The sequence below is a fragment of the Enterobacter sp. BIGb0383 genome (assembly GCF_003751845.1).
GTDB lineage: Bacteria > Pseudomonadota > Gammaproteobacteria > Enterobacterales > Enterobacteriaceae > BIGb0383.
The window spans coordinates 236929-352271 of record NZ_RJKQ01000004.1; the positions used below are offsets into that span (position 1 = coordinate 236929).

The following is a 115343-nucleotide window of genomic DNA, read 5'->3' on the forward strand; positions in this document are numbered from 1 at the left end:
AAGCCCGAAGAGGATGAGAACCTCCGGGGGCAGAGGTTCGACTCGAGCGAAGCGAAGAGAACGTTGCGCAGCAACGGCCCGCAGGGCGAGCCACGCAGTGGCGAGTCATCCTCTATCACCGACCAAATTCAAAAAGACCCAACCGCAAGGTTGGGTTTTTTGCTATATGAAGCCCAATGAGGATGAGAACCTCCGGGGAAGTTATTTTCAGTCACAAATATAAAAATCCTCTTTCCCTCGTTTCGCTCTGCCAGCCCTCTATTTTCTGACATTTTCCATCGTATTTTTTTATATATAAATGAATCTTTTTTCGCGTTGCTTATGGATGACATCAGCATTATTCGCTGTGCGTTTTAGCGTTCACGGTATTAATCGCTCAGATATTCAGCATTATGTAAGAAATTTTTCACAATCTTTACCGTTGTGAATCTCTGGTGAAAGGCTAATCAGTGGCGAATTGTTCTGGCATGGGCGGCGTAGCACAAATTTCCCTGCTGCAAATAGCGCCCTTAACTTTTTTTAATCTTTGTTTACGGATTCTCACCCTTGTTGTAAATCCCCGTTACCTGTATTGACGTTTCTTCATTCTGTTGACAGATTGTAGGGCGTGAGGGGCATTTCAAGGAGAATCTGCACTGCAACTCAGTCAACCTTGTGAAAGGATTCCCCATCTCTCATTACGCCTTCGGGCACAACCGACCAGACCGGGCAAAACACAAATAAAGGTTTCGGCGGTAATACCCCCTGCAAGGGTAAACAACACATATCACATTGGAGCAGAAGATAATGAGTATTTCCTTGAAGAAGTCAGGGATGCTGAAGCTTGGTCTGAGCTTAGTGGCAATGACTGTCGCAGCAAGCGTGCAGGCTAAAACCCTGGTTTACTGTTCAGAAGGTTCGCCGGAAGGCTTTAACCCACAGCTGTTCACCTCTGGTACCACCTACGATGCCAGCTCCGTGCCAATCTATAACCGTCTGGTCGAGTTTAAAATCGGCACCACTGAAGTGGTTCCGGGCCTGGCTGAGAAGTGGGATATCAGCCCGGATGGCAAAACCTATACCTTCCACCTGCGTAAGGGCGTGAAGTGGCAGGACAATAAAGAATTTAAACCGACGCGTGAGTTAAACGCCGACGACATCGTCTTCTCCTTCGATCGTCAGAAAAATGACCAGAACCCGTACCACAAAGTGTCCGGCGGCAGCTATGAATACTTTGAAGGCATGGGCTTCTCTGAGCTGATTAGCGAAGTGAAAAAAGTTGACGATCACACCGTGCAGTTCGTGCTGAGCCGTCCGGAAGCGCCGTTCCTCGCCGACCTGGCAATGGACTTCGCCTCTATTCTGTCCAAAGAGTATGCGGACAACATGCTGAAAGCCGGCAGCCCGGAAAAACTGGACCTGAACCCAATCGGTACCGGTCCGTTCCAGCTGCAGCAGTATCAGAAAGACTCCCGTATCCTGTACAAAGCGTTTGACGGCTTCTGGGGCACCAAGCCGCAGATCGACCGCATGGTGTTCTCTATCACTCCGGACGCGTCTGTACGTTACGCCAAACTACAGAAAAACGAGTGCCAGGTGATGCCGTATCCGAACCCGGCAGATATCGCGCGCATGAAGGAAGATAAAAACATCAACCTGATGGAGCAGGCGGGTCTGAACGTGGGCTATCTCTCCTTTAACGTTGAGAAAAAACCGCTGGATAACCTGAAAGTGCGTCAGGCGCTGACCTATGCGGTCAACAAAGACGCCATCATCAAAGCCGTTTACCAGGGCGCGGGCCAGCCGGCGAAAAACCTGCTGCCGCCGACCATGTGGGGCTATAACGATGATGTGAAGGATTACACCTACGATCCGGAAAAAGCCAAACAGCTGCTGAAAGAAGCGGGTATGGAAAAAGGCTTCACCATCGATCTGTGGGCAATGCCGGTGCAGCGTCCGTACAACCCGAACGCGCGTCGTATGGCTGAGATGATTCAGGCTGACTGGGCGAAAGTGGGCGTACAGGCTAAAATCGTGACCTATGAGTGGGGCGAGTACCTGAAACGTGCCAAAGCCGGTGAGCACCAGACCGTTATGATGGGCTGGACCGGGGACAATGGGGACCCGGATAACTTCCTGGCCACGCTGTTCAGCTGCGACGCGGCAAAACAGGGCTCCAACTACTCTCGCTGGTGCCACAAGCCGTTTGAAGATCTGATTCAGCCGGCGCGTTCCACCGACGACCACAACAAACGTATCGAGCTCTACAAACAGGCTCAGGTGGTGATGCATGACCAGGCTCCGGCGCTGATCATCGCTCACTCCACCGTTTACGAGCCAGTGCGTAAAGAAGTGAAGGGCTATGTGGTTGATCCGTTAGGTAAACACCACTTCGAAAACGTATCTGTAGAATAATAAACAGATATTCCCTCTCCCTTGTGGAGAGGGGCGGGGCGAGGAGCGCGTAACAGCCTTCTCGCCCTTACCCTCTTCTGTAAAGAGAGGGAATTTACATTTGTGAGCAATACAGACCCACCTCGCCAGGGGTGCGTCATTACAGAGAATCCGGGTTATGTTGCAGTTCATCCTCCGACGTCTGGGATTGGTTATTCCGACGTTCATCGGTATTACCCTTCTCACCTTTGCCTTTGTTCATATGATCCCCGGCGATCCGGTGATGATCATGGCAGGTGAGCGAGGACTTTCGCCTGAGCGGCATGCGCAACTGCTGGCCGAGCTGGGCCTTGATAAGCCGCTGTGGCAGCAGTACGCCAACTATATCTGGGGCGTTCTGCACGGCGATCTGGGCATCTCCCTGAAAAGCCGCCTCCCGGTATGGGAAGAGTTCGTACCGCGCTTCCAGGCGACGTTCGAACTGGGCGTATGCGCCATGATTTTCGCGGTGTCGGTAGGGATCCCCGTCGGGGTTCTGGCTGCCGTCAAACGCGGTTCTATTTTTGACCATACCGCCGTGGGCCTGGCCCTGACTGGCTACTCCATGCCTATCTTCTGGTGGGGCATGATGCTGATTATGCTGGTCTCGGTGCAGTGGAACCTGACCCCGGTATCCGGGCGGGTGAGCGATATGGTGTTCCTTGACGACACTAACCCGCTGACCGGCTTTATGCTGATCGACACGGCTATCTGGGGCGAAGAGGGCAACTTTATCGATGCGCTGGCACATATGGTCCTCCCCGCGATGGTGCTGGGCACCATTCCGCTGGCGGTGATTGTGCGTATGACGCGTTCGGCGATGCTGGAAGTGCTGGGCGAGGACTATATCCGTACCGCCCGCGCTAAAGGTCTGACCCGGATGCGGGTGATCGTGGTCCACGCCCTGCGTAACGCCATGCTGCCGGTGGTGACGGTGATTGGCCTGCAGGTCGGTACGATGCTGGCCGGGGCGATCCTGACCGAAACCATCTTCTCCTGGCCTGGACTGGGACGCTGGCTGATCGACGCGCTCCAGCGCCGCGATTATCCGGTGGTGCAGGGTGGCGTGCTGCTGGTTGCGACGATGATTATCGTGGTGAACCTGCTGGTCGACCTGCTGTACGGCGTGGTGAACCCGCGTATTCGGCATAAGAAGTAAGGGGCCATCATGTCACAAGTTACTGAAAATAAAGCTATCGCTGCACCGGTGCCGATGACGCCGCTGCAGGAGTTCTGGCACTACTTTAAGCGTAATAAAGGTGCCGTCGTTGGTCTGGTTTACGTGGTGGCGGTGATTATCATCGCCGTGTTTGCCAACTGGATCGCACCGCACAACCCGGCGGAACAGTTCCGCGATTCGCTGCTGGCTCCGCCGGTCTGGCAGGATGGCGGTACCTGGGCACATATTCTCGGCACCGACGACGTAGGCCGCGACGTGATGTCGCGCCTGATGTACGGCGCGCGTCTGTCGCTGCTGGTTGGCTGTCTGGTGGTGGTGCTCTCCCTGGTGATGGGCGTGGTTCTCGGCCTGATGGCGGGCTATTTCGGCGGCGTGGTGGACTCTATCATCATGCGCGTCGTCGATATTATGCTGGCCCTGCCGAGCCTGCTACTGGCTCTGGTGCTGGTGGCGGTCTTTGGGCCGTCCATCGTGAACGCCTCGCTGGCGCTGACCTTTGTGGCGCTGCCGCACTATGTGCGTCTGACGCGCGGTGCGGTGCTGGTGGAAGTGAACCGTGATTACGTTACCGCTTCCCGCGTGGCGGGTGCCGGTGCGATGCGTCAGATGTTCGTCAATATTCTTCCTAACTGCCTTGCGCCGCTGATTGTTCAGGCGTCGCTCGGTTTCTCTAACGCCATTCTCGATATGGCCGCCCTTGGCTTCCTCGGCATGGGTGCGCAGCCGCCGACACCGGAGTGGGGCACCATGCTCTCCGACGTGTTGCAGTTCGCACAAAGTGCCTGGTGGGTCGTGACCTTCCCGGGTCTGGCGATCCTGCTGACGGTGCTGGCATTTAACCTGATGGGTGACGGTCTGCGCGATGCGCTTGACCCCAAACTGAAGCAGTAAGAGGCACGAGATGGCGTTATTGAATGTAGATAAATTATCGGTGCACTTCGGCGACGAAGGCACCCCGTTCCGTGCCGTAGACCGCATAAGCTACAGTGTGGACCAGGGCGAAGTTATCGGTATTGTCGGCGAGTCCGGCTCCGGTAAATCCGTCAGCTCTCTGGCGATTATGGGCCTGATTGACTATCCGGGCCGCGTAATGGCGGAAAGCATGGAATTTAACGGTCGGGATCTGAAACGCATCTCAGAAAAAGAGCGCCGCCAGCTGGTGGGCTCTGAAGTCGCGATGATCTTCCAGGACCCGATGACCAGCCTGAACCCGTGTTACACCGTTGGTTTCCAGATTATGGAAGCGATTAAGGTGCATCAGGGCGGCAACAAGAAAACCCGCCGTCAGCGGGCGATTGACCTGCTGAACCTGGTGGGTATTCCGGATCCGGCGTCGCGTCTTGACGTCTACCCGCACCAGCTCTCCGGCGGGATGAGCCAGCGCGTGATGATCGCGATGGCTATCGCCTGTCGTCCGAAGCTGCTGATCGCCGATGAACCGACGACCGCGCTGGATGTGACTATCCAGGCGCAGATTATCGAGCTGCTGCTTGAGCTGCAGCAGAAAGAGAATATGGCGCTGATCCTGATCACTCACGATCTGGCGCTGGTGGCCGAGTCGGCGCACAAAATTATCGTGATGTACGCAGGTCAGGTGGTGGAAACCGGCAGCGCAACGGAGATTTTCCGTGCGCCGCGTCATCCGTACACCCAGGCGCTGCTGCGTGCGCTGCCGGAGTTTGCCCAGGATAAAGCGCGTCTGGCGTCGCTGCCGGGCGTGGTGCCCGGTAAGTACGACCGCCCGTCAGGCTGTCTGCTTAATCCGCGCTGCCCCTATGCGACCGACACCTGCCGCAGCGACGAGCCGGAACTCAATACCCTGAGCGACGGCCGTCAGTCGAAATGTCACTACCCACTCGATGATGCCGGGAGGCCCACACTATGAGTACGCACGAGGCCACCCCGCAGCAGCCGCTGCTACAGGCTATCGACCTGAAAAAACACTATCCGGTCAAGAAGGGGATGTTTGCCCCGGAGCGGCTGGTAAAAGCGCTGGACGGCGTCTCATTCACCCTCGAACGCGGTAAAACGCTGGCGGTGGTGGGCGAATCCGGCTGCGGTAAATCGACCCTGGGTCGCCTGCTGACGATGATCGAAACCCCGACCGGGGGTGAGCTCTACTGGCAGGGTCAGGATCTGTTAAAGCACGATCCGCAGGCGCAGAAACTGCGTCGGCAGAAAATTCAGATCGTTTTCCAGAACCCGTACGGTTCTCTGAACCCGCGTAAAAAAGTCGGGCAGATTCTGGAAGAGCCGCTGCAGATCAATACCCCGCTGAGCGCCGCCGAGCGTCGGGAAAAAGCGCTGGAGATGATGGCGAAGGTCGGCCTGAAAACCGAACACTACGATCGCTATCCGCATATGTTCTCCGGCGGCCAGCGTCAGCGTATTGCCATTGCCCGCGGTCTGATGCTCGACCCGGACGTGGTGATTGCCGATGAGCCGGTATCGGCGCTGGACGTGTCCGTTCGCGCTCAGGTCCTGAACCTGATGATGGATTTACAGCAGGATATGGGCCTCTCCTACGTCTTTATCTCCCACGACCTGTCGGTGGTGGAGCATATCGCCGATGAAGTGATGGTGATGTACCTCGGTCGCTGCGTGGAGAAAGGCAGTAAGGATCAGATCTTCGGTAACCCGCGTCATCCGTACACTCAGGCGCTGCTCTCTGCGACACCGCGCCTGAACCCGGACGAGCGCCGGGAGCGTATCAAGCTGACCGGCGAGCTTCCCAGCCCGCTGAATCCGCCGCCGGGCTGTGCCTTTAACGCCCGCTGCCGTCGTAGCTTCGGTACCTGTACTCAGCTACAGCCGCAGCTGAAAGAGTACGGTGGACAACTGGTGGCCTGTTTCGCGGTCGATCAGGATGAAAACGGTGAGAAACCCGCTCTCTGAAACTCCGTTTCGCTAAAATAAGAAAAACCGTAGCCCGTGGCTGCGGTTTTTTTTTGCCGCTTTCCCGGACAGGGAATCAGAGAAATAACTCCATTCAGAATAAAGGGTTAACGTGAAAACAGCGTGTATTTGCGATCGTAAATATATTTCAGGATATTTCTGTGGGTAACAATTAATTAATTTGCCTGTTTTTTGCTGTGGTGTTTAACTCTTTTTATTTGATTTAATATGGATTTAAATTCCATTATATTCGTTATTTAATGGCGAAATTAACTGGTTGTTTGCGTTTGTTTTGCGATTGTACGCTTAACTGTTTTAAAGGTAAGAAAAAGGTAGCGTCTGTACCACTAATGTTTATATATTTGCGGAAAATAAGCAGTGCGTTATTCAGGAAGTAATAAACCACGCTAAAAAAATGGACTTTATGGTGAAAACCATAAGGTACCGCTTCATCTGCAATTGAATAAAGCGCCATCCTACCAGGGAAAACATTCTCATTTTATCGATGCGAGTGGGCGTGATTGTTTTGTAAATCATGAGAATAACTATGCATCATTATGATGATTTGCAGAGATTTAAGGATAAGACTCGCACCAGCACGCTCACTTTCAGGGATCTTTCATCACAAAATCGCAATCGGGAACAGGGTAACTGGTCCATTGTGAACCAAATGGCTACCGGGCCTGGCACCGTTTCGCTGGCGAAGGGAGGGAATGTCACACAGCCCATTCCCCAGGCCGTCGATCCGCAAACCTTTGTGCTTAATGATGTCCCCGCACCCGCGCCAGCCACCGTACCGGCGTCATCGCCGTCTATTGTGAAGACCCTGGCAGTGCAGGCTGCACCCGCTGTCGCGCCCGCGACGGGACCTTTGCCTGAGCCTGTCGTCGTGCCTGCGCCGCCAACAAACTTCTCTCGCCTCTTTGCCGCACCGCCGGCAGAGACGTCCCGAACCGTTGAAAAGAATCAGCCGCTTCAGTCATTGTTAGAAAGGATTGCTACATGCCGTTAATTTGTGTTTGTTCTCCGAAGGGCGGCGTGGGGAAAACCACTCTTGCTGCAAACCTGGCCTGGGCGCTGGCACGTGCCGGTAACAAAGTCCTGGCGCTCGATTTTGACGTGCAGAATGCGCTGCGCCTGCATTTCGGCGTGCCGTTGACCGACGGACGCGGCTACGCGGCCCGGGCTGCGGAATCTGCCGACTGGAGCCAGTCGGTACTGAGCACCGGCAGCAACCTGTTTGTCCTGCCCTACGGTGACGTCAGCGAAGCCCAGCGCTGGGCTTTCGAAGAGTGCCTGACCCGTGATGAACACTTTCTTAGTCGCGGCCTGAGTTCTTTGCTGAACTATCCGGGCCTGATTATTATCGCCGACTTCCCGGCAGGCCCGTCGCCTGCACTGAAGGCCGTTTCACGGCTGGCGGACCTGCATCTGGTGACCCTGATGGCGGATACCGCCTCTCTCTCGCTGCTGCCGCACGTTGAAAACAATCGTCTGACCGGCGAAGCCCTCAACCAGAAAGCCGGGCAGTACGTGGTGCTGAACCAGAGTGACAACCGTCGCCAGCTCAGCCGCGACGTGACCACATTAGTAGAAGAACGTCTGGGCGAAAACGTGCTCGGCGTGATCCACCGGGATGAAAGCGTCAGCGAAGCTAACGCCTCTCAGCAGGCGATTTTCGATTTTAACCCCGCGTCGTCTGCGGCGTTTGATATCGAACTTATTGCCCGAAGGATAGCCTGCATTCTGGATATCAACGTAGGGGATGGCACGGTTCACAGCGCGCCAGGTATGTCAGGGTTCTAATTCGGTATCACCTATGAAAAAGTTTTGGTTCTCTCTACTGGCACTCGTTATGGTGCCGGTAGCTTCGCTTGTGGTTATCACCCCGATGGATAGCCAGAAGCAGTATATTTTTGCCTTTCTCAGTATCGGCATTCTTTTCTTAATGGGCTTCAGCAAACGCCGCAGCGTCTCCGTCATTATGGTGGTGATGTCGGTGCTGATGTCGACGCGCTATATGTATTTCCGCGTCACCCAGACTCTGCATTTCAACTCAGAAATCGAAACCCTGCTGGGGATCGGCCTGTTTCTGGCGGAAGTCTATATCTGGATCATGCTGCTGCTGAACTATCTGCAGACGGTCTGGCCGCTCAAGCGCGGCATTGTCCCGCTGCCGGATGATATGACCCGCTGGCCGACGGTGGATGTCTATATTCCGACCTATAACGAACCGCTGGACGTGGTGCGCGATACGGTGCTGGCCGCGCAGTGCATGGATTACCCGCGCGATAAAATCAAAATTTACCTGCTGGATGACGGCAAGCGCAGTGAATTTGCGGTCTTTGCCGCCGATGTTGGCGTGGGGTACATCACCCGTAACGACAACGCGTTCGCCAAAGCGGGCAACCTGAACCATGCCATGAAGCTGACCCAGGGCGAGCTGATCTGCGTCTTTGACTGCGACCACGTGGCGACCCGTATTTTCCTGCAGGCGACGGTAGGCGGCTTCCTTCAGGATCCGAAACTGGCGCTGGTGCAGACTCCGCACTACTTCTATTCGCCGGATCCGTTTGAGCGTAACCTCTCCGTCGGGCGCAATATCCCGAACGAAGGGGCGCTGTTCTACGGCGCGATCCAGCCGGGTAACGACAACTGGAATGCCACCTTCTTCTGCGGCTCCTGCGCGGTGATCCGCCGCAGCGCCCTGGAAGAGATCGGCGGCTTTGCGGTGGAAACCGTCACCGAAGATGCGCATACCGCGCTGAAAATGCAGCGTCTGGGATGGAAATCCTCCTTCCTCGATATTCCGCTGGCGGCCGGTCTGGCGACCGAGCGCCTGGTGCTGCACGTGATCCAGCGTACCCGCTGGGCGCGAGGGATGACGCAGATTTTCCGTCTGGATAACCCGCTGTTTGGCCGCGGACTGACCGTGCAGCAGCGTCTCTGCTACCTCAGCGCGATGCTCTATTACCAGTTTGCACTGCCGCGTATCGCCTTCCTGACCGCGCCGCTGGCCTATCTGCTGTTCAACCTGAACATCATTTACTCCTCCGCCGGGCTGGTCTTTGCCTACGCGCTGCCGCATCTGTTCCTGGCGATTTACGTCAACTCGCGGCTAAACGGGCGTCACCGCTATAGCTTCTGGGGCGAGATCTACGACCTGGTGATGGCCTTCCATCTGGTGCTGCCGACGGTCGTGACCATGATGTTCCCGAAACGCGGCAAATTTAACGTCACCGACAAAGGCGGCCTGCTGAACGTGGGCTATTTCGACTTCAGTATCGTGCGCCCGCATCTGGTGATTGCCGTGCTGCTGGCTGCAGGGGTGATTGCCGGTCTGGTCCGCGCCTTTGCCCATGACTACTTCGGGGTCGATCCCTGGGTCATTGCCCTGAACGTTGGCTGGGGGCTGTACAGCCTGATCTTCCTGCTGGCGGCGATTGCCGTGGCGCGGGAAACCCGTCAGACGCGCCGTACCATCCGTATTGATGTCTCGATTCCTGTGCTGATCCACTACGCCAGCGGTATCGCCTCGCGCAGCGAAACGGCGGATCTGTCGATGGGTGGCTGCCGTATTACGGTGCCGGATGCGCGTCATCAGAACGATGAAATCGAAGAGATTGAGCTGCTGCTGCAGTCCGGGGCGATCAGCATTCCGGTGAAAACCGTTGGCGCAGACGATGAGCATATCCGCCTGATGTTCCATGATATTCCGCTGGCGCGCCGTCGTGAGCTGGTACGCGTGGTGCTGGCCCGCGCCGATGCGTGGATTCATCCACCGATGCCGCAGGACAACCCGTTCCGCTCGATGTTGACCATTATGCGCAGCGTGTTTGACCTCTTCTGGCTGACGTGGAAATTCCGTCGCGAGAATCGTACACCACGTGCGGTGCAGGAGGACGGTAGCGTATGAAACGTCTGACAACTCTGGCGATGCTGGCGGCGACCCTGTTCGCGCCGGGACTCCATAGCGAAGAAACCCCGGTGGAAGCGCTGCTGCCACCGCTGAATTTACCGGCACCGGTGCTGTCCGCCATGCCGCTCACCGCCGCGGTCAGCAGTATCAGCGTGGCGCAAATGGGCCAGCCGCACGGCATCGTGCTGAGCGGCGGACAGCTTCAGGGCGGGATCGACTTCACCCTGCCGGAAGACCGGGTGATCCTCAATGCTCGCCTGTCGCTTAACCTGCGCATCTCTCCGGCGATGGCCACGCGCAACGCCAGCCTGCAGTTGATGCTTAACGGCCAGCCGCTGGGCGTGGTGCCGCTGGGCGCGGCGGAAAGCGACGTGTCGCGCTTCCAGCTGGACGTTCCCGGCGCGCTACTGGTTTCGGCCAACAGCCTGAGCGTGAATATCATTGATGGCGAGGCTATGCAGTGCCAGCGTGATTTAAGCGATAAATATCAGGTCACGATCCTGCCGGACTCGCGTTTCGACCTCGAAGGACAGCAGCTGAACGTCGGGGCCGATCTGAGCCAGTTCCCGCGCCCCTTCTTTGACAATATGCAGATGACCCAGGCCAGCCTGGCCTTTGCTTTCCCTGCGGCTCCGCGTGCGGATACCCTGAGCGCGGCGGCGCTGATCGCTTCCTGGATGGGTATTCAGGCGGACTATCGCGGCATCGCGTTTGAGACCGCAGAGGATCGCCTCCCGGAGAAAAACGGGATTGTGATCGGCCATCCCGGCGAGACCGTTGGCGGGCTGAAACTGCCGGAAGGCGGCACGCAGCTGCAGGTTATCGATAACCCGGCGAACCCGGTCTACAAGCTGCTGCTGGTGGTCGGAAAAGATGAAACGGCCCTGCGCGCCGCGGCCTGGCGTTTAACCCGGGGTAATTTTGCGCCGCAAACGGCCAGCGCGGCGGTAGAGCCGCAGACGATCCCGCAGAGCCGACCTTATGATGCGCCGCGCTGGATCCCGACGGATCGTCCGGTGCAGCTGTCGGAGCTGATCCGCAAAGATCAAAGCCTGACCGTTAACGGACTCTGGCATGAGCCATTGCAGGTGGCCTTCCGCGCCGCACCGGACCTGTTCCTGTGGGACGGGGAAACCATTCCGCTGCACATTAACTATCGCTTCCCGACGGAAAGCTGGATTGATGAAAATCGTTCCCGGCTGAGCCTGACCATGAACGACACCTTCCTGCATAACCTGCCGGTCAATAAGCAGGGCGCGCTGGAAGGTCTGTGGCACAAGCTGGGCGGCGATGCGCGGCAGGAAACCTTCGATATGCCCCTGTCGCCGTACATGATCTACGGTGATAACCAGCTGTCGCTCTATTTCAATATTGTGCCGAAAGCGGATGCGCCCTGTAGCGTGCTGTTAAATAACAATATTAAGAGCCGTATCGACGACAATTCGTGGATTGACCTGAGCCATACCCGTCACTTCACGCTGCTGCCGAATCTCTCTTACTTTGTCGGGGCGTCATTCCCGTTCTCGCGGCTGGCGGACTACTCGCAAACCGTGCTGCTGCTGCCGGCGAAGCCGTCGGAAACCGAGATGGCGACCCTGCTGAATCTGGCGGCGCGTTCGGGTAATGCCACCGGCACCGCGCTGAACAATAACCGCGTGGTGATGGGTATGCCAACGGGCGGCGCGGGCCTTGAGCTCCTGCGTACCCGCGACGTGCTGGCGGTAAGCGGCCTTGAGCAGCAGGAGTTTAACCGTGCGCTGCTGGCGGATTCGCCTTTTGTGGCCCGCGCCAGCACCTTTGGCGTGCGCGAGGTTTCACTCTGGAAAAAAATCAGCCGCTGGCTGGACGGAGACTGGAACGCCGACGCTACCGATGCCGATCGCTACTTCTCCTCCAATGAAGCCTGGCGCGGGTTTGTCAGCTTCCGCTCGCCGTGGAACGGCGAACGGTTGGTGGTGCTGGCCCTCGGCAGCAGCGATGCACAGCTTGCCCGTCTGCACGATGATTTAACCAGCCCGAAAATTAACGCCGGTATTCGCGGCGACGCGTCGCTTATTACCAGTGAGAACGGCGTGCGCAGTTTCCGCGTCGGCCAGCAGTTCCCCAGCGGAGAGATGCCGGGCCATATGATGGTGGTCTGGTACGCCAACCAGCATCCGATGCTGCTGGCGATCTTCGGCCTGATTTTCAGCATGGTGGCCGGACTGGGACTGTATGTGGTGTTGAAAAAGCGCGCGGTGAAGCGCCTCGATCCACAGGGTGGAGAGTAAAAGGGTGAAAAAGATGAACATTAAAACGGCCCGCCGTTTCTCCACGCTCTGTCTGTCCGGCGTCCTGACGCTGGCGACGGCGGGGCAGGCGCTGGCAACGCAAAACGACGCCGCCCTCAAGGCGCTGTTCGATCAGGCCAACTACTGGCATGAAAAATCCCGGGATGAGCTGGCAACCCAGTCGCTGCAAAAAGTCCTGATGGTCGATCCGAACAACGCGCAGGCGCTCTATCTGATGGCGCTGTGGGCGCAGCAAAAAGGCGATCTGAAAACCGCGACCCAGTGGCGGACGCGGCTGGCGCAGGTTGCTCCGGCCGATGGTGGCCTGCAGGCGCTGGATAACGCCAAACAGGTTTCTCAGGTTCCGCAGGGACAGCTAAATCTGGCCCGCCAGCAGGCGCGCAGCGGCAATATCCCGGCGGCGCTTGCCACCTGGCATACGCTGTTTAATGGCGATACGCCTCCGGCGGGCCTGGCAGCGGAATACTGGCTGACCATGGCCAGCGATAAAGCCAGCTATGCCCAGGGCGTTGCTGCTCTGCGCGACCTGACGGCGAGAAACCCGCAGGATAACGCCGCGCGTGTTGCACTGGGTAAGGCGCTGACCTGGCAGGAAGATTCCCGTCGCGAGGGGATTGCGCTACTGGCGCCGATGGCCGACGGCAGCAAAGAGGCGGACAGCGGTCTGCGTCAGGCGCTGCTGTGGCTGGGACCGCAGTCGGGGGATGAACCGCTCTATGAAACCTGGCTGCAGCGTCATCCTCAGGACAGTGAGCTGCAGACTTACTATCGCAAGAACATCGGCGGGATGGCGAAAGGCATTGGTTATGATGCCCTGAATAGCGGCGATAACCTCACCGCCCGCCAGCAGTTTGAAAAGACCCTGCAAACTAACCCGGAAGATGCGGATGCGCTGGCCGGGATGGGCTACGTCGCCCAGCGTAGCGGCGACTATCAGGCCGCCGCGCAGTATCTGGGTCGTGCTGCGAGTCTGGGTGGCGACGCCTCCGCCGAGCGTCAGACCCAGGCGCAGGATGCCGCATTTTACGGTCAGCTGGCCGGTGCTCAGCAGGCGTTGAAGCAGGGTGATGTAAACCAGGCTCTGGCCCTGTCAACCCCGCTGGCACAGCAGTCCGGCGAGCAGGGCATGGCAGCGCGCCTGTTCCGCGCCGATGTACTGCGCCGCAGTAAAGATTATCCGCAGGCGGAGCAGACCCTGCGCGAGGTGCTTTCGCAGCAGCCGCAAAACGCAGCGGCGCGGGAAAACCTCTATTACGTCCTGCGGGATCAGAACAAAACGGCTGAAGCGCAGGCGATGCTGCGCACGCTGCCCGCCGGTTTACAGGCGAAGCTGCAGCCGCGTGCGGTCAGCGGCCTGCCCGGCGACCCGATTCGTCGTCAGGCGCAGCAGGCGCTGGCGGCCGGTGATACGGCGCAGGCTATCGCTATTTTGCGTCAGGGCGTGATGCAGCTGCCGAACGACCCCTGGCTGCGTCTGGATCTGGCCCGCGCCCTGCAAAAAAGCGGTAATACCGCCGAAGCCGCAAACGTGATGATACCGGCCATGTCTCCGCAGGCCGGTGCCAGCTCCCTGTACGCTGCGGCGCTGTTTGCCAGCGAAAACGGCGGCTGGCAGCAGGCGCGTAGCCTGCTCGGGCGGATCTCGCCCGCCAGCCAGAACGGTGAAACCCGCGCTCTGGCGCAGCGGGTGAACTACAACCTGCAAATGGCGACGGCGGAGCGTTATCTGGCCCAGGGCAATAGCCTGGCGGCGGGTAATACCCTGCGGGCGCTGACTTCTCAGCCGCCCGCTAGCCCGGCGGATGCCGGTAAGCTGGCGCGGATGCTGGCCCAGAGCGGTGATATGACCGGAGCGGTCGCGCTGGTGCGCGACAATATGCGGAGCGGCGTGCAGGGGAATGCCGGTGACTATGCCGATCAGGTCGCGGTGCTGAATCAGGCCGGGCTGAATCAGGAAGCGCAGGCGTTTCTTGCCAGCCCGGAAATCGCCGCCCGCAGTACCCCCACCCAGCTGGCCGGGGTGCGTAACGGCGACGTGATTAATCAGGCCGACCGTCTGCGCGAGCAGGGCAACTATGCGGCAGCCTATGACACCTTAGTCCGGGCGATGCAGCAGGATCCGCAGAATACGGATCTGATGTTCGCGATGGCGCGTCTGTATCAGACCGGCAAAATGAATACCGAAGCCGGGGAGGTCTATAACTATCTGCTCTCCCGGGATACGGACGATCAGGCCGCTCGTGCGGGTGCGATTGACGTGGCCCTGGCGGACGACAACGTTGAGAAGGCCGAGTCCCTGGCCGCAGGATTACGCAGCAACAACACGCCGGAGCGGCTGGTGCTGCTGGCGCGTCTGGAAGAGGCGAAGGGCAATCACCAGCAGGCGATGACCCTGCTGCGTAGCGCCCGTGGCAAGCTGATGGGCTTACAGTCTACTAACAGCGCGGCAACCCCGAGCGTGGGTGGCGTGCTGCTGGCGGATAATCCCTTTGTCGGCACGACCCGTAAAGCGAATACCGCCCTGAATACCGCGTCCTCCGGCGTGCTGCCGTGGCAGGTGAATCAGGTTGCCCGCGAGCCGGGTAGCGTACTGCCGGGCACGATGCGTACCGATCTCCCCGCGCAGACCGCTCAGGCCCGGACGCTGCGTCAGGTCGATGAGATGATGCAGACGATGGATCAGAAGACCGGCATGTGGCTGCAGGGCGGTCTGGATATTCGCGGCCGTGACGGCGAGTCCGGCACCAGCAAGCTGACGGAAGCGAAAGCCCCGCTGACCTGGTCCAGTTCACCGTTCGGCGAATCGCGCTTTGAATTTACCGCCACGCCGATGTCGCTCAGTTCCGGCAGCGCGTCGGGCGATGCCTGGCGTCGCTCCGGCAGTAACCCGCTGGCCAATGCCGTGTCGAACCTCAATACCACTCTGAAAGGTGAGCAAACGGCGCTGAAAACGCGGCTGGAGGGGATGACCCAGGCCCAGATCGACGACTACTTCCTTGCCAACCCTGGTGCGGAAGCCGCGCTGAATGCCAGTCCTCTGACAGGTACCGATTACAACCTGACCAGCCTGGCAGGTCGGACAAAACTGGGTGCGTTAAGCGGTGACAATCTGCGGGCGTATCTTGATGCCTCGAATAACAAGCCGAACGTTGACCTGCCGGGCAAAGATACCACCGACTCGCAGAAAGCCAGCGGCGTTGAGCTGAATATGGCCCTGGGCGGGGAAAGCTACCGGTTTGATATCGGCACCACTCCGCTGGGTCAGGAGCTGAGTTCGCTGGTCGGTGGCGTGAAGCTGTCGCCGAAGCTGACCAACTACCTGTCGCTGATCATGATCGGCGAACGCCGGGCGGTGACCGACAGCCTGCTCTCTTACGTCGGGCTGGAAGACAAATACTCAGGCAAACGCTGGGGGCAGGTTACGAAGAACGGCGGCTCGCTGCAGCTGAGCTATGACGATGGCGATGCCGGGTTCTACGTTGGCGGCGGTGGCTATAGCTACCTCGGCGAAAACGTGGCCAGTAACACCAGCGTTAACGCCAGCGCGGGCGTCTATCTGCGTCCTCTGCGCGATGAAGACCGCCAGATCCAGACCGGCCTGAGCATGAGCTGGATGGACTTCTCGAAAAACCTCGGCCAGTTCACCTTCGGCCAGGGCGGCTATTTCAGCCCGCAGAACTACGTCAGCGTCGCGCTGCCGGTCGATTTCTCGCAGAAATTCGACAGCTGGAAGCTTAACGTCGGCGGCTCGGTTGGCTATCAGTCCTATACCCAGGACGGCAGCGACTATTTCCCGACCGAATCGGCCTGGCAGGAGCAGCTGACGACGCTTGCCGACAACGGTTTCGCCAAAGAGGCTCGCTATGCCGGTGCCTCACAAAGCGGTATTGGCTATACCGTTCGCGCCGGGGCAGATTATAACGTGAGCAAGAAGATGACCATTGGCGGCAAGCTCGGCTACGACACCTTTGGCAACTATAACGAAAGCACGGCGGGCGTCTATTTCCGCTATATGCTGGGGAATAACTAATGACCTTACAGACGGCGAATCCAGAACTGATGCGCTATTTTCAGCAGCAGCAAACCGCTCCGGGCTGGTTCAGCCTGCTGACCATTATGGTTGACGGGATGGTGAGCAATGCGGGCGAGCAGGAGAGCAGACCTTTCCTGCAGCAGATGGGGGCGGTAATGGCGGCGGAGTATCCGCTGTCAACGCCGCAGACGCTGGGCGAACTGGAGGGGCAAATCAACGCCCGGCTGGCGCAATTTCACTGGGGATGCGTAGATATTGTTGCCGACGACAGCGGTCTGAATCTTCGTCACCAGGCCCTGCCGACCTGCAATGACGCGGCTCGCCAGAGCCTCTGGTGCAATGCATTCTGTGCCATACTGGAAGGGCTTTACGCCCGCTGGCTTCAGGAGCAGGGTGGTCAGGCGCACGTGGTGGTTCAGCGTGAACGTCTTCACTCCGTGACGGATGTGCAGTTCCGTTACCATAACCCGCAGTGAGTTGAATTTGTCGATGGTGATACGCATTCTGGCCGCCCTGGCGGTGCTGTTTACTCTGCTGGTTTCTGCCCCGTCACGGGCGGAAACACAGGCCTGGACCCAGTATAAATCCCGCTTTCTGATGCCGGACGGGCGGATTGTCGATACCGGCAACGGCAGCATCTCCCATACGGAAGGGCAGGGGTTCGCCATGCTGATGGCGGTGGCGAACGACGATAAAGCCAGCTTTGACCGGATGTGGCAGTGGACCAATCGCACCCTGAAAAACAAGGCCAACGGCCTGTTTTTCTGGCGCTATAACCCGACCGCGCCGGATCCCATCACCGATAAAAACAACGCCTCAGACGGGGATATTATGATCGCCTGGGCGCTGCTGCAGGCGGACGAACGCTGGCGTGATGCCCGCTACAGCGCCGCCTCGGACGCCATCACCAAAGCGCTGCTGGCCCACACCACGGTAAAATTTGCTGGTTACCGGGTCATGCTGCCCGGTGCCAGCGGGTTTAATCTCAATACCTCCGTGACCCTTAACCCTTCCTACTTTATTTTCCCTGCCTGGCAGGCCTTCGCCAACCGCAGCCACCTGGTCGCCTGGCGTGAGCTGATTACGGATAGCCAGACGCTGCTGGGAAAAATGGGCTCGGGTAAGGCAAATCTGCCCACCGACTGGGTATCGCTGGCCGCCGACGGCAAGCTAACCCCGGCCAACGGCTGGCCGCCGCGAATGAGCTATGACGCCGTGCGTATTCCGCTCTATCTGGCGTGGGCCGATCCGCAAAGCCCGCTGCTGGCGCCCTGGCAGCGCTGGTGGCAGCAGTTTGGCCGCGACAAAACCCCGGCGTGGATTAACGTCACGACCAACGATCCGGCTCCCTATATGGCCCAGGGTGGGCTGCTGGCGATCCGCGATTTAACGATGGGCGAACCCATCGGCGAGCCGCAGATCACGGCTCAGGATGACTACTATTCGGCGAGCCTGAAAATGCTGGTGTGGCTGGCGGAGCGGAAATAGTTGCTCGATTGCCTTAAATGACCGGCATAAATTTGCCATCCACCAGGGAAAAGAGGGGCGTAAACCAACGCATCTTTCTCTTTCCGTCATCACCGGTCACATAGTATGAAAGCGGATAAACCGTCGGGTCAGATTTATTGACGAACCTGACCAGACGGCCTTTGTTCATGACTTCGACAGTGTAATCATCCCAGTTGATCGGGATCATCTCAAAACCCGGGTTTTTAAAGCCGTCGACAAATTTATGGTTGTTGTACAACGCCTCTCTTGAGCTATCCGTCGCGCGCGTCCATGCATTCAACAGTTCTTTCATATTTTGTTTTATCGCGGCATTGTCCCTGGCGGCGAACAGACGCCATAGTTCTTCATAAGCCGCTTGTAATGCCTGGACCTGCTGCGGTTTTCCCGTAAAAGGCGTCGCGTTGACCCAGCGCCACTGCGGAATGCCGTTTACGGTGACCTTCTGGGTAAATTTATACAGCGTCATGTCGGCTGGAAAATAATTTTTAATAACGTAGCGTTCTTCAAGATGGCCTTTCTCCACCTGTATTGCGGCTATTTTTTCTGCCAGCACTTCGCTTTTATTGTCACCAGAGACGGCGGCGTGCAGAATTCCGTCGCTTCCCGGCGATACGGTGAACTCAGCGAGGACTTTCCGATCTGCGCCCTTAAATAAGGCCAACGAGACTTTGCAATGTGAATCAGGGCTAAAGGCCTCGCGTGAGGATGGACTCAGCGGCTTATCTGAAAACCAGCCTAATGCACCCACTTCAAGGGTAATGTCATTCTCACCGTTTTCGAGAACCAGCATCGAATTGGTGCTGGATGTGCCTACCCCTCTACCCGTTGCAGCGGAGTAGCGATTATCCTGACCGGTGACGCCGTTGGTTTTTATCGCACAAAACATCTGATTGATATCGAAGATAGATCGGATTTCAACGTTCGAGTTTGCCGCGCAATTTGCGGACAGAACCAGTAGCGCGGGTAGTAAAATACGTTTCATCATCCAATATTCACCGTGCCACCGCCGATAACAACCCCACCACAACTCACCGCATCGCCGGTACGAGCGGCGGGTTTACCGTCAACGAAGACAGTCGCAGAGCCTCCGCTGATGGCCCGCGGATGCCCATGCGGTGCCAGAGGATCGCCCTGGCGGGCCAGCGGCATATTGTCCACTTTCACGGTCCCGGAACCTGCGGTAACCGGCGTCGGGGGATGGCTACCGTGGTTGGTTCCCGTATCACCTAATTTAACGGCATTGCCCATATCGCTATCCTTATCTGATAATAAAAATCTTCCCTTTGATAATTGAGAAGTAAGGGTTGTAGGCGAAAACAATTTCGCCATCTTTATCCTGCAGACGCAGAGGGGAGTTTTGGTCTATGCCCTGAGCCAGCCTGAAAACGCGTCCGTTGCAGTAAGTCATCAGCTTATAATCACTCAAATTAAAATTAATGGGTGACAGCTCGCTGTTCATAACATTTTCGGGTAAGCCGTAAGATTTGAAAATATCATCCGGCGTCATCCCTTCGGTTATCGCCATCTCCGCACTGGAGATAGTGGCCATTTCCTTCATTAAATCAATATTTCTGGCTTTCATTGTATTCCAGATAACACGATAAACTTCTTGAATCTTGGGGATGGCTTTTTCTGATACCGGGGTTGCATTGACCCATGACCAGGTGGGAATATTGGTCAAATTAACATCGCGGCCGACTCGGTGTAACCGTAATGGCTGGTCTTCCGCTAATTGCGTCTCATCAATACGGGGTTCTTTTTGCGTATTGTTATAGTTTGATGAGTCGGATGATATTATTTCACCTTGCTTATCAACTGATAGCGTAATTCGGGTAATTTGCTGGCTGTTATTTTCTGTATCTGCCGTAATGACGAGCTCACATTTGGCGTCGGGATATAGCGTGCTTTTATCTTCAGGATCCAGAGCCCCCATCAGGACTTCTATTTTATTTTTCCCGTTTTCAGCAAAGGCAGTAATATTAAAACCTGTGGAGATAGTCCCGCTAGAGTAACTGAAATTGTCAATCATAGGGAAATCGTTCACCCTGACCATGCAGGCGGCTCGGGTTGTTTTAAATGAAGCAAGGTATCTTATATCATTCATGGGTTCAGCTCTTAATTCGGAAGTGAAAATGAAGCCTAGTAAAAGACTACAGCATAGATAAACGCCATTTTGATTTTTCTTTCTCAAGTTTATCATGTAAGATCCATTCTTTTTTGTTATCTACATAAGACTGTTTTGCAGTTCCAGTTGTAGACGTGGTTTCAGAAACACGTTGACCATTTGTGGCCTTCGCCCGGCCTTTGCCTTTTGAAATGCCAGCGCTTGCACTTGCACCAACCTCTAGTTTGACACCATTGTGATAGAATATCATCTCGATTCGTTTTTGCGCGGTCGTATCGAATGCGACAATCCCTTCTGCAGAGGCTTTGCCAAATATCTCGACCGAAGCGTCAATAGCAAAAACGCCCTCAATGACAGTAAACGTCACTCCTGCTCTGGCATTTGCTTCTACGGAAAGCGCAAATTTTACTTCATTATCCCCTTCTACTCGCCAGTCCCATGCATTATCCGGTCCTGACTCAAATGCCAGGGCAACGTTGATCGTTCCTGAGGCAATCAGGTTGAACTTTAAGCCCGCATAAGCACCATCCTTTCCCTCATTGACCGCTTTTTCACGTGCTGCAAGCTGCTGCCTGATAATGTCTGTTACGCTTTCAACGCCATACCATGCTGCAAACGCCTGAAGTAAATCGAGAGTTACTCGAATTCCAGCTAGTGGTTTAAGTCCTACAGATAATTTTCCTTTCATATAAACGGTGTTAGTTTTATCATCCTCTGTCAGCTCAGCGCCACCGTTTATCGACAGTTTAGGATAGAGTATTTCCGTGTCCAGTATCTTGAATTGCACCCCCTTACCTTCATTTGTAGATAGCGATTTTCCGATTAGACCTATTGCTCTTGTTGTATCCTGAAGCAACGACAGGTCTTTGGCTCTTTTTTTAAAATCGGCTTTTATCTTTTGTGAGAAATCATGGGGTGGCTCTTTCCCTATTTCATAGGAAATGGTGCCGTCAATATCTAGTGAGTCTGTTATTGAATATCGTGGAAGTTTTGTCCAGCCACGAGCATCTCTATTTTCCATTCCGGCATCTTTGTTTTCCTTACGTTTTTCTTTTATAAGTGTCTTGTCAGAAAGCTCAGAAACGTCCTGTTTTAAACCAATGGTAACACCTACGTTCCATTTGTATTTTGGATAAATAGATATTATTGACATAAAACGGTCGCGTGGGGAGATATTCAATATCTGCTTAACGCCGTCAACAAAATTTATCTCTCCGTTAACGAAAGATTCCCCTTGGCATTGGCCAACGCGAAGAATGTACTTGTTTGCAGGGATCCAATCTAAAGCATCTTTTCCTAGTATGTTTTTACCAAGAAAACTCACGGCGTCATCTTTATTTAACTCTTTGGCTTTTGATTTGTCATAGTTGACGTCGTAGTCAATTTCAGCTTTCGTAAACGACTTGAGTGTATCTTTTTTAGATATGTCATAAATAACCCCCTTGGGGCACTCTGGATTGTTTGAAATACATCCTTTTCCAACCAGTTTTAGTTTTATTGAGAGTGGGTTTACATCTTTGTTTATTATTTTTATTGATGATGCAAAAACATCCTGTTTATATGTATATGTTTTTTTTCCGACGCTTAAGGTGAAGGAGTGAATGCATGAGTCAGGGTTTTTGCAATTACACGATGGTGAGCCTGCTGTTAAGCTTAACATTTTTAATCCTTTTTACAGTGGAACATTACCTAATTCAACAAGTAAGAGGCTTTCTGCTTTGTACGCACCATCTTCAAACTCTGTGCAGAGTACTGACTTGAATTCTGATGGGATACTCTCCAGGTCAAGGCAATGGTGTTCACTGAACAAATAGAACAATCCCCGAATACTACGATCGTCCGTAATGCCCTGTTCTTTTAGCCAGCGAAATATTTCCCCTATATTTTTTGCATCGACAACGGTTTCAGGGGGAGTCCAGGCTTTAACTTTTTCCACCAGTCCATCAACGTACCGTTGCTCAAAGATGACTGTCAGACCATCCATCTGTTCCTGGGTGATCCGCATCATCTTCCTTTTCGAGACGCTGCCCGAAGGATAGGTTTCTTTTAATTCAGCAAAATTTTCGCGATGCAGGTTTCCCTGCCAGTGGGTTGCTATCGTATCTATCGGCCCGAGGAATGAATGCTGCTCCCAGGGGGAAAGGACAGACAGAAACGACCAGATATTGCGCGGGTCGTAGAATCGGAAGAAAACGGGTTTTTCTTCATTCGGGATCTGCACATGCAGATATTTTCGTAAATGCTGGCGCAGATCTTTCAGCGAGGCCTGACTTTCCAGAAAAATGCCCCAGGGAGTCTCCCGCTGCATAAGCCAGTGCCGTACTGCGTCATCAACCTGAACCAGCCAGGGGGCCAGACGCCCTATCTCCTCGGGGACCGGGTCTGCATACAGGCTGGCATGCGGTGGGTCGAGATCGTCCAGCATTGCTGACAGTCCCGGTTCCGCGGCGGTATCAACGATTGCCCATGTGGTTGCTTCACTCATTTTGGTTTTTTTCCTCCATCGGACAGTGCGCCACAAACATCGTCCCCTGCGCCGCAGCGGCCTTTAAGATCGCCGGATCTGCCGGTATCGCCAGGTCACCCGGGCTGCCGCCGGAGTTAAGGTTGATGGCCGGGCCTTTAACATCGACGCCGCCGGCATGGACTACCACAAAGCTGCCGCCCACGCGCAGCGTCAGCTTGCTGCCGCTCTGGATGGTCAGGTCGCCGTTGACGTCCAGGCTAAAGATGCCGCCAATTTTTTGGGCGAGGTCGCCTTTAATCTGTAGGCCCGCATCCCCGTCGATCATCGACAGGCTGTTACCGGTGGTTTTATGATCCTGATTGCCTTCCACCGTCACCTTGCGGTGATTCGCGACAACCAGCTCCTCGTCATGTCCGATACTGGTGGTGCGGTTGTAGTCCACGCGCTCATTGCTTGAGTTCAGCACCCGCACGTTCATATTTTTCTGGGCGTGGATAAAGATCTCTTCCTGCCCGGCCTCATCCTCAAAGCGCAGCTCGTTAAAGCCTTTGCCCTTATGGCTCTGGGAGCGGATAACCGTTTTGGTTTTGTGCTGCGGCAGCGGGTAGGGGGCAAGGTTGGTGGCGTGGAAGGTGCGTCCGGTGACGATGGGTTGGTCAGGATCGCCTTCGAGGAAACTGACCACCACCTCATGGCCGATACGCGGGATAGCCATCATCCCGTACTGTCCGCCCGCCCAGCCCTGGCTGACGCGTACCCAGCATGAGCTCTGGTCATCGCTCGCGCCGTAGCGATCCCACGGGAACTGGACTTTGATGCGGCCGTATTTGTCGCAGTAAATCTCCTCGCCCGCCGGGCCGGTAACGATGGCGATCTGCGGTCCGTCCACCATCGGTTTGTGGGATAGCTGCGGTCGCCAGGTACTGGCCGCTTTGATCGCGTCGAAGGTATTATTGAGCGTGGTCGGCTCGCCTCCGCCTTCCTCTTCGAGAGCCTGCGGCTGGCGACCCACGTGCACCACGCCCACCACCTGCCAGGCGATATTCAGCGTCGCGTTGGGGTGTTCCGTCATCGGGAAGCTATAACCCGGGCGCAGCGCTGCACAGTTGGATTCACCCTGGCCGGTGGCGGCATCGTTACGCAGGGCATCGAGGCGGAACCCGGTAAACGCTTTCCCGCTCGGGTCCTGCTTAAAACGGCCGGGATAGTCGTAGTGCTCGTACTGCTCCCGCTGATGGTCCAGAGCGTTGCTCATTTTCTTATGGGAGAGACCGTAGGCCGGGGTTTTAAAGCTGTAATCCTTCAGCTCCACGCCTGCGGTGCTGACCGTTTCGGCATAGCGAAAACGACGGATAAACGCGCCGTGGGCCAGGCCCTGGCTGGCGAGGTTAAAGAACAGCGGTTCGCCTTTTTCCAGCGCGCCCGCGTCATCGGAAAATACCACCCGGTGTTTGCCCGCTTCGTACTCATGGAACCAGTACATGCCCTCTTCGGCTGCGAGGCGGTTGATAAAGTCGAGGTCGCTCTCCCGGTACTGGACACAGTATTCCCGCACAGCATGGTCATGGCGCAGGGCAAAGGCATAATCGGTGATACCGGCTTCCTGCAGCAGGCTGCTGATAATTTCATCGGGCTTTTTGGTCTGGAAGATACGGGCGTTGGTGCGCAGGCTGCTGCGCCACAGGGCCGGACGCACTTCCGCCTGATAGCGGGTGCGGCGAAAGCCGGTGTCGCCCTGGGTAAAGCGGCTGACGATGCCGCTGATACGACGCTGGAGGACACCTTCGTACCAGACCTGTAGCTCGCAGGTCTGGTCAAGCACTGCGCCAAAATCGATCCCCGGCTGGGGGCTGGCGAGATTAATCGACAGGGAGAAGGGCGTGTTCAGCGCTTCCCGTAGCTCAAAATCCACCACTGCAAAGGTGCCTGCCGGCAGATCGCCGAGCGTCACCGTAAACTGAAGTCCCGTGAGATTTGCCACCGTTCCTCTCCTTATGTCCCTGTTCCCATGGCTACCGCACACCCGATGGACATCGTGTGTGAGAGCGGTAGTGCCTGAAAAATAGCTGTGCTCAGGTCTGGCTGAGGCCACACCTGAGTACAGCAACTAAAAAGCCCGGGCCGTAGCCCGGGGCAGTTGCTTACGCTTCGATCGGCGCACGCCAGTCGTCAGAGCCAGAGGTGCCGGCGACGGTGTGTTCCCAGTCGATTTTGCGGTAGGCCACGGAAACTTCGATCAACTGAGTGAAGTCAGATTTCTGCGGGTCCTGGCAGTGCGGCATCTGGCAGTCGATATCCACGATGGTCGCGTCGGTCAGGGTGGTAGAGAAGAAGTGCTCCTGCTTACCTTCCACGGAGGTGCGGTACCATTTCAGGGTGATGGTCGGCAGCATCTCGCCGGAAGCCAGGGCGTTGTACATCAGCGGAACGGCTTTGTTCAGCGCGACGGTGAATTTAAACGGTTTGTGTACGCGCTGGCCGGACGGCTGACCGGACTGCGGGTCAGTCGGGACGGTCACCACGTGTTTGAATTCCTGGACCAGCATCTCGTCTTCGTGGCCTTCGACATAGATGTTGCCGACGGAATCAGAGGTGAAGGCACCAGCGGTAATGTTGCCCTGAGTTTTACCTTCGATGCTGATATAACATGGGGTTGGCATAGTCATGCTCCTTGCTGAGTTAACGTGTGTGTAATAACGCGTTAAAGAGATAGCAATTTGCGTGCCAATTTTTATTTTATTGATTTATAAAGATAAAATAAAATCAAGCGTTTTTCTGAACGGTCGTTTGAGCAAGAAGTTGCGCAAACCATTCAGATTCACGGCGTTTATTGCCAAAAAAGTGATTTGTTCTGAAAGTTGAGCAAGAAGTTGCGCAGAATGCGCAGATATAGCGAAATGCAAAAAGTGCTATTTATGCGCATAAAAAACCCCGCGCGGGCAGCAGCGGGGTTTTTCGTCATTGCGATGGGCTACTGCGGATACGGCACCCAGTCGCCGCCGTTCAGGCGCACATAGGGTTTACCCTGGTACTGGATCACCACCGCGTTGGCGTTCTCCGATACCGGAGCCGTCTGCGGCAGGCCCGAGGCCAGCTGTTCCCAGTTCACGTTGTCTTCGACAAACAGCTTGCCGTCCACCGCGCGCAGCACCAGCTCAGAGATAGCGAGGAAGCTGCTGGGCTGGGCGATCTCAATGGCTGCGCCCTGATGCGGCGCTTTCATGCCGAAGAATTTCACCGCGGCCGGAACGTTAGTAATCGACGGGCTGGGGATATCGCGCAGGCCGGAAACCTGCATTTTATCGCCCTGCAGCGCCGCGCCGTGTTCCGGTACCAGCACGACCATCACTTTACGCCCGGATTTCTCAAGGCTGGTAAAGAAGCCGTCCAGCTCATCAAACATCTTCTGTGCCCGGACTTTGTAGTCGGCCGTTTTGCTGACGCCCGGGAAGTGGTTACCGTCGTGCAGCGGCAGCATATTAAAGAAGGTGGCGCTGCGCGGGTTTTTCTGGCGCTCTTCCGACTCCAGCCAGCGGTTCAGCACCGCCGTATCGTCATACACCGGAGAACCGTCGAAGGAGAGCAGGGAAACCGGCAGGCCGGCCTGGTTCATCAGCGGGCTTTGCATTCCGCCGTTGTTACGCACTTCGTCGAGGAAGCCGCCGAAAATACCGTTGTGATCCATCATCAGATGCTGGTCGAAGCCCAGTTTGCTGAGGTTATCAAACAGGTAGCACTGATTGCTGGCCGGCTGGTAGAGATTGGTATGCGACGGCTGGCCGCAGCTGGCGCGTAGCAGACGAATTGCCGCCGGACCGCTGTAAGAGGTTCCGCCGTTGAACTGCTTAAAGACGATATCAAAATGGGACCACAGCGGGTGCGACATCAGGCCAGCGGCTTCGATATCCGCCCAGGAGAGAGAGCAGATGTTGATCACCAGCAGCTCGAACGGCTGGGCATCCTCCGGTAGCTGCGTCGGGAAGCGGGTCTGGCGCTTCTCTTCGGCGGTGTAGAAGCTGGTCAGCCAGGCATTCAGGTTGGCCGTGGTTGGTGGTGCTGTCTGCGCAGGAATATCGCCGACGACCGGCGTCGCGCCCGCCGCCGCGACGGTCGGGGCCGCCGTAGCACCGGTGGTGGTGACGGTACTGGTCGGCTGACCGGCGGGCCACAGGGAAAATACCGGCCCGGTGATGGTCAGGACGTTAAGCCAGACCATGATTGCCACTACGAATACCGTCACCCGGATCCACTGGGAGAGGAACAGCCAGGCGACCAGCAGGACGAAGACCGCCCCAAGCATCTGCCAGTTAATAAAGCGAGTGACCAGATCGACCAGGTAATCGGTGCTGAAAGCCGCGACCTGCGACCCCTGGCTCATCAGGCTTTGCGGTCCCGGCAGCCAGGTGTCGTGCCAGAACAGCCCGAAGCCAATCGGAATGGCTATCCAGTGGCGCAGGCGATGCAGGGAGAGCCGGGGGAGCGGCACCAGCAGGAACGCCATAAACACCAGGTTCAGCATCGGATGGAAATTGAGGTAGCCCGCCCACAGCAGGCCGAACTTCACCAGGAAGTAAAAGTTCCAGCCGGAAAGACCTCGCCAGTATTGCCAGAGCGGAGACGGTTTTGCAGGGATTTTGGTCTGATTAGTCATGTTTTGGGTCTGCCTTGACAAGCGGGGCGCGGCGGAGCGTTCCGGCCGGTTTGACGTAACGAGGTTTGAGCAGCAGCAAGCGGGCCACCATTTTAATTCGGCCCATATGATGGCGCATCACGTAACCCAGCGGGATGAAAATCAGCGCGCACAGCACAACGAGCTGGAGAATATCGCTTATCGACATCATGAGGTCTGCTCCGTGGCATCGCTGAATAACCGGTGGGGCGTCGGAATGCGGCGCCAGCTGCGTCCATCATGCTCGGCGTTGAGTACCGGCGTGTCCGAGGCGGCAACGGCCAGCGGTTTGGCCCAGTGTTCCGGCGCAACGCTGCGCATTTGCACGAGTTCTGCGGCGATCTGGTTATCTTCGAACCACACCATCCGGTTAGAGAAAATATCGCCGGTCGGCAGCGGGAAAATATGGTTCAGGGCGGTATCGAGGTCGTTCACCCGGCAGAAGGAGAGGAACAGGACCAGCCGGTTATCGCCGATGGTCATAATATCGCCCACGCGATTTGGCCGACACAGCGTCAGGGCCTGCTCGATACGGATACCGGGCACCGGACGCAGGGCGACCATCACGCCTCTGCCGTTATCCGTCAGCAGGGGGTTATTGAGCATATTGCCGACCGCATCGCAGAAGTGGTCCCACTTCTGGAAGCCGCGCAGCTTCAGCGGCTGGGTCATGGTCAGCAGGGTCGTGATATCTTCCGGGACAAGGCGCGTAAACTGCTGTCCCTGAACGCTTTCCAGCAGAGTCAGGCAGCGGGAGAGCGGCGCGTTCCACGGGATAACCATATTGGCTCCGCAGCCTAATAGCAGGCGCTCGTCGGTGGCGCGCAGGCAGGCCTGATTTTCCCGGACCACGATTTTCAGGGCGGTGCCACGCTGGCGTCGCAGGGTATGCAGGATACGGGCGAGCGGTTCAATCTGGTTATTTTGCGTCACCGAGAAGATAAGCGTTGCCGCCTGGGCGGTGCGTGCCACATTGAACAAGGCTTCGTTGGTATCAAACAGCGACCAGTGTTCGGACAGGGCCGGTGCCCCTTCCAGGACGGTAATATGGCTCAGAATGGTTTTTTCATCGCTGCGCGGCTGGATGCTTGCCTCTTCACGTGGCGCTAATTGCCAGCCCTTCTCTTTATGCTCAACAATAAGCTGCTGGCGTGCGCTGACGCCTTTTTCATTACACCAGAAGGCAATGTCAAAAAGATGGGTGTCATTTTCGTAGCGCAAACTCGCCAGGCCAAAGAGAGAGCGAAATTCGTTCATGAGCAGCGAATGCTGACGGTCATTATTGTTACCGTGGTTGATAATTAACAGTGTGCAATTGTGATATTTAGCCCAGTTCCTTGATTTCGCCAGCCACAACCGCATATTTTCTGCGGATATATTTTTCCACGCCTGCTGAGGAGACAGCAGGATAAGCAGATGGCGATCGGGATCTAATGAACAGAGTAAATCACGGCGCATAAAGTGTAGACTGTTTTCCCGATCCGGCATGGAAAAAAGGCGCACGCTTTCCGGACCGCCTTCGCCCTCTAATCGCATGATTTTTTGCGGATCTTCACCCAGACAGATCGCCGCGACCTGCGCGTCCTTGTCCTGAGCGGACAGGGTCTGATTTGCCAGACTGATGGCATCTTCACGGCGATCGGTATTAATCCACCAGACGCCGCCGGTGGGCATTTGGCGCAGTTCATCCCATAACGAGTGAATGCCAATAGAATATACAGGGTCCACGGTGTCCCTCTTGAGGCTAATTTATCTCTGTATTAGTTTACTAGCGAAAGCCTGGAAATAAACCTAACATTGAAATTAAAGAACATCAGATTTAGCATGTAAATCTATTTTCGTTAGCAGGATGCCATGCTGAGTCTGCGTTAGCGTTTTTTTATCCAAAGGGATGAGCTTTCCATGTCTAATGAACAACCGGTCTCCCAGTCTGGCTCAGCCCCTGGTTATACCTTTCAGAACGATTTTCTGGCGTTAAGCCGCGCGTTTTCTTTGCCTGAAATAGATTACACCGATATATCGCAACAAGAACAACTGGCGGCTGCGCTGAAACGCTGGCCGCTGCTGGCCGAATTAGCCCAACAGAAATAAGGGAATCACCGATGGCCATTCTGGGATTACAAGGCGTGCGCGGCGGTGTGGGAACCACATCGATTGCGTCAGCGCTGGCCCGGTCATTACAGGTGCTGGGAGAATCCGTCCTGGTGGTGGACGCCTGCCCGGATAATTTGCTGCGCATGTCATTTAACGTTGATTTCACCCGTACGGAAGGCTGGGCGCGGGCGATGCTCGATGGTCATGACTGGCAGGATGCCGGGCTGCGCTATACCAGCCAGCTGGATGTGCTGCCTTTTGGTCAACTCTCCGCTGCGGAACGGGAAAATGTGCTGCCGCTCTCGCCGGAGGCGGTGGGGCAGATGGTTGCGGCCCTCGGGGAACAGCAGCGTTACTCGTGGATTATTATCGATCTGCCGCACGGGGCAACGCCCTGGAGTCGGCCGCTGATCGCTGCCTGCGATACGATTCTGGCGGTCGCTAACGTCGACGCCAACTGCCATATTCGCCTGCATCAGCAGGCGCTGCCCGCCAGCGCGTATCTGCTGATTAATGATTTACGTATCGGCAGCCAGATTCAGGACGACCTGTACCAGCTCTGGCTCCAGAGCCACCGTCGTCTGCTGCCGATGGCGATCCATCGGGATGAGGCGCTGTCAGAATGCCTGGCCGCCAAGCAGCCGCTGGGTGAATACCGTGGCGATTCGCTGGCGGCGGAAGAGATCCTCACCCTGGCTAACTGGTGTCTGCTGCACTGCGCGGGGGAGAGTAAATCCGCCGGGAGCGCGGTATGAGCCGCCTTGCGTCCTGGCTGCTTATTCCTCCGGTCAGCGAGCGCCTGAGCGTTCGCTATCGGGGCTATCGTCAGCACGGTGCGTCGGCATTTTCTGCCGCGCTGGGCTGTCTGTGGGCGATCCTCGCCTGGATGTTTATCCCGCTGGAACACCCGCGCTGGCAGCGTATTCGCGCCGGACAGCATGAGTTCTTTCCCCATATCAATCCCCAGCGTCCGCGTCCGCTGGACCCGCTGCGTTACCTGATCCAGGGCCTGTGGCTGCTTGTCAGCACCGCGTCCGCGACCGCCGCCGTGCGTAAACCCCGTGAGCGTCGGTTGAATAAGCTGCGGGAACGCTATCATCACTGGCTGGAAACCCTGCCCGACCGCTTTAGCCAGCAGACGGGACATCTGGATAATCATAAAGAGCTCGGTCATCTGAGCCCCGCCGTCAGGCGCATTATCCTTGGCGTGATCGTCTTCTTCTCGCTGATTCTGGCGGTGGTCTGTATCACTCAGCCCTTTAACCCGCTGTCGCAGTTTATCTTCCTGATCCTGCTGTGGGGGATCGCGCTGCTGGTACGGCGTATTCCGGGGCGCTTCTCGGCCCTGATGCTGATCGTCTTGTCCCTGACCGTCTCCTGCCGCTATATCTGGTGGCGCTACACCTCGACGCTGAACTGGAACGATCCGGTAAGCCTGGTCTGCGGCCTGGTGCTGCTGTTCGCCGAAACCTACGCCTGGATTGTGCTGGTGCTGGGCTACTTCCAGGTCGCCTGGCCGCTGAATCGCCAGCCGGTACCGATGCCGAAAGACACCTCGACCTGGCCGAGCGTCGATATTTTCGTGCCGACCTATAACGAAGACCTGAACGTGGTGAAAAACACCATTTATGCGTCGCTGGGCATCGACTGGCCGAAGGACAAGCTGACCATCTGGATCCTCGATGACGGCGGGCGTGAGGCATTCCGCCAGTTTGCCGACGATGTCGGGGTTCGCTATATCGCACGTACCACCCATGAGCACGCCAAGGCGGGGAATATTAACAACGCCCTGAAGTACGCGACCGGCGAGTTTGTGTCGATATTCGACTGCGACCACGTCCCGACGCGCTCCTTCCTGCAGATGACCATGGGCTGGTTCCTGAAAGATAAAACCCTGGCGATGATGCAGACGCCGCACCACTTCTTCTCGCCCGATCCCTTCGAGCGAAATCTGGGCCGATTCCGAAAAACGCCGAACGAAGGCACGCTGTTCTATGGCCTGGTGCAGGACGGGAACGATATGTGGGATGCCACCTTCTTCTGCGGCTCCTGCGCGGTGATCCGCCGCAAGCCGCTGGATGAGATTGGCGGTATCGCCGTCGAAACGGTGACCGAGGATGCCCATACCTCGCTGCGTCTCCACCGTCTCGGCTACTCGTCCGCCTATATGCGTATTCCGCAGGCGGCGGGCCTGGCGACGGAGAGCCTCTCGGCGCATATCGGCCAGCGTATCCGCTGGGCGCGAGGGATGGTGCAAATCTTCCGTCTCGACAACCCCCTGCTCGGCAAGGGGCTGAAGATGGCCCAGCGGCTATGCTACGTCAACGCCATGTTCCACTTCCTGTCGGGCATCCCGAGGCTGATCTTCCTCACCGCGCCGCTGGCGTTTTTACTGCTCCATGCCTATATCATTTACGCTCCGGCGCTGATGATTGCGCTGTTCGTGCTGCCGCATATGGTCCACGCCAGTCTGACTAACTCGAAGATTCAGGGAAAATACCGCCACTCCTTCTGGAGTGAGATCTACGAAACGGTGCTGGCCTGGTATATTGCGCCGCCGACCATGGTGGCGCTGATTAACCCGCATAAAGGCAAGTTTAACGTCACCGCCAAAGGCGGGCTGGTTGAGGATGAGTATATCGACTGGGTGATCTCCCGGCCCTATATCTTCCTGGTCCTGCTTAACCTGGTGGGGGTTGCCGTCGGCGTCTGGCGCTACTTCTACGGCCCGGAAAACGAGATGCTGACGGTGATCGTCAGTATCGCGTGGGTGTTCTATAACCTGATTATTCTCGGCGGCGCGGTGGCGGTGTCGGTGGAAAGTAAACAGGTGCGTCGTGCGCATCGCGTTGAAATCTCGATGCCGGCGGCGGTGGCACGTGAAGACGGCCATCTCTTCTCCTGTACCGTGCACGACTTCTCCGACGGCGGTCTGGGGGTCAAGATCCACGGCCAGTCGCAGGTGCTGGAAGGGCAGAAAGTCTCCCTGCTGCTTAAACGTGGGCAGCAGGAGTACGCCTTCCCGGCGCAGGTGGCCCGCGTGAACGGCAGCGAGCTGGGTCTGCAGCTGCTGCCGATGACCACCCGCCAGCATATCGATTTTGTGCAGTGTACGTTCGCCCGTGCGGATACATGGGCGCTTTGGCAGGACAGCTTCCCGGAAGATAAGCCTCTGGAAAGCCTGCTGGATATTCTGAAGCTGGGCTTCCGCGGCTATCGCCACCTTGCGGAATTTGCTCCGGCTTCTGTGAAAGTGATTTTCCGGTCACTCACCTCGCTGGTCTCCTGGGTTGTCTCGTTTATTCCTCGCCGTCCGGCGCGGGATAACGCAGAAACGCAGGCTGAACCGGCCATGGCTCAACGATGATGATAACGCGATGAAAACAAAACTTTCCTTGATTTGTGCAGTGGCGGTGGGGATGAGTGTATTACCTGCCTGGATGGCAAACGCAGCGCCGGCAGCCATGCAGGCGACGCCGACGCAAACGGAACCCGGGGCGATTGCGCCCGCCGAGACGCCGGTAGGGCAGGTTATGCCCGGCGTCACCGGGGCCAATGCGCCGATAGTGGCGTCCGGTGCTCCATCGCGTGATGTGAAGCTAACTTTTGCGCAGATCGCGCCGCCGCCGGGCAGCATGGTACTGCGTGGAGTGAACCCGGACGGCAGCGTGGAGTTTGGCATGCGCAGCGACGAAGTGGTGTCGAAGGCGCTGCTGAACCTCGAATATACGCCGTCGCCGTCGTTGCTGCCGGTGCAGTCCCAGCTGAAGGTCTATCTTAACGACGAGCTGATGGGCGTGCTGCCGGTGACCAAAGAGCAGCTGGGTAAGAAAACCTTCGCCCAGCTGCCTATCGACCCGCTCTATATTTCGGATTTTAACCGTGTCCGGCTGGAGTTTGTCGGCCACTATCGCGACGTCTGCGAAAACCCGGCCAGCAGCACCCTGTGGCTGGACGTGGGCCGCAGCAGCGCCCTGGAGCTGACCTATCAGACGCTGGCGGTGAAAAACGATCTCTCCCACTTCCCGGTGCCGTTCTTTGACCCGCGTGATAACCGTCCCCTGACTCTGCCGGTGGTGTTTGCCGCCTCGCCGGACAGCGCGCAGCAGCAGGCAGCGGCCATCGTCGCGTCCTGGTTTGGCTCCCGCTCAGGCTGGCGCGGACAGAACTTCCCGGTGCTCTATAACAGCCTGCCGAATCGCCACGCGATGGTGTTCGCCACCAACGATAAACGCCCTGACTTCCTGCGTGACCACCCGGCGGTAACCGGACCGACCGTAGAGATGATGAACCACCCGAGCGACCCTTATGTGAAGCTGCTGGTGGTGATGGGCCGTGATGATAAGGATCTGCTCCAGGCGGCGAAAGGCATTGCCCAGGGCAATATCCTGTTCCGCGGCAGCAGCGTGGCGGTCGATGAGGTTAAGCCTCTGCTGGCTCGTCAGCCATACGATGCGCCTAACTGGGTGAGAACGGATCGCGCCGTCAACTTTGGCGAACTGAAGAATTATGCCGAGCAGCTGCAGGCCACCGGCCTTCAGCCTTCAGCGATTAACCTGTCGCTGAATCTGCCGCCGGATCTCTATCTGCTGCGCACCAACGGGATTGATATGAAACTCAATTACCGTTACACCGCGCCGCCGACCAAAGACAGTTCGCGGATGGATATCAGCCTGAACAATCAGTTCCTGCGCTCCTTTAGCCTGACCGGCGGTCAGGAGACCAATCAGCTGCTGATGCGTCTGCCGGTGATCCAGGGTCTGCTTGATGGCAAAACCGACGTGGCGATCCCGGCTCTGCAGCTGGGCGCGGTTAACCAGCTGCGCTTCGACTTCCAGTATATGAACCCGCTTCCGGGCGGTACGATCGAAAACTGTATCACCTTCCAGTCGGTGCCGAATCGGGTGGTGATTGCCGATGATTCAACCATCGACTTCTCTAACTACTATCACTTCCTGGCGATGCCGGACCTGCGCGCCTTTGCTAACGCCGGTTTCCCGTTCAGCCGGATGGCAGACCTGTCTGAATCCATCGTCGTGATGCCTAAGACGCCGGACCAGACTCAGGTCAGCACGCTGCTGGAGGCGGTTGGTACCATCGGTGCCCAGACCGGTTTCCCGGCGATCAATCTGACCCTGACCGATGACGGCAGCCAGTTGCAGGGCAAAAACGCCGATATTATGGTGATTGGATCCATCCCGGATGCGCTGAAAGACGAGAAGCGTATCGATCTGCTGGTCGATGCCACCCGCAGCTGGGTGAAAACGCCGCAGCGGCACAACGATCTGCCGGACATTATGCTGGACAGCAGCGACCGCCAGGCTAATGCGCAAACCGCCGTCTCCTCCTCCGGGGCAATGGCTGCAGTGATTGGCTTCCAGTCGCCGTTTGACGATCAGCGTAGCGTGGTGGCGCTGTTAGCCGACAGCCCGCGCGGGTATGAACTGCTGAATCAGGCCATGAACGACACCGGAAAACGGGCGGCGATGTTTGGCTCCGTCTCGGTGGTGCGTGAATCTGGCGTGAACAGCCTACGGGTTGGCGATACCTACTATGTCGGGCATCTGCCGTGGTTTGAGCGCGTCTGGTATGCGCTGTCGAATCACCCGATCCTGCTGGCGGTGCTGGCCGCGCTGAGCGTGGTGCTGCTGGCCTGGGTACTGTGGCGTCTGCTGCGTATTCTGAGCCGTCGTCGTCTGGATCCTCACGAGTAATCGATGATGAGTCGGGTACGGGGATGGGCGCTGGTTATGTTGATGCTGGTGGCGGCGCAGGGACGCGCTGCCTGTAGCTGGCCCGCCTGGACGCAGTTCAGCGAGCACTATATAAGTCAGGAAGGGCGGGTGATTGACCCCGGCGACGCCCGGAAGATCACTACCTCTGAAGGGCAGAGCTACGCGCTGTTCTTCGCCCTGGCCGCCAATGACCGCGACGCCTTCGCTAAAATCCTCGGCTGGACGGAGAACAATCTGGCCCAGGGTTCCCTGGCCGATCATCTTCCCGCCTGGCTATGGGGAAAGAGCGGCGATAACGCCTGGCAGGTGCTGGACAGCAATTCGGCCTCGGATGCGGACCTGTGGATTGCCTGGTCCCTGATGGAGGCCGGACGCCTGTGGAAAGAGACGCGCTATAAGGATCTCGGCAAAGCGCTGCTCTCCCGCATCGCCAAAGAAGAAGTGGTCACTGTCCCGGGCCTGGGCTCGATGCTGCTGCCGGGGAAAATCGGCTTTGCCGAAGCGAAAAGCTGGCGTCTGAATCCCAGCTATTTGCCGCCGCAGCTGGCCAGCTACTTCAGCCAGTTCGGTGCGCCCTGGAGTACCCTGCGCGAAACCAATCTGCGTCTGTTGCAGGAGACGGCACCGAAAGGCTTTTCGCCGGACTGGGTTCGCTATGAGGCAGGCAAGGGCTGGCAGCTAAAACCCGAAAAAACGCTGGTGAGCAGCTATGACGCCATTCGGGTTTATCTCTGGGTCGGCATGATGCACGACAAAGATCCGCAAAAAGCGCGTCTGCTTAAACGTTTTAAACCGATGGCCGACTGGACCGCTAAAAATGGTCTTCCGCCGGAAAAAGTTGATGTTGCCAGCGGGAAGGTGACCGGCAATGGGCCGGTGGGCTTCTCTGCGGCGCTGCTGCCTTTCCTGCAGGACAGGGATGCTCAGGCGGTGCAGCGTCAGCGCGTTGCGGACCATTTTCCTGATGCCGATGCCTATTACAGTTTTGTCCTGACGCTGTTCGGGCAGGGCTGGGATCAACACCGTTTTCGTTTCACCGCCCGCGGTGAATTACTACCTGACTGGGGCCTGCAATGCGCAAGTTCACACTGAGTCTGCTCAGCTTTTCACTGAGCATCGCCCTGATGCCCATGGCGCATGCCGCCCCTTCCACGCCCTCCGCTCAGCAGCAGCTGCTGGATCAGGTGCGGCTGGGGGAAGCGACACGGCGCGAGGAACTGGTACGTCAGTCCCTCTATCGCCTCGAACTGATGGATCCCGATAACCCCGACGTGATCGCCGCCCGTCTGCGCTACCTGCTACGTCAGGGCGATACGGCCGGTGCGCAGAAGCAGCTGGACCGCCTGGCGCAGCTGGCCCCGAATGGTGACGCGATGAAGGCGTCGCGTACCGCGATGCAGCTCTCCACGGCGGAAGGTCGTCAGGCACTGCAGCAGGCGCGTCTGCTGGCAACGACCGGGCATGAACAGGAAGCCCTGGCCGCTTACGAGACGCTCTTTAAAGGCAAACCGCCGGAAAATGAGCTGGCGGCAGAGTACTGGACGCTGGTGGGCAGAGCCCCGGGCAGACGCGATGAAGCCATAAACCAGCTGCAGGCGCTGAGCGCAAGCTTGCCGGGCAACGGCACCGTGCAGACCGCGCTGGTACAGCAGCTTTTCGCCAGCGGACGCAATGACGAGGCGTTTACGGTACTACAGCAAATGTCGCATTCGGGTACCAACCGCAGTGCGGCGGCGGATATCTGGTACCAGCAGGTGAAAAATATGCCGGTAAGCGACGCCAGCGTGCAGGCGCTGCAGCGCTTTCTGACGGTCTTTACCGACGGCGATACGGTGACGGCAGCCCGGGCTCAATTGACGGAACAACAGCGGCAGCTGGCTGACCCGAATTTCCGTGCCCGAGCCGAAGGGCTGGCGGCGGTCGACGCCGGTCAGGGTGGCAGAGCGATAGGCGAACTCCAGCAGGCGGTGAAGGCCGATAATAAAGACAGTGAAGCCATTGGTGCACTGGGGCTGGCCTACTCCCAGCGCGGCAATCGGGCGCTGGCGGTGACCCAGCTGCAAAAAGCAATCGCCATGGCCCCGGAAAGTTCTAACCGCAGCACCTGGGAAAGCTTACTTCAGGTTAACCGCTACTGGCTGCTGATTGAGCAGGGTGATGCGGCCCTGAAAGCCAACAACCCGGAACAGGCCGCCCGCTATTTCCAGCAGGCTCACGCGCTCGACGGCACCGACAGCTATGCGGTGCTGGGTCTGGGGGACGCTGCCGCGGCGCAGAAGGATCCGGTGGCAGCGGAACGTTACTACCAGCAGGCGCTGCGTATCGACAGCGGCAACAGCAACGCGGTGCGCGGGCTGGCCAATATTTACCGGGCAGAGTCGCCGGAAAAAGCGGAGGCGTATATTCGCTCGCTGTCCGCCAGCCAGCGGCGCAGTATCGATGATATCGAACGCAGCCTGACCAATGAACGCCTGGAGAAACAGGCCACGGCGCTGGAAGGCCAGGGCCGCTGGGCTGATGCTGCGGCGGTACAGCGTCAGCGGCTGGCGATGACGCCGGGCGATGTCTGGATCACCTTCCGGCTGGCCGGCAATCTGGTGAGCGCCGGACAGCGCAACGAGGCGGATACGCTGATGCGGGAGCTGGCGCGCCAGAAACCGCAGGATCCTGAACAGATTTATGCCAATGGGCTTTACCTCTCCGGCAATAACCAGCCGCGCGCCGCGCTGGCGCATATCAATGCCCTGCCGCGCGACCGCTGGACGGACAATATTCGTGAGCTTTCCGATCGCCTGCAGGCCAATGAGCTGCTGGCGACCGCCAATGGCCTGCGTGACAGCGGCAAAGAGGCTGAAGCCGAAGCGTTGCTGAAAAGGCAGCCTGCCTCAACGCGTATCGAACTGACCCTCGCCGACTGGGCGCAGCAGCGGGGCGACTACAGCGCCGCCGCCGCGCATTACAACAGCGTCCTCGGCAAAGAGGCGGATAATCTGGATGCCCGACTCGGGCTGACGGAAGTGTATCTGGCCGGTGGAGATAAAGTCGCTGCTCGTCAGGAGTTGCAAAAAGTGGCCGTCAATAACACGACGGAAGCGCCATCCCTGAGTACTCAGCGCCGGGTCGCCCTGGCGCAGGCGGGCCTCGGTGATGATGCCCAGGCCCGGGAGATTTTCGCCCGCATTATGCCGCAGGCCGAGGCGCAGCCGCCGTCAATGGATACCGCTCTGGTTCTGCGCGACGCTGCGCGTTTCCAGACACAGCAGGGCGAGCCGCAGCAGGCGCTGGAAACCTGGAAAGCGGCGATGGTCGCCGCGGGTATCACCCCGGCGAAGCCGCAGGATAACGCGGCATTTACGTATTTGATGCGTAACGATCCGCAGGATGACTGGCTCAAGCGCGGCGTGCGCAGCGATGCGGCGGAACTCTATAAGCAGCAGGATATCAATGTCATGCTTCAGCATGACTACTGGGGATCCAGCGGTACCGGCGGTTATTCCGATCTGAAAGCGCACACCACGATGTTACAGGCCGATGCGCCTCTGGCCGACGGTCGGATGTTCTTCCGTACCGACGTGGTGAATATGGATGTCGGCTCCTTCACGTCCACGACACCGCAGTGGGGCACCAGTAACGCGACGCCTCATGCTCCCGGTGGTCATGCCCAGAGTGCCCACGGGGCCAGCGTGGCGGTGGGCTGGCAGAATGAGACCTGGTCAGGGGATATCGGCACTACGCCGATGGGCTTTAAGGTCGTGGATGTGGTCGGCGGCCTGAGCTACAGCAGCGATCTCGGCCCGGTAGGCTACACCCTGAGCGCACAGCGTCGGCCAATTTCCAGCTCCATGCTGGCCTTCGGCGGGCAGAAAGATATCAACACCGGCACCACCTGGGGCGGGGTTCGCGCCACCGGTGCGGCGGTCGGGCTGAGCTACGATAAGGGCGAGGCGCACGGCGTCTGGGCGAGCCTCGGCGGTGACACCATTACGGGCAAGAACGTCGCGGATAACTGGCGGGTACGCTGGATGACCGGCTATTACTATAAGCTGATCAACGAAGACAACGAACGTCTCACCGTCGGTGCCAACAATATGATCTGGCACTATGAAAAAGATCTCAGCGGCTACACGCTCGGCCAGGGCGGCTACTACAGCCCGCAGGAGTATGTCTCCTTCTCGCTGCCCGTTAACTGGCGTAAGCGCACCGAAAACTGGTCCTGGGAGCTGGGCGGCTCGGTCTCCTGGTCACACTCCCGCACCAAATCGGGTATGCGTTATCCGCTGCAGGGGCTGATTCCTCGCGACAGAAGCCTGGCGGCGGATGTCGGGCCGTATCAGGATATCGACGCGCCGGTCGCAGGCGGTTCTTCTTCCGGCACGGGGTATACGGCGCGTGCTGTTATTGAACGTCGTCTGACCGATAACTGGTCTGTTGGCGCGGGGATCGATATTCAGCAGGCAAAAGATTACACTCCCAGTCATGCACTGATTTTTGTGCGCTATTCTCAAGCCGGATGGCAGGGTGATATGAACCTGCCACCTCAGCCGCTGGTGCCTTACGCCGACCGGTAACCGGAATAATCTTCATTCCTGCACCAGTCTCTCCAGGGCCGTCGCGATCGGGTATAATCCGGCGGCAGTAAGGCAGCATATGGCTGCCTTGCGCCAGCGTTTCCGTGGAGAGTCAATTTGCGTGTCAGTCGGTCGTTAACAATCAAACAGATGGCAATGGTTGCGGCCATTGCTGCGGTATTTATTTTCCTTTTTTGCTCTATTTTGCTCTTCCACTTCGTACAGCAGAATCGCTATAACACGGCGACGCAGCTGGAAAGTATTGCCCGTTCGGTCAGAGAACCGCTCTCCGCCGCTATCCTGAAGGCAGATATTCCCGAAGCCGAAACGATTTTAAGCCGCATCCAGCCCGCCGGGATTGTCAGCCGGGCCGATGTGGTGCTGCCCAATCAGTTCCAGGCCCTGCGGATGCGCTTTATTCCCGAACGGGCGGTGCCGGTCACCATCACCCGTATGTTCGAACTGCCGGTGCAAATTTCGCTGCCTATCTACTCCCTTGAGCGGCCTGCTAACCCTCAGCCGCTGGCCTATCTGGTTCTGCAGGCCGACTCGTGGCGGATGTACAAATTCGTTATGAGTACCCTGGCAACGCTGGTGACTACGTATCTTCTGCTGGTGCTGATTGTGACCGTGGCGATTGCCTGGTCCATCAGCCGCCTGATCGTGCGTCCGCTGCGCACTATTTCGCGGATGCTGAATGATGTGTCATCCCAGGAGCTGGTGGGACATCAGCTCCCCTTGCCGGCTCTGCATCATGACGATGAAATTGGCATGCTGGTGCGCAGCTACAACCGCAATCAGCAGGCGATCCTGCGCCAGCAGAATGAGCTTAACAGCCAGTCGACCCGTTTCCCGGTGTCCGAGCTGCCGAATAAAGCGTTTCTGATGGGGCTGCTGGAGCAGACGGTGGCGCGTCAGCAAACGACCGCTCTGCTGGCGGTGGCCTGTGAGACGCTTCAGGACACGGCGGGCGTGCTGAAAGAGACCCAGCGGGAGATGCTGCTGCTGACGCTGGTGGAAAAACTGAAATCGGTACTGGCCCCGAGAATGGTCCTGACCCAGGTCAGCGGCTACGATTTTGTGATCCTCGCCAACGGCGTGAAAGAGCCGTGGCATGCTGTGACTCTCAGCCAGCAAATCCTTACCGTGATCAACGAGCGCCTGCCGGTGCAGGGGATCCAGCTACGTCCCAGCGCTAGTATCGGGATTGCCATGTACTATGGCGACCTGAGCGCGGAGCAGTTCTATCGCCGTGCCGTATCGGCGGCCTTTACCGCAAGGCGTAAGGGCAAGAATCAGATTGAGTTCTTCGATCCCGAGCAGATGGAAGAAGCTCAGCGTCGTCTGACCGAAGAGAGCGATATTCTCCACGCCCTCGATAACCATCAGTTCGCTATCTGGCTTCAGCCGCAGATCGATACCCGGTCTGGCGAGATGTGCAGTGCGGAAGTGCTGCTGCGCCAGCGGCAGGAAGATGGCCGTTGGGAACTGCCGGAAGGGCTGATCGAGCGTATCGAGTCCTGTGGGATGATGGTGTCGGTCGGTTACTGGGTGCTGGAGGAGTCCTGTCGTCAGCTTGCCGCCTGGCAAAGCCGGGGGATTATGCTGCCGCTGTCGGTTAACCTGTCGGCGTTGCAGCTGATGCACCACGATATGGTGGCCGATATGCTTGAGCTGCTGCATCGCTACCGTATTGCGCCCGGCACGCTGATTCTGGAAGTGACGGAGAGCCGCCGTATTGACGATCCTCAGGCGGCGATTGCCATTCTGCGTCCCCTGCGAAATGCCGGGGTGCGAATTGCGCTGGATGATTTTGGCATGGGCTATGCCAGCCTGCGCCAGCTCCAGCATATGAAATCCCTGCCGGTGGATATCCTCAAAATCGACAAAACCTTTGTTGATGGCCTGCCGGACGACGCCAGCATGGTGACGGCGATTATCCTGCTGGCGCGCAGCCTGGAGCTGCATCTTGTCGCCGAGGGCGTGGAAACCCAGCCGCAGTATGACTGGCTGAAAGAGGCCGGCGTCGATATCGTGCAGGGTTTTCTGTTTGCCAGAGCCGTGGCGCCTGAGGCGTTTGAAAAAGCCTTTCTCCCGTCATCTGACGCAAGCGAAACGGTGTAAAAAACGACAGTCGTTGTGAGAGCTGGCTCAAAAATCTTAACAATTATGTTTCATTTTTGGGTTTGCTTTATTTCTGTAATGTTTCCTGGGTGTTATTTTATGGACGCGGGCCACACAAAACCCTACACGGCCTGTGGTTATCCAAAGGACACCCTATGAAAGCCTCTCTGTTCAAAAGCCTCTATTTTCAGGTGCTGGTGGCAATTGCCGTCGGTATTCTGCTTGGCCATTTCTACCCTGATATCGGCGCGCAGATGAAGCCGCTGGGCGATGCGTTCGTTAAACTTATCAAAATGATTATCGCGCCGGTGATTTTCTGTACCGTCGTCACCGGTATTGCCGGTATGGAAAGTATGAAGGCGGTAGGGCGCACCGGTGCGGTGGCGCTACTCTATTTCGAAATCGTCAGCACCTTCGCGCTGATTATTGGCCTTATTGTGGTGAATGTTGTTCAGCCCGGCGCGGGAATGAACGTTGATCCGGCCTCGCTGGACGCCAAAGCCGTCGCCGTCTACGCCGATCAGGCGCAGCAGCAGGGTGTGGTTGCCTTCCTGCTGGATGTGATCCCTGCCAGCGTGATTGGCGCCTTTGCCAGCGGTAACATTCTGCAGGTCCTGCTGTTTGCGGTGATGTTTGGCTTTGCCCTGCATCGTCTGGGCAGCAAAGGCCAGATGATTTTCAACGTGATCGAAAGCTTCTCGTTGGTCATCTTCGGCATCATCAACATGATTATGCGCCTGGCACCGATTGGGGCATTCGGGGCGATGGCCTTTACCATCGGTAAATACGGTGTTGGCACCCTGGTGCAGCTTGGTCAGCTGATTATCTGCTTCTACGCCACCTGTATTTTGTTCGTGGTACTGGTGCTTGGCTCTATCGCCCGTGCGGCCGGATTCAGCATCTTTAAGTTTATCCGCTACATTCGCGAAGAACTGCTGATCGTGCTGGGAACCTCCTCCTCCGAGTCGGTGCTGCCGCGTATGCTCGATAAGATGGAAAAGCTGGGCTGCCGCAAGTCGGTAGTGGGGCTGGTGATCCCGACGGGTTACTCCTTCAACCTGGACGGCACCTCCATCTACCTGACGATGGCGGCGGTCTTTATCGCCCAGGCAACCAATAGCCAGATGGACCTGGTCCATCAGATTACGCTGCTGGTTGTGCTGCTGCTGTCGTCGAAAGGCGCGGCGGGCGTGACCGGAAGCGGCTTTATCGTACTGGCGGCAACGCTTTCAGCGGTCGGACACCTGCCGGTGGCGGGTCTGGCGCTGATCCTCGGCATCGACCGCTTTATGTCGGAAGCCCGCGCCCTGACCAACCTGGTCGGTAACGGCGTGGCGACCATCGTGGTGGCGAAATGGGTAAAAGAGCTGGACCACAAAAAGCTTAACGAGACCCTGAATAACCGTACCTCCGACAGTAAACCGCAGGAACTCTCCTCCTGATCCCCTCCGGTCGTCATTTTTCGAGGCAGCTCGAAGAATGACGGCCATTAACGCGTCGTCACTTGCCGGGCGGCGCGCTCCTTACGCATAATCCCTCTACGCAAAGCAGAAGTCTGCCTGATTGCTATTTGTTATGCTCTGTCGCATACTTTTTACACGCGTAATTTACACGTGCAAATGGAGGCAGCATGTCTGGTATGAATACTCGATACAAGAAAACGGTCAGCGTTACGCTGGAACCCGCGTTGCTTCAGCAGGCCCGTGATGCCGGAATTAATCTATCGGCAGTGCTCACTCAGGCTCTGAAACAGGAAATCGATGCCACAGGGGCTGAACGCTGGAAGATGGAAAATCGGGCGGCGTTACAGGAACTTAATCGTATCACTGATGAACATGGGCTGTTGTCAGACGAATACAGGACGTTTTAATCATGCAATATGTTGTTTATCGTAATAACGGAAACAGTAAGGCATATCCATTTTTGCTGGATGTTCAGAGCGATATCATTGATGAACTACATACTCGCCTGGTTATCCCGCTTTACCCACTAAAATGGCTGGCAAATCCTCCCGCCAGACGGCTGACCCCGATAATCAATATTGAAAATGATGATTACCTGGTGATGACGCACGAGATGGCCAGCGTTCGTTTATCCCAGATGGGTGATGAAGTCCTGGATGCCCGACCTCACAGGCAAAGCATCAAAAATGCACTGGATTTTATTTTTGACGGATTTTAAAGGCATCGTTACCCCTTTCTACCCACTAATTTTCAGTTTCTGGTTTTTCAATGGCATACTGAGCGTTACGGGTAAATTTTCTCTGACGGCGCGACTTTTTCCTCTTCACGCGGTCTAACACGAAGTGTTTTCGATATTACTGGATTATCCCGGCTATGGGGGTTCTCTTACTAACCGGGATTGTTGATCAGGGGTTCACATGCAGGGCACAAAAATTCTACGTTTGGCGGGTGGTTTGCTGATGGTGGCCGCTGCCGGTTCTGTGCAGGCAGATGCACTCCAGCCTGACCCTGCATGGCAGCAGGGGACGCTGGCGAACGGTTTCCAGTGGCAGGTACTGGCAACCCCTCAGCGGCCGAGCGACCGCATTGAGATTCGGTTGACGATCAATACCGGCTCGCTGACCGAAGCCACGCAGCAGAGCGGCTACAGCCATTTTATTCCGCGCCTGGCGCTGACCCAGAGCGGCAGTCTGCAGGCCATGCAGGCACGTTCTTTATGGCAGCAGGGCATCGATCCCAACCGCCCGCTTCCGCCCGCGATTGTCTCCTATGACTACACGCAATTTAATCTCAGCCTGCCCAATAACCGTAACGATCTGCTGAAAGAAGCCCTGAGCTGGCTGGCAGATACCTCCGGCAGACTGAGCATCACGCAGAAAACCGTCGATTACGCCCTGAGTAGTGAAGATATGATCGCCACCTGGCCTGCCGATACCAAAGAAAGCTGGTGGCGCTATCGCCTGAAAGGCTCGGCTATGCTGGGGCACGATCCGGCGGAGGTGCTGAAACAGCCGGTGGATATCGCCCAGCTGGAGGCGTTTTATCATAAGTGGTATACCCCGGATGCGATGACGCTGATTGTGGTAGGCAATGTCGATCACCGTAGTATTGTTGAACAAATCAACAAGACCTTTGGCACTCTGACCAATAAACGAGAAACGCCCGCGCCGATACCGACGCTGGCGCCTCTGAGCCACGAGCCGGTAAGTATTATGACCGACACGGTACGCCAGGACCGTCTGGCGCTGATGTGGGATAACCCATGGCAACCGATCCGCGAATCCGCCGGGCTGCTGCGCTACTGGCGCGCCGATTTAGCCCGCGAAGCGCTGTTCTGGCACGTCCAGCAGAGCCTGAGTAAAAATAACGTTAAGGATATCGGCCTCGGCTTTGACTGCCGTGTTCTGTTCCTGCGCGCCCAGTGCGCCATCAATATCGACTCCCCCAATGAGAAACTGGGGAACAGCCTGGACGTGGTCGCCCGCGAGCTGGCTCAGGTGCGCGAAAAGGGGCTGTCGGAAGAGGAATTTAAAGCTCTGGTTGAGCAGAAAAACCTGGAGCTGCAGAAGCTGTTCGCGACCTATGCCCGCATGGATACGGACGTGCTGATTGGCCAGCGTATGCGCTCTCTGCAAAACCAGGTGGTGGATATCGCACCGGAGCAGTATCAGAAGCTGCGTGCGGACTTCCTTAACGGCCTGACGCTGCAAATGCTCAATCAGGATCTGCACCAGCAGCTGTCGCAGGAGATGGCGCTGGTACTGCTCCAGCCGAACGGCGAACCGGAATACAACATGAAGGATCTGCAGGCGGCCTGGCTGAAGATTATGGCTCCCGCAACGCCAGCGGCGGATGCACCGGCTCCGGTGGAAGAGAGTGCGGAAGGCGCGGCGGCTGAGGCTCCGGCGGCGCAGTAATCCTGCTTTCAGAACAAAAAAAGGCGGACCGCATTGTGCTGTCCGCCTTTTTTAATGGTACAGAAAATCAGTCCGGCATCGCGTCGCGCGGAATGATAGCGCCACGATACTGAATGACGGTGCTGGCCGTCAGATGACCGCGTTTCGCAGCCGCTTCGGCATCACCGCCGGTCAGTCGCACCGCCAGGTAGCCTGCGCTGAAGGAGTCGCCAGCGGCAGTGGTATCCACCACGCTCTCTTTCGCCAGCTTGATGGCCGGAACGTCAACGACAGGCTGGTCGCCAACGGCCACCAGGCAGGAGTCGGCCCCGCGCTTAATGACCACTTCTTGCACGCCTGCCGCCTGAGTACGGGCAATCACTTCGTCAACCGGCTTCTCGCCCCAGAGCAGATCTTCATCGTCGAGGGTCAGGAAGGCGATATCGGTGCATTCCAGCATCTGCTGATAAACGCGCTGAGTCTCTTCTTTGCTGGCCCACAGGCGCGGACGGTAGTTGTTATCGAAAATAATCTTGCCACCGTTGGCGCGGCATTCGCGCAGCAGGGAGAGCAGTTTTTCGCGGCTGCTGTCGCTGAGGATAGCCAGGCTGATACCGCTCAGGTAGAGGTAGTCAAAGGTCGCCAGCTCTTCGCAAATACCGGCAGCCTGCGGGCTTTCCAGCCAGAATTTGGCCGCCGCCTCGTTACGCCAGTAGTAGAAGGTGCGCTCGCCGGTGCTGTCCGTTTCGATGTAGTACAGGCCAGGCAGACGATTGTCCATCCGCTGAATCAGTCGGGTTCCGACGGCTTCGTTCTGCCAGGCGTCCAGCATCTGCTGGCTAAAGTTATCCGTACCCAGCGCGGTCACGTACTCGACGGCCAGCGCGGCGTTATCAACCTGACGAGCGATATAGACGGAAGTGTTCAGCGTATCGCCACCGAAGCCACGGTTAACTTCCGTACCTTTCTGTGACAGTTCAATCATGCATTCGCCAATTACGGCAATTTTTTTAGACATAGTCGTCAACCTGGATCTGAATCGGGAAATTAGCGCTAGTGTGCGCTGTGGGTTTTTTATGGTCAACTATATTAAAACAACGTTCCATTATTTTTTTGAGCTGGCGCGTGTTCCTCTCATATTATGGCGATCCCGCTTTTTAAATTTGCCCCTGTGCTGGACATAAAGTTCTCACTTTCTGCGCCGATAATCCCAAAACGAGCCATTCGGCTCTTTTTCCCAGTCAACAGGACATCAGAGATGAAGTTAGAGCAGGTAATCCAGCGCCTGAGCATTCCGGAGGCAAGCGCTGACAGCGTTGAAAGCTTGCAGGATAGACGCTACTGGCTGCAGTGTGAGCTTGCTTATACTTATCAGCCGATTTACAAAACCGACGGCCGTCTGATGGCTATCGAGCTGTTGACGGTGGTGACCCATCCGTCCAACCCCGATAAGCGTATCGCGCCGGATCGCTATTTCGCTGAAGTGGCGGTTCGCCACCGTATTGATGTGGTAAAAGAGCAGCTTGCGGTTCTGGATAAGAAGAAAGCGTTCTTTGCGGATAACGCGATTCTGGCTTCGGTCAACGTCGATGGTCCGACGCTGCTGGCGATGCGTGAAGACAAAGCGCTGCTGGCGCTGATTGAGACGATGCCCTGGCTGCGTTTCGAGCTGGTGGAACATATCCGTCTGCCGCAGGACTCCAGCGTTGCCAACCTCTGCGAGTTTGGCCCGCTGTGGCTGGATGATTTTGGTACCGGTATGGCGAACTTCTCTGCACTGAGCGAAGTCCACTACGACTACATTAAGGTAGCACGCGAGCTGTTTATTATGCTGCGTAAAACCCCGGAAGGCCGCAATCTGTTCACGCTCCTGCTGCAGCTGATGAACCACTACTGCCACGGCGTGATCGTTGAAGGGGTCGAAACCCTGGAAGAGTGGCGTGATGTCCAGCACTCCCCGGCCTGGGCCGCGCAGGGCTATTTCCTTTCCCGACCGGTCCCTATCGAGACGCTCGATAACGTGCTTATCCAGATGGCCTGAGCCGTAAACAGGCCCTTTCTGTTGACCTCAACTATAGTCAGGACAGGTGAGGAAAACAGAAAGGAAACAGGGCATGTCAAAAACAAGCAAAGCGATTGCCATTATTTCAGGGACGCTGTTGCTCTTGATTGTACTGGTGATTGTCGTTATCGCGACCTTTGACTGGAACCGTCTCAAACCCACTATCAATCAGAAAGTCTCAACCGAACTTAACCGTCAGTTCGCCATTCGCGGCGATCTCGGCGTCGTCTGGGCGCGCCCGGAGGGCGAAACCGGCTGGCGCAGCTGGGTACCCTGGCCACGTATCCATGCGGAAGACGTGCTGCTGGGTAACCCGCCGGGGATCGACGAAATCACCATGGTGCATCTGCCGCGCGTGGAGGCGACCATTGCTCCGCTGTCGCTGCTGAGCAAGACCGTCTATCTGCCGTGGATCAAGCTGGTGAAGCCTGACGCCCGGCTGATCCGCCGTTCGGAAAAACTCAATAACTGGACCTTTAGTCTCGCAGGCGAACAGGGTAAAACGGCAGAAACCACGCCGTCGGCCTGGTCATTCCGGCTGGATAATATTCTCTTCGATACCGGTCGGATCACCGTGGATGACCGCGTCACCCGCGCAGCGGTGGCGATTGATGTCAATCCGCTGGGCAAGCCGTTGCCGTTCAGCGAAGTCACCGGCAGCGGGGAGAAATCCGCGAAAGTGGGGGACTATGTTTTTGGTCTGAGTGCGAAGGGGCGCTATAACGGGCAGGCTCTGACCGGGACGGGAAAAATCGGCGGGATGCTGGCCCTGCGTAGCGAAGGCACGCCGTTCCCGCTGCAGGCGGATTTCCGCTCCGGCAATACCCGGGTGGCGCTGACGGGAACCCTGAATGACCCGCTGAATATGGGCGGGGCCGATCTGCAGCTGACCTTCTCCGGGGATTCGCTGGGCGAGCTGTACGATCTGACCGGTGTGCTGTTGCCGGATACGCCGCCCTTTAAAACCGACGGTCGGTTGGTTGCCACCTTTAACGAGAAACAGGGCTCCCGTTTTGCCTACCGCAACTTTAACGGGCGTATCGGCGACAGCGATATTCATGGCTCGCTGACCTACACCACCGGTAAACCGCGACCGAAGCTTGAGGGCGACCTGGAGTCCCGACAGCTGCGGCTGGCCGATCTGGGCCCGCTGATCGGCGTCGATTCCGGCAAGGACGCGGAGAAGACGAAGCAGGCCGAGGCGCGCAAAGGTGAGAAAACGGCGCAGCCTGCTGACAAAGTCCTGCCCTATGACCGCTTCGAAACCGACAAGTGGAACGTGATGGATGCCGATGTGCGCTTTAAGGGCCGCCATATCGAGCACGGGAGCACGCTGCCCATCAGCGATCTCTCCACCCATCTGACGCTAAAAAACGGCGATCTGCGGCTGAACCCGCTTAAGTTCGGCCTGGCGGGCGGCAGTATCTCCTCCACCATCCATCTTGAGGGGGACAAAAAGCCGATGCAGGGCAGCGCGGATATCCAGGCGCGTCGCCTCAAGCTGAAAGAGCTGATGCCCAACGTCGAGCTGATGCAGAAAACCCTCGGGGAGATGAACGGCGATGCCAGGATCCGCGGCACCGGTAACTCGGTCGCCGCACTGCTCGGCAGCGGCAACGGTAACCTGAAGCTACTGATGAACGACGGCCTGATTAGCCGCAACCTGATGGAGATCCTCGGGCTGAACGTAGGGAACTATCTGGTCGGCGAGCTGTTTGGCGACGATGAGGTCCAGGTGAACTGTGCGGCGGCCAATCTGGATATCGTGAACGGCGTTGCGCGTCCGCAGATTTTCGCCTTCGATACGGAAAATGCGGTGATTAACGTGACCGGCAACGCGAGCTTTGCCTCGGAGCGGCTGGATTTAACCATCGATCCGGAAAGCAAAGGCATCCGCATTATTACCCTGCGTTCGCCGCTGTACGTACGTGGAACCTTTAAAAACCCCGATGCGGGCGTGAAGGCAGGGCCGCTGCTTGCTCGTGGGGCGGTGGCTGCTGCGCTGGCCACGCTGGTGACGCCTGCGGCTGCGCTGCTGGCGCTGGTATCGCCTTCAGAAGGGGAAGCTAATCAGTGTCGGACGATTTTGTCCCAGATGAAACGGTGAGCAGTGAGCCCTCTCCCGGATGGGAGAGGGCAAAGGCGTTACAGAGACTGGTGCTTCGTTTCGTGGGTCAGCAGCAGTGCTATCAGCGTCAGTGCCGCCATGGCCGCCAGGTAGAAGCCAACGTACATCAGGCCATAGTTAGCCTGCAGCCAGGCCGCGATATACGGTGCCACGGACGCGCCGAGAATCGACGAGACGTTGTAGGAGAAGGATGCGCCGGTATAGCGCACTTCCGTCGGGAACAGCTCCGGCAGCAGCGCACCCATCGGGCCGAAGGTCAGCCCCATCAGGCTCAGGCCAATCAGCAGGTAGGCCATGATCAGCGTCGGATTACCGGAACCCAGCAGCGGCGGGAAGACGAACAGCGCGAATAGAATAATCAGCGAAGTGATCACAATCATGCTCTTGCGGCGGCCAAAACGGTCAGCCAGCAGGCCCGCAATCGGCACCATCACGCCAAAGCCAATGACCGCCATCATCAGCATCCACAGCACTTCATTACGCGGCAGACCCAGGCCGACCGGCTGCGCGGCGGTACTGAAGGTCATGGAGTAAACCGTCATGATGTAGAACAGGGTGTAGGTCGCCAGCATGATAAAGGTACCCAGAATCGTGACGCGAACGTGCTTCGTCAGCAGGGTGCCCATCGGGATTTTTACCTGTTTCTTCGCGGCAGCCACTTTGGCAAATACCGGGGTTTCATGCAGGGAAACGCGCACGTACAGGCCGATCAGAACCAGCACCGCGGAGAAGATAAACGGCACGCGCCAGCCCCAGCTCATAAACTGCTCGTCGGTCAGCAGCCAGGAGAGCAGCAGGAAGGTGCCGTTAGCGAAGAAGAAGCCAATCGGTGCGCCCAGCTGCGGGAAGGAGCCGTACAGCGCACGTTTATTCGCCGGTGCGTTCTCGGTGGCGAGCAGCGCCGCGCCACCCCATTCACCGCCCAGGCCCAGACCCTGACCAAAGCGTGCCAGCGCCAGCAGCAGCGGCGCGAAAATACCGATGGTTTCATAGCCCGGCAGCAGGCCGATAGCGACCGTCGAGATCCCCATCGTCAGCAGCGACGCCACCAGCGTGACTTTACGGCCAACGCGGTCGCCAAAGTGACCAAATACGGCAGAGCCAATCGGGCGTGCGATAAAGGCAATGGCGAAGGTCGCCAGCGACTGTAGCGTCGCTGCCGTCGGGTCGCCCTGCGGGAAGAAGATATGCGGGAAGACAATCACCGCAGCGGTAGCGTAAATATAGAAATCGAAGAACTCAATGGCGGTCCCAATGAGTGAGGCAACGACGACCTTATTGCGCGAGTTAACCGGCGCGGCGTCCTGTTCGTTGTCGAGTGTTGTGGCGGTAGCTTGCATAGTCTTTTCTTATTTTATAGCGAACGAACGACCATATTACGCATAGCAAAAGCGACATTTCAATCTGTAACCGGGCGGCGGATTGGGCGAAAAACAGGCAAAAAGGGGATAATGTTCAGGCAGGCGAATTCGCTTCTATGAAATGCTTCACAGAATTTGAAACTCAGCAGATAAAACCAGGTTTTGGTTAAATAAAAGTTACAACCTGGATTTATCTGCTGAAATGCCTCGCTGGGCTGAAATTTTGCTTTTTTATTCAACCTGGTTATCGATTCGACGGCCCGCCCGTCCCGGCATCTGCGGGTCATCTTTGTATTCGGCGGTGGCGATCCAGGCCGCGCAGAACAGGGTCAGGCGGGCGAAGAAGTAGAAGAAGGCCATCAGGCCAAGCACCGAACCAAAGGCGGCCCCGGACGGTGATTTCACCAGCGCGGGCAGAGTCCAGGTCATGATGATTTTAATCACCTCAAAGCCAATGGCGGCGATAAAAGTGCCGCGGATCAGCGCCTTTCTGCGCGGGCGATGGCGCGGCAGACGCCAGAAAATCCAGAAGAAGAGCAGATAGTTGGCGAAGATGGAAATGGCGAGACCGATAACGCGCCAGGCCGGTTTCAGCCACTCGATATTGTCGAGATAGAGCAGGGAGATAATCAGCTGCTGTGCGGCACCGGAAATCGAGGTGATCGACAGCGTAACGATAAGCGCGAACAATAATCCAATCAGCGAGATAAAGTCGCGGAAGTATTTCACCCAGATTTTCTCTTCATCCTGAGCGGTGCGCTCCCAGACATCGCGGGACTGGGCACGGATCGCCTCGCGCAGGTTACCCATCCAGTTAATGCCGGAATAGAGGGCTATCAGCAGCCCGACCAGCCCGACGGTGGTGCGCTGCTGGACGGCCGTGCTAATCGTACTTTTTAGGGTCATCGCCAGCGTCGGATCGCTGACGTTAGCCAGGATTTTATCGAAGATATCCTGCAGCAGGGTCGGGTGCGAGGCGAGGACAAAACCGGCGGCCGCAAACGAAACCATCAGAATCGGGATCATCGACAGGAAAGAGAAGTAGGTGATAGCCGCCCCGAACTGATTACCGAGCCGGTCATTAAAGCGCTCGGCTGCCCGCAGCAGGTGCGCAATCACCGGGTTTCGCTGGATTTTTTGCGCGGTATCGGTGACGGTTTCCAGGGCTTTACTGGCCTTGCCTTTCTCGTTTTCTTGCTTCATGCGTGATTGCTTCCTTACTGATTTTGACCTGATATAACGCAAATTATAGACCCAGGTTAATCAACATAGTCTTTTACTACCCCGCTCAGCCACTCCATAAACAGATGGACGCGGCGGGAAAGGTTGCGGCGATGGGGATAGAGCAGCGAGACGGGCATGGACTCTGCGCGGTACTGCGGCAGGACTTCGACCAGCTTCCCGCTGCGCAATGCCTCCCGGACGCCGGTGCGCGGAGCCTGAATAATCCCCAGCCCGGCCAGACAGGCCGCGTGATAGGTTTCAGTGCTGTTCACCGTCAGCATGCCGCCGGTTTTAATCCAGCGGGTGGCGTTATCACTGAAGACTTCGAAACCCGACGGACGGCTGCCGAGATTCACCGCATAGTGGATCACCGCGTGATCCGCGAGATCGTCCAGCGTTTCCGGATAGCCAAACCGCGACAGATAGTCGGGGCTGGCGCAGTTGATGATCGACAGCTTGCCGATCTGGCGGGCAATCAGCCCTGAATCCTTCAGCGTGCCGACGCGCACGACGCAGTCAAAACCTTCGCGGACCACGTCCACCAGCCTGTCGCTGCTGCTGAGCTCCAGTTCGATACCGGGATACTGCTGCAAAAACGTCGGCAGCCGGGGGATAAGTAGATTTCTCGCCATCGTCACCGGCATATCGACCCGCAGTCGGCCGCTGATGCTGCTGGAGTCCTGCTGAAAGAGTCCATCCAGCTCATCCAGATTACTGAGCAGATCTTTGGCCCGCTCGAAATAGACCATGCCGTCCTGGGTAAGCTGGACGCGTCGGGTTGTGCGGTGCAGCAGGCGGGTGCCGAGATGATTTTCCAGCGCCTGGATCTGGCGGGATACGCTACCTTTAGGCAGGCCGAGTGAGTCGGCGGCGCGGGAAAAACTCTCCACTTCCGCGACGCGGATAAACAGCTGCATTGCGTGAATTTTATCCATACTTTTGCACCGTTGTTGCTGTAGATGAAACAGTGAAGCTTATTTTAGCGCCTTTATTGATAGTAGTGCATCCAATAAGCTGGTTTTCGTTCTTCATATCATCCGAGACGAGGTTTCTTATGACACAATCCATCGCATTAGTGACCGGCGGCAGCCGTGGCCTGGGGAAAAACGCAGCGCTGAAGCTGGCGCAGAAGGGAATCGGAATTATTCTGACGTACCGAAATAACCAGCAGGATGCGCTCGATGTCGTCCGTGAAATTGAGAGTTATGGCGTGAAAGCGGCGACATTAGCGTTAAACGTCGGTGATAGTTCCAGCTTTGAGGCATTTGCCAGCGATGTGCAAAAACAGCTCCAGCAGGTCTGGCAGCGTGAGAGCTTTGATTATTTAATCAACAACGCCGGAATCGGGATAAATGTGCCTTTTGCACAGACCTCGGAAGCCCAGTTTGATGAGCTGATGAACATCCATTTAAAAGGGCCGTTCTTCCTTACGCAGCGTCTGCTGCCGCTGCTGAAAGATGGCGGGCGCATTCTCAATGTGTCCAGCGGGCTGGCGCGTTTTGCGCTGCCGGGCTACGCGGCCTATGCGGCGATGAAGGGCGGAATGGAAGTGCTGACTCGCTATCAGGCGAAAGAGCTGGGCGCGCGCGGTATTGCCGTGAACATCATTGCGCCAGGCGCGATTGAAACCGACTTTGGCGGCGGACAGGTACGAGATAATGCGCAGATGAACCAGTTTGTGGCATCGCAAACCGCGCTGGGCCGCGTTGGCCTGCCGGACGATATCGGCAATGCGATTGCCGCACTGCTGAGCGATGAGCTGGGCTGGATGACCGCGCAGCGGGTTGAAATCTCCGGCGGCATGTTTTTATAACCGGAAGTTATATTTGAGAACAATATTAAAGCAGGCCAGGCGCCTGCTTTGCTTATTTAACTTAAGTCACTTTAATAAATATTAAATATATTCATCTTTTAGCAGGCCAAAAATCCAGTCACTGTGCCATTTTCCGTCCAGGAAATAGTTCTGCCGCAGTTCACCCTCCTGAATAAATCCCGTTTTTTCCAGTAAACGTCGGGACGCGACATTCCCTGCCGTAACCGTGGCAGTCAGGCGGCGAATACCGCCCTCCCGAAAGGCGTAGTCGCACAGTGCGCGCAGGGATTCATAGCCGTAGCCCTGACCTTGTGCGGCCGGGGAAAAGAGAAAGCCGACCTCGGCACTGTCGGTGTCGCGGTGAATATAGCCCGTCACGCCCAGTGGCTCGCCGGTTTCACGGGCGCGAACCACCAGACAGAGCCAGTGTTCGCTGCCCGGCGACCATGCCGGTAGTCTTGAGTTGAATCCCTCGGCAATGGCACTTTCCGGCCTTTTATCAGAGACATAGCGCATCACGTCCGGGTGCTGCTGTAGCATCAGGTAAAAAGGCCAGTCTTCCTGTTGAAGCGGCGCGCAGCTCAGTCGTTCAGTTTTAAATAGGGGCACCGGGTTGCTCTCATTATATTTTGTGATGATTTAGGGGCGATCACTTTTATTCATCATAATCTGTTATATGTTTGGGCTGCACAAAATAAAAAATAGCGGGCCGTATCCGCAATCTGCCAGACAAAAATTGCCGTATTGTAAGGATCATGATGACGAATACTCCTTCGCCGCAGGCGCGCGCGCAATTTGAGCGTTGCCTGGCGATTATCCGCCAGGCTTCGGTTGAGATCTTGCTTCTGCTAAAGATTTACGTGGCGGAAGGCAAAGATCCGCGCTGGTTTCTGGAGCAGCTCGATCAGGCCCGTATGAACCTGGGCGGCTGGGGTGCGGTGGCAAAACGCCTGAACCTCGATGACGCCTCTCTCAGCCAGTTTACCCTCCAGCTTCGTCATCTCCAGCAGTATGTCCCCCAGTACGACGGCGGCCAGGACGTCAGTGACAACCAGCGTATTGCCGCCCTGCGCTTTGTCGGTTCGCTGGAGAACTTACGCCAGCGTCAGCCACAGCTCACCTACAGCACCGATTTTAACGAAGAAGACGAAGCTCAGCAGCAGCTGCTGGCCATGCAACAGCTGCGGGCGCTGGAAATGACGCTCAATGATATGGTGGAGCGGGCCTGGCCAGACAGGCAGAAACTGAACACCCACCTCAAGGTGCAGTTCGGCGTTGACCGGGTGCGCAACTGGCTGAAACGGGGCAACCGCGACGATATCCTGAGCGGGATGCTGTTTAGCGAGAAGGCGCTGCTGATTTCCGATAAAAAAGAGTACTCCAGCCACTACTCGAATCTGTTTAGTGATGCCTCGGCGCTGACGCTGTTCGTCGATCCGCGCAAAACGCTGCAAACATTCCTCGATGATTGCCGACAGATCCGTAACAGGGTTCTGGCCGATGAGTCGCTAACCGGCACGCAGCTGATGCTCCTGGATAGCTATACGACTCAAATCACCGGCCCGATCCAGCGTGCCTTCGACCGGGGCCGGACGAAGGTAAATCCGGCCAGCTTTATGTCGGTGGACGCCGGTGAGCTGGAAAAATTCTGGGTCAACGCACGTAAAAAAGATAAAGAAGCGGGCGGCGATGTGGCGAACGTGCGCGATGCGATGGAACGTCCGGTACACAAGGTCAAACGCAGCCCGGAAGACCGGGATCAGTTTATCGCGAATATCCTGTGGGGCGCGGTGGGGGCGATGGCGCTGTTAATGGCGATTGGCGGGGTGTGGATGGTGATGTCCGATCCCGCTACGCCGCGGTCAAATGCTTACGCAATGTCCGCAGACAGCGAAGAGAATATTAACCGCAGCGGCCAGCTGCCGCGCGATAAGCTGGCGAAAATGGGTATTCGCTGGGATGTCTACAATATGCGCTCGGCCATCGATCGTAACGACACCGACGTGGTGCTGCTGTTCCTGCAGGGAGGAATGAACTGGAAACTCTCCTGGACGGAGCAGGCCCAGGCGGTCGGTTACGACGACGTGCTCTCTCTGCTGCTGCGCTACCGGATTCAGATGGACGAAGAGAAACCGTGCCGACGCTTTATCAACACGGTGACCCATGAAATGGCCAATGGGCGTAACCTGACCTCAATGCGCAAAAATTACCTGCGCTCCTTCTGTACCCGTCCGGCGGTGGTTGAGCGCCAGCGCTATGAAACCGAGCAGGCGCGCCTGCGGGCGCAGGCGTCACCGGATGCCCAGAGCCAGAAGTGGCTGGATATTCAGGAAGCGGTCTACGACGTGATCCGCTGATCTGCCGGGGAGCTAAGGCTCCCCGTATAAGCCAATCAGGCGGCGCACCACCCCGTTGGTCCAGCCAAAGCCGTCCTGCAGAGGATACTCACCGCCGCCTCCTTTGCGCGGCGTACCGCCGGCAATATGGTACTTTTCCACCAGCTTATGGTGCCGCTGATACACGTGGTTGACGGTCTGTAGCCAGCTGCGCGCGATCTCATCGCCCAGCGCATCGTGGCCGTAACGTTTAAAGCCCTGGATCGCCATCCACTGTAGCGGGGCCCAGCCGTTGGGATTATCCCACTGCTCACCGGTTTCATATTCGGTAGCGAGGATCCCGCCCGGCGTCAGCAGGCGCGTGCGAACGGCGTCGGCCAGCCGGTCCGCCTGCTCGTGGGTGGCCATGTCGACATACAGCGGCACAATGCTGGCGGCGGAAAACAGCGCCTGCTGTTCACGACGCCAGTCATAGTCGCGGAAGCAGCCGTTCTCCTCGTCCCACAGGTAGCGGGTCAGCGCCTCGCGCCGGTCGCGTGCCTTCTGGCGAAAGGCGGTTTCCATTTCCCGCTCGTTTTTCAGCCCGGCAATATTGGCGATGGTGCTCTCCAGCTTGTAGAGAAACGCATTGAGATCGACCGGGATAAACTGGGTCGTGCGAATGCTGGCCAGCCGGCTCGGGTCACGCAGCCAGCGGGAAGAGTAATCCCAGCCGGACTCTGCCCCGGCACGCAGGTCCCGGTAGACTTCGCCGGGCGGGCGACCGGAGTGTTTGGCGGTTTCCACGTCTTCCAGCCAGGACTCATCCCTCGGCGTGTCGCGGTCGTCCCAGTAGCGGTTAAGCAGTGCGCCGTCGGGCATACGCACCACGCGCCGCCAGGCCTGGTTCAGCACCAGCGACTCCGAACCCTCCATCCAGAACTGGTACTCCATCATCAGATGTTCGAGGTAGCGTCGCGCCCCGCGTACGCCGTCCTCTTCGAACAATTCCACCATCAGGGCGAAAACCGGCGGCTGGGAGCGGCTCAGGTAGTAGGTGCGATTGCCGTTGGGAATATGGCCGTAGCGCTCAATCATCCAGGCAAAGTTATCCGCCATGCAGCGCAGCAGATCCCCGCGGCCACTCTCCGCGAGGCCGAGCATGGTGTAGTAGGAATCCCAGTAGTAGGTTTCGCTAAAACGTCCGCCGGGGACAATATAGGACTGAGGCAGCGCCAGCAGCGACGACCAGGGGATATGATCCTGCGGCGTGCGGGTTAACACCGGCCACAGATTGTCGATATGCTCTTTCAGCGAGTTTTCCGGGTCGGAAACGTAGGCGCTGTCGAGGTTATCGGGCAGCCAGAAATGGTCTTCGACAAACTGGCGAAGATCAAACCCGGGCCGACGTTTCACCCGGCGATAGCGGATCAGAATATCGAGCGGGTCCATTTTCGGCGCGCAGTCGGGAAAGGTTTTGCTATCGCTAAAGATGCGGGTCGACTGCACGTGTTCAAACAGTTCCAGATAGCGATCGGCAGGGGTGAGCGCATCGGAGGCGGGCAGCCCCTCGATCATCTCCGGTTCCGGTTCGACGTCGGTCATGTCATCCAGTTTTAGCTCGCACGGGTCTGTCTCGTAGCACAGCTCCACGTCGAGCGGGAATACGTCGGACTCAGGGTTGCGTATTTTCTGGTTGAGCATAGTAATAAGAACCTCCTGCTTGCGTCAGTATCAGGTGCGGAGCGTGCTCCGACTCTCTATTAAGCGTAGACACTCGCTTCGGTCAGCGAAATCAGAATTGTGCGAGAGATCACGATTTCAGCCCGGGTGACGTCAGCAGCGTTTTGCTAAGCGACTCTTTTTTAACTGTAAATGATAAGCGTGTTATTGGCAGAGACTGGCGGGTGGATTTTGCAACGAATTATGAATGTCGCCTGGCCCGTTCAGGGTGACGGGTGAGGAGAGAAAAGAGTGTATTTTGTCGACGATTGAACATAGTATTTCATCGACTGAATATCGTTTACTCAATAATATTTAAGGGGTTTTTGTGAAAGGAATCATGTTCAAAGCACTGCTGATAAGCCTGACCCTGGCGTCACCGGCCGCGTTCTCTGCGGAGTCACAAAAAGACATTATCATCTACACGGCAAATAATGACGCGTTCCCTTTACATCAACGCTGCGTCACGGGCGTTAATCTGCGAGAAGACGCGGTCGCGTGGCGATTTTTTCCGACAGTCTCTCTTTTCCTGAGTATCAAGAAGAGCCCTGACTGTTCTGACGCACTCGACCATTTCTTTAGCCGAAATGTCGGGTCTGATGTCACCGCCACCTTTAATTCTGACGCGTTTTTAAAAACGAAAATCGTGTCCGCGTTAAGAACAGGCAATGGATACTCGCAGGTGGTATCCGATAAAGCCCTGGCCACTCAGATCCTCGCCAGCTACACGCGCCAATAAAATAAACCCCACGACGCTGCGTGGGGTTTAGATCGTTCCGAGGGCCGTGCTTAGCGCATGGTCACAAACTCTTCTGCCGCCGTCGGGTGGATCGCCACCGTATTGTCGAAGTCTTTCTTGGTCGCGCCCATTTTCAGCGCCACCGCAAAGCCCTGCAGCATTTCATCCATACCAAAGCCGATACCGTGGATGCCGACGATTTTCTCTTCCGGTCCGACGCAGACCAGCTTCATGCGGCACGGCTGACGATGGGACGTCACGGCCGTGTACATCGCCGTAAAGGACGACTTGTACACTTTGACCTGGTCGTCACCGTACTGTTCGCGCGCCTGCGGCTCGCTCAGGCCGACGGTACCGATTGGCGGATGGCTGAAGACCACCGTCGGGATATTGCTGTAGTCCAGATGCTCGTCCGGCTTGTTGTTAAACAGGCGCTCGGAGAGGCGACGGCCAGCGGCAACGGCAACCGGGGTCAGTTCAACGGCACCGGTATTGTCGCCCACCGCGTAAATACCCTCAACGCTGGTGTTCTGGAACTTATCGACGACGATATGACCTTTTTCATTGGTTTTCACGCCGGTTACCGCCAGGTTGAAGCTGTCGGTGGCCGGTTCACGACCAATTGCCCAGATCAGGCAGTCAACGATTTCGCTGCGGCCATCTTCCAGGGTCAGCGTCAGGCTGCCGTCGGCATTTTTCTCTACCGATTTCGGGATCGCCTGTGTGTGCAGTGCCGGGCCTTCCGCCGCCATCACTTCGACCAGGGTTTCGCTCAGCAGCGGATCGAAGCTGCGCAGCGGGCTGTGTTTACGCACGTACAGGTGCGTTTTCGCGCCGAGGCCGTTAATCACGCCCGCCAGCTCAACGGCGATATAGCCTGCGCCGACAACCGCCACGCGCTCCGGCAGCGCTGGCAGCTCGAAGAAGCCGTCGGAGTCGATGCCGTACTCCGCGCCCGGAATATCCGGATGGGAAGGGCGGCCGCCCGTGGCGATCAGGATATGGTCGGCCGTCAGGGTTTCGCCGTTAACCTCAATGGTTTTCGCATCGACAAAGCGGGCGAAGCCCCGGATTACATCGACGTTATTTTTGCCCAGCACGTTATCGTACGAGGTATGGATGCGGTCGATATAGGCGGTGCGGCTGGCAACCAGCTTGCTCCAGTTAAAGCTGTCGATGGTGGCGTCGAAGCCGTAGTCCGGGCCGTACATCGTGATGGCTTCGCGGATCTGCGCCGCATGCCACATCACTTTCTTCGGCACGCAACCGACGTTCACACAGGTGCCGCCGAGCGCTTTGGCTTCAATCAGCGCGCATTTCTGGCCGTACATAGCGGCACGGTTGATGGAGGCGATACCGCCGCTGCCGCCGCCGATGGCGATGTAGTCATAGTGCTTAGTCATTCCAGTCATCTCTTATTATGAGTTGCGGTGATTGTAGCCCGAAGCGTCATAGACGCCACCTATGGCTGCGATTACTCCGGTACGATCCAGCTAACGGTCGCATGGCCGGTCCCCGTCGGAACCAGTTTACGGTGCAGCCACGGCAGCACGGTGTTCATCTGCTGTTCCAGCTTCCACGGCGGGTTAATCACAATCATGCCGGAAGCGGTCATTCCGCGCTGGTCGCTGTCCGGGCGTACCGCCAGCTCGATTTGCAGAATACGGCGGATGCCTGTGGCTTCCAGGTCTTTGATCATACGTTTGATTTGCGCGCGCATGACCACCGGATACCACAGTGCGTAGGTGCCGGTGGCGAAGCGCTTATAGCCCTCGTTGATGCCGGTAACCACCGCCTGATAATCGGTTTTGACTTCGTACGGCGGGTCGATCAGCACCAGCCCACGGCGGGAAACCGGCGGGAGTTTGGCTTTCAGCTGCTGGTAACCGTCGGCGCGCTCAACGCGGGTGCGGCTGTCTTTCTGGAATTCAGAACGCAGCAGCGGGAAGTCGCTGGGGTGCAGCTCGGTCAGCTGCAGGCTGTCCTGCTCGCGCAGCAACTGGCGTGCAATCAGCGGGGAACCCGGGTAGTAACGAAGCTGACCGCTACGATTGAAGTGAGACACTACGCTCATATAGGGCTCCAGCTCGGCAGGCAGGTCGTCCTGCTGCCAGATGCGGGCAATCCCTTCCAGATATTCACCGGTACGTTCGGCGTGTTCGCCGCTCAGCTGATAGCGACCTGCACCCGCGTGGGTATCCAGATAAAGGAAAGGTTTCTCTTTCTCTTTAAGGGACTCAATGATCAGACTCTGAACGGTGTGTTTAAGCACGTCGGCATGGTTGCCGGCGTGGAAGCTGTGACGATAACTAAGCATGGGAAAATGTTCCGGAAAGCCTGATAAAAAAAGGGTTGCCTACAGTATACCGAAAAGTCGCGCCCGCCGCGAAAGCGCAGCGTCCGGCATTGAAATTATCTACACTAAACCCCATGCTAGACAAAACAAGTAAGGCGCCGGAGATTGCGCTTAATGACACTTATTCAACAGGACAGCGCTAATGACCAATCCATTACTGACACCCTTCGAATTACCCCCGTTTTCTAAAATCTTGCCTGAACATGTGGTGCCTGCGGTCACAAAAGCGCTGAATGATTGCCGTGAAAACGTCGAGCGCGTTGTGGCCCAGGGTGCGCCTTACAGCTGGGAAAACCTGTGCCAGCCGCTGGCGGAAGTGGACGATGTGCTGGGGCGTCTTTTCTCGCCGGTCAGCCATCTTAACTCGGTGAAAAACAGTCCTGAGCTGCGCGAAGCCTACGAGCAAACGCTCCCGCTGCTTTCCGAGTACAGCACCTGGGTCGGTCAGCATGAAGGCCTGTATCAGGCGTACCGCAATCTGCGCGACGGCGAGCACTATGCGGCGCTGAGCGTGGCGCAGAAAAAATCCGTCGATAACGCCCTGCGCGATTTCGAACTGTCCGGGATTGGTCTGGCAAAAGAGAAACAGAAACGCTACGGCGAAATTGCCGCACGTCTCTCCGAGCTTGGCAACAGCTACAGCAATAACGTGCTCGACGCCACCATGGGCTGGACGAAGCTGGTCAGTGACGAGAGCGAACTGTCCGGTATGCCGGAAAGCGCCCTGGCGGCGGCGAAAGCCCAGGCCGAAGCTAAAGAGCAGCAGGGCTGGCTGCTGACCCTCGATATCCCGAGCTATCTGCCGGTGATGACCTACTGTGATAACGCGGCCCTGCGCGAAGAGATGTATCGCGCCTACGGCACCCGCGCCTCCGATCAGGGGCCGAACGCGGGCAAATGGGATAACAGCCCGGTGATGGCGGAAATCCTCGCCCTGCGCCACGAGCTGGCGGAGCTGCTGGGCTTTGACAGCTATGCCCATAAGTCTCTGGCTACCAAAATGGCGGAAAACCCGCAGCAGGTGCTGGATTTCTTAACCGACCTGGCGAAACGCGCCCGTCCGCAGGGTGAAAAAGAGCTCGCCCAGCTGCGCGCCTTTGCCAAAGCCGAGTTCGGCGTTGAGGATCTGCAGCCCTGGGATATCGCGTACTACAGCGAAAAACAGAAACAGCATCTGTACAGCATCAGCGACGAGCAGCTGCGCCCGTACTTCCCGGAAAACAAAGCGGTTAACGGCCTGTTCGAAGTGGTTAAGCGCATCTACGGCATCACCGCCAAAGAGCGTACCGATATCGACGTCTGGCACCAGGATGTGCGCTTCTTCGAGCTGTACGATGACAGCAATACCCTGCGCGGCAGCTTCTACCTTGACCTTTACGCCCGTGAACACAAACGCGGCGGGGCCTGGATGGATGACTGCGTCGGTCAGCTGCGTAAAGCCGACGGTTCGCTGCAGAAGCCGGTTGCCTATCTGACCTGTAACTTTAACCGTCCGGTCAGCGGCAAGCCTGCGCTCTTTACCCACGATGAAGTGATCACCCTGTTCCACGAGTTCGGCCACGGTCTGCACCATATGCTGACCCGTATCGACACCGCGGGCGTTGCCGGTATTAACGGCGTGCCGTGGGATGCGGTCGAACTGCCGAGCCAGTTTATGGAAAACTGGTGCTGGGAGCCGGAGGCGCTGGCGTTTATCTCCGGCCACTATGAAACCGGAGAACCGCTGCCTCAGGCTTTGCTTGAGAAAATGCTGGCGGCGAAAAACTACCAGGCGGCGATGTTTATCCTGCGCCAGCTGGAGTTCGGCCTGTTCGACTTCCGTCTGCACGCGGAATTTAACCCGCAGCAGGGCGCGAAAATCCTCGAAACCCTGGCCGAGATCAAGCAGCAGGTTGCCGTGATCCCGGGTCCGAAATGGGGCCGCTTCCCGCATGCGTTCAGCCATATCTTTGCCGGTGGCTATGCGGCCGGTTACTACAGCTATCTGTGGGCGGACGTGCTGGCGGCGGATGCGTATTCGCGCTTTGAAGACGAAGGAATTTTCAACCGCGAAACCGGTCAGTCGTTCCTCGACAATATCCTGACCCGCGGCGGCTCTGAAGAGCCGATGGAGCTGTTCCGTCGCTTCCGTGGCCGTGAACCGCAGCTGGATGCGATGCTGGCGCACTACGGTATCGAAGGCTGAAGCACGGGTGAAAATCTGTTTACTTGATGAAACGGGCGCCGGAGACGGCGCCTTATCTGTTCTGGCGACCCGCTGGGGGCTTGAACACGATGCCGACAATCCGATGGCGCTGGTGCTGACGCCGGAACATCTGGAGCTACGCAAGCGCGACGAGCTGAAGCTCGGCGGGATCTTTGTCGATTTCGTCGGGGGCGCAATGGCCCACCGGCGTAAATTCGGCGGGGGTCGCGGCGAGGCGGTGGCGAAAGCGGTTGGGGTCAAGGGCAGCTATCTGCCGGACGTTGTGGATGCCACGGCCGGTCTGGGACGCGATGCCTTTGTGCTGGCCGCCGTGGGCTGCCGGGTGCGGATGCTGGAGCGTAATCCGGTGGTGGCCGCTCTGCTCGACGACGGTCTGGCCCGCGGCTATGCCGATGCGGAAATCGGCCCCTGGTTACAGGAACGTTTGCTGCTGATCCACGCGTCCAGCCTGACGGCGCTGGAGGATATTCGCCCGCGCCCGCAGGTGGTCTATCTCGACCCGATGTTCCCGCACAAGCAGAAGAGCGCGCTGGTGAAAAAGGAGATGCGGGTGTTTCAGTCTCTGGTGGGACCGGATCTGGACGCCGACGGCCTGTTGGCGCCGGCGATGAGGCTGGCGACAAAACGGGTGGTGGTAAAACGCCCCGACTACGCGCCGCCGCTGGCGGAGGTCGCGACCACCAATGCCGTGGTCACCAAAGGGCATCGATTTGATATTTATCCGGGAACGCCAGATGCGTAATGCTTCATCCTCTCCCGCCGGGAGAGGATGAAGGCGCACGGGCATTACTCTTCGTCTTCGTCGCGCAGCGGAACAATCAGCATATCGACGTGGACGGTATTGATAAGCTGACGGGCGGAGGACATCAGTTTGCTCCAGAAGTCCTGGTGATGACCGCAGACCACCAGGTCCATATCGTATTTCTTGATCGCATCAACCAGCACCTGACCCAGATCGCCGCTGCCGCTCAGGGTTTCGGTGATCGGATAACCTGCGTTCGTCGACAGCTCGCTCAGGGCATGATGCGTCTCTTCCGAGATGCGTTTTTGCATATCACCCAGATTGACGTCGATCAGACCGGTATAGAGGTCGGAGTAATTCACATCGACATGAATCAGAGAGACTTTCGCGTTATACGGGCGCGCCATCGATACCGCTTTATCTACCAGTACTTTACTTTCCGGTGAAAGATCGACGGCGATAAGTATGTGTTTGTAAGCCATGGTGTTACTCCTTCCATAAGTTGTCGATGACCCGTGGATCCAATGATGGGTCCTGTTTTGAGGCGTATAAAATCCTCATAACAATCTAATTGTAGAAGACATTTCTACCTTATAGCGACCTGAAACCTGCGTCAATGCGTCCCGTTGTCAGATAAGTGAAACAAATATTTCTGTTTGAGGCATTGATAAGGCTTAACGTTGTGGTAAAAAAATTTACGGATCTCCTACACTATTTAATGTGCCGCTCGGATAAATAAATGTGATCCAGCTCGGCTTCCATCAACACGCTTTTTCTCATTTGTCCTGTTTTCGGGGAGCGGTAACCCTGGGGTCTTCTCCGTGGGTATGTCGCCGGGGAGGGGTTATGATCAGCACCATCGCGCTGTTTTGGGCTTTATGTATCGTGTGTGTGGTTAACATGGTGCGCTACTTTTCATCGTTACGCGCGCTGTTAGTGGTACTTCGGGGTTGCGATCCTTTGCTCTATCAATATGTCGATGGCGGCGGGTTTTTCACGTCCCACGGACAGCCGGGCAAGCAGGTGCGCCTGGTCTGGTATATCTACGCCCAGCGCTATCTGGATCATCATGATGACGAGTTCATTCGCCGCTGCGATCGCGTGCGTCGGCTCTTTGTGTTGACCAGCGCCCTTTGTGGACTGGTGGTGATTAGCCTGATAGCGCTGATGCTCTGGCACTGAGCGGGAATAAAAAAAGCGGGTCAGTTTCCTGACCCGCTTTTTTCTGCGCCGAAGACTTAGATAATCTTCAGCGACAGCCAGTACAGCCCGCCGGACATAATAATCGAGGCCGGGAGGGTAAAGACCCAGGCCATCAGAATATTGGTCACGGTTTTGCGCTGCAGGCCACCGCCGTCCACGATCATTGTCCCCGCCACGGAGGAGGAGAGCACGTGGGTGGTGGAGACCGGCATCCCGGTGTAGCTGGCCAGCCCGATAGACACCGCAGCGGTCATCTGTGCGGACATCCCCTGAGCGTAGGTCATGCCTTTCTTACCGATTTTTTCACCGATGGTGGTGGCGACACGACGCCAGCCAATCATGGTGCCGATACCCAGCGCCAGCGCGACGGCCATAATGATCCAGACAGGCGCGTACTCAATGGTATTCAGCATATCGGTTTTCAGCTTTTTCAGCAGACGCTTATCGTCGGCGCTAACGTCCGGCAACTTCGCCACGCTATCTGTGGTATCAGAGATACACAGCATAATGCGACGCAGCTGACCGCGCTGCTCAACGGTGATCTGCTCATAGCTTTCGATACCGGTCAGCATCGCTTTCGCACGGTCCAGGGCGGCAATCGCGCGTCCCGCGTGGCAGTGGAATTCGTTCGGGGTGGTGGCGACCTCTTCCGGGGTCGGGATCAGCGGATCCACGCCGGTCGCTTTCAGCAGGAGTTCAGGACGCTGCTGGAAGAAGGTTTCCACGTTATTGACCGCATCGCGGGTACGCGTAATGTCGTAGCCGGAAGCGTTCATATTGACCACAAAGCCCGCCGGTGCCACGCCAATCAGAACCAGCATAATCAGGCCGATACCTTTCTGGCCGTCATTCGCGCCGTGAGAGAAAGCCACGCCGATCGCTGAGATGATCAGGGCGATACGGGTCCAGAACGGCGGCTTTTTCTTGCCGTCTTTCTTTTCACGCTCGGCCGGAGTGAGGTGAATACGTGAACGTTTTTTGGTACCGCTCCAGTAGCGACGCAGGATAAACACCAGGCCACCGGCGAACACCAGACCGACAATCGGGGAGACGATCAGCGAGCCGAAAATGTTGATCACTTTCGGGATATTCAGCGCATCCACCACCGACGTGCCGTTCATCAGGGCGTTGGTTAAACCAATCCCGATAATCGCGCCAATCAGGGTGTGAGAACTGGAGGCCGGCAGACCAAAATACCAGGTGCCGAGGTTCCAGATAATCGCGGCCAGCAGCATGGAGAAGACCATCGCCAGACCGTGAGATGAGCTGACATTGAGCAGCAGATCCGTTGGTAGCATATGCACAATGGCATAGGCTACGCTCAGACCGCCGAGCAATACGCCAAGGAAGTTAAAGACCGCAGCCATGACGACCGCAACCTGTGAGCGCATCGCGCGGGTGTAGATAACTGTGGCTACTGCATTTGCCGTATCATGGAAACCGTTGATGGCTTCGTAGAACAGAACAAATCCCAGAGCAAGCAATAATAAAAGGCCGGTATGCAAATCCAGGCCAGCAAATATATGTAGCATTGACGTTACGCCATTTTGAGGACATGAACGCGGCGCATTATCGGGGAGTTTGGCGGCGCGGGCAAAGTGAAATGTGGTTTTTTTTGATATTTCTTAGGGACTGTCATCCGGCTGTAAAGAATTACTGCATATATTTCAAGGTTATGTCTTTGTCCGGGCGTTATTGCACTGGTATGGCCTTTGCGGAAACTTTACAATTCGCGACGAATTTTTCGTGAGGATAAGCGTGTGGAAAGGTTTGATGCCATTGTAATTGGGGCCGGAGCGGCAGGAATGTTCTGTGCGGCGCAGGCCGGTCAGGCGGGATGCAGCGTGCTGCTGCTGGATAATGGCAAAAAACCGGGCCGCAAGATCCTGATGTCCGGCGGCGGTCGCTGCAACTTCACCAATCTCTACGCTGAACCGGCGGCCTACCTCAGCAACAATCCGCATTTCTGTAAGTCGGCGCTGGCGCGCTACACCCAGTGGGATTTTATCGATCTGGTCGGCAAACACGGCATCGCCTGGCATGAGAAGACCCTCGGCCAGCTGTTTTGTGACGATTCGGCGCAGCAAATTGTCGATATGCTGGTGGCGGAGTGCGAGAAAGGCGGCGTCACGATACGTCTGCGCAGCGAAGTGCTCAGCGTGACCCGTGATGACGAAGGCTATCTGCTGACGCTAAACGGTGCGACCGTTCGTACGCCTAAGCTGGTTATTGCCAGCGGCGGCCTGTCGATGCCGGGTCTGGGCGCTTCCCCCTTCGGCTACAAAATCGCCGAGCAGTTTGGCCTGACGGTCCTGCCAACTCGCGCCGGGCTGGTGCCTTTTACCCTGCATAAACCCCTGCTTGAGCAGCTCCAGGTGCTTTCCGGCGTCTCCGTCCCGTCGGTAATTACCGCCGAAGACGGAACGGTATTCCGCGAAAGCCTGCTGTTTACCCATCGGGGCCTCTCCGGTCCTGCGGTGCTGCAGATCTCCAGCTTCTGGCAGGCCGGTGAATTCGTCACCATCAACCTGCTTCCGGAGTGCAGTCTGGCAAGCTGGCTCGACGAGCAGCGCGCATCCCATCCCAATCAAAGCCTGAAAAACACCCTGGCAATGCAGCTTCCGAAACGGCTGGTGGAATGCTTACAGCTGCTGGGGCAAATCCCGGACGTCACCCTTAAGCAACTGAATAGCCGTGACCAGCAAACGCTGGTGGAAACCCTGACCGCCTGGCGGGTACAGCCTAACGGCACCGAAGGCTATCGCACGGCGGAAGTGACATTGGGCGGCGTGGATACCCATGAATTGTCGTCACGCACCATGGAAGCCCGTAACGTACCCGGACTCTACTTTATCGGCGAGGTGGTGGATGTCACCGGCTGGCTTGGCGGCTATAACTTCCAGTGGGCCTGGGCCAGCGCGTGGGCGTGTGCGCAGGCGCTGGTGGAGAGCTCCCGATGAGTGGGACCGCAACAAGCCTGGCTTGAGCAAATGTTGTGCTACTTTTCGATTTCAGCTATCATCAATTTGTTGAAATCGAAAAGTGGGGGTTGCTATGACGACGACTACACAAAAACGCAATGTGCACGATCGCGCCTTCGATAATCGTTTTTCCATGATGTCAGCAGACCGCCTGCAAAACATTGTCGGTGAAATCGCTGAGAATATTCGCGCAGGCAGAACAAGTGTCAGCTCTGAAAGCATGTCGCAAACCGATATGCTTTTTGCGTTCGACCTGCTTGTTCAATATTCCACCGAACATGCGATCCAAAGCCAGACCAAAGAGAAAAAACGTCTCCAGAGGCGTTTGAAGAGCAAGATTATGTTTGCTCAAACACTGGAAGCGGATGGCGGCGTCCTTTCAACCGCAGAGACTGCGGAAGCTCTGGGTAAAACAAAGACAACGGTGAATACCTGGAGAAAAAATGGCAGGCTCCTGGCTCTTGATCTGGATGGGGAATTTTACTATCCCATTTTTCAGTTTACTGATGATGAGAAAATTTCGGATGAAGGTGTACTGAAAGGCCTGAAAGCGCTACTGAGCCATTTGGATAAATTTAGCGACCGTATGCAGTATTCTTTTTTCATGGAAGAGCGTAATACTGTGCTGGATGGCTTTAATCCAAAGGGAAACACTTATACCGTTGCCGACGTTCTGAAGAGTAATCCTGACCCTGTTGTGATGGAGGAGTTACATCGTCTGGGCAGACTTTTTGGCTCACAGGATCCGGCTTAATAAACCAGGAGTGGTTCCTGTTATTTGGCCTTAGCCTTCCTCTACAGGAATCCCCATATCATTGACAAGGATGTCGGCGGTTTCCCGGCCATTCCAGTCAAGTGTAGTTAAACAGATTTGCTTACGTGTTGTAGCAACGCCTTTCCCTGAAGGATCGTTATGCCAGACCACCAGACATGGCTCACTGGTAACGTTCGATCTATATTTCATCCCATCGAACCCAGCTTTACGTACTTTTCTTGCCAGTTCCTGAGTGACAGAGCGTGTTGATATCGTGACATCATTGACTGTTATCCTGGAGTGTTTAATCAGCTCATCAACCTGCAGAACCGTTATATCTTTATCCAGGGCGACAACGCCCATATAGAACTCGTCGAGATCTGACTCTTTCAGTCCTTTCTTGTTCTGGAACACCTCTTTCAATGCGGTTTCAGGCGTCTCGGCAAGGTACATCGAGCCGGTTTTTCCATCGACTAAATTGTAACGACAGTCCTGCCCGTTTTGGTTGAAAAAGACACTATTTCCCTTGTGTGATTCGTGTTGGAGCCGATACGCTTCCGTCCCTTTACTCACTAATTTCTCACATTTACTGAAAAGCTCTTTTGGCAGTTTCGCAATTTTTGCCAGTACTGCTTCGTCTTGTTCGCTCAACGTTGTGTTTACAGACTCACTGACTTCACCGTCTGGGTTTCCCTCTGATTTTGATCTCTTCATTACATTCCCTTGAGCACCCGTGCAATGTCGTGTTGGCGCTGGATATCATATCTGAGTGGGCCGGGATTTTAGATGCGCTATGTCGCAGGTTTTTCAATCACAATCGCCCGAAATACCTGATGGATCAGCGCTTCATTAAGAAAGGCATCCGGTTCATCCAGAATGCCGCGCATTAGCCAGGCATCAATAAAGGAGACCGCCGCTCTGGATTGTTCTGCCGTCAGGTGCAGATATTCGCTGAGCAGCGATTCATGCACATGGAGCCAGTTCATGGCGCAGGGACGCAGTAGCGGACGTGATACGGCGGCGACAAACAGCTCATACTCCGTATTCAGTCGCGACCGCTCGCTTAGCGTCCATAACACGAATCGGGTCAGGACAGCTTCCGGTGCGCCCTCGCGGTTGAGATCCAGCCAGCGGCGCGTGCTGTCGGTAAAGTCCTCGATGGCCAGCTGCATCACCGCGCTCAGAAGCGCATCGAGGGTGGCAAACTGATAGGTGGTGGTGCCCAGCGAGACGCCAGCCTCTTCCGCCACGGCCCGGTGGGTGCAGGCCTGCAGGCCATCCCGACGAATAACCTCTGCCGCAGCGCGAATGATTTTTTCTTTGGTGAGCTCACTTTTCGACCGGGACATTAACCTTTTCCTGACGGGCGGCAGAATCATATCTGCACGATGATACGTTATTCCACAGGGGTTCCAAAAGAAAAGGGCCATCCTGTGATGGCCCTCTGAGGCTGGCGATTAATGCGCCAGCGCTGTGCTCGGGTGCAGACCTGGCCAGCCTGGAGACGGCTCACCGGTCACTTCGCCAAAGTAGAGCGTCATCTGGGCGCGGAAGCGTTCGACTTCAGCTCTGTTGCTCATAAACTTCTCAAAGGCTTCAGGATGGGTGTTTTTATATTCCCAGATGTGTTTGTAACCTTTGGCCGGTGCAACGTCCGTACGGACGGACCACATATACCAGACGTTCGACTGGGTGTTCTTATCCAGCAGCCAGTTCAGATACAGTTTTGCGGTTTCCGGATGTTTGGCTTTTTTGAAGATAGCGGCCCGCTGTGCCCAGGAGACAAACGGATCGTGGGTCGGCAGCATAAAGCGGGAGTTGGCCTGCGCATCCGGGCTCAGCATACCGTCGGTGGAGAAGGTTGCCAGCGCCTTACCGCTTTCAACGTCGTCGGCAGGAGCCTGAGTGCCGCGTACCAGCATCGGATTTTGCGCCTTCAGCTTAGCAACGTAGTCCCAGCCATACTGATCCACCACCTGCTTAAACCAGAACAGCACGGCATCGTCGTCGTTCGGCCAGGTCAGCACGATTTTATCCTTCAGCGCCGGGTTCAGGTAATCTTTGGCTTCGCGAGGCCACTGTGCTTCCGGTAGCTGGCGGGTGTTGACGACGTTAGAGAAGGCATCCACAAACACGCCGGTCCATGCGCCGTCGTTATCGCGGAAGGCGGGCCAGATTTTATCCCAGCCGGCCGGTTTGTAGTTCATCAGGACACCTTCCTGCTTCCAGCGCGGGTAGTCCTGCAGCGTCTGGAGTTGCACCACGTCCGGGACCAGGCTGTTGGTGGCGAGCTGATTATCAATACGGGCGTCGTGGAACTTGCTGTAATCGACGATCACATTCAGCTTCACGCCGGGAAAGCGTTTTTCAAAAGCCTGCTTGATCCCATCCTGCTGCCCTGGCGTATCGCCGCCGGCATAGACGATAACTTCGCCGCCTTCTTTGAGCGCATTTTGATAGAGCTGGTCGAGCGTTTGTTTTTCCGGGGCGACCGCTGCATAGCTTGCAGGGATAGCCGCCGATAAGGCTAAAGCAATAATTTTTGCAGGCGTTAAGGCGATGGACATAGTTTTACCTTCCGAACTGAGGGTGTTGGTTACCGTTACATCGCGGTTTCCCGTCGATGCAGGGCATGCTACGCCCGGCCCTGAATGATGAAAATCCTCCTCACCTGAACAAGATGTTCAAATTATGTGATTGTTTTGTTGGGTTTTTGATTCTTTTTATTTGTGTTTAAATGGATTTTAAATTCATTAGTTAAGTTTATTGTTAACAGTAATGGATTTAAATTTTGTTAATAGTACATTTGTACAAAATTAAAGGTTGTTTTTCAGATGCCAGATTCAGCGAGGATGAAGACCCTTTGTCGTGATAGTTGTCACATAACCCACCCTTACCAATTTCCCCGGCGAAACGGATCCGTTACTGTGCTGTGGCAAAGGACGTAACCGCGATAGCGGGCGAGACCTGGGCAAAGAGGCGTTAACTCACACGCTTCTTTGCCCAGGTTTTTTTTGCGCTGCGGCCAGGCAGCACGATAAAAGGAGAGCAAACATGAAGGCATTTCCCGCAGGATTTTTATGGGGCGGTTCGGTTGCTGCGAACCAGGTCGAAGGCGCGTGGGATCGGGACGGTAAAGGAATATCGACCTCCGACGTCCAGTTTAAAGGGTTACATGGCGAGGTTACGCCGCGCCAGCCCGGTGATAGCTGCATTAAAGACACCGCCATCGATTTTTATCATTACTATCCGGAAGATATTAAGCTCTTCGCCGAAATGGGCTTTAAGGTGCTACGTACCTCGATCGCCTGGACGCGTATCTACCCGCAGGGAGACGAAGCCGAGCCTTGTGAAGCCGGGCTGGCCTTTTATGACCGCCTGTTCGACGAGATGGCGAAGTACCAGATCCAGCCGTTAATTACCCTCTCGCACTATGAGATGCCCTATGGGCTGGTGGAAAAATACCGTGGCTGGGGCAGCCGCGAGACGATTGCCCACTTCGAGAAGTATGCCCGGACCGTTTTTACCCGTTACCAGCATAAGGTGAAGTACTGGCTGACCTTTAATGAAATCAATATGGCGCTGCATTCACCCTTTACCGGGATTGGCTTAACCGGCGAGCCGTCAAAGCAGGAGATCTACCAGGCCATTCATCACCAGCTGGTGGCCAGCGCGCTGGCGGTCAAAGCCTGCCATGAGATTATTGCGGATGCGCAAATCGGCAATATGCTGCTCGGTGCCTTACGCTACCCGATGACCTGCCATCCCGGCGACGTGCTGGAGAGCCAGAAGAAAAACCGGGAATGGCTCTTCTTCGGCGATGTTCAGGTCCGCGGCGACTACCCGGCATGGACCGGGCGCTATTTCCGTGAGAACAATATTGAACTGCATATCACCGATGAAGACCGCCATGCGCTGCGTCACACCGTGGATTTTGTCTCCTTCAGCTATTACATGAGCGGCTGCGCGACCTTCGAGCCGGAAAAATATACGGCCTCTCGCGGCAATATTGTGCGCCTGATCCCTAACCCGCATCTGGAAGCGTCGGAGTGGGGCTGGCAGATTGACCCGGAGGGGCTGCGTATCCTGCTTAACGACCTGTGGGATCGCTATCAAAAACCGCTGTTTATTGTTGAAAATGGTCTCGGTGCCCGCGACGTGGTAGAAGCGGACGGGACGATCAATGATGGCTATCGTATCGACTATCTGCGCCAGCATCTGCTGCAGGTACGCGAAGCGATTAACGATGGCGTGCAACTGCTGGGTTATACCAGCTGGGGGCCGATCGATCTGGTCAGCGCCGGAACGGCACAGATGTCCAAGCGCTACGGTTTTATCTATGTGGATCGCGATGATGAAGGGCAGGGCACTCTGCAACGGACGCGGAAAAAGAGCTTCTGGTGGTATCGGGATGTGATCGGCAGCAACGGCGAATCACTGTAATCACTGCCTGGAAAAATAAGCGCTAAAACCTTTATTTCTTAAGGTGATAGCGGTCACATAAGACAACTGTTTTCCTTGCCGCAATCGGCGCAGGAATTTATAAATTTCTCTGCAGGACGTCATCAGGCAGTAGCCTGAGCGAGACCTGGTTCGGCAGCTATTTCTCACGAGATAGCTGTCGGACCAGGTTTTTTTTTGCATTTTTTCAGGCGTGCTGAGGATAACAGCAACAACGGGGCATCAACTATGAATACAAAACGGCTGGCGGAGCAAATCTTGCAAAGCGTCGGGGGCGAAAAAAACGTGGCCAGCCTGGTCCACTGCGCGACCCGCTTACGCTTTAAAATTGTTGATTTACAGCAGGTCAAATTAGCCGAGCTGGAAGCGCTCGACGGGGTGATTACCGTGGTGCGTGCGGCCGGTCAGCTGCAGGTGGTGATCGGCAACCGGGTTTCGGAAGTCTACCGCGAGTTTGGCCCGATCTCTTCGCTGTTGAACGACAGCCGCGAGCCGCAGGCACAGGCTGACGATGGGGGTTCCCTGCTCGGTCGGCTGGTGGACGTCGTGGCCTCGATCTTTACCCCGCTGCTGGGCGCGATGGCGGCAGCCGGTGTGCTTAAAGGCGCGCTGGCAATTGTAATTGCCGCAGGCTGGATGCGTACCAGCCAGTCGGAATACATTATTCTGCAGGCCGCCTCCGATAGCCTTTTCTACTTCCTGCCGCTGCTGCTGGCGATCACCTCGGCGCGTAAATTTGGTGCCAACGTCTTTGTTGCGGTGTCGCTTGCCGGGGCACTGGTCTATCCGAGCATTCAGACGCTGTTCGACAGCGGTCGCGAAGTGATGTTCTGGGGCATTCCGGTGGTGATGATGAAATACACCTCCTCGGTCCTGCCGATTATCCTCAGCGTGTGGGTGATGAGCTATCTGGAGCGTTTCCTGAATAGCCGTTTCCATGAAAGCGTGCGCAATATCCTGACGCCGTTCTTCCTGCTGCTGATTATGGTCCCGCTGACGCTGATCACCATCGGGCCGATCAGTATCACGGTGAGCGAATGGGTCGCGCACCTTTTCGTCAGCATCTATCACTTCAATCCGATCCTCGCCAGCGCCCTGTTTGCCGCGCTATGGCAGGTGTTTGTCATCTTCGGCGTTCACTGGGGCTTTGTGACCCTGTTTATTAACGACCTTTCGGTACTGGGCCACAGCTATCTGAAAGCCGCCACCGGTCCGGCGGTCTTCTCCCAGTCCGGGGCGCTGCTGGCGGTGATGCTGCGCACCCGCGATAAGAAAATGAAAGCGCTGGCGGGCAGTAGCTTTATCGCCTCGCTGTTTGGCATCACCGAGCCTGGCGTTTATGGCGTCACCCTGAAGCTGAAAAAGCCGTTTATCTGCGCGGTGATTGCGGCGGCCATCGGCGGGGCCGTGGTCGGCTATGCGCAAAGCTCGGCGATCTCGATGGGGATGACCAGCCTGCTGACGGTGCCGATTTTCTACGGCGACGGCTTTATGGGCTTTGTCATTGGTTGTCTGCTTGCCTTTGCCGCCAGCTTTATCCTGACCCTGGTGGTCGGCTTTAAGGATGTGGAACCCGAAACCGTCATCGCGCCGGCGCCGACAGTGCCGGAGACGCTGAAGGTGGCCGGTGAAACCATCGCCATGCCGCTGAAAGGCCAGCTGATCGCCCTGGAGGCCGTCGACGATAAGGTCTTCTCCTCGGGCGTCGTCGGCCAGGGCGTGGCGATCCTCCCGGAAGAGGGGGCCGTCTATTCTCCGGTCGCAGGTTATGTGGCGCACACCTTTGAGAGCGGGCATGCCATCGGCCTGCGCTCTGACGCCGGAGCGGAAATCCTGATTCATATCGGTATCGATACGGTCCAGCTGCAGGGTAAACACTTCACGCTGCATGTGAAGGAAGGAGAGAGGATCGCGCCAGGCCAGCTGCTTATCGAGTTTGATATCGGGGCGATCCGCGAGGCCGGGTATCAGCTGGTAACGCCGGTGGTCATCACAAACGTTGAGGCTTATCAGGGCGTTGCCACGCTGCCGGTAAAGCAGCAGCAGGTGGGCGAGCCGATTATTATGCTAACCTGAGCACACCGCTGCCAGCGGGACGACAATAAGGCCGCGCACGGCGGCCAGGATAACGGGCAATGCCATGAAAATTGACAGGATCTTAAGTAACAATGCGGTACTGGCGATCACCGATAAAGGTGAAGAGTGTGTCGTCCTGGGCAAAGGTATCGGTTTCGGTAAGAAAACCGGTGATTGCGTGGATGAGGCGCTGATTGAGAGCCGCTTTCTGAAAACGCAGGAAGATCTTTCGGCCTTTTTTGCCGACATTCTTGCCGAGATCCCCCCGGTGTATCTGGCCGTCACTGAAAAAATTGTGGCGATGGCGCGTGATGCCCTGAATATCGACCTTCAGGACACGCTGTTTATTGCCCTCAGCGATCATATTAATTTCGCCGTATTACGCCATCAAAAAGGGATGGAAATAAAAAATCCGCTGCTCTGGGAAATTCGTCGTTTCTATCCCGAGGAGTATGCGGTGGGCCAGCGGGCGCTACAGCTCATTAATGACACCCTGAAGCTCGATTTACCGGAAGACGAAATCGGTTTTATCACCCTGCATATCGTTAATGCGGCGGGTGAAAATAACATGCAGAACGTGATGACAGGCACTGAAATCGTCAAGAATATGCTCAATATCGTCAAGTACGATCTCAATATCAGCTGGGATGAGCATAACCTGAACTATCAACGATTTATTACGCACCTGAAGTTTTTTACCCAGCGCCTGCTGTCACGGGATTTTGTCGCGCATCAGCAGGAATCTCTCTACGATGATATCGATAGGCGTCTGGCCCAGTCCTGGGGCTGCGCTCTGAAACTGAGCGGCTGGGTTAAACAGAATTATCAGCATACGCTCACCTACGATGAAATTGCCTTTCTGGCGATCCATATTGAACGCTTACGCAAGGACAGCGTATTTCGTTAAACGTCGACTACCAAACTTTGGTGTTATCAATATACTTCTTACTAATTAATCCTTTGGTGGTCTTTTCCCCTTCTGCGAATAACAAACCGGGTTGTCATAACCCAATAGACGTAAAGCTTATGAGGACATTTACCGATAACCCTTATGATCCCCGCCAGAAAATAAGGAAAATATCGATATGTCATGGATTTATCGTATTTCAATGAAAATGAAGTTGTTTATTGCACTCTTCCCCCTACTGCTTGCTCTGATCTGGTTTGCCGGTTCGGGCATGGTCAGCCGTATCGATACTGAACAACAGATGAACACCATCGGGCAGCTCACCACCCTGGCCCGCAGCGCCGGTGATGTGGTTCACCAGCTCCAGCGTGAACGTGGAATGAGCGCCGGATTTATCGGCGCACGCGGGCAGCAGTTCCGCGATGAATTAGCCGCTCAGCGGACATTAACCGATGAGGCGCTGGCGAAATTAAACCAGGTGATTGCCGACACGGATAAAGATCTTCTCCAGGGCAATATTGCCGCCACGCTGAAAACCTTTAATGAGAGTATTCAGTCTCTGGGGACGACGCGTACGGCCATCAGCGGGCTGGGGCTGGATTCACCTAAAGCGAGTCAGTTTTATACGCAGACGATTGCTGGCGTGCTGAATTTTGTCGGCGGAATGGGGCACTTAAGCACCTCCGGCTCGATGGTCAATGAACTGGCGGCCTACTACAGCCTGCTGAATTTAAAGGAGCAGGCCGGCGTTGAGCGTGCGCTGCTCTCCAATATCTTCTCGATGGATCGCTTTGACGACGGCCAGTTCCGTATGTTTAGCGATGTGGTGGGCAAACAGGAGGCCTGGCTGACGGCGGCCCGCCGCTTTAGCACCCCAGCCCAGGCGGGTGAACTGGAGAAAGCGCTTCAGTCTGCCGATGCCACCCGCGCCCTTGAACTGCGAAATACGGCCTTCGATAAGGCGGCCGAGGGCGGTTTTGGCGTCAACCCGACCGACTGGTTTACCGCCCAGACTCAGCGTATTGAAACGCTGCGTAAGGTGGAAAATCATACGGCCGACACCCTCCAGGCCCATGCCGCAGCCCTGGCTCACAATGCCCGCGTTGACTGGCAATCCTTCCTGGCAATCAGCCTGATTGCCCTGCTGATTGCCATCGCCTTTGCGGTGATAGTGGCGCGCAGTATCCAGCAGCAGCTTAACGGCACCCTGAGAAGCATTGCCGAAATGGATGGCGATCTGACCCGTCGCCTGGATGTGCCGGGAAGCGATGAGCTTTCTGCCCTGAACCGCGCGTATAACCAGTCGATTGAGAGCATTCAGCATATCGTGCAGGAGATTAAATCCGGCGCGGTGGTGCTGCGCAGCGCCAGCAGCGATATTGCTGCCGGTAACCAGGATCTGGCTCAGCGTACCGACGAACAGGCAGCCTCGATTGTGGAAACTGCCGCCAGCATGGAGCAGATATCGACCGCCATTACCCAGACCGCCGACAACGCAAGCGAGGCGGAGCGCCTGACCCATGCGATGGAACGCGACGTGCTTGAGGCTAACCGCGTTTCGAACGAGGCCAGCGAGAGCATGGCGGAGATCCGCTCCTCCAGCGAGCAGATCTCTAAGATCGTCGGCTCTATTGATGAGATCTCTTTCCAGACAAACCTGCTGGCGCTTAACGCCGCCGTTGAAGCGGCGCGTGCCGGCGAGCTCGGCAAAGGCTTTGCGGTTGTGGCGACGGAAGTGCGCAACCTCTCTCAGCGCTGCGCCAGAGAGGCCAGCCTGATCCGCGAACTGATTAACCAGAATATGGATAAGATCGGTGAAGGGGTGGACCGCGTTACCGCGTCCGGCACGGCCCTGAAAGCGGCGGCGGACAATACCGGGCGGATGAAGCAGTACGTGAGTGATATTGCCCGCGCCGCCAATGAGCAGTCCCTGGGCGTGGCGCAGGTACATCAGGCGCTGAACCAACTGGAGCAGGTGACCCAGCAAAACGCCGCGCTGGTGTCCCAGGCGGCGACCGCCAGCCAGATGCTTGACGGCCAGTCGGAAGCCATGTCTACGCTGGTCGATCGCTTTATTGCCTGATCGCGTTTTACCGCAGCGCCTCTCTTTCGGGAGAGGCGTATTTACCCCGTGCAAACCTGGTTTCTGCCGCTCCGTTTCGCCTCATACAGCGCTTTATCCGCCGCCCGAAACAGATCCTGCCAGCTCTCTTCCCCACGCTGACCGACGGCGACGCCAAAGCTTGCCGTGACCGCCAGCACCTTCTCTTCGCCGATGTCGAAGGGATCTTCCGCAATGGCGAGGCGTAAACTCTCGGCGATATGGGCAAATATGGCGAGCTCGCTTCCGGGCAGGATAATGGCAAATTCTTCACCACCGTATCGGGCCACGAAATCATCAAAGCGGACGTTGCGTTTAATACAGTCGGCAACGCTCTTCAGGATAATATCGCCGACTTCGTGGCCGTAATTATCATTGATGCTCTTAAACTTATCGATATCGATAAGAATCAGCCCGACATGGCTATCGATATCTTCAAAATACCCCTGACCGGTGATGATGGTGTCAAAGACCCGTCGATTGAGCAGTCCTGTCAGACCGTCCGTTGACGCCTGATGCTGCAGCGTCGCGGTAAGCTGCTGACGTTCCAGCAGCTTGGAGCGCAGGATGTTAATGGCGCGGAAGACCTCTTCAATTTCCGGGCCACCGTGCAGGGCGGCGCTCGCATTCTGCAGATCGCGCTCTTCCGAAATCGCCACGATATCATCCCGGGCTTTTAATAGCGGATAGAAGATCAGACGCTGGGTGGCGACGATCAGCGTAATATTGATGGTGATAATTAACAGGGTCAGAACCGTGACAATAAAAAACCATAATGCGGTGCTCTGTAGTCGTTCGTCGTCCTGGTTCAGCATCAGGTTCAGATAAGCCAGACGGGTTTCTTCCAGAGGCAGCAGCGTGGGGACCAGTTCATCGGTCATCATCCGGGTGGTGTAAGTGTACTGGCCGCTTCTGGCCTCCTCTTCCAGCCGGGTAATAAGATACAGACCATCGCCGAAAAACCGGCTTTCAACAACGGAAGTCGATGCCGCCAGCGATGGAAAGCGCTTCAGATTCGGGTAAACCAGCTCCCACAGCTGCTGGATCTTACCGACGGTGCGCTGGAGCTGGTCACGGTCGGCCTCGCTGATCGCCTCTCTTTTCGCGATATAGGGCGTGAGGATTGACCCCAGCCTACCGGCGTAATCTCTTATTTCTAATAACTTTTTTCCAATCAATGGCTCATCGGCCATTCCGTCGTCTGGCGACAGGCTCAGGGCGGTGGCATTGGTTAAGGGCAGCATCGCATCGACGGCTGCAAACATCATCCTGGCAGGCTGCGTCAGCGTGCTTAATGTTCGCTGACTAAAGGGGATCGCCAGGATCTGGTCGGTCCGTTTTCGGGCATCGCTCAGTAACGATCTGGCGTGGTATAGCATCGCTTTATCGTCTTTCGGCAGGGTATTTTCGAGAATATTTAAGATGTCGTCCGTCTCCCGACGAAACTGCCACAGCCTTTTTCTGACGGGGGAATCATCAGGATAATCCCCGCCCAATAGCGTATTGATTGGCCCGCGTTCCGCAGAGATTTTATTGGCGGCAATCAGGACATTACGGTAGATGATAATTCGGTGGTGATTTTCCCTGGCATCAAAATAAGATTTTCCGATGATGAGAAACAATCCGAGGGCCAGGGTGAGTGACAATCCAAATAAAATAAAGGATCCGGTGCTTAATTTAGTGTTAAGAGAGAGCTTACGGTCGAAGTTTTTTATTTTTGGCGAGAGGGGACTATTCATAGAACGCCACCAGAAGATGCATTTTTGAACCGTCGGTTCAAGAAATATACACCATCTGGAAAAAAATGCTCAGGCGTGACTGAACAGTGCCAACAGGGCGGTGACCTGCTCGTCCGGCGGGGCCATATCGCGTTTGACGATCAGGTGCAGCGGCGTGGCGCGGCGTGCCCCGTGATGCAGCTGCAGCGGCACCAGCTCACCGCGATCCAGCAGCGGCTGGATACGCTCTTCCGGTAGCCAGCCGTAGCCGACCTGATACATCACCGCCTCGATGGCGGCATCAATGGTTGAGAATGTCCACGCCTCCCGCTCTGGCTGCCGGACGCTGTCGCGCTCGGCGATACGAATCAGCGGCCAGCTGGCCAGGGCGTCATCATTCAGCGGTGTCGTTTGCTGGCTCAGGGGATGCTCCCGGTGGGCGACGGCAATAAAGTCGATATTCATCAGCCATTCTCCACGACCGGTAATATCCTGGCGGCGGGTCAGCACCATCACATCGGCATCGCTATGGGTGGTTGGCTCCTGGGCAGCATTTTCCAGCACTTCCGTCAGGCGAATTTGCGTTTGTGGATAGCGCTGTTGAAACTGCCGCAGGATGGCGAACAGGCGTTTGCGGGGGAAGATACTGTCGACCACCAGATCCAGCCGGGTACGCATCCCGTCCCGCAGCGTGACGGCGCGGGTTTCCACCCAGGAGAAGGCTTTCAGCAGCGGTTTTACCTGGCCGAGAAGCAGCTCACCCGCTGGCGTAAGCACCGCACGGCGGCCCTCCTGCTTAAGCAGCGGAACGCCGAGCCGCTCCTGTAGCAGCGTCAAATTGTAGCTCACCGAGGACTGGCTGCGGTGGGTTGCCTCTGCCGCGCGGGCGAAACTGCCCAGCGTCACCACCTGCTCCAGCAGGCTCCATTGCTCCAGCGTTGTTTTATGCATACCCATCGAAAAATTGGATGAATTTGATTCAAACATAGCGTTATTCATTCAATTTTTGAAGGGGTACGATCCTCATATCAACTCAACAGGAGGGTTATATGAACACGTTTAATAAACAGGATCTGAGCGGCTTTGTCGGCAAACATCTGGTTTATACCTACGATAATGGCTGGAACTACGAGATTTACGTTAAAAACGAAAACACCCTGGATTACCGTATTCATAGCGGGATTGTGGCGAATCGCTGGGTTAAAGATCAGCAGGCGTACATTGTGCGGGTGGGTGAGAGCATCTATAAAATTTCCTGGACCGAACCGACCGGCACCGACGTCAGCCTGATCGCGAACCTCGGTGACCGACTGTTCCATGGGACGATCTTTTTCCCGCGCTGGGTCATCAACAACCCGGAAAAAACCGTCTGTTTCCAGAACCAGCATATCCCGCAGATGAACGCGTATCGCGATGCCGGCCCGGCGTATCCGACCGAGGTGATTGACGAATTTGCGACCATCACCTTTGTGCGTGACTGCGGTCCCAACAATGAGAGCGTGATTGATTGCCCGGCCAGCGAATTGCCGAAAGATTTTCCGCGCAATCTGCTCTAGCGCACTACCCCGGTAGTCGACTCTTCGGTCTGCCGGGGCCCAGCAGGATTGCCAGCTTGCTGCCGCCTTCGGTGGTTTCCATCCAGATTTTGCAGATGCTGGTCAGCGGCACCGACAGCAGCATTCCGATGGGTCCCAGCAGCCATCCCCAGATCAACAATGACAGAAACACCACCAGCGTCGACATCCCGAGGCGGTGTCCCATCATACGGGGTTCCACCATATTGCCGAGTACCATATGCACCACCAGGAACAGGGTTCCCACCAGCACAAACTCGTAGAATCCATTGAACAGCAGGGCCTGGATCATCGGCGGCACGGCGGAAATCACCGAACCAATATTGGGGACATAGTTGAGTAAAAACGCCAGCACGCCCCACATCAGGGCAAACTGCACGTCCATTAAAACCAGCCCCAGCCAGACGATGGCCCCGGTCCACAGGCTAAGCAGCGTCTTAAGCGCCAGATAGTGGGAGACATCCTTCAGCGCCCGGTGCAGCCCGGCGATGTGGACTTGCGGTCGGGCAAGGGCGAAACGCAGCTTGTAGGGCACATGGCGCACTTCAAACAGCATAAAGACTACCGTCATCACCAGCAGCACGATACTGGCCATCGCATTGGAGAGCTGAGTCATCAGCGCGGTGGCGAAGGTCATCAGCTTATCCGAGTCGATACGCTGTATCAGCCGTTCGGGGGAAACATGGACATTCAGGAAGGGGAGCATCTCCTGCAGCGCGCCCAGCTTGCGGGTGAGCTCTTTATTAAAGCTGGAAGACTGGGCAATAAACTCGCTCACCGAGGCGGCCAGAATGCCCACTAATGCCGTCAGCGCCACCAGCATCACTATCACCACGATGGTAATGGCAACCGGGCGCTTGATACCGCGGCGCATAAACCAGCTCACCAGCGGGTTAAGGACTATCGCGAAAAACAGCGCCAGCAGCAGCTGGACGATAATGTCCGCTGCCGCGTGGATCCCTGCCAGGATGATGACCAGTGCGGCCAGTTTCAATAAAATATGCATTCCCGTTTTGTCGGGAAGAGGGGTGGTCATGGGTAATTCCTTTTTTTATCCTGGTAACTAAGTGTAGTGCGTTGTTCGCCGTAGAAAATCTTAAAGTCGCGGCGACTTTCATAACGCTGGCATGTAACATTGAAACACTGTTGCAAAATCAGGTGAATACTATGGCCGAGCCCGCCGTCGAACCGGCGCTTAGTGGATTACGTCTCAATCTACGCATTGTCTCTATTGCCGCTTTTAACTTCGCAAGTTACCTCACAATTGGCTTACCCCTGGCGGTACTGCCCGGCTACGTCCATGACGTGATGGGTTTTAGCGCCTTCTGGGCCGGTCTGGTTATCAGTCTGCAATACTTTGCTACCCTGCTGAGCCGCCCTCATGCGGGTCGCTACGCCGATCTGCTGGGGCCGAAAAAAGTCGTTATCTTTGGCCTGTGCGGCTGCTTCCTCAGTGGCCTGAGCTACCTGCTGGCGGCGACGAGCACCCAGTTTGCGGTGCTCAGTATGGTCCTGCTCTGTGTGGGGCGTCTGATTCTGGGCGTCGGTCAGAGCTTTGCCGGAACCGGTTCTACCCTCTGGGGCGTTGGCGCGGTGGGTTCGCTGCATATTGGCCGGGTGATCTCCTGGAACGGGATTGTCACCTACGGTGCGATGGCCATTGGCGCGCCGCTGGGCGTGTTGTTTTACCAGTATGGCGGCCTGCGCGGACTGGCGCTGACCATTATGGGTGTGGCGCTGGTGGCGATTATCGCCGCGCTGCCGCGTTCGGCGGTGAAGGCCAGCAAGGGCAAGCCGATGCCGTTCAGGGCGGTGCTGGGCAGAGTGTGGCTCTACGGTATGGCGCTGGCGCTGGCTTCTGCCGGTTTCGGGGTGATCGCCACCTTTATTACTCTGTTCTACGACGCCAAAGGCTGGGACGGCGCGGCCTTTGCCCTGACGCTCTTTAGCTGCGCCTTCGTCGGCACCCGGCTATTTTTCCCCAACGGGATCAACCGTCTGGGCGGGCTGAACGTGGCGATGATCTGCTTTGTCGTAGAGATTATCGGCCTGCTGCTGGTGGGGATTGCCGCGACGCCGCTGGTGGCGAAAATCGGCACCTTCCTGGCCGGGGCCGGTTTCTCGCTGGTCTTCCCGGCGCTGGGCGTGGTGGCGGTAAAAGCGGTGCCGCAGCAGAATCAGGGCGCGGCGCTGGCGACCTATACGGTATTTATGGATTTATCGCTGGGGGTCACCGGGCCGCTGGCGGGATTGCTGATGGCCTGGGCAGGCGTGTCGGTTATCTATATGGCGGCCGCGGGGCTGGTGGCGGTAGCGCTGCTGCTGGCATGGCGGCTAAAAAAACGGCCCCCGTTGCAGGCAACGGAGGCCGGGTCTTCACCGGAGTGATCAGTTGATCGCGACGGTATTGATAATGTTTTCTGCCGTGGTCTGCGCTTCCTGCTGGTTATCCGCCGGGAGCGTGACCTGCAGGGTCAGCAGCTGGTTATCGATCTTACCCAGCACAACGGAAGAGTAGGCCGTCTGACCTTTGGCGGAGATAATGCTGTCCAGCTGCTGCAGGGTGTGGCCTTTCACCTCGATGGATTTGTTGGTCACCACCTGAAGCTGCGGGTCGCGGGCGCGCTGCTGGTCTTCCAGACGTTTTGCCAGCACTGACAGCTCTTCACTGGTATTGTCCCCGACGATAACAATCATCGCTTTCTGGCCGCTGGCGTCAGAGTAAACGTGCATATTGTTTGCCTGAGTGCCCAGCTTGCCGCTCTGATCGGTCATATCCGCCGGGAGAGAGAACGTGAGTTTACCTTCCAGCAGGGAAATCGGCTGACCGCTGGCGCTGCTTTCGGCAGAAGCCCCCTGTGCCGATGCTTTCGTGTCGCTGTTATCACAGGCTGCGAGGCCCGCAACCAGCAGGCCAATACCGACATATTTAACCAGATTGCGCATTGACTTCTTCCTTTCGATAAACGGCCATTAACGGCTCATGCGAGCATCTTATCACAACCCGTCTGGCGAACCTTTATCGGCACTGAAATGCCGGCGTTTCGGATTTATCTGCCAGCTTTTTCATCAGCATATTCAGCAGCAGGCCGTACATCGGCAGGAAGAACAGCGTGCTGATTAACACCTTGAAGCAGTAATCGACGAGTGCAATTTCCGTCCAGTGCTCGGCCATAAACGGGTCCGGACTGCGCCAAAAGGCGATGGAGAAGAAGGCTAACGTATCGCTGGCATTGCCAAGGAAGGTCGACGCGGTCGGGGCCAGCCACCAGCGCGGGCTCTGACGCAGACGGTTAAAGACGTGGACGTCGAGGATCTGCCCCAGCGCATAGGCCATAAAGCTGGCAATAGCGATACGGGCCACGAACAGGTTGAAGTTGCCCAGCGCCGCGAACCCTTGCCAGGAGCCCATATAAAACAGGGCCGAGACCACGTAAGAGATCAGCAGGGCGGGGATCATCACGGCAAAGATAATCCGCCGCGCCAGCGGTGCGCCGAAGAAACGGACGGTGAGATCGGTTGCCAGGAAGATAAAGGGGAAACTAAACGCGCCCCAGGTGGTATGAAAACCGAAAATCGACACCGGCAGCTGCACCAGATAGTTACTGGAGGTGATCACCAGCAAATGGAATAGCGACAGCCAGAACAGCGCTTTCATGCGCTGTGCAGAATTGAATTGCATCATGTTGTAGCCTTTTTGGTGGTTGGGGTGAGGGAACCCAATAAAAAACCGCTGCATAATACTGTGTGACACAGGGATTGCAACGGCTATTTTTCACGCAATCGTTAACCTGGCACAACCTGACCTTGCGTCAGGAAGCAGCCGGCGTAAACTATGGCCGTTTTTGATGACGTGAGACCACCATGACCGACCTGTTCAACAGCCCCGACCACACGCTTGATGCGCTGGGACTCCGCTGCCCGGAGCCCGTCATGATGGTACGTAAAACCGTGCGCAATATGCAGGTCGGTGAAACCCTGCTGATTCTGGCCGACGATCCGGCCACCACCCGCGATATTCCCGGCTTCTGCCGTTTTATGGATCACGAGCTGGTCGCCGAACAGTCGGAATCACTGCCTTTCCGTTATCTGCTGCGTAAAAGTCACTAAGCGCCTTTGCGCAGCAGTCGCAGCGCATTGGCCGTGACCAGCACTGTTGCCCCGGTATCCGCCAGCACCGCCAGCCACAGACCGGTGATGCCCAGCAGCGTCGTCACCAGGAAAATCGCCTTCAGTCCGAGCGCCAGGGCAATGTTCTGCCGAATATTGGCGCGGGTGGCGCGGGCCAGACTTATCATCTTCGCCAGCCCGGTCAGACGGTTATGGGTCAGGGCGGCATCGGCGGTTTCCAGCGCCACGTCGGTCCCGCTGCCCATTGCAATACCGATGGAAGCTGCCTTCATCGCCGGAGCATCGTTGATCCCATCTCCGACCATCGCCAGCGGCGACTGCTGATTCAGCGCATTCACCGCCCGCACTTTGTCGACGGGCAGCAGCCCGGCGCGGTACTCCATCCCCAGCTCTCCGGCAATGGCGGCCGCCGCACGCGGATTATCCCCGGTCAGGATCACCCCGCTGATACCCAGCTGATTCAGAGCCTGTATTGCCTCATGTGCGTCTTCGCGCAGGGTATCGCGCAGGGCCAGCAGACCCAGCGGGGTATTCTCCTGCATCACCATGACCACCGTTTGCCCGGCGCTTTCCAGCTCGCTGACCTTGTCGGCAGAGCCGTTATACGGCGACTGCTGCGGGGCGCAAATCAGCACCCGCTGACCGTCCACCTCCGCCTCAATGCCGGAACCCGGCAGGGCGCGCTGGTCGTGAGCTACCGGGATCGTCAGCTGACGCGCGCTGGCTTCACGCACGATAGCCTGGGCCAGCGGGTGGCTCGACCCCTGCTCAACGGCGGCAGCCAGCGCCAGGAGGCGTTCTTCCGTCTGACCCGCTTCCGGGATAATGGCCGTAACCTGCGGTTTCCCGACGGTCAGCGTCCCGGTTTTATCGAAGGCGACCTGGCGCACGTGGGCCAGTTGCTCCAGCGCCGCGCCGCCTTTGACCAGCGCCCCAAGACGCGCCGCTGCGGCCAGCCCGGAGGTAATCGCCGCCGGGGTTGAGATCACCAGCGCGCACGGGCAGCCGATCAGCAGCAGGGTCAGGCCTTTGTAAATCCACTCCATCCACGGCGCGGCGAACAGCAGCGGCGGCACCACGGCAACCAGTAGCGCCAGAGCCATTATGATCGGCGTGTAGACACGGCTGAAGCGATCGATAAAGCGCTCAATGGGGGCCCGGCGCTCTTCGGCTTCTTCAATCAGCCGCAGGATGCGGTCGATAGCGCTGTCACCAGGTTCTGACACCACTTCCAGCGTCACCAGACGATCGACGCTGGTGGCTCCGGCGGCGACCCGCTCCCCGCTGCTGCGTTCAACCGGGACGGATTCACCGGTCAGGGCGCTTTCATCGAAGCTGGCGAAGGAGGAGATCAGTTTCCCGTCGGCCGGCAGGCGACCGCCCGCGGCCACTTCGATGGTGTCGCCAGGACGCAGCTGCGCAATCGCGACGGTCTGCCGTTCACCGTTTATCAGACGCACGGCGGTTTCCGGTCGGAGCGCCATCAGGGCGCTGACGCCACGGCGTGCCCGACCGGCGGCCCAGCCTTCAAGCCGTTCACCGATCAGGAACAGCAGCAGGACCATCGCCGCTTCGGCGGTCGCACCGATAAACAGCGCGCCAATAGCCGCCACGCTCATCAGGGTTTCGATGGCGAACCAGCTCCCGCTTTTCATCAGGCGCAGGGCCTGGCGTGCAATCGGCCACAGCCCGACGAGCGTGGTGGCGATAAAGGCCAGATTGCCGAGAGGGTGGTTAAACCGCTCCAGCCCCCAGCTGACGGCCATCATCAGGATCAGGGCAATCAGCGGCAGGTTTTCCCGCAGCCGGGAGGTGGGCAGCGGCGCGGGCGCAGCGGTATCCCGCAGGGTATATCCCGCCTGCTGTACGGCCTGTTCTACCTGCTGGCGGATATCCTGGTCGGCATCAACAAAGAGTTTCTCGGTGGCAAACAGGACCTGAACCCGGCTGACGCCCGCAACCTGACGCACCGCATTTTCCACTTTCCTGGCGCAGGCGGCGCAGTCCATACCGGTCACAATCCAGCTATAGCGTGCGTCGTCCGGCACTGACTGTGGCTCGCTGCGATCCTCGCAGCTATCGCAGCAGGCCGCCTTTTCGGCAGCGGGCGCAAACTTCAGCGTGGCGAACTGCGGGGGACTTTTTTTATCGAATTCTGAGGTCGGCATGGTGGCCTCCGGTTAATGATAATTTTCTCATTAACCGGAGCATACACTCTGGAGTCGACTCCAGAGTCAAGACCTCATCAGAGATAAAGTGAACGCACTATCAGGAAGTGGCCGATAAAGTAACAGGCGGCGGAAATGGCGTTATCGGCCTTAAAGCGGCGGCGATAATGGCTGAACAGCCAGACAACGTTGCCGATCAGCAGCAGCACGGCACCGCAGAATGCCGACAGTGCCGGACCCGACGGCAGGAAGAACCACAGTTCACCGGCCAGCCAGACCATCACCAGGGTAATCGCAATAAAGGTGCTGACGGGTAGCCGTAGCGCCTCAAGTCGTGACCAGATGGTCGCCAGCAGCAGGGCGCCAATAATCAGCAGGACCAGCGGCAGCGGCCAGAAGAACGACAGCGTCATCTGGCTGGCAAAGTAGATGGTATAGAGCAGATGAGAAAGGAAGAAGGCACCGACGGCGTAGAGCTGCTGCTGGCGCGACAGCAGCGTTAAGGCATCGCCAATCAACGAGGCGCACAGCCCGGCGAGCACCAGATAGCTAACGGCGCTGAGCATCGGAGCCTGCCAGGCCATCAACAGCAGCAGTAATAGCGTGACCGGTTTGAACAGCCAGCGTTGCCAGGCGGGGCCACGGTAGGAGGCATCAACGTACAGCCAGGCGGAAAAACAGACGGCGATAAAAGACCAAAGCATAGTAAGTCCCTGAATCCGTTGTTGTCACATAAGCACCTTGCTTACGACTCTGTCCGGTCAGTGTAGTGTCCGGGAGTAGCAGATGACAACGGCAGACAGGGCAGACTATGCTGAATCTTGCATTTTTAGCCTTTTTTCTTCGGCGTCAGTTTTTTCTGCCACACCAGCAGTTCAAACACGCCAAACAGGAACAGCCGTGCCTTCTCAGCGTTGGTCATTTGCGGGCCGTCCGCGGGCAGCGTCGACTTGAGCAGCGCCATTTGTAAACCGTGCATCAGCACCATAAACACCAGCGCCACGTTAACGAAAATATTCAGCGGACGCGGAAAAGGTTGCACCAGGTTCAGCAGCAAAAATGCCCAGACGCCCAGCATCAGCAAACGCCCCAGATTAATCAGCATTACTCTCTCCTTGCACTTCACGGTGATAGAGCCGGTAGGCGACCTGGCCCGCCACTTTTTCGCGGTGCAGCTGCCAGCTGGCGGGGACGGGCGGCAGGCCATTTTCGACTTCGCTCTCAACGTAGATCAGCGCGTCATCCGCCAGCCAGCCGTTGCTTTCCAGCAGCGTCAGCGTCTCTTCTAACAGCCCTTTGCGAAACGGCGGATCGACAAAGACGATATCGTGCGGCGTGCCGGTCTGCGCCAGAAACGCCAGCGTATTGGTGTTGACCACCTGGGCGTTGCCTGCTTTTAGCGTAGCCAGATTTTTTTGTAACTGCTGTGCGACGCCGCGTTCCATTTCCAGCAGCGTGGCGCGGGCGGCATAGCGGGAGAGGGCTTCCAGACCCAGCGCACCGCTACCAGCAAAACAGTCCAGGCAGCGGGCATCGACCATCGACGGGGCCAGCCAGTTAAACAGGGTTTCCCGGACCCGATCCGTTGTCGGGCGCAGGCCCGGGCTGTCGGGCACCGGCAGTTTACGTCCGCGCCACTGGCCGCCAATCAGGCGGATCTGGCCGCTGGCCGCAGAAGAGGTTTTTTTCATTATTTGGTTCTCAGACCCTATGGAATGGCCGCTATTCTAACGATGACGCGCTTTAGGTGAAACCTTTGTTACATTTTGTCGATATGAAGCCCGTGGCGCGTCGTGAAGCTGATTTTCAGGCGGTGATGCGCTGCACGGAAAGTGATAGACTAACGTATTCATTCTCAAAAATTTTCAGCGTCGGTCGGCATCAGACCGGGCTGTGCCATGAAATAACAGCGAGGAGTGTGGTCGCAAATGGCGGATCAGAAAAAACGTGGCCTTTTTTCCTGGCTGGGCTTTGGTCAGAAAGAGCCTGAGCAGGTCGCTGACGAAGAACAAAAAATCGAGCAGCCGACGCCTGAACAAGAGAGCGAAAAGGCAACGCCTGAGGCTGAAGCCTTCGCTGCTGAGGTTGTTGAGGTAACGGAGCAGGTTGCAGAGGCTGAGCCGACCCCGGTCGAAGACGTGCCGGAAGCCGCTATTGTTGAGCCAGAACCGGAACCAGAGCCAGAGCCGGAACCCGAAGCGCCGGTTATCGAAGCGCAGACCGAGCTCACGCCAGAGCCGGAACCGGCTATCGAAGACGAAACGCCGATAAGCGATGAAGAGCTGGAAGAGCAGGCCCTGGCCGCAACCGCCGCCGAGGCTGCTCAGGAAGCGCTGATCGTCGCTGACGACGAGCCGGTACAGGAGCAGGAAAAGCCGACCAAAGAAGGCTTCTTTGCCCGTTTAAAACGTAGCCTGCTGAAAACAAAAGAGAATCTCGGTTCCGGATTTATCAGTCTGTTCCGTGGCAAAAAAATCGACGATGATCTCTTTGACGAGCTGGAAGAGCAGCTGTTGATTGCCGATGTAGGCGTGGAAACCACCCGCAAAATTATCACGCATCTGACCGAAACGGCCAGCCGCAAGCAGCTGAAAGACGCGGAAGCGCTCTACGGTCTGCTGAAAGAGAAAATGAGCGAGATCCTCGCCGGTGTCGATCAACCGCTGAACGTGGAAGGCAAAATGCCTTTCGTGATCCTGATGGTCGGCGTTAACGGCGTGGGGAAAACCACCACCATCGGCAAGCTGGCGCGCCAGTTTGAGCAGCAGGGTAAATCGGTGATGCTGGCCGCGGGCGATACCTTCCGTGCCGCCGCGGTTGAACAGCTCCAGGTCTGGGGACAGCGCAACAATATCCCGGTGATTGCCCAGCATACCGGCGCGGATTCCGCATCGGTGATTTTTGACGCTATTCAGGCGGCGAAGGCGCGCAAGATTGATGTGCTGATTGCCGACACCGCCGGGCGCCTGCAGAACAAAGCGCACCTGATGGAAGAGCTGAAGAAAATCGTCCGGGTGATGAAAAAGCTCGACGTTGATGCACCGCACGAAGTCATGCTGACGATTGACGCCAGCACCGGGCAGAATGCGATTAGCCAGGCCAAACTGTTCCACGAGGCCGTCGGGCTGACCGGGATTACCCTGACCAAGCTGGACGGTACTGCCAAAGGGGGGGTGATCTTCTCGGTGGCGGATCAGTTTGCTATCCCCATCCGCTATATTGGCGTGGGTGAACGTATTGAGGACTTGCGTCCGTTTAATGCGGGCGATTTTATTGAGGCGCTTTTTGCCCGAGAGGATTAACAATGATTCGCTTTGAACATGTCAGCAAAGCCTATCTCGGTGGGAGACAAGCGTTGCAGGGTGTCACTTTCCACCTGCGACAGGGCGAGATGGCGTTTCTGACCGGCCATTCTGGCGCGGGGAAAAGTACCCTGCTCAAGCTGATTTGCGGCATTGAGCGCCCGAGCGACGGCAAAATTTGGTTTGGCGGGCACGATATCAGCCGCCTGAAAAACCGCGAAGTGCCGTTCCTGCGTCGGCAGATTGGGATGATCTTTCAGGATCACCATCTGCTGATGGATCGCACGGTCTTCGACAACGTGGCGATCCCGCTGATCATTGCGGGCGCCAGCGGGGACGATATTCGTCGCCGCGTCTCGGCTGCGCTGGATAAAGTCGGGCTGCTCGACAAAGCGAAAAGTTTCCCGATCCAGCTCTCCGGGGGTGAACAGCAGCGCGTGGGTATTGCCCGTGCGGTGGTGAATAAACCGGCGGTGCTGCTGGCGGATGAACCGACCGGTAACCTGGACGATGCGCTCTCCGAGGGCATTTTGCGCCTGTTTGAAGAGTTTAACCGCGTCGGCGTGACGGTGCTGATGGCAACCCACGATATGGGGCTGATTTCGCGTCGTTCGTACCGGATGCTGAGCCTGAGCGACGGGCATTTGCATGGAGGCCTGGCCGGTGAATAAGCGCGAAGCGATGAACCATATCAAACAGTTCGGCAGCCGGTTTGACCGGATGCGTAAATCTGTCGGCGGCGACAGCAATCGTAATACGCCGAAGCGCGGCAATAAGCCGTCTTCAAATGCCGGCTCCCGGAAAACCAACGTCTTTAACGAACAGGTGCGCTACGCCTGGCAGGGCGCACTGCAGGATCTGAAAAGCAAACCCTTTGCCACCTTCCTGACGGTGATGGTGATTGCTATCTCCCTGACCCTGCCGAGCGTCTGCTATATGGTTTACAAAAACGTTAACCAGGCAGCCTCTCAGTATTATCCTTCCCCGCAGATCACCGTCTACCTCGATAAGGCGCTGGACGACGACGCGGCGGCACGGGTGGTCGGGCAGCTACAGGCGGAATCGGGCGTGGATAAGGTTAACTATCTTTCGCGCGACGAGGCGCTGGGCGAGTTCCGTAACTGGTCCGGGTTTGGTGGCGCGCTGGATATGCTGGAAGAGAACCCGCTACCTGCGGTCGCGGTGGTGGTGCCGAAGATCGACTTCCAGGGGACGCAGGAGCTGAACACCCTGCGCGATCGTATCTCGCAGGTTCAGGGCATTGACGAAGTGCGCATGGACGACAGCTGGTTTGCCCGACTGGCGGCGCTGACCGGGCTGGTTGGCCGCGTGTCGGCGATGATCGGCGTGCTGATGATTGCTGCCGTCTTCCTGGTTATTGGTAACAGCGTGCGTCTGAGTATCTTTGCCCGTCGCGATACCATCAATGTACAGAAGCTGATTGGCGCGACCGACGGCTTTATCCTGCGCCCGTTCCTCTACGGCGGCGCGCTGCTCGGCTTTTCCGGGGCATTTTTGTCGCTGATCCTGTCCGAGATTCTGGTGATGCGTCTCTCCTCGGCGGTGACCGAGGTGGCGAAGGTGTTCGGCACCCAGTTCGAGCTGAGCGGCCTGTCGTTTGACGAGTGCCTGCTTCTGTTGCTGCTGTGCTCAATGATCGGCTGGATCGCCGCCTGGCTGGCCACCGTTCAACATTTACGTCACTTTACCCCTGACTAAAAAATCTCTGTTATAATCATCCCCTGCCACGAGTTCCCTCCGGCAGGGGATGAGAAACCTGGTGTTGACCCCTTCCATCCTCCTGACTGTGTCACATTTTGTGCGTAATCTATTCACACAGTTGCATTGAACTTGTGGATAAAATCACTGTCTGATACAAAAGTGGATGCTATTCTCGTCGCTTATACGTTCTGGCATGTTAGTTGCCTGATGGGGACTGACCGCCGCCAGAAAGAAGTAATTTGAGAGGATTTGAATGACCAAAGAAATGCAAAATTTAGCCTTAGCCCCTGTCGGTAACCTGGAATCCTATATCCGGGCCGCCAACTCATGGCCGATGTTATCGGCTGATGAAGAGCGGGAGCTTGCTGAACAGCTGCATTACCAGGGCTCGCTGGAAGCAGCTAAAACGCTGATCCTGTCCCACCTGCGCTTTGTTGTTCATATTGCTCGTAACTATTCGGGCTATGGCCTGCCGCAGGCGGATCTGATTCAGGAAGGCAATATCGGCCTGATGAAAGCCGTACGCCGTTTCAACCCGGAAGTGGGTGTCCGTCTGGTCTCCTTCGCGGTGCACTGGATCAAAGCGGAAATTCACGAATACGTGCTGCGCAACTGGCGTATCGTCAAGGTTGCCACCACCAAAGCACAGCGTAAGCTGTTCTTTAACCTGCGCAAAGCCAAGCAGCGTCTGGGCTGGTTCAACCAGGATGAAGTGGAAATGGTTGCCCGCGAGCTGGGCGTGTCCAGCAAAGACGTGCGTGAAATGGAATCGCGTATGGCCGCGCAGGATATGACCTTCGACATGTCGTCTGACGATGAGTCCGACAGCCAGCCGATGGCCCCGGTGCTCTATCTGCAGGATAAGTCCTCTAACTTTGCCGACAGCATTGAAGATGACAACTGGGACGAGCAGGCGGCAAACAAACTGACCCACGCGATGAGCGGTCTGGACGAGCGTAGCCAGGCGATTATCCGCGCCCGCTGGCTGGACGAAGACAACAAGTCCACCCTGCAGGAACTGGCCGATCGCTACGGCGTGTCCGCCGAGCGCGTGCGCCAGCTCGAAAAGAACGCCATGAAAAAACTGCGCGCCGCCATCGAGGCGTAAGCGCAAGATTAACCGGTAGCCGCCGCGCTACCGGTTCTCCATTCCCCCGTTTTTAAACTCCCCACAGTTATGCCTTCTGGCAGGACCGCGTTGTCATATCTCTTTCTTTTTCACCTCCGTTCCTTGCGGCAGGAAAACGACCCCGCTGCTATGCTCAAAGTGGCTGGAGATCAGCGCGTAACGATCCAATGACGGGGAGTGCAGGGTGAAGAATAACGAATTAAATCAACGGCGCCTGCAGGCAACGCCGCGGGGTATCGGGGTGATGTGCGGGTTCTATGCTCAGCGGGCGGAAAATGCCACCCTGTGGGATGTGGAAGGGAATGAAGTCATCGATTTTGCCGCCGGGATCGCCGTGCTCAATACCGGACATCGCCATCCGCGGGTGGTTGCGGCGGTGGAGCAGCAGCTGCAGGCGTTTACCCATACCGCATACCAAATCGTGCCCTATGAGAGCTATATCGCGCTGGCTGAACGCATTAACCAGCGCGTGCCGATCTCCGGCCCGGCGAAAACCGCCTTTTTCTCTACCGGCGCGGAAGCGGTGGAAAACGCGGTGAAAATTGCCCGGACCTTCACCCGTCGGCCCGGGATCATCACCTTCGGCGGCGGTTTTCATGGCCGTACCTTTATGACCATGGCCCTGACCGGCAAAGTGGTCCCCTACAAGGTGGGCTTCGGCCCATTCCCCGGCTCGATTTTTCATGCTCAGTACCCGAACGCATTGCACGGGGTCAGTACCGAAGAGGCCCTGAAAAGCCTCGACCGTATTTTTAAAGCCGATATCGCGCCGGATCAGGTGGCCGCTATTCTGCTGGAACCGGTACAGGGTGAGGGCGGTTTCAACGTGGCGCCCGACGACTTTATTCAGGGCCTGCGGCAGCTGTGTGATACCCACGGCATCCTGCTGATTGCCGACGAAGTCCAGAGCGGGTTTGCCCGTACCGGCAAGCTATTCGCGATGGAACACTACGCCAGCAAAGCGGATCTGATCACCATGGCGAAAAGCCTGGCCGGAGGGCTGCCGCTTTCGGCCGTCGCGGGTCGCGCAGACGTGATGGATGCGCCTGCACCCGGCGGGCTGGGCGGGACCTATGCCGGTAATCCGCTGGCGATGGCTGCGGCCCACGCCGTGCTGGATGTCATTGACGAAGAGCACCTGTGCGCACGCGCTGACACGCTGGGGCAGGAGCTGGTTGAGGTGCTGACCCGGGCGCGGACAGGCTGCCCGTATCTCGCTGAGATTCGTGCGCAGGGGTCGATGGTGGCGGTGGAGTTTAACGATCCGCAGAGCGGAGAACCTTGCGCGGAGTTCACCCGTCGGGTACAGGATGCTGCCCTGCGTGAAGGGCTGCTTCTGCTGAGCTGCGGGGTCTACGGCAACGTTATCCGCTTCCTCTATCCGCTGACCATTCCTGACGCCCAGTTCCGTAAAGCGCTGGAGATTATCGCCCGTTCGCTAAGTCACTGATGGCGAAAATTGTTGTTCCAAATTCCGAAAAATGGGGTATGTTTTAGCAGAGTATGCTGCTAAGGCACGGGCGGCATCCCGGTTTACAACTATCATATGCTTCTCTTATGGCTGTAAGCAAAATAATGTGTCACACAAAAACATCACAACAAATGCAATCACCATAACAATGGGGAACCTCAGGATGAAAATGAAGGGTAAAGCGTTACTGGCAGGATGTATCGCGCTGGCGATGAGCAACATGGCACTTGCTGAAGATATCAAAGTGGCCGTGGTCGGTGCGATGTCCGGTCCGGTTGCGCAGTATGGCGATCAGGAGTTTACCGGGGCTGAGCAGGCGATTGCCGACATTAATGCCAAAGGCGGTATTAAGGGCAATAAGCTGGTCGCGGTGAAATATGACGACGCCTGTGACCCGAAACAGGCGGTCGCGGTTGCTAACAAAGTGGTTAACGACGGCATCAAATATGTAATCGGCCACCTCTGCTCCTCTTCGACTCAGCCTGCGTCTGATATCTATGAAGACGAAGGCATTCTGATGATCACGCCGGCGGCAACCGCGCCCGAGCTGACCGCTCGCGGCTATGAGCTGGTGCTGCGCACCACCGGTCTGGACTCCGACCAGGGCCCGACCGCAGCGAAATACATTCTGGACAGCGTGAAGCCGAAGCGTATCGCGGTGATCCATGACAAACAGCAGTACGGCGAAGGTCTGGCCCGTGCGGTGCAGGAAGGCCTGAAAAAAGGCGGCGCCGACGTGGTGTTCTTTGACGGTATCACCGCCGGTGAGAAAGACTTCTCCACCCTGGTTGCCCGTCTGAAGAAAGACAATATCGACTTCGTCTACTACGGCGGTTACCACCCGGAGATGGGGCAGATCCTGCGCCAGTCCCGTGCGGCCGGTCTGACAACCAAATTTATGGGGCCGGAAGGCGTGGCTAACGTTTCCCTGTCTAACATCGCAGGTGAGTCAGCGGAAGGGATGCTGGTCACCAAGCCGAAGAACTACGACCAGGTGCCGGCGAACAAACCGATTGTGGATGCCATCAAGGCGAAGAAACAGGATCCGAGCGGCGCGTTCGTGTGGACCACCTATGCCGCGCTGCAGTCTCTGCAGGCAGGCCTGGAGCAGTCAGCTGAACCGGCTGAAATCGCTAAATACCTGAAAGCCAACTCCGTCGAAACGGTAATGGGCCCGCTCTCCTGGGATGAGAAAGGCGACCTGAAAGGCTTCGAGTTTGGCGTGTTTACCTGGCATGCTGACGGCACCGCGACCGACGCGAAGTAATTTCGTTTCGCGCGTTGTATAACAGGGGCGGACCGGCAGTGATGCCGTCCGCCCTTATTGATCCAGCCGTTTTTTCCAGCCGCCCGACTGCTGCGTAAAGCCGAGCGCCTGCATAAACGCGTTCATCGCGTCATAGTCTTCAACGCCAATATCGGTCATCCACCAGGTGGTGATGTCCGGGTTATCGCGTATCAACTCTTCCAGCAAATATTGCCCGACGCCGCGACGGCGGGTGATCTCCCGCACGCGTAATGAGTCCAGCGCCCCGTGGCCGAAGCTAAGGGTGACGCGAACCGCGCCGAGCAGGCGTTCGTTAAAACGGGCGGCGTAAATGCGGTAGATGTCATCGACATCAAACGAGGCGGGAGAATACTCCGGCCATATTTTCCCCAGATCGATATGATCCTGCTCGCTAAAGTTTTCCAGACGGATAATGGTCAGTTTCATTGACGGCCCAGTCCATTTCACAATGATGACAGAAAGTGTACCCGCTTTCGGCGATGGGTGACGCCTCTTTTCAGGTCGTTTCATTAGGGGATTAATTGTGCTAGCGACGCTGGCGTAGTTTTAAACGTCACGGATCGAAAAGCAGGCAGAATTTTCCCCTAAAAGGTAGCGTTTTATTCCGTTCTTTGTACCGTTATTTTATGCTGTATCCCGGACTTTTTTTGTTTATCTTCGACGTAATACAGAATATTATCTGTGCTTAATTGGCTGAAATATAGGGGTTTTAGTCTGGTTTTTGGCAAAAAACTACGCTAAACCATTAATGACGCTGGTAAAAATAGCGTTGTGCATTAAAAGTACAGAATGCTTTTTAACCATAATAAAACAAAATATCTACACAACGAGGCCGCGTGGTTTTCCGCAGTGGCCCGTGACGTGCAGAAACGACATCACGAATGGGGATTTCACAGTATGAAAAGGAACGCGAAAGCAGTAATCGCGGGGATGGTTGCATTGGCGATTTCCCACGCGGCGATGGCGGACGATATTAAGGTGGCTATCGTTGGGGCAATGTCCGGTCCGGTTGCTCAATGGGGCGATATGGAGTTTAACGGCGCTCGCCAGGCGATTAAGGACATTAATGCCGCCGGTGGTATTAAAGGCGACAAGCTGGTCGGCGTTGAATATGACGATGCCTGCGACCCGAAACAGGCGGTTGCCGTTGCCAACAAAATCATTAATGACGGTATTCAGTACGTAATCGGCCACCTGTGCTCTTCTTCCACGCAGCCCGCTTCCGATATCTATGAAGACGAAGGCATTCTGATGATCACTCCGGGTGCGACTAACCCGGAACTGACCCAGCGCGGCTATCAGCACATTATGCGTACCGCGGGCCTTGACTCCTCCCAGGGACCCACGGCGGCGAAGTACATCGTGGAAAAAGTGAAGCCGCAGCGCGTTGCTATTATTCACGACAAACAGCAGTACGGTGAAGGCCTGGCGCGTTCCGTGCAGACCGGACTGAAAGCGGTCGGCGCTAACGTGGTGTTCTTTGACGGCATCACCGCCGGTGAGAAAGATTTCTCCGCCCTGATTGCCCGCCTGCAGAAAGAGAATATCGACTTTGTTTACTACGGCGGCTACTACCCGGAAATGGGGCAGATGCTGCGTCAGGCGCGTGCAACCGGCCTGAAAACCCAGTTTATGGGACCGGAAGGCGTGGGTAACGCCTCTCTGTCCAATATCGCGGGCGACGCGGGCGAAGGCCTGCTGGTGACCATGCCAAAACGCTATGACCAGGACCCGGCCAATAGCGCTATCGTGGCAGCCCTGAAAGCAGAGAAAAAAGATCCGAGCGGCCCGTATGTGTGGATCACCTATGCCGCAATGCAGTCTCTGGCCACCGCACTTGAGCGTGTCGACAGCCGTGAGCCGCTGGACCTGGTAAAAGATTTAAAAGCGCACGGCGCGAAAACCGTGATTGGGCCGCTGAACTGGGATGAAAAAGGCGATCTGAAAGGATTTGAATTCGGTGTCTTCCAGTGGCACGCCGACGGTTCGTCAAGCGTAGCAAAATAAGGTCGACGCAAACTGTTATCTCGCTGCTCAGGCTTCGGGCCTGAGCAGATTGCGAAAGGTTATTTTATGTCAGAGCAGTTTCTCTATTTTTTGCAGCAGATGTTTAACGGCGTAACGCTGGGAAGCACCTATGCGCTGATCGCCATCGGCTACACCATGGTGTACGGCATTATCGGCATGATCAACTTCGCCCACGGCGAGGTCTATATGATCGGCAGCTATGTCTCCTTTATGATCATCGCCGCGCTAATGATGATGGGTATCGACACCAGCTGGCTGCTGGTCGGTGCCGGCTTCGTCGGGGCGATTATTATTGCCAGTACCTACGGCTGGAGCATCGAACGGGTGGCCTACCGACCGGTGCGTAGCTCCAAGCGCCTGATTGCGCTGATTTCGGCAATCGGGATGTCCATCTTCCTGCAGAACTACGTCAGCCTGACAGAAGGTTCGCGTGATATCGCCCTGCCGAGCCTGTTTAACGGCCAGTGGGTGGTCGGCAGCAGTGAAAACTTCTCCGCCTCGATTACCACCATGCAGCTGGTTATCTGGGTCGTGACCTTCCTGGCGATGCTGGCTCTGACGCTGTTTATCCGCTACTCCCGTATGGGACGCGCCTGCCGCGCCTGTGCGGAAGACCTGAAAATGGCCAGCCTGCTCGGCATCAACACCGACCGCGTGATTTCACTGACCTTTGTGATTGGTGCCGCAATGGCAGCGGTTGCCGGGGTGCTGCTCGGCCAGTTCTACGGCGTGATTAGCCCCTATATCGGCTTTATGGCCGGGATGAAAGCCTTTACCGCAGCGGTACTGGGCGGCATCGGCAGTATCCCTGGCGCGATGATTGGCGGCCTGATCCTCGGCGTTGCCGAAGCGCTGACCTCCGCTTACTTAAGCACAGAGTATAAGGACGTGGTGTCGTTTGCCCTGCTGATTGGCGTGCTGCTGGTGATGCCGACCGGTATCCTGGGCCGTCCGGAGGTAGAGAAAGTATGAAACCGATGCATTTTGCGATGGCGCTGCTCTCTGCGGCGATCTTCTTCGTACTGGCGGGCGTCTTTATGGGCGTCCAGCTGCAGCTGGACGGCACTAAACTGGTGGTGGGTTCGGCGACCGATATCCGCTGGCAGTGGGTCTTTGTCGGCACCGCAGTGGTCTTCTTCTTCCAGCTGCTACGTCCTCTGTTCCAGAAAACCCTCAAGAACGTCTCCGGGCCGAAATTCGTTCTGCCCGCTATTGATGGCTCGACGGTTAAGCAGAAGCTGTTTCTGATTGCGCTGCTGGTGATTGCCGTCGCCTGGCCGTTTATGGTGTCGCGCGGGACGGTGGATATCGCCACACTGACGATGATTTATATCATCCTCGGCCTCGGTCTGAACGTGGTGGTAGGGCTCTCTGGCCTGCTGGTGCTGGGCTACGGCGGCTTCTATGCCATCGGTGCCTATACCTTTGCCCTGCTGAATAACTACTACGGTCTTGGCTTCTGGACCTGCCTGCCGCTGGCCGGGCTGGTATCGGCGGCGGCCGGATTCCTGCTGGGCTTCCCGGTGCTGCGTCTGCGCGGCGACTATCTGGCGATTGTGACGCTGGGCTTCGGCGAGATCGTGCGTATCCTGCTGCTGAACAATACCGAGGTGACCGGCGGCCCGAACGGTATCAGCCAGATCCCGAAACCGACCCTGTTTGGTCTGGAGTTCAGCCGTACCGCTCGCGAAGGCGGCTGGGATACCTTCAGCAACTTCTTTAACGTCAAGTACGATCCCAGCGACCGTGTCGTGTTCCTCTATCTGGTGGCGCTGCTGCTGGTTGTGCTGACCCTGTTCGTGATTAACCGTCTCCTGCGTATGCCGCTGGGTCGGGCGTGGGAAGCCCTGCGTGAAGATGAGATCGCCTGTCGTTCGCTGGGCCTCAGCCCGACGCGTATCAAGCTGACCGCCTTTACCATCAGCGCCGCCTTTGCCGGTTTTGCCGGGACGCTGTTTGCTGCCCGTCAGGGCTTTGTCAGCCCGGAATCCTTCACCTTCGCCGAATCTGCCTTTGTGCTGGCGATTGTGGTGCTGGGCGGTATGGGCTCGCAGTTCGCGGTGATTCTGGCGGCAGTATTGCTGGTGGTATCGCGTGAGCTGATGCGCGACTTCAATGAGTACAGCATGCTGATGCTGGGTGGTCTGATGGTGCTGATGATGATCTGGCGTCCGCAGGGTCTGCTGCCGATGACCCGTCCGCAGCTGAAGCTGAAGGCCGGGCAAGCAAAAGGAGAGCAGGCATGAGCCAGCCATTATTATCCGTCAGCGGCCTGATGATGCGCTTTGGCGGCCTGCTGGCCGTCAATAACGTCTCTCTGGAGCTGCGTGCGCAGGAGATTGTTTCCCTGATTGGCCCTAACGGCGCCGGGAAAACCACGGTATTTAACTGCCTGACCGGCTTCTATAAGCCGACCGGCGGCACCATTATGCTGCGTGACCAGCACCTGGAAGGGCTGCCGGGGCAGCAGATTGCCCGTATGGGCGTGGTGCGTACCTTCCAGCACGTGCGTCTGTTCCGCGAAATGACGGTGATTGAGAACCTGCTGGTGGCGCAACACCAGCATCTGAAAACCGGCGTCTTCTCCGGCCTGCTAAAGACCCCGGCGTTTCGTCGGGCGCAGGATGAAGCCCTCGACAGAGCCGCGACCTGGCTGGACCGTATTGGTTTGTTAGCGCACGCTAACCGTCAGGCCAGCAATCTGGCTTATGGTGACCAGCGTCGTCTGGAGATCGTTCGCTGTATGGTGACCCAGCCGGAAATCCTGATGCTCGATGAACCGGCTGCGGGCCTGAACCCGAAAGAGACCAAAGAGTTGGACGAGCTGATTGTTGAGCTGCGTGACCACCACAACACCTCTATCCTGCTGATTGAGCACGATATGAAGCTGGTGATGGGCATTTCCGACCGCATTTATGTGGTCAATCAGGGAACGCCGCTGGCCAACGGTACGCCGGAAGAGATTCGTAATAACCCGGATGTGATCCGCGCGTATCTGGGCGAGGCATAAGATGGAAAATGTAATGCTGTCTTTTGACAAAGTAAGCGCCCACTACGGCAAGATTCAGGCGCTGCACGAGGTAAGCCTGCATATCAATCAGGGTGAGATCGTGACCCTGATTGGCGCCAACGGCGCGGGCAAAACCACCCTGCTGGGCACGCTCTGCGGTGACCCGCGTGCGACCAGCGGCCGGATCGTGTTTGACGGTAAGGACATTACCGACTGGCAAACGGCGAAGATCATGCGCGAAGCGGTCGCCATCGTGCCGGAAGGCCGTCGCGTCTTCTCCCGTATGACGGTGGAAGAGAACCTGGCGATGGGCGGCTTCTTTGCCGAACGTGACCAGTTCCAGCAGCGTATCGAGCGCGTCTATGACCTGTTCCCGCGTCTGAAAGAACGTCGTATCCAGCGTGCGGGCACCATGTCCGGCGGTGAACAGCAGATGCTGGCAATTGGCCGTGCTCTGATGAGCCAGCCGCGCCTGCTGCTGCTGGATGAGCCGTCCCTGGGCCTGGCCCCGATCATTATCCAGCAGATCTTCGACACCATCGAACAGCTGCGTGAAGAGGGGATGACCATCTTCCTCGTCGAGCAGAACGCCAACCAGGCGCTGAAGCTCGCCGACCGTGGCTACGTGCTGGAAAACGGCCACGTGGTGCTGGAAGATACCGGAGACGCGCTGCTGGCGAACGAGGCGGTAAGAAGCGCGTACTTAGGCGGTTAGTATTCCAAAGTTGAAAAAGGAGCCGAAAGGCTCCTTTTTTGTACGCTATAGTTGTACAATTAAGATGTACAGCATTTCCGGGAGGACCTATGCGCACTATGAATTACAGCGAAGCCCGGCAAAATCTGGCGGAAGCGCTGGATACGGCAACAACGGGTACGCCCGTTACTATTACTCGCCGTGGGCATAAATCGGCGGTAATTATCAGCTCGGAAGAGTTTGAACGTTATCAGGCGGCCAGGATGGACGCAGAGTTTGCTGCAATCATGGCGATTCATGGTAATGAGATTCGAGAACTGGCGGATAAATGACAATACAGTTTATCTCAGCGGAAGAGATAATCCGTTTTCACGATCGGCTTCTAAGTGTGACGCCGGGTGTTGCGGGAATGCCCGAGCCTGGACGTGCCGAAGCGTTATTGTTCCGCGTTCTTAATCAGTATCTATATGAAGGTGTCACGGATATCTGGCAGCTTGCGGCTATGCATCTGCTGGCGATTTCTCGTGGACATATTTTTAACGACGGCAATAAACGTACTGCGCTGTTTATTACTTTGCTGTTCCTCAAACGTAATAATATCGATCTGGTGGCTAACCCTGGTTTTGTTGACCTGACGGTTGATGCTGCAGCGGGTAAACTGTCGCTGGATGAGATAGCTATTCGCCTGCGCGGATAACCCCGCCATTTTTCCGTCACCTTTCCATCACGTTACTATCATCCCCTCGCCATCTTCCTGACGCCTGGCTGTCATCGTTTTGTAATTAAAAGGTTATTTTTCTGTCATTCGAGCATGTCATGTTACCTCGCGAGCATCAAACGCGTGATTTCGCGCATCCGGCACAACAAGAGAGATAACCGAATGAAATCGTTACGACATACAGCTTTAGGCATGGCATTAACGCTGGCATTTGCAGGCAATGCGATGGCCGTTACCTCCATTCCGTTCTGGCACTCTATGGAAGGTGAGTTAGGCAAAGAAGTTGACTCCCTGGCGCAACGTTTTAACGCGGCCAACCCGGATTACAAAATTGTGCCGGTGTACAAAGGCAACTACGAGCAGAGCCTGAGCGCGGGCATTGCGGCGTTCCGTACCGGTAACGCCCCGGCGATGCTGCAGGTATACGAAGTCGGCACCGCCACCATGATGGCGTCTAAGGCGATCAAGCCGGTGTATGAAGTCTTCAGCGATGCGGGCATCAAGTTTGACGAATCCCAGTTTGTTCCGACCGTGTCTGGTTACTACACCGACTCTAAAACGGGTCACCTGCTGTCCCAGCCGTTCAACAGCTCCACGCCGGTGCTGTACTACAACAAAGACGCCTTCAAAAAAGCCGGTTTAGATCCGGAGCAGCCGCCGAAAACCTGGCAGGACCTGGCCGCCTATACCGCGAAGCTGAAAGCAGCAGGCATGAAGTGTGGTTACGCCAGCGGCTGGCAGGGCTGGATCCAGATTGAAAACTTCAGCGCCTGGCACGGTCTGCCGGTTGCGACGAAAAACAACGGCTTTGACGGCACCGATGCGGTTCTGGAGTTCAACAAACCTGAGCAGGTGAAACATATCGCCATGCTGCAGGAACTGAACAAGAAGGGCGATTTCAGCTACTTCGGTCGTAAAGACGAATCCACCGAGAAGTTCTACAGCGGCGACTGCGCCATCACCACCGCCTCTTCCGGTTCGCTGGCCGATATTCGCCAGTACGCCAAATTTAACTACGGCGTGGGCATGATGCCTTACGACGCAGACGTTAAAGGTGCACCGCAGAACGCCATTATCGGCGGAGCGAGCCTGTGGGTTATGCAGGGCAAAGACAAGCCGACCTATACCGGCGTGGCGAAGTTCCTCGAGTTCCTGGCTAAACCGGAAAATGCTGCTGAATGGCACCAGAAAACCGGCTATCTGCCGATCACGACCGCAGCGTACGATCTGACCCGCGAGCAGGGCTTCTATGATAAGAACCCGGGTGCCGATATCGCGACTCGTCAGATGCTGAACAAGCCGCCGTTGCCGTTCACCAAAGGCCTGCGCCTGGGCAATATGCCGCAGATCCGTACCATCGTTGATGAAGAGCTGGAAAGCGTATGGACCGGTAAGAAAACCCCGCAGCAGGCGCTGGATACCGCCGTTGAGCGTGGTAATCAGCTGCTGCGTCGCTTCGAGCAGTCCACTAAGTCGTAATCTTTCTTACCCTCACTCCGGCCCTCGTCCCGAGGGATCGGGGTGAGGGCATATCTAACGCTGAGCCTAACTATGTCATCATCCCGTCCGGTATTCCGCTCGCGCTGGCTGCCCTACCTGCTGGTCGCGCCGCAGCTGGTCATCACTGTTATCTTCTTTATCTGGCCCGCGGGCGAAGCGCTGTGGTACTCACTGCAAAGCGTTGATCCTTTTGGCCTTTCCAGCCAGTTTGTCGGCCTGGATAACTTCGTGGCGCTGTTCCACGACAGCTACTATCTCGACTCTTTCTGGACCACCATTAAATTCAGCACCCTGGTGACCGTCAGCGGCCTGCTGTCGTCCCTGTTCTTTGCCGCGCTGGTGGATTATGTGGTGCGCGGCAGCCGCATGTATCAAACGCTGATGCTGCTGCCCTACGCCGTTGCGCCCGCCGTTGCTGCGGTACTGTGGATTTTCCTGTTTAACCCAGGACGCGGCCTGATAACCCACCTGCTGGAGCAGTTCGGCTATGACTGGAACCATGCTCAGAACAGCGGGCAGGCCATGTTCCTGGTGGTGTTTGCGTCGGTCTGGAAGCAGATTAGTTACAACTTCCTGTTCTTCTTTGCCGCGCTGCAGTCGATTCCCCGTTCGCTGGTGGAAGCTGCCGCGATGGACGGTGCCGGACCGGTACGCCGCTTCTTTAAGCTGTCGCTGCCGCTGATTGCGCCGGTCAGCTTCTTCCTGCTGGTGGTTAACCTGGTCTACGCCTTCTTTGATACCTTCCCGGTGATTGACGCCGCGACGGCCGGTGGCCCGGTACAGGCGACCACGACGCTTATCTACAAAATTTACCGCGAAGGCTTTGCCGGACTGGATCTGTCGGCCTCTGCTGCGCAGTCGGTGATCCTGATGGGGCTGGTGATTGTGTTGACGGTGGTTCAGTTCCGCTATGTGGAAAGTAAGGTGCGTTACCAATGATTGAGAACCGTCGCGGGCTGACCATTTTCAGCCATCTGATGCTGATCCTCGGGATCGCCGTCATTCTGTTTCCGCTGTACGTCGCCTTTGTGGCGGCGACGCTGGACAACCAGGCGGTGTATGACACGCCGATGACCCTGATCCCCGGTGGTCATCTGCTGGAAAATATGAAGACCATCTGGCTCCAGGGCGTGGGTGCGAACAGCGCGCCGTTCTGGCTGATGCTGTTTAACAGCTTTGTGATGGCCTTCGGGATCACCGTCGGCAAAATCACCGTCTCGATGCTGTCGGCCTTTGCCATTGTCTGGTTCCGTTTTCCGCTGCGTAACCTCTTCTTCTGGATGATTTTTATCACCCTGATGCTGCCGGTTGAAGTGCGTATTTTCCCGACGGTAGAGGTCATCGCCAACCTTAATATGCTCGACAGCTACACCGGCCTGACGCTGCCGCTGATGGCGTCGGCCACCGCCACCTTCCTGTTCCGCCAGTTCTTTATGACGCTGCCGGACGAGCTGATTGAAGCCGCCAGGATTGACGGCGCCTCGCCGATGCGCTTTTTCCGCGACATCGTCCTGCCGCTGTCAAAAACCAATCTTGCGGCGCTGTTTGTGATCACCTTTATCTACGGCTGGAACCAGTACCTGTGGCCGCTGCTGATCGTCAGCGACGTCAACCTCGGGACGGCGGTCGCCGGGATTAAGGGCATGATCTCCGCCGGTGAAGGCACCACGGCCTGGAACCAGGTGATGGCGGCGATGCTGCTGACCCTGATCCCACCGGTCATTATCGTATTAGCAATGCAGCGCGCCTTTGTGCGTGGCCTGGTAGACAGTGAGAAATAGTATATGGCCGGATTAAAATTACAGGCAGTAGCGAAGAGCTGGGACAACGGGAAAACCCAGGTGATTCAGCCGCTGACGCTCGACGTTGCCGACGGCGAATTTATCGTGATGGTGGGCCCGTCGGGCTGCGGAAAATCGACCCTGCTGCGTATGGTGGCCGGGCTGGAGCGCGTGACCAGCGGTGATATCTGGATTGACCGTCAGCGGGTGACGGAGATGGAACCCAAAGAGCGCGGTATTGCTATGGTCTTCCAGAATTACGCCCTCTATCCGCATATGAGCGTGGAAGAGAACATGGCCTGGGGCCTGAAAATTCGCGGTATGGGCAAGGTGCATATCGCCGAGCGCGTGCAGGAAGCGGCAAGGATTCTGGAGCTGGACGGTCTGCTTAAGCGTCGCCCGCGTGAGCTTTCCGGTGGCCAGCGTCAGCGTGTGGCCATGGGCCGTGCGATTGTGCGCGATCCGGCAGTATTCCTGTTCGATGAACCGCTCTCTAACCTCGACGCCAAGCTGCGCGTGCAGATGCGTCTGGAGCTGCAACAGCTACACCGTCGTCTGAAAACCACGTCGCTGTATGTGACCCACGATCAGGTGGAAGCCATGACTCTCGCCCAGCGGGTAATGGTGATGAACAAAGGCGTGGCGGAGCAGATCGGTACCCCGGTCGAAGTGTATGAAAAGCCCGCCAGCCGTTTTGTGGCGAGCTTTATCGGCAGTCCGGCCATGAACTTGCTGGAAGGGCGTATCAGCGACGACGGCGCGCACTTTGATCTGGGAAGCGGGATGGCGCTGCCGATTAACTGGAATTACCGTAACCTCGCCGGGCGAAAAATGACGCTGGGTATTCGCCCGGAACATATTGGGTTAAGCTCTCAGGCTGCAGGCGGTATCCCGCTGGTGATGGATACGCTGGAGATGCTGGGCGCCGATAATCTGGCGCACGGTCGCTGGGGCGAGCAGAAAATGGTGGTCCGACTGGCACACCAGGAGCGCCCGGCGGCAGGCACCACCCTGTGGCTGCATCTTCCGGAAAACCACCTGCACCTCTTTGACGGTGAAACAGGACAACGTGTATGAGCAACTGGCCTTATCCGCATATTGTCGCCCATCGGGGCGGCGGCAAACGGGCGCCTGAAAATACGCTGGCGGCTATCGACATGGGTGCGCACTACGGCCACGCCATGATCGAATTTGACGTTAAATTATCGAAAGATGGTTACATCTTCCTGCTTCATGACGACAACCTCGAACGCACCAGCAATGGCTGGGGCGTCGCGGGCGACCTGTTATGGAATGACCTGCTGAGGGTCGATGCCGGGAGCTGGTTTAGCGGTGAATTTAAAGGCGAGCAGCTGCCGCTGCTTTCTGACGTTGCGATGCGCTGCCGTGAGCACGGGATGATGGCCAATATCGAAATTAAACCCACGACCGGTACCGGGCCGCATACGGGGAACGTGGTTGCCCGGGCAGCGCGTGAACTGTGGCGCGGGATGCCTGCGCCGCTGCTCTCTTCTTTTGAGATTGATGCGCTGGAAGCGGCACATCAGGCTGCACCGGAGTTGCCGCGCGGTCTGTTGCTGGATGAGTGGCGGGATGACTGGCGTGAGTTAACGGATCGCCTCGAGTGCGTCTCTATCCACCTGAATCATCAGCTGCTGGACGAGGCACGCGTCGCAATGCTGAAGGACGCCGGTCTGCGTATTCTGGTCTATACCGTCAATCAGCCCCGCCGTGCGGCAGAGCTGTTGACCTGGGGCGTGGACTGCATCTGTACCGATAACATCGATGAGATCGGCCCGGATTTCCGCCCTTAAGGATTAAGCGGTACGGTCTGCGGCTTTTTCAGCATATCGCCGTTGTGCCTTTCCTGCAGCAGATGCTGCTGACCGGTGGCGCGCTCAGTGGACGTCAGCAACCCTTTGCCGTTGTTGGGCAGCGGCTGCAGGTTGCCCGGCTGGGCCTGCTGAATACGCTGGGTATTGCTATTGAGCTGCGTCTGTAGATGCTGCTGCTGAAGCTGCGTCTGACTCTGCATCTGCTGTTTCAGCATGCCCTGCTGCTGGCTTTGCTGATTCAGCATCTGGGTCTGCATTCGCTGCTGGCTGGGGTTCTGGTAGCCCGGCAGATTAGGGTTATTGGTGGTGTTCAGCGGCTGTGCCAGGCCCGCGAAGGGCACCAGCGCGGCCAAAAGTAAGAGTCGTTTCATCATTTTCTCCTCCCGTCAGGGATAGCTTAAGTTTACCCCTTTTCCATCGACAGCATGTTTTTTTAGGAGTTGTGCACCAGGCTTATACGGGGACTGTAGCCCATAGCTCTGGAGAACAACGATGATCAAACCACACCTGGTACGTTGGGCGGCGATTGCTGCGCTGACCGCCGCCGCCTGTTTTAGCGTTACCGCCGCGCCACAACCCGCCGCACCGCCCGTTTCCTACGGTGTCGAAGCCGATGTGTTTCATCCCGTGCGGGCGAAGCAGGGCATGGTCGCCTCGGTGGATGCCGCCGCCACCCGTGCCGGGGTGGAAATTCTAGAGCAGGGCGGCAACGCCGTCGACGCCGCCGTGGCGGTGGGGTATGTCCTGGCGGTGACGCATCCTCAGGCCGGGAATCTCGGCGGTGGCGGCTTTATGATGCTGCGCACCAAAGAGGGAAAGACCACCGCTATCGATTTCCGTGAAATGGCCCCGGCTGCGGCTACACGGGATATGTTTCTCGATGACCAGGGCAACCCCGACAGTAAAAAATCCCTGACCTCACATCTGGCCTCCGGCGTACCGGGCACGGTTGCCGGTTTCTCGCTGGCTCTGGAGAAATATGGCACGCTGCCGCTGAAAAAAGTGATTCAGCCCGCGCTGAAACTGGCGAAAGAGGGCTTTGTGGTTAACGACGCCCTTGCTGACGATCTGAAAACCTACGGCAGCGAGGTGCTCCCCAACCATGAGAACAGCAAAGCCATCTTCTGGAAGGCGGGTGAACCGCTGAAAAAGGGCGACAGGCTGGTGCAGGCTAACCTGGCGAAAAGTCTGGCGCTGATCGCTGACCAGGGATCGGATGCTTTCTACAAAGGGGAGATCGCCGACCAGATTGCCGCCGAGATGAAAAAGCACGATGGCTTAATCGATAAAAACGATCTAGCCAACTACCGGGCGGTGGAGCGGGAGCCGATAAGCGGTGAGTATCGCGGCTATCAGGTCTTCTCGATGCCGCCACCGTCCTCCGGCGGGATCCATATTGTGCAGATCCTCAATATCCTGGAGAACTTCGATCTGGCGAAGGCGGGCTTCGGCAGCGCCGATGCGATGCATCTGATGGCGGAGGCGGAAAAATATGCCTATGCCGATCGCTCCGAATACCTCGGCGACCCGGATTTTGTTCGCGTCCCCTGGCAGGCATTAACCAGCAAAGCGTACGCCAAATCGATAGCGGCGCAGATCGATCCGGCCAAAGCGAAGCCGTCGAGTCAGATCCGTCCCGGCAAGCTGGAGCCGTATGAAAGTAATCAGACCACCCATTACTCGGTGGTGGATAAAGACGGCAATGCGGTCGCGGTCACCTATACCCTGAACACCACCTTTGGGTCGGGGATTGTGGCGGGTAATACCGGTATTCTGCTGAACAATGAAATGGATGACTTCTCTGCCAAGCCCGGCGTGCCGAATGTTTACGGGCTGGTGGGCGGCGATGCCAACGCCGTCGGGCCGAAGAAACGACCGCTGTCGTCCATGTCGCCGACCATCGTGGTGAAAGACGGAAAAACCTGGCTGGTCACCGGCAGCCCTGGCGGTAGCCGGATTATCACCACCGTGCTGCAAATGGTGGTAAACAGCATCGATTTTGGAATGAACATCGCCGAAGCCACCAATGCGCCACGCTTCCATCATCAGTGGCTACCGGACGAGCTGCGGGTGGAGAAGGGCTTTAGCCCGGACACGCTGAAGCTGCTGGAGCAGAAAGGGCAGAAAGTGGCGGTAAAAGAGGCGATGGGCAGCACCCAGAGCATTGTCGTCGGCCCGGATGGCACGCTGTACGGGGCGTCTGATCCGCGTTCGGTGGATGATTTAACCGCCGGATATTAATCGCGTTTCCCTCTCCCACACCGGGAGAGGGTTTTCCTGCTTACTTCATTCGCGCCATAAAGTACGCATCCACGTATTCCCCGTCGCGCAGAGCGTATTGCCTGCCGGTGCCTTCCACCTCGAAACCATACTTGCGGTAAAGCGCCAGCGCGGCAGGGTTGTCGGTATAGACCGTCAGCTCAATACGCGTGATGCGCAGCCAGTTGTCGCAGAGGTTTACCATTTCGGCCATCAGCGCACTGGCGACGCCGCGTCCCTGAAAGGCGGGGGAGACGCCGATACCAAAGGTGGCAACGTGGCTGCGGCGCGGGTTCTGCTCCACGAGCAGGGTCAGGTTTCCTGCCACCCTGTCGTCAATGCAGGCCAGCAGATGTCGGCGGCCTGCCGTCGGCGTGAGGCGCTCCTGCCACCCGTCCAGCGTGGGATGGGGTAGCTGTAGCACGTCGCGATACACCTCAGGCTGCGCGTAAATCTGGCGAATGGACTCGGCATCGCGGGTTTCAGCAGGGCGTATCACTATCTCACTCATTGTTTCTCTCCGTTTAGGGGCAAGTATTCCCTTTTAACGTTATTGACTTTCGGATCCCAGTCAACTGCCATTTTTTGCAAAAAAGGGGTAGACAAGTGCGAATGATAATGATTATTATTGTCATGCGTTCAGGGAGACCCCCGTGGAGAACCTGAAAGCACGACATTGCTCACATTGCTTCCAGTATTATTTTAGCCAGCCGGGTGCTGGCTTTTTTTTGCCTGAAATTCGGGGAAAGAAAACGGGAAGCGGGCGGGCAGTGGCCCGCCACAGTGCGCATTAGACGCGTTTTTTACCTTTTACGTCGCTTTCGGCGAGCGGCAGCGCTTCCGGGGCGGAAGAGGTCTCGGCCAGCAGGCCTACCACGTTGGTTTTTTCTTGCACAGGCTGGAGCTGCTCGGATTTGCCGTTAAAGACAGCGCCTTTTTTAATGGTCAGCGAATTCCAGACGAGCGTGCCGGTGATATTGCCATTCTCATACACGTCGATGGTTTCGCTGCGGCAGTTGCCGTTAACAACGCCGTCGATAATCAGCTCCCGGCTGGTGATATCGCCTTCCACCACGCCGTTACGCATAATTTTAATCAGGCCTTCTTTGGCGTCGATATTGCCGTGGACCGTACCGTAAATGTAAACCTGACCGTTAGAGGTGATATTCCCGTCGAAGCGTACACCGCTGGCGATCACGGTATTGCTCTGCTTCTCATCGCGAGGAACCTCTTTCTCGACGATGGGCGCTGAGGCGGGAGTACTGACAACGGGGGTTTGCGTCGCTGCTTCGGCTGCTTTGTTTTTTCCAAACATATGATTAACCTGCTTGTGTAAGGCGTGAATAACGAAGGCAATAATGGCAAGCGCTGCGGTCAGCAGCGCCCAGGAATGGGCGTCATAACACCAGGCCACCAGCGAGAGTGACCAGAAAAAAAATGCGGTATTCAGAAAAAGATAGACTCTTCCCATGCTGAACTGATGGCTACTCCATTAGCGACCGTGCGGCGTTGTCTACGGCAAAAAGAGCTGCACCGCGACCGCTGTGTGGTTGGGTGTATTGATAAAGCATTTGTTTCTTATCGGCATGGTTATCCGGGAACTTCAGGGCCGGGTCAAGAGTATGGGGCTATTTTTGGGATTTTTAATAAGCTGTTTACAAAGGGAAATGGCGAACAGCGTCATCTGGCGTTAAGGTAAACGGAGTCTGCATACCTTCAGGAAGCGATTATGACTCTTCATTGCGCCTTTATTGGTTTTGGTAAAAGTACCACCCGCTATCATCTTCCCTACGTTCTCAACCGCAAAGAGAACTGGCACGTTGCGCATATTTTTCGTCGCAGCGCGAAGCCGGAAGAGCAGCAACCCCAGTATCAGCATATCCACTTTACCAGCGATCTGGATGAGGTCTTAAACGACCCGCAGGTGAAGCTGGTGATTGTCTGTACCCACGCCGACAGCCATTTTGACTATGCGAAGCGCGCGCTGGAGGCGGGGAAAAATGTGCTGGTAGAAAAACCCTTTACGCCGACGATGGCTGAAGCGAAGACGCTGTTCGCGCTGGCGAGAAGCAAAGGGCTGACCGTCACGCCCTATCAGAACCGTCGCTTTGACGCCTGCTTCCTGACGGTCAAAAAGGTGATTGAGAGCGGTAAGCTCGGCGATATCGTCGAAATTGAAAGCCACTTCGACTACTACCGTCCGGTTGCCGAAACCAAACCCGGCCTGCCGCAGGATGGCGCTTTTTACGGCCTTGGCGTGCATACGATGGATCAGATTATCTCCCTGTTCGGTCGCCCGGACCACGTCGCTTACGACATCCGCAGCCTGCGCAACAAGGCCAACCCGGACGATACCTTTGAGGCGCAGCTGTTCTATGGCGATCTCAAGGCGATTGTGAAAACCAGCCACCTTGTGAAAATCGACTACCCGAAATTTATCGTTCACGGCAGCAAAGGCTCGTTGATCAAATACGGTATCGACCAGCAGGAAACCAGCCTCAAGGCCAATATCATGCCTGGTGAGCCGGGCTTTGCCGCGGATAGCAGCGTCAGTCTGCTGGAGTACGTTAACGACGCGGGCGAGAGCGTACGCGAAGAGCTCGCCAGCGAAATCGGAGACTACGGTTATGTCTACGATGCGCTCTATAACACTCTGACAGCGGGTACAGACAATTACGTCAAGGAAACTGAAGTACTCACCAATCTTGAGATCCTCGAACGGGCCTTCGAACAGGCTTCTCCCTCGACTGTAACGCTTGCTAAATAGCTTTCACAGACTCCTCTGCACTTGTTCACATTTTTTGAACAGAGGAGTCAATTTTCACCCTCTATCATCCTGAGCCATTCGAGTACAAACTGACTCCATCGAAACGAACATGGGGAAAGACAAATGATTTACTTACGCAAAGCGAACGACCGTGGGCATGCTAATCATGGCTGGCTGGATTCCTGGCACACCTTCTCTTTCGCCAACTATTATGACCCTAACTTTATGGGCTTCTCGGCGCTGAGAGTGATCAACGATGACGTTATCGATGCAGGCCAGGGGTTTGGTACCCACCCGCATAAAGATATGGAAATCCTGACCTATGTGCTGGAAGGGGCGGTCGAGCATAAAGACAGCATGGGCAACAAAGAGCAGGTTCCTGCCGGTGAGTTCCAGATTATGAGCGCCGGTACCGGGGTTCAGCACTCGGAGTACAACCCGAGCGAAACTGAACGTCTGCACCTGTATCAAATCTGGATCATGCCGGAAAAAAATGGCATCGCACCGCGCTATGAGCAGCGCCGGTTTGACGCTACTCAGGGCCGCCAGCTGGTACTGTCGCCGGATGCCCGCGACGGGTCGCTGAAAGTGCACCAGGATATGGAACTGTATCGCTGGGCGCTGCTGAAAGATGAGCAGTCCGTGTACCAGATTGCTGCCGAACGTCGGGTGTGGATCCAGGTCGTAAAAGGCAACGTGACGATCAACGGCACCAAAGCCACCACCGCAGATGGTCTGGCGATTTGGGACGAGCAGGCGCTCTCCGTGCATGCCGACAGCGACAGCGAAATCCTGCTGTTCGATCTGCCACCGGTTTGATCTCCGGTAAATAAAGTACGTAACCTTCCCCGTTAAGGGGAAGGTTCTGCTTAGTCCGTGATAAACTGGGGAAATGTTTTCTCAGCGCATGTTCACAGGACGATGAAAAAGAAAAGACCCGTACTTCAGGATGTTGCCGATCGCGTTGGCGTGACCAAAATGACGGTCAGCCGTTTCTTACGTAACCCGGAGCAGGTGTCTGAGGCGTTACGGGGTAAGATCGCCGCGGCGCTTGATGAACTGGGTTATATCCCCAACCGTGCGCCGGATATGCTATCCAATGCGACCAGCCGTGCGATTGGCGTTCTGCTTCCCTCCTTAACCAACCAGGTATTTGCTGAAGTTCTGCGCGGCATTGAAAGCGTGACGGATGCGCACGGCTATCAGACCATGCTTGC

Annotated in this window: 98 protein-coding genes and 1 other RNA gene (2 of these 99 only partly in view); 63 read left to right on the forward strand and 36 right to left on the reverse strand. The window is 56.8% G+C overall.

The window, feature by feature from the left end; all coding sequences use genetic code 11:
- The 13 genes from EDF81_RS19150 to EDF81_RS19210 all read left to right on the forward strand — a co-directional run.
- Positions 1-125, forward strand: a non-coding RNA gene (locus tag EDF81_RS19150) — RtT sRNA; it begins 8 nt to the left of the window's first position.
- Between the two features lie 661 nt (positions 126-786).
- On the forward strand, positions 787-2394 hold the full coding sequence (gene dppA, locus EDF81_RS19155) for a dipeptide ABC transporter periplasmic-binding protein DppA (protein WP_123349754.1): 1608 nt from the start codon (positions 787-789) through the stop codon (positions 2392-2394).
- 157 nt (positions 2395-2551) lie between these two features.
- Complete coding sequence (dppB, locus tag EDF81_RS19160) at positions 2552-3571, forward strand: dipeptide ABC transporter permease DppB (protein WP_123349755.1); 1020 nt, start codon at positions 2552-2554, stop codon at positions 3569-3571.
- A 9-nt stretch (positions 3572-3580) separates the two neighbouring features.
- Entirely contained in the window at positions 3581-4483 is a 903-nt protein-coding gene (dppC, locus tag EDF81_RS19165) for a dipeptide ABC transporter permease DppC (protein ID WP_123349756.1), read from the forward strand.
- A gap of 10 nt (positions 4484-4493) precedes the next feature.
- Positions 4494-5477 (forward strand): dipeptide ABC transporter ATP-binding protein, encoded by a 984-nt coding sequence (gene dppD, locus EDF81_RS19170; protein WP_123349757.1) that lies wholly within the window; start codon positions 4494-4496, stop codon positions 5475-5477.
- The gene (gene dppF, locus EDF81_RS19175) at positions 5474-6487 is read left to right on the forward strand and encodes a dipeptide ABC transporter ATP-binding subunit DppF (protein ID WP_123349758.1); all 1014 of its coding nucleotides are present in this window, start codon (positions 5474-5476) and stop codon (positions 6485-6487) included. The genes dppD and dppF overlap by 4 nt, the downstream gene beginning before the upstream one ends.
- Before the next feature lie 547 nt (positions 6488-7034).
- The gene (bcsO, locus tag EDF81_RS19180) at positions 7035-7499 is read left to right on the forward strand and encodes a cellulose biosynthesis protein BcsO (RefSeq protein WP_123349759.1); all 465 of its coding nucleotides are present in this window, start codon (positions 7035-7037) and stop codon (positions 7497-7499) included.
- Complete coding sequence (gene bcsQ, locus EDF81_RS19185) at positions 7490-8293, forward strand: cellulose biosynthesis protein BcsQ (RefSeq protein WP_123349760.1); 804 nt, start codon at positions 7490-7492, stop codon at positions 8291-8293. The genes bcsO and bcsQ (EDF81_RS19185) overlap by 10 nt, the downstream gene beginning before the upstream one ends.
- 13 nt (positions 8294-8306) lie before the next feature.
- Positions 8307-10403: a UDP-forming cellulose synthase catalytic subunit gene (bcsA, locus tag EDF81_RS19190; protein WP_123349761.1), complete on the forward strand. Its 2097-nt coding sequence runs from the start codon at positions 8307-8309 to the stop codon at positions 10401-10403.
- A complete protein-coding gene (gene bcsB, locus EDF81_RS19195) occupies positions 10400-12676 on the forward strand; it encodes a cellulose biosynthesis cyclic di-GMP-binding regulatory protein BcsB (protein ID WP_123349762.1) in 2277 nt (758 codons plus the stop codon). The genes bcsA (EDF81_RS19190) and bcsB (EDF81_RS19195) overlap by 4 nt, the downstream gene beginning before the upstream one ends.
- Before the next feature lie 13 nt (positions 12677-12689).
- Entirely contained in the window at positions 12690-16727 is a 4038-nt protein-coding gene (locus EDF81_RS19200) for a cellulose biosynthesis protein BcsC (protein ID WP_123349763.1), read from the forward strand.
- Positions 16727-17206 (forward strand): cellulose biosynthesis protein BcsD, encoded by a 480-nt coding sequence (gene bcsD / locus EDF81_RS19205; RefSeq protein ID WP_123349764.1) that lies wholly within the window; start codon positions 16727-16729, stop codon positions 17204-17206. The genes EDF81_RS19200 and bcsD overlap by 1 nt, the downstream gene beginning before the upstream one ends.
- A 13-nt stretch (positions 17207-17219) precedes the next feature.
- Entirely contained in the window at positions 17220-18218 is a 999-nt protein-coding gene (locus EDF81_RS19210) for a glycosyl hydrolase family 8 (protein ID WP_123349765.1), read from the forward strand.
- Positions 18219-18231: 13 nt separating this feature from the next.
- Here EDF81_RS19210 and EDF81_RS19215 read toward each other — a convergent pair whose 3' ends face one another.
- The 10 genes from EDF81_RS19215 to bcsE form a co-directional block, all read right to left on the reverse strand.
- Positions 18232-19224: a hypothetical protein gene (locus EDF81_RS19215; protein WP_123349766.1), complete on the reverse strand. Its 993-nt coding sequence runs from the start codon at positions 19222-19224 to the stop codon at positions 18232-18234.
- A complete protein-coding gene (locus EDF81_RS19220) occupies positions 19221-19487 on the reverse strand; it encodes a type VI secretion system PAAR protein (protein ID WP_123349767.1) in 267 nt (88 codons plus the stop codon). Before EDF81_RS19220 ends, EDF81_RS19215 begins: the two co-directional genes overlap by 4 nt.
- 10 nt (positions 19488-19497) lie before the next feature.
- A complete protein-coding gene (locus tag EDF81_RS19225) occupies positions 19498-20268 on the reverse strand; it encodes a hypothetical protein (protein ID WP_260232736.1) in 771 nt (256 codons plus the stop codon).
- 121 nt (positions 20269-20389) lie between these two features.
- Positions 20390-22024, reverse strand: coding sequence for a hypothetical protein (locus EDF81_RS19230; protein WP_123349769.1), 1635 nt, complete (start codon positions 22022-22024; stop codon positions 20390-20392).
- A 12-nt stretch (positions 22025-22036) separates the two neighbouring features.
- Positions 22037-22849, reverse strand: coding sequence for a DUF4123 domain-containing protein (locus tag EDF81_RS19235; protein WP_123349770.1), 813 nt, complete (start codon positions 22847-22849; stop codon positions 22037-22039).
- A complete protein-coding gene (gene tssI, locus EDF81_RS19240) occupies positions 22842-24812 on the reverse strand; it encodes a type VI secretion system tip protein VgrG (protein ID WP_123349771.1) in 1971 nt (656 codons plus the stop codon). Before tssI ends, EDF81_RS19235 begins: the two co-directional genes overlap by 8 nt.
- A 160-nt stretch (positions 24813-24972) precedes the next feature.
- Positions 24973-25491, reverse strand: a complete 519-nt coding sequence (locus EDF81_RS19245) for an Hcp family type VI secretion system effector (RefSeq protein WP_123348682.1) — start codon at positions 25489-25491, stop codon at positions 24973-24975.
- A 311-nt stretch (positions 25492-25802) separates the two neighbouring features.
- On the reverse strand, positions 25803-27482 hold the full coding sequence (bcsG, locus tag EDF81_RS19250) for a cellulose biosynthesis protein BcsG (protein ID WP_123349772.1): 1680 nt from the start codon (positions 27480-27482) through the stop codon (positions 25803-25805).
- On the reverse strand, positions 27475-27669 hold the full coding sequence (bcsF, locus tag EDF81_RS19255) for a cellulose biosynthesis protein BcsF (protein ID WP_123349942.1): 195 nt from the start codon (positions 27667-27669) through the stop codon (positions 27475-27477). Before bcsF ends, bcsG begins: the two co-directional genes overlap by 8 nt.
- Positions 27669-29228 (reverse strand): cellulose biosynthesis c-di-GMP-binding protein BcsE, encoded by a 1560-nt coding sequence (bcsE, locus tag EDF81_RS19260; protein ID WP_123349773.1) that lies wholly within the window; start codon positions 29226-29228, stop codon positions 27669-27671. Before bcsE ends, bcsF begins: the two co-directional genes overlap by 1 nt.
- A gap of 174 nt (positions 29229-29402) precedes the next feature.
- On the opposite strand from bcsE, the gene bcsR reads away from it, so the two are divergent.
- The 11 genes from bcsR to EDF81_RS19315 all read left to right on the forward strand — a co-directional run bounded on the left by bcsR (position 29403) and on the right by EDF81_RS19315 (position 45901).
- Positions 29403-29591 carry a cellulose biosynthesis protein BcsR gene (bcsR, locus tag EDF81_RS19265; RefSeq protein WP_123349774.1) on the forward strand — a complete coding sequence of 63 codons (189 nt, stop codon included), beginning with the start codon at positions 29403-29405 and terminating at the stop codon, positions 29589-29591.
- 11 nt (positions 29592-29602) lie between these two features.
- On the forward strand, positions 29603-30349 hold the full coding sequence (gene bcsQ, locus EDF81_RS19270; RefSeq protein ID WP_123349775.1) for a cellulose biosynthesis protein BcsQ: 747 nt from the start codon (positions 29603-29605) through the stop codon (positions 30347-30349).
- Positions 30346-32961 carry a UDP-forming cellulose synthase catalytic subunit gene (gene bcsA, locus EDF81_RS19275; RefSeq protein ID WP_123349776.1) on the forward strand — a complete coding sequence of 872 codons (2616 nt, stop codon included), beginning with the start codon at positions 30346-30348 and terminating at the stop codon, positions 32959-32961. Before bcsQ (EDF81_RS19270) ends, bcsA (EDF81_RS19275) begins: the two co-directional genes overlap by 4 nt.
- 10 nt (positions 32962-32971) lie before the next feature.
- Positions 32972-35308, forward strand: coding sequence for a cellulose biosynthesis cyclic di-GMP-binding regulatory protein BcsB (bcsB, locus tag EDF81_RS19280; RefSeq protein WP_123349777.1), 2337 nt, complete (start codon positions 32972-32974; stop codon positions 35306-35308).
- A gap of 3 nt (positions 35309-35311) precedes the next feature.
- Positions 35312-36421 (forward strand): cellulose synthase complex periplasmic endoglucanase BcsZ, encoded by a 1110-nt coding sequence (gene bcsZ, locus EDF81_RS19285; RefSeq protein WP_123349778.1) that lies wholly within the window; start codon positions 35312-35314, stop codon positions 36419-36421.
- The gene (gene bcsC / locus EDF81_RS19290; protein ID WP_123349779.1) at positions 36403-39897 is read left to right on the forward strand and encodes a cellulose synthase complex outer membrane protein BcsC; all 3495 of its coding nucleotides are present in this window, start codon (positions 36403-36405) and stop codon (positions 39895-39897) included. The genes bcsZ and bcsC overlap by 19 nt, the downstream gene beginning before the upstream one ends.
- A 117-nt stretch (positions 39898-40014) precedes the next feature.
- Positions 40015-42021, forward strand: coding sequence for a biofilm formation regulator HmsP (gene hmsP / locus EDF81_RS19295; protein ID WP_123349780.1), 2007 nt, complete (start codon positions 40015-40017; stop codon positions 42019-42021).
- 155 nt (positions 42022-42176) lie between these two features.
- A complete protein-coding gene (locus EDF81_RS19300) occupies positions 42177-43463 on the forward strand; it encodes a dicarboxylate/amino acid:cation symporter (RefSeq protein ID WP_123349781.1) in 1287 nt (428 codons plus the stop codon).
- Between the two features lie 188 nt (positions 43464-43651).
- Positions 43652-43891, forward strand: a complete 240-nt coding sequence (locus EDF81_RS19305; protein WP_123349782.1) for a type II toxin-antitoxin system CcdA family antitoxin — start codon at positions 43652-43654, stop codon at positions 43889-43891.
- A gap of 2 nt (positions 43892-43893) precedes the next feature.
- The gene (locus EDF81_RS19310) at positions 43894-44202 is read left to right on the forward strand and encodes a CcdB family protein (RefSeq protein ID WP_123349783.1); all 309 of its coding nucleotides are present in this window, start codon (positions 43894-43896) and stop codon (positions 44200-44202) included.
- Between the two features lie 199 nt (positions 44203-44401).
- Positions 44402-45901 carry a pitrilysin family protein gene (locus EDF81_RS19315; protein WP_123349784.1) on the forward strand — a complete coding sequence of 500 codons (1500 nt, stop codon included), beginning with the start codon at positions 44402-44404 and terminating at the stop codon, positions 45899-45901.
- Positions 45902-45968: 67 nt separating this feature from the next.
- On the opposite strand, the gene EDF81_RS19320 is transcribed toward EDF81_RS19315, so the two are convergent.
- Positions 45969-46898: a sugar kinase gene (locus tag EDF81_RS19320; protein WP_123349785.1), complete on the reverse strand. Its 930-nt coding sequence runs from the start codon at positions 46896-46898 to the stop codon at positions 45969-45971.
- 240 nt (positions 46899-47138) lie between these two features.
- Between EDF81_RS19320 and pdeH the strand changes: the two genes are divergently transcribed.
- Together pdeH and EDF81_RS19330 are read left to right on the forward strand one after the other, a co-directional pair.
- Positions 47139-47921 (forward strand): cyclic-guanylate-specific phosphodiesterase, encoded by a 783-nt coding sequence (pdeH, locus tag EDF81_RS19325; protein WP_123349786.1) that lies wholly within the window; start codon positions 47139-47141, stop codon positions 47919-47921.
- A 73-nt stretch (positions 47922-47994) separates the two neighbouring features.
- Entirely contained in the window at positions 47995-50049 is a 2055-nt protein-coding gene (locus EDF81_RS19330; RefSeq protein WP_123349787.1) for an AsmA family protein, read from the forward strand.
- Positions 50050-50087: 38 nt separating this feature from the next.
- On the opposite strand, the gene EDF81_RS19335 is transcribed toward EDF81_RS19330, so the two are convergent.
- The 3 genes from EDF81_RS19335 to EDF81_RS19345 all read right to left on the reverse strand — a co-directional run bounded on the left by EDF81_RS19335 (position 50088) and on the right by EDF81_RS19345 (position 53590).
- Complete coding sequence (locus EDF81_RS19335) at positions 50088-51410, reverse strand: MFS transporter (RefSeq protein ID WP_123349788.1); 1323 nt, start codon at positions 51408-51410, stop codon at positions 50088-50090.
- A gap of 252 nt (positions 51411-51662) precedes the next feature.
- Positions 51663-52634, reverse strand: coding sequence for an inner membrane protein YhjD (gene yhjD / locus EDF81_RS19340; RefSeq protein WP_123349789.1), 972 nt, complete (start codon positions 52632-52634; stop codon positions 51663-51665).
- A 56-nt stretch (positions 52635-52690) separates the two neighbouring features.
- Positions 52691-53590, reverse strand: coding sequence for a LysR family transcriptional regulator (locus EDF81_RS19345; RefSeq protein WP_123349790.1), 900 nt, complete (start codon positions 53588-53590; stop codon positions 52691-52693).
- A gap of 119 nt (positions 53591-53709) precedes the next feature.
- On the opposite strand from EDF81_RS19345, the gene EDF81_RS19350 reads away from it, so the two are divergent.
- A complete protein-coding gene (locus tag EDF81_RS19350) occupies positions 53710-54468 on the forward strand; it encodes an SDR family NAD(P)-dependent oxidoreductase (RefSeq protein WP_123349791.1) in 759 nt (252 codons plus the stop codon).
- 81 nt (positions 54469-54549) lie between these two features.
- Here the strand turns inward: EDF81_RS19350 and EDF81_RS19355 are convergent, their stop codons facing one another.
- Positions 54550-55077: a GNAT family N-acetyltransferase gene (locus EDF81_RS19355; RefSeq protein WP_123349792.1), complete on the reverse strand. Its 528-nt coding sequence runs from the start codon at positions 55075-55077 to the stop codon at positions 54550-54552.
- Positions 55078-55226: 149 nt separating this feature from the next.
- Between EDF81_RS19355 and EDF81_RS19360 the strand changes: the two genes are divergently transcribed.
- Entirely contained in the window at positions 55227-56825 is a 1599-nt protein-coding gene (locus EDF81_RS19360) for an STY4199 family HEPN domain-containing protein (protein WP_123349793.1), read from the forward strand.
- 12 nt (positions 56826-56837) lie between these two features.
- Here the strand turns inward: EDF81_RS19360 and EDF81_RS19365 are convergent, their stop codons facing one another.
- Positions 56838-58487 (reverse strand): alpha,alpha-trehalase, encoded by a 1650-nt coding sequence (locus tag EDF81_RS19365; protein ID WP_123349794.1) that lies wholly within the window; start codon positions 58485-58487, stop codon positions 56838-56840.
- Between the two features lie 358 nt (positions 58488-58845).
- Between EDF81_RS19365 and EDF81_RS19370 the strand changes: the two genes are divergently transcribed.
- Entirely contained in the window at positions 58846-59244 is a 399-nt protein-coding gene (locus tag EDF81_RS19370; RefSeq protein WP_123349795.1) for a hypothetical protein, read from the forward strand.
- 50 nt (positions 59245-59294) lie between these two features.
- Here EDF81_RS19370 and gorA read toward each other — a convergent pair whose 3' ends face one another.
- Both gorA and EDF81_RS19380 read right to left on the reverse strand, forming a co-directional pair.
- Complete coding sequence (gorA, locus tag EDF81_RS19375; RefSeq protein ID WP_123349796.1) at positions 59295-60647, reverse strand: glutathione-disulfide reductase; 1353 nt, start codon at positions 60645-60647, stop codon at positions 59295-59297.
- A gap of 71 nt (positions 60648-60718) precedes the next feature.
- A complete protein-coding gene (locus EDF81_RS19380; RefSeq protein ID WP_123349797.1) occupies positions 60719-61561 on the reverse strand; it encodes a 23S rRNA (adenine(2030)-N(6))-methyltransferase RlmJ in 843 nt (280 codons plus the stop codon).
- A gap of 181 nt (positions 61562-61742) precedes the next feature.
- On the opposite strand from EDF81_RS19380, the gene prlC reads away from it, so the two are divergent.
- Positions 61743-63785 carry an oligopeptidase A gene (gene prlC / locus EDF81_RS19385; RefSeq protein ID WP_123349798.1) on the forward strand — a complete coding sequence of 681 codons (2043 nt, stop codon included), beginning with the start codon at positions 61743-61745 and terminating at the stop codon, positions 63783-63785.
- A 7-nt stretch (positions 63786-63792) separates the two neighbouring features.
- Positions 63793-64548, forward strand: coding sequence for a 16S rRNA (guanine(1516)-N(2))-methyltransferase RsmJ (gene rsmJ, locus EDF81_RS19390; RefSeq protein ID WP_123349799.1), 756 nt, complete (start codon positions 63793-63795; stop codon positions 64546-64548).
- A 44-nt stretch (positions 64549-64592) separates the two neighbouring features.
- Here the strand turns inward: rsmJ and uspA are convergent, their stop codons facing one another.
- Positions 64593-65030, reverse strand: a complete 438-nt coding sequence (gene uspA, locus EDF81_RS19395; protein ID WP_123349800.1) for a universal stress protein UspA — start codon at positions 65028-65030, stop codon at positions 64593-64595.
- 364 nt (positions 65031-65394) lie between these two features.
- Between uspA and uspB the strand changes: the two genes are divergently transcribed.
- A complete protein-coding gene (gene uspB, locus EDF81_RS19400; protein ID WP_123349801.1) occupies positions 65395-65730 on the forward strand; it encodes a universal stress protein UspB in 336 nt (111 codons plus the stop codon).
- A gap of 56 nt (positions 65731-65786) precedes the next feature.
- On the opposite strand, the gene pitA is transcribed toward uspB, so the two are convergent.
- A complete protein-coding gene (pitA, locus tag EDF81_RS19405; protein ID WP_123349802.1) occupies positions 65787-67283 on the reverse strand; it encodes an inorganic phosphate transporter PitA in 1497 nt (498 codons plus the stop codon).
- 228 nt (positions 67284-67511) lie between these two features.
- On the opposite strand from pitA, the gene EDF81_RS19410 reads away from it, so the two are divergent.
- Together EDF81_RS19410 and EDF81_RS19415 are read left to right on the forward strand one after the other, a co-directional pair.
- Positions 67512-68711 carry an NAD(P)/FAD-dependent oxidoreductase gene (locus tag EDF81_RS19410; RefSeq protein ID WP_123349803.1) on the forward strand — a complete coding sequence of 400 codons (1200 nt, stop codon included), beginning with the start codon at positions 67512-67514 and terminating at the stop codon, positions 68709-68711.
- 94 nt (positions 68712-68805) lie between these two features.
- A complete protein-coding gene (locus EDF81_RS19415; protein WP_123349804.1) occupies positions 68806-69486 on the forward strand; it encodes a helix-turn-helix domain-containing protein in 681 nt (226 codons plus the stop codon).
- A gap of 30 nt (positions 69487-69516) precedes the next feature.
- Here the strand turns inward: EDF81_RS19415 and EDF81_RS19420 are convergent, their stop codons facing one another.
- The 3 genes from EDF81_RS19420 to EDF81_RS19430 form a co-directional block, all read right to left on the reverse strand.
- Entirely contained in the window at positions 69517-70200 is a 684-nt protein-coding gene (locus EDF81_RS19420; protein WP_123349805.1) for an RES family NAD+ phosphorylase, read from the reverse strand.
- Between the two features lie 77 nt (positions 70201-70277).
- Positions 70278-70835, reverse strand: a complete 558-nt coding sequence (locus EDF81_RS19425; protein WP_123349806.1) for a TetR/AcrR family transcriptional regulator — start codon at positions 70833-70835, stop codon at positions 70278-70280.
- 108 nt (positions 70836-70943) lie between these two features.
- Positions 70944-72053, reverse strand: coding sequence for an ABC transporter substrate-binding protein (locus EDF81_RS19430; RefSeq protein ID WP_123349807.1), 1110 nt, complete (start codon positions 72051-72053; stop codon positions 70944-70946).
- Positions 72054-72540: 487 nt separating this feature from the next.
- On the opposite strand from EDF81_RS19430, the gene EDF81_RS19435 reads away from it, so the two are divergent.
- The 4 genes from EDF81_RS19435 (at position 72541) to EDF81_RS19450 (ending at position 79013) form a co-directional block, all read left to right on the forward strand.
- Positions 72541-73929 (forward strand): glycoside hydrolase family 1 protein, encoded by a 1389-nt coding sequence (locus EDF81_RS19435; protein WP_123349808.1) that lies wholly within the window; start codon positions 72541-72543, stop codon positions 73927-73929.
- Between the two features lie 246 nt (positions 73930-74175).
- Positions 74176-76023: a beta-glucoside-specific PTS transporter subunit IIABC gene (locus tag EDF81_RS19440; RefSeq protein ID WP_123349809.1), complete on the forward strand. Its 1848-nt coding sequence runs from the start codon at positions 74176-74178 to the stop codon at positions 76021-76023.
- Between the two features lie 64 nt (positions 76024-76087).
- Positions 76088-76930 carry a BglG family transcription antiterminator LicT gene (gene licT / locus EDF81_RS19445; RefSeq protein ID WP_123349810.1) on the forward strand — a complete coding sequence of 281 codons (843 nt, stop codon included), beginning with the start codon at positions 76088-76090 and terminating at the stop codon, positions 76928-76930.
- Between the two features lie 178 nt (positions 76931-77108).
- On the forward strand, positions 77109-79013 hold the full coding sequence (locus EDF81_RS19450) for a methyl-accepting chemotaxis protein (protein ID WP_123349811.1): 1905 nt from the start codon (positions 77109-77111) through the stop codon (positions 79011-79013).
- Between the two features lie 41 nt (positions 79014-79054).
- Here the strand turns inward: EDF81_RS19450 and EDF81_RS19455 are convergent, their stop codons facing one another.
- Positions 79055-80770 carry a GGDEF domain-containing protein gene (locus tag EDF81_RS19455; protein WP_123349812.1) on the reverse strand — a complete coding sequence of 572 codons (1716 nt, stop codon included), beginning with the start codon at positions 80768-80770 and terminating at the stop codon, positions 79055-79057.
- Between the two features lie 69 nt (positions 80771-80839).
- Complete coding sequence (locus EDF81_RS19460; RefSeq protein ID WP_123349943.1) at positions 80840-81700, reverse strand: LysR family transcriptional regulator; 861 nt, start codon at positions 81698-81700, stop codon at positions 80840-80842.
- A 98-nt stretch (positions 81701-81798) separates the two neighbouring features.
- Between EDF81_RS19460 and EDF81_RS19465 the strand changes: the two genes are divergently transcribed.
- Positions 81799-82305 carry a phenolic acid decarboxylase gene (locus tag EDF81_RS19465; protein WP_123349813.1) on the forward strand — a complete coding sequence of 169 codons (507 nt, stop codon included), beginning with the start codon at positions 81799-81801 and terminating at the stop codon, positions 82303-82305.
- A 4-nt stretch (positions 82306-82309) separates the two neighbouring features.
- On the opposite strand, the gene EDF81_RS19470 is transcribed toward EDF81_RS19465, so the two are convergent.
- A complete protein-coding gene (locus tag EDF81_RS19470; RefSeq protein WP_123349814.1) occupies positions 82310-83359 on the reverse strand; it encodes an AI-2E family transporter in 1050 nt (349 codons plus the stop codon).
- Between the two features lie 131 nt (positions 83360-83490).
- Here EDF81_RS19470 and EDF81_RS19475 point away from each other — a divergent pair, with 131 nt between their 5' ends.
- Positions 83491-84711, forward strand: coding sequence for an MFS transporter (locus EDF81_RS19475; RefSeq protein ID WP_123349815.1), 1221 nt, complete (start codon positions 83491-83493; stop codon positions 84709-84711).
- Here EDF81_RS19475 and EDF81_RS19480 read toward each other — a convergent pair whose 3' ends face one another.
- Positions 84712-85269: a DcrB family lipoprotein gene (locus EDF81_RS19480; protein WP_123349816.1), complete on the reverse strand. Its 558-nt coding sequence runs from the start codon at positions 85267-85269 to the stop codon at positions 84712-84714.
- 73 nt (positions 85270-85342) lie between these two features.
- Complete coding sequence (locus EDF81_RS19485) at positions 85343-86008, reverse strand: 7-cyano-7-deazaguanine/7-aminomethyl-7-deazaguanine transporter (RefSeq protein ID WP_123349817.1); 666 nt, start codon at positions 86006-86008, stop codon at positions 85343-85345.
- 179 nt (positions 86009-86187) lie between these two features.
- On the opposite strand from EDF81_RS19485, the gene tusA reads away from it, so the two are divergent.
- Positions 86188-86433, forward strand: a complete 246-nt coding sequence (gene tusA, locus EDF81_RS19490) for a sulfurtransferase TusA (protein WP_123349818.1) — start codon at positions 86188-86190, stop codon at positions 86431-86433.
- Here tusA and zntA read toward each other — a convergent pair.
- The 4 genes from zntA to rsmD form a co-directional block, all read right to left on the reverse strand.
- Positions 86430-88622 (reverse strand): Zn(II)/Cd(II)/Pb(II) translocating P-type ATPase ZntA, encoded by a 2193-nt coding sequence (gene zntA, locus EDF81_RS19495; RefSeq protein WP_123349819.1) that lies wholly within the window; start codon positions 88620-88622, stop codon positions 86430-86432. The genes tusA and zntA overlap by 4 nt on opposite strands.
- A 77-nt stretch (positions 88623-88699) precedes the next feature.
- Positions 88700-89326: a lysoplasmalogenase gene (locus tag EDF81_RS19500; protein ID WP_123349820.1), complete on the reverse strand. Its 627-nt coding sequence runs from the start codon at positions 89324-89326 to the stop codon at positions 88700-88702.
- Positions 89327-89451: 125 nt separating this feature from the next.
- On the reverse strand, positions 89452-89727 hold the full coding sequence (locus tag EDF81_RS19505) for a DUF1145 family protein (protein WP_123349821.1): 276 nt from the start codon (positions 89725-89727) through the stop codon (positions 89452-89454).
- Positions 89717-90313 (reverse strand): 16S rRNA (guanine(966)-N(2))-methyltransferase, encoded by a 597-nt coding sequence (gene rsmD, locus EDF81_RS19510; protein ID WP_123349822.1) that lies wholly within the window; start codon positions 90311-90313, stop codon positions 89717-89719. Before rsmD ends, EDF81_RS19505 begins: the two co-directional genes overlap by 11 nt.
- Positions 90314-90550: 237 nt before the next feature.
- Between rsmD and ftsY the strand changes: the two genes are divergently transcribed.
- The 6 genes from ftsY to EDF81_RS19540 all read left to right on the forward strand — a co-directional run bounded on the left by ftsY (position 90551) and on the right by EDF81_RS19540 (position 97513).
- Complete coding sequence (ftsY, locus tag EDF81_RS19515) at positions 90551-91924, forward strand: signal recognition particle-docking protein FtsY (RefSeq protein WP_123349823.1); 1374 nt, start codon at positions 90551-90553, stop codon at positions 91922-91924.
- Between the two features lie 2 nt (positions 91925-91926).
- The gene (gene ftsE, locus EDF81_RS19520; protein ID WP_123349824.1) at positions 91927-92595 is read left to right on the forward strand and encodes a cell division ATP-binding protein FtsE; all 669 of its coding nucleotides are present in this window, start codon (positions 91927-91929) and stop codon (positions 92593-92595) included.
- A complete protein-coding gene (ftsX, locus tag EDF81_RS19525) occupies positions 92588-93643 on the forward strand; it encodes a permease-like cell division protein FtsX (RefSeq protein ID WP_123349944.1) in 1056 nt (351 codons plus the stop codon). The genes ftsE and ftsX overlap by 8 nt, the downstream gene beginning before the upstream one ends.
- 256 nt (positions 93644-93899) lie before the next feature.
- On the forward strand, positions 93900-94754 hold the full coding sequence (gene rpoH, locus EDF81_RS19530) for an RNA polymerase sigma factor RpoH (RefSeq protein ID WP_123349825.1): 855 nt from the start codon (positions 93900-93902) through the stop codon (positions 94752-94754).
- 205 nt (positions 94755-94959) lie between these two features.
- Positions 94960-96225 (forward strand): 4-aminobutyrate--2-oxoglutarate transaminase, encoded by a 1266-nt coding sequence (locus EDF81_RS19535; RefSeq protein WP_123349826.1) that lies wholly within the window; start codon positions 94960-94962, stop codon positions 96223-96225.
- A gap of 184 nt (positions 96226-96409) precedes the next feature.
- Positions 96410-97513 carry a branched-chain amino acid ABC transporter substrate-binding protein gene (locus tag EDF81_RS19540; RefSeq protein WP_148049946.1) on the forward strand — a complete coding sequence of 368 codons (1104 nt, stop codon included), beginning with the start codon at positions 96410-96412 and terminating at the stop codon, positions 97511-97513.
- Positions 97514-97567: 54 nt separating this feature from the next.
- Here EDF81_RS19540 and panM read toward each other — a convergent pair whose 3' ends face one another.
- A complete protein-coding gene (gene panM, locus EDF81_RS19545; protein ID WP_123349828.1) occupies positions 97568-97960 on the reverse strand; it encodes an aspartate 1-decarboxylase autocleavage activator PanM in 393 nt (130 codons plus the stop codon).
- 471 nt (positions 97961-98431) lie between these two features.
- Here panM and livK point away from each other — a divergent pair, with 471 nt between their 5' ends.
- The 12 genes from livK (at position 98432) to ugpQ (ending at position 109079) form a co-directional block, all read left to right on the forward strand.
- Positions 98432-99541, forward strand: coding sequence for a high-affinity branched-chain amino acid ABC transporter substrate-binding protein LivK (livK, locus tag EDF81_RS19555; protein WP_123349945.1), 1110 nt, complete (start codon positions 98432-98434; stop codon positions 99539-99541).
- A gap of 66 nt (positions 99542-99607) precedes the next feature.
- Positions 99608-100534: a high-affinity branched-chain amino acid ABC transporter permease LivH gene (gene livH / locus EDF81_RS19560; RefSeq protein ID WP_123349829.1), complete on the forward strand. Its 927-nt coding sequence runs from the start codon at positions 99608-99610 to the stop codon at positions 100532-100534.
- On the forward strand, positions 100531-101808 hold the full coding sequence (locus EDF81_RS19565; protein WP_123349830.1) for a high-affinity branched-chain amino acid ABC transporter permease LivM: 1278 nt from the start codon (positions 100531-100533) through the stop codon (positions 101806-101808). The genes livH and EDF81_RS19565 overlap by 4 nt, the downstream gene beginning before the upstream one ends.
- Positions 101805-102572 carry a high-affinity branched-chain amino acid ABC transporter ATP-binding protein LivG gene (livG, locus tag EDF81_RS19570; RefSeq protein WP_123349831.1) on the forward strand — a complete coding sequence of 256 codons (768 nt, stop codon included), beginning with the start codon at positions 101805-101807 and terminating at the stop codon, positions 102570-102572. Before EDF81_RS19565 ends, livG begins: the two co-directional genes overlap by 4 nt.
- A gap of 1 nt (position 102573) precedes the next feature.
- Positions 102574-103287, forward strand: coding sequence for a high-affinity branched-chain amino acid ABC transporter ATP-binding protein LivF (gene livF, locus EDF81_RS19575; RefSeq protein WP_123349832.1), 714 nt, complete (start codon positions 102574-102576; stop codon positions 103285-103287).
- An 89-nt stretch (positions 103288-103376) separates the two neighbouring features.
- A complete protein-coding gene (locus tag EDF81_RS19580; protein ID WP_123349833.1) occupies positions 103377-103598 on the forward strand; it encodes a type II toxin-antitoxin system Phd/YefM family antitoxin in 222 nt (73 codons plus the stop codon).
- Positions 103595-103963 carry a type II toxin-antitoxin system death-on-curing family toxin gene (locus tag EDF81_RS19585; RefSeq protein WP_123349834.1) on the forward strand — a complete coding sequence of 123 codons (369 nt, stop codon included), beginning with the start codon at positions 103595-103597 and terminating at the stop codon, positions 103961-103963. Before EDF81_RS19580 ends, EDF81_RS19585 begins: the two co-directional genes overlap by 4 nt.
- Before the next feature lie 183 nt (positions 103964-104146).
- Positions 104147-105463: a sn-glycerol-3-phosphate ABC transporter substrate-binding protein UgpB gene (gene ugpB, locus EDF81_RS19590; protein WP_123349835.1), complete on the forward strand. Its 1317-nt coding sequence runs from the start codon at positions 104147-104149 to the stop codon at positions 105461-105463.
- Positions 105464-105535: 72 nt separating this feature from the next.
- Positions 105536-106423 (forward strand): sn-glycerol-3-phosphate ABC transporter permease UgpA, encoded by an 888-nt coding sequence (gene ugpA / locus EDF81_RS19595; RefSeq protein WP_123349836.1) that lies wholly within the window; start codon positions 105536-105538, stop codon positions 106421-106423.
- On the forward strand, positions 106420-107265 hold the full coding sequence (gene ugpE, locus EDF81_RS19600; protein WP_123349837.1) for a sn-glycerol-3-phosphate ABC transporter permease UgpE: 846 nt from the start codon (positions 106420-106422) through the stop codon (positions 107263-107265). The genes ugpA and ugpE overlap by 4 nt, the downstream gene beginning before the upstream one ends.
- Positions 107266-107268: 3 nt before the next feature.
- Positions 107269-108342 (forward strand): sn-glycerol-3-phosphate import ATP-binding protein UgpC, encoded by a 1074-nt coding sequence (locus tag EDF81_RS19605; RefSeq protein WP_123349838.1) that lies wholly within the window; start codon positions 107269-107271, stop codon positions 108340-108342.
- The gene (gene ugpQ / locus EDF81_RS19610) at positions 108339-109079 is read left to right on the forward strand and encodes a glycerophosphodiester phosphodiesterase (RefSeq protein WP_123349839.1); all 741 of its coding nucleotides are present in this window, start codon (positions 108339-108341) and stop codon (positions 109077-109079) included. Before EDF81_RS19605 ends, ugpQ begins: the two co-directional genes overlap by 4 nt.
- Here the strand turns inward: ugpQ and EDF81_RS19615 are convergent.
- Positions 109076-109471 carry a DUF2756 family protein gene (locus tag EDF81_RS19615; protein ID WP_123349840.1) on the reverse strand — a complete coding sequence of 132 codons (396 nt, stop codon included), beginning with the start codon at positions 109469-109471 and terminating at the stop codon, positions 109076-109078. The genes ugpQ and EDF81_RS19615 overlap by 4 nt on opposite strands.
- 121 nt (positions 109472-109592) lie before the next feature.
- On the opposite strand from EDF81_RS19615, the gene ggt reads away from it, so the two are divergent.
- Positions 109593-111341, forward strand: coding sequence for a gamma-glutamyltransferase (gene ggt, locus EDF81_RS19620; RefSeq protein WP_123349841.1), 1749 nt, complete (start codon positions 109593-109595; stop codon positions 111339-111341).
- Between the two features lie 40 nt (positions 111342-111381).
- On the opposite strand, the gene yhhY is transcribed toward ggt, so the two are convergent.
- Both yhhY and EDF81_RS19630 read right to left on the reverse strand, forming a co-directional pair.
- Positions 111382-111870: an N-acetyltransferase gene (gene yhhY, locus EDF81_RS19625; RefSeq protein ID WP_123349842.1), complete on the reverse strand. Its 489-nt coding sequence runs from the start codon at positions 111868-111870 to the stop codon at positions 111382-111384.
- Between the two features lie 279 nt (positions 111871-112149).
- The gene (locus EDF81_RS19630; protein WP_123349843.1) at positions 112150-112830 is read right to left on the reverse strand and encodes a polymer-forming cytoskeletal protein; all 681 of its coding nucleotides are present in this window, start codon (positions 112828-112830) and stop codon (positions 112150-112152) included.
- 258 nt (positions 112831-113088) lie between these two features.
- Here EDF81_RS19630 and EDF81_RS19635 point away from each other — a divergent pair, with 258 nt between their 5' ends.
- The 3 genes from EDF81_RS19635 to gntR form a co-directional block, all read left to right on the forward strand.
- A complete protein-coding gene (locus tag EDF81_RS19635) occupies positions 113089-114126 on the forward strand; it encodes an oxidoreductase (protein WP_123349844.1) in 1038 nt (345 codons plus the stop codon).
- Positions 114127-114249: 123 nt separating this feature from the next.
- A complete protein-coding gene (locus tag EDF81_RS19640; RefSeq protein WP_123349845.1) occupies positions 114250-114945 on the forward strand; it encodes a pirin family protein in 696 nt (231 codons plus the stop codon).
- A 102-nt stretch (positions 114946-115047) separates the two neighbouring features.
- Positions 115048-115343: the beginning of a gluconate operon transcriptional repressor GntR gene (gene gntR, locus EDF81_RS19645; RefSeq protein ID WP_123349846.1), read on the forward strand. It continues 700 nt past the right edge of the window; only the first 296 of its 996 coding nucleotides appear in the window; its start codon is at positions 115048-115050; its stop codon lies off the right edge, out of view.

What these genes read in the sequence shown, in the direction of transcription:
- dppA (WP_123349754.1), top strand. Translation starts at nt 787, where the DNA reads ATGAGTATTTCCTTGAAGAAGTCAGGGATGCTGAAGCTTGGTCTGAGC.
- dppB (WP_123349755.1), top strand. Translation starts at nt 2,552, where the DNA reads ATGTTGCAGTTCATCCTCCGACGTCTGGGATTGGTTATTCCGACGTTC.
- dppC (WP_123349756.1), top strand. Translation starts at nt 3,581, where the DNA reads ATGTCACAAGTTACTGAAAATAAAGCTATCGCTGCACCGGTGCCGATG.
- dppD (WP_123349757.1), top strand. Translation starts at nt 4,494, where the DNA reads ATGGCGTTATTGAATGTAGATAAATTATCGGTGCACTTCGGCGACGAA.
- dppF (WP_123349758.1), top strand. Translation starts at nt 5,474, where the DNA reads ATGAGTACGCACGAGGCCACCCCGCAGCAGCCGCTGCTACAGGCTATC.
- bcsO (WP_123349759.1), top strand. Translation starts at nt 7,035, where the DNA reads ATGCATCATTATGATGATTTGCAGAGATTTAAGGATAAGACTCGCACC.
- bcsQ (WP_123349760.1), top strand. Translation starts at nt 7,490, where the DNA reads ATGCCGTTAATTTGTGTTTGTTCTCCGAAGGGCGGCGTGGGGAAAACC.
- bcsA (WP_123349761.1), top strand. Translation starts at nt 8,307, where the DNA reads ATGAAAAAGTTTTGGTTCTCTCTACTGGCACTCGTTATGGTGCCGGTA.
- bcsB (WP_123349762.1), top strand. Translation starts at nt 10,400, where the DNA reads ATGAAACGTCTGACAACTCTGGCGATGCTGGCGGCGACCCTGTTCGCG.
- EDF81_RS19200 (WP_123349763.1), top strand. Translation starts at nt 12,690, where the DNA reads ATGAACATTAAAACGGCCCGCCGTTTCTCCACGCTCTGTCTGTCCGGC.
- bcsD (WP_123349764.1), top strand. Translation starts at nt 16,727, where the DNA reads ATGACCTTACAGACGGCGAATCCAGAACTGATGCGCTATTTTCAGCAG.
- EDF81_RS19210 (WP_123349765.1), top strand. Translation starts at nt 17,220, where the DNA reads ATGGTGATACGCATTCTGGCCGCCCTGGCGGTGCTGTTTACTCTGCTG.
- EDF81_RS19215 (WP_123349766.1), bottom strand. Translation starts at nt 19,224, where the DNA reads ATGATGAAACGTATTTTACTACCCGCGCTACTGGTTCTGTCCGCAAAT.
- EDF81_RS19220 (WP_123349767.1), bottom strand. Translation starts at nt 19,487, where the DNA reads ATGGGCAATGCCGTTAAATTAGGTGATACGGGAACCAACCACGGTAGC.
- EDF81_RS19225 (WP_260232736.1), bottom strand. Translation starts at nt 20,268, where the DNA reads ATGATTGACAATTTCAGTTACTCTAGCGGGACTATCTCCACAGGTTTT.
- EDF81_RS19230 (WP_123349769.1), bottom strand. Translation starts at nt 22,024, where the DNA reads ATGTTAAGCTTAACAGCAGGCTCACCATCGTGTAATTGCAAAAACCCT.
- EDF81_RS19235 (WP_123349770.1), bottom strand. Translation starts at nt 22,849, where the DNA reads ATGAGTGAAGCAACCACATGGGCAATCGTTGATACCGCCGCGGAACCG.
- EDF81_RS19245 (WP_123348682.1), bottom strand. Translation starts at nt 25,491, where the DNA reads ATGCCAACCCCATGTTATATCAGCATCGAAGGTAAAACTCAGGGCAAC.
- bcsG (WP_123349772.1), bottom strand. Translation starts at nt 27,482, where the DNA reads ATGACTAATCAGACCAAAATCCCTGCAAAACCGTCTCCGCTCTGGCAA.
- bcsF (WP_123349942.1), bottom strand. Translation starts at nt 27,669, where the DNA reads ATGTCGATAAGCGATATTCTCCAGCTCGTTGTGCTGTGCGCGCTGATT.
- bcsR (WP_123349774.1), top strand. Translation starts at nt 29,403, where the DNA reads ATGTCTAATGAACAACCGGTCTCCCAGTCTGGCTCAGCCCCTGGTTAT.
- bcsQ (WP_123349775.1), top strand. Translation starts at nt 29,603, where the DNA reads ATGGCCATTCTGGGATTACAAGGCGTGCGCGGCGGTGTGGGAACCACA.
- bcsA (WP_123349776.1), top strand. Translation starts at nt 30,346, where the DNA reads ATGAGCCGCCTTGCGTCCTGGCTGCTTATTCCTCCGGTCAGCGAGCGC.
- bcsB (WP_123349777.1), top strand. Translation starts at nt 32,972, where the DNA reads ATGAAAACAAAACTTTCCTTGATTTGTGCAGTGGCGGTGGGGATGAGT.
- bcsZ (WP_123349778.1), top strand. Translation starts at nt 35,312, where the DNA reads ATGATGAGTCGGGTACGGGGATGGGCGCTGGTTATGTTGATGCTGGTG.
- bcsC (WP_123349779.1), top strand. Translation starts at nt 36,403, where the DNA reads ATGCGCAAGTTCACACTGAGTCTGCTCAGCTTTTCACTGAGCATCGCC.
- EDF81_RS19300 (WP_123349781.1), top strand. Translation starts at nt 42,177, where the DNA reads ATGAAAGCCTCTCTGTTCAAAAGCCTCTATTTTCAGGTGCTGGTGGCA.
- EDF81_RS19305 (WP_123349782.1), top strand. Translation starts at nt 43,652, where the DNA reads ATGTCTGGTATGAATACTCGATACAAGAAAACGGTCAGCGTTACGCTG.
- EDF81_RS19310 (WP_123349783.1), top strand. Translation starts at nt 43,894, where the DNA reads ATGCAATATGTTGTTTATCGTAATAACGGAAACAGTAAGGCATATCCA.
- EDF81_RS19315 (WP_123349784.1), top strand. Translation starts at nt 44,402, where the DNA reads ATGCAGGGCACAAAAATTCTACGTTTGGCGGGTGGTTTGCTGATGGTG.
- EDF81_RS19320 (WP_123349785.1), bottom strand. Translation starts at nt 46,898, where the DNA reads ATGTCTAAAAAAATTGCCGTAATTGGCGAATGCATGATTGAACTGTCA.
- pdeH (WP_123349786.1), top strand. Translation starts at nt 47,139, where the DNA reads ATGAAGTTAGAGCAGGTAATCCAGCGCCTGAGCATTCCGGAGGCAAGC.
- EDF81_RS19330 (WP_123349787.1), top strand. Translation starts at nt 47,995, where the DNA reads ATGTCAAAAACAAGCAAAGCGATTGCCATTATTTCAGGGACGCTGTTG.
- EDF81_RS19335 (WP_123349788.1), bottom strand. Translation starts at nt 51,410, where the DNA reads ATGCAAGCTACCGCCACAACACTCGACAACGAACAGGACGCCGCGCCG.
- yhjD (WP_123349789.1), bottom strand. Translation starts at nt 52,634, where the DNA reads ATGAAGCAAGAAAACGAGAAAGGCAAGGCCAGTAAAGCCCTGGAAACC.
- EDF81_RS19345 (WP_123349790.1), bottom strand. Translation starts at nt 53,590, where the DNA reads ATGGATAAAATTCACGCAATGCAGCTGTTTATCCGCGTCGCGGAAGTG.
- EDF81_RS19350 (WP_123349791.1), top strand. Translation starts at nt 53,710, where the DNA reads ATGACACAATCCATCGCATTAGTGACCGGCGGCAGCCGTGGCCTGGGG.
- EDF81_RS19360 (WP_123349793.1), top strand. Translation starts at nt 55,227, where the DNA reads ATGACGAATACTCCTTCGCCGCAGGCGCGCGCGCAATTTGAGCGTTGC.
- EDF81_RS19365 (WP_123349794.1), bottom strand. Translation starts at nt 58,487, where the DNA reads ATGCTCAACCAGAAAATACGCAACCCTGAGTCCGACGTATTCCCGCTC.
- EDF81_RS19370 (WP_123349795.1), top strand. Translation starts at nt 58,846, where the DNA reads ATGTTCAAAGCACTGCTGATAAGCCTGACCCTGGCGTCACCGGCCGCG.
- gorA (WP_123349796.1), bottom strand. Translation starts at nt 60,647, where the DNA reads ATGACTAAGCACTATGACTACATCGCCATCGGCGGCGGCAGCGGCGGT.
- EDF81_RS19380 (WP_123349797.1), bottom strand. Translation starts at nt 61,561, where the DNA reads ATGCTTAGTTATCGTCACAGCTTCCACGCCGGCAACCATGCCGACGTG.
- prlC (WP_123349798.1), top strand. Translation starts at nt 61,743, where the DNA reads ATGACCAATCCATTACTGACACCCTTCGAATTACCCCCGTTTTCTAAA.
- uspA (WP_123349800.1), bottom strand. Translation starts at nt 65,030, where the DNA reads ATGGCTTACAAACACATACTTATCGCCGTCGATCTTTCACCGGAAAGT.
- uspB (WP_123349801.1), top strand. Translation starts at nt 65,395, where the DNA reads ATGATCAGCACCATCGCGCTGTTTTGGGCTTTATGTATCGTGTGTGTG.
- pitA (WP_123349802.1), bottom strand. Translation starts at nt 67,283, where the DNA reads ATGCTACATATATTTGCTGGCCTGGATTTGCATACCGGCCTTTTATTA.
- EDF81_RS19415 (WP_123349804.1), top strand. Translation starts at nt 68,806, where the DNA reads ATGACGACGACTACACAAAAACGCAATGTGCACGATCGCGCCTTCGAT.
- EDF81_RS19420 (WP_123349805.1), bottom strand. Translation starts at nt 70,200, where the DNA reads ATGAAGAGATCAAAATCAGAGGGAAACCCAGACGGTGAAGTCAGTGAG.
- EDF81_RS19425 (WP_123349806.1), bottom strand. Translation starts at nt 70,835, where the DNA reads ATGTCCCGGTCGAAAAGTGAGCTCACCAAAGAAAAAATCATTCGCGCT.
- EDF81_RS19430 (WP_123349807.1), bottom strand. Translation starts at nt 72,053, where the DNA reads ATGTCCATCGCCTTAACGCCTGCAAAAATTATTGCTTTAGCCTTATCG.
- EDF81_RS19435 (WP_123349808.1), top strand. Translation starts at nt 72,541, where the DNA reads ATGAAGGCATTTCCCGCAGGATTTTTATGGGGCGGTTCGGTTGCTGCG.
- EDF81_RS19440 (WP_123349809.1), top strand. Translation starts at nt 74,176, where the DNA reads ATGAATACAAAACGGCTGGCGGAGCAAATCTTGCAAAGCGTCGGGGGC.
- licT (WP_123349810.1), top strand. Translation starts at nt 76,088, where the DNA reads ATGAAAATTGACAGGATCTTAAGTAACAATGCGGTACTGGCGATCACC.
- EDF81_RS19450 (WP_123349811.1), top strand. Translation starts at nt 77,109, where the DNA reads ATGTCATGGATTTATCGTATTTCAATGAAAATGAAGTTGTTTATTGCA.
- EDF81_RS19455 (WP_123349812.1), bottom strand. Translation starts at nt 80,770, where the DNA reads ATGAATAGTCCCCTCTCGCCAAAAATAAAAAACTTCGACCGTAAGCTC.
- EDF81_RS19460 (WP_123349943.1), bottom strand. Translation starts at nt 81,700, where the DNA reads ATGCATAAAACAACGCTGGAGCAATGGAGCCTGCTGGAGCAGGTGGTG.
- EDF81_RS19465 (WP_123349813.1), top strand. Translation starts at nt 81,799, where the DNA reads ATGAACACGTTTAATAAACAGGATCTGAGCGGCTTTGTCGGCAAACAT.
- EDF81_RS19470 (WP_123349814.1), bottom strand. Translation starts at nt 83,359, where the DNA reads ATGACCACCCCTCTTCCCGACAAAACGGGAATGCATATTTTATTGAAA.
- EDF81_RS19475 (WP_123349815.1), top strand. Translation starts at nt 83,491, where the DNA reads ATGGCCGAGCCCGCCGTCGAACCGGCGCTTAGTGGATTACGTCTCAAT.
- EDF81_RS19480 (WP_123349816.1), bottom strand. Translation starts at nt 85,269, where the DNA reads ATGCGCAATCTGGTTAAATATGTCGGTATTGGCCTGCTGGTTGCGGGC.
- EDF81_RS19485 (WP_123349817.1), bottom strand. Translation starts at nt 86,008, where the DNA reads ATGATGCAATTCAATTCTGCACAGCGCATGAAAGCGCTGTTCTGGCTG.
- tusA (WP_123349818.1), top strand. Translation starts at nt 86,188, where the DNA reads ATGACCGACCTGTTCAACAGCCCCGACCACACGCTTGATGCGCTGGGA.
- zntA (WP_123349819.1), bottom strand. Translation starts at nt 88,622, where the DNA reads ATGCCGACCTCAGAATTCGATAAAAAAAGTCCCCCGCAGTTCGCCACG.
- EDF81_RS19500 (WP_123349820.1), bottom strand. Translation starts at nt 89,326, where the DNA reads ATGCTTTGGTCTTTTATCGCCGTCTGTTTTTCCGCCTGGCTGTACGTT.
- EDF81_RS19505 (WP_123349821.1), bottom strand. Translation starts at nt 89,727, where the DNA reads ATGCTGATTAATCTGGGGCGTTTGCTGATGCTGGGCGTCTGGGCATTT.
- rsmD (WP_123349822.1), bottom strand. Translation starts at nt 90,313, where the DNA reads ATGAAAAAAACCTCTTCTGCGGCCAGCGGCCAGATCCGCCTGATTGGC.
- ftsY (WP_123349823.1), top strand. Translation starts at nt 90,551, where the DNA reads ATGGCGGATCAGAAAAAACGTGGCCTTTTTTCCTGGCTGGGCTTTGGT.
- ftsE (WP_123349824.1), top strand. Translation starts at nt 91,927, where the DNA reads ATGATTCGCTTTGAACATGTCAGCAAAGCCTATCTCGGTGGGAGACAA.
- rpoH (WP_123349825.1), top strand. Translation starts at nt 93,900, where the DNA reads ATGACCAAAGAAATGCAAAATTTAGCCTTAGCCCCTGTCGGTAACCTG.
- EDF81_RS19540 (WP_148049946.1), top strand. Translation starts at nt 96,410, where the DNA reads ATGAAAATGAAGGGTAAAGCGTTACTGGCAGGATGTATCGCGCTGGCG.
- panM (WP_123349828.1), bottom strand. Translation starts at nt 97,960, where the DNA reads ATGAAACTGACCATTATCCGTCTGGAAAACTTTAGCGAGCAGGATCAT.
- livK (WP_123349945.1), top strand. Translation starts at nt 98,432, where the DNA reads ATGAAAAGGAACGCGAAAGCAGTAATCGCGGGGATGGTTGCATTGGCG.
- livH (WP_123349829.1), top strand. Translation starts at nt 99,608, where the DNA reads ATGTCAGAGCAGTTTCTCTATTTTTTGCAGCAGATGTTTAACGGCGTA.
- EDF81_RS19565 (WP_123349830.1), top strand. Translation starts at nt 100,531, where the DNA reads ATGAAACCGATGCATTTTGCGATGGCGCTGCTCTCTGCGGCGATCTTC.
- livG (WP_123349831.1), top strand. Translation starts at nt 101,805, where the DNA reads ATGAGCCAGCCATTATTATCCGTCAGCGGCCTGATGATGCGCTTTGGC.
- livF (WP_123349832.1), top strand. Translation starts at nt 102,574, where the DNA reads ATGGAAAATGTAATGCTGTCTTTTGACAAAGTAAGCGCCCACTACGGC.
- EDF81_RS19580 (WP_123349833.1), top strand. Translation starts at nt 103,377, where the DNA reads ATGCGCACTATGAATTACAGCGAAGCCCGGCAAAATCTGGCGGAAGCG.
- EDF81_RS19585 (WP_123349834.1), top strand. Translation starts at nt 103,595, where the DNA reads ATGACAATACAGTTTATCTCAGCGGAAGAGATAATCCGTTTTCACGAT.
- ugpB (WP_123349835.1), top strand. Translation starts at nt 104,147, where the DNA reads ATGAAATCGTTACGACATACAGCTTTAGGCATGGCATTAACGCTGGCA.
- ugpA (WP_123349836.1), top strand. Translation starts at nt 105,536, where the DNA reads ATGTCATCATCCCGTCCGGTATTCCGCTCGCGCTGGCTGCCCTACCTG.
- ugpE (WP_123349837.1), top strand. Translation starts at nt 106,420, where the DNA reads ATGATTGAGAACCGTCGCGGGCTGACCATTTTCAGCCATCTGATGCTG.
- EDF81_RS19605 (WP_123349838.1), top strand. Translation starts at nt 107,269, where the DNA reads ATGGCCGGATTAAAATTACAGGCAGTAGCGAAGAGCTGGGACAACGGG.
- ugpQ (WP_123349839.1), top strand. Translation starts at nt 108,339, where the DNA reads ATGAGCAACTGGCCTTATCCGCATATTGTCGCCCATCGGGGCGGCGGC.
- EDF81_RS19615 (WP_123349840.1), bottom strand. Translation starts at nt 109,471, where the DNA reads ATGAAACGACTCTTACTTTTGGCCGCGCTGGTGCCCTTCGCGGGCCTG.
- ggt (WP_123349841.1), top strand. Translation starts at nt 109,593, where the DNA reads ATGATCAAACCACACCTGGTACGTTGGGCGGCGATTGCTGCGCTGACC.
- yhhY (WP_123349842.1), bottom strand. Translation starts at nt 111,870, where the DNA reads ATGAGTGAGATAGTGATACGCCCTGCTGAAACCCGCGATGCCGAGTCC.
- EDF81_RS19630 (WP_123349843.1), bottom strand. Translation starts at nt 112,830, where the DNA reads ATGGGAAGAGTCTATCTTTTTCTGAATACCGCATTTTTTTTCTGGTCA.
- EDF81_RS19635 (WP_123349844.1), top strand. Translation starts at nt 113,089, where the DNA reads ATGACTCTTCATTGCGCCTTTATTGGTTTTGGTAAAAGTACCACCCGC.
- EDF81_RS19640 (WP_123349845.1), top strand. Translation starts at nt 114,250, where the DNA reads ATGATTTACTTACGCAAAGCGAACGACCGTGGGCATGCTAATCATGGC.